Origin of the sequence: Bacillus sp. ISO11 (assembly GCF_003458115.1) — a bacterium.
Lineage (GTDB): Bacteria > Bacillota > Bacilli > Bacillales > Bacillaceae_G > Bacillus_A > Bacillus_A cereus.
This window is the reverse complement of sequence record NZ_QXCO01000002.1, coordinates 115,343-230,685: the sequence shown is the minus strand read 5'-3', so window position 1 is coordinate 230,685 and position 115,343 is coordinate 115,343. Positions and strand designations below refer to the sequence as shown.

The window sequence follows — 115,343 nt, the reverse complement described above, 5'->3', positions numbered from 1 at the left end:
CACTAAGTAATGTTGATTTCCCACATCCATTCGGTCCAATGATTGTTGTAATTTTCCCAATTTCTATTTCACTACTAACAGACTTTAATCGATTTGTTACGTTATCGTATGAAAAGGTTACATTTTTAATTTCCATGAACTTTATCACTCTTTCCAAGCAAGAATATTAAGAATGGACCACCAATAACCGCCATAATTGTTGCTGCTGGAATTTCGTTAGGTGGCACAATTAACCTTCCAATCGTATCTGCCGTCAAAATTAATAACGCCCCTGCAAGAGCAGAAAATGGAATTAATACTTTATGGTCTGAACCGACTAATTGTCTTGAAATATGCGGAACTAGTAATCCTACAAAAGCAATAACACCTACAATCGCTGTTGATACTGCCGCTAAGAGTACTGCAATGGCAGAAATAATAAGACGAACTCTCGTCACGTGCAAGCCTAAGTTTTTCGCAGTCTTATCTTGTAGCGATAATAAGTTACACCAAGCTCCTACGAACAGAGCAAGAATAAGACCAATCGTTCCATAAGTCACCATTATTTCTACATCGCCCCACGTCTTCATTGTTATGTTAGAAGTCGTCGTTTGCTTAATACTCTTAATAAAATATCCACAAATCGTAACGAATGATTCATTTAATCCAGTAAACATTGCATTAATGGCAATACCAATTAAAATAATGCGAAGCGGGCTTAATCCTGATTTCCATGAAAACGAATAAACGAGATAACATGCAAGCGCACCACCTAAAAAGGCGAATACGGGTGTCCAGAAAAAGAATTGCGGGAACAACGTAATAATAACGAGTGTCATAAAACTTGCTCCTGAAGATATACCGATTACCCCAGCATCAGCGAGTGGATTTTTCATAACAGCTTGAAAAAGCACACCTGAAACAGCGAGAGCCGCTCCAGTGAACAACGCAATAATAATACGCGGAAAACGTAAATCTTTAATGACTTCAACATCTTCATTTCCACCTGTAAATATCCCTTGTACAAGTTCAACAATACCTACTTCTAAACTACCTTTCATCGCTGACAATGATGTCATAACAATAAGCAATGCAGTAACAATGAGGAAACTCCAAGTTTTTTTATTCATTCTACTCTTCCTTTATATTAAAATGCATCACGGATACATCATTTTTTTCAATTCATCTAATGCTTCAATTGCTGCTAAATTACCTGTCGTTCCAAATAAACGCTCTTCTAAATCGTAAACACGGTTATTTTTAACCGCAGCAAAGTGTTTCCAAATATCATTTGTTTTAAATTCTTTATCAAACATTTTTACAACTTCATCAGGCATACCATGAGCTGCTCGTAAAATAATATCTGGATCAGCTTTCTTTAAATACTCTGTATTAGAAGCTAAATATTCTACTTGTTCACCTTGCACAATATTTTTACCACCTAGTTGTTTCACTAAATCTCCAATATAAGAATGCTCTGTTGCTACTAAATAACTTCCCGGCACACCTAATAAAATAAGCACTGTCGGTTCTTTCTTTCCTTTTACTTCTTTTTGAATGCTAGCAACCTTTTTATCTAATTTAGTTACTACTGCTTCGGCCTGTTTTTCACGCCCATATTTCTTACCTAAATCGCTAATAGAACTTTGCATATTTTTCAAACTCGTTAAATCTAAAAAGTTTGCTTTCATACCCACACCATCAAAAACTGGCTTTAATTCATATTCAAGTGTTGTCACAGATAACACTTCTGAAGGCTTTAATGACTTTACCTTTTCCATATCTGGACTCATTGGATTCCCAACTTCAGGTAAACCTTTATATCGCTTCGGTAAAGTTTTAGAACTTGTTGGAACGCCGACTAAATCTACTTCTAACGCATCCATAATTTCAGTAACAGCCACTGTTGTTGCAACAACGTGCTCTTTACTTTCACTCTTTACCTGCTTTGCTGATTCTTTTTTTGGTGATGAGCACCCGGCTATACCCATTAACAAAATGATAGCCATTAGTACACTTGCAATTTTCTTCACTCTCAATCACCACTCCTTTCCATACAATATGAAACAAGTCTTGATGCACGCGAACATGCATCAAGACTCCAAAAATTACAATCTACCTGCTCTATATTTACGAACTAGTAAAGCAAGTGAACCTAGCAGTAACACCATGTATAAACCAAGTTGTGCTGTATCTGCAGTTTTTGAGTTTTTCTCTTTTTTTGAATCATTTTTTGTATCTTCTTTTTTCTTCTGACCATCTGCATTTCGGTTAAAATCAGGAGTACCTACTGTTTTTACATTATCTACTTTCGGTGTAGTCACTGGATTTTTCGGTTCATTTTTCGGTTCCTCTTTAATAGTTCCTAACGCGCCGATATTATTTGTATCAAATTGAATTTGTACATCGTAGAAATGATGGTAGTTCATCTCATCGATGTCTACCTTTACTTTTGCGTTTAATTTTTTAAATAGATCTTCTACTTCAAACTGTACTACTCGCGTATTTGCATTTTTATCTTCGCTTACTACTTTCGCATCAGCGAATAGTTCATTGTTTTCCGCTTGGAATTTCGTAATCCACGCACTATTTTTCAGCGTCATCTCAATATATTTTTTACCATCTTTTACGATTAATTTCGCTGGATTTACAACATAGTCATTCATCTTTGAAATCTCATCTGTTTTATCTTTTAATACTTTAAATGTAATATCATATTGGCCATCTACTAAATTTTCCGGATCAACTATTACTCTCGGTTTATTATTTTCATCTTGGTTGTTGTTTCCACCTTGGTTGTCGTTTTCACCTTGGTTGTCGTTTCCGCCTTGGTTGTCGTTTCCGCCTTGGTTGTTGTTTCCGCCTTGGTTGTTGTTTCCGCCTTGGTTGTTGTTTCCGCCTTGGCTATCTAACGGCTTAATGCTACCTTTATCAAATGCAAATTGAATATCGTAAAAATGGTGATAATTCATTGAATCGATATCTACTTTTACTTTTGCATTTAACTTTTTTGATAAATCTGGTACTTCTACTTCCACTACGCGTGTATCAGCTTTTTTATCTTCACTTATTACATGTGCATCAACAAACGAACCATTTTTCTCAAATTCAAATTTTGTAATCCAAGAACTGTTCGTTAACGTAAATGATACATACTTCTTACCATCTTTTACTTTTAGCACACCTGGACTTTTTGTATATGTGTTCATCATTGAAATTTCGTCTGTTTGATCTTTTAATGCTTTGAAATTGATGCTGTATTCACCATCTTTAATTGTTTCAGCATCTGGTTTTTTATTTTCATCTGGTTTTTCTGCTTCCGGTTTTTCTACTTCTGGTTTTTCTACTTCCGGTTTTTCTACTTCCGGTTTTTCTACTTCTGTTTTTTCTGCTTCCGGTTTTTCTGCTTCCGGTTTTTCTACTTCTGGTTGTTTCTCTTCATTTTTAATTTGTTCAAGTTTATCTTGTTCAAATAAAAGTTGTACATCATGCGTTTGCTTATAATTTCTTGATGCCATTTCGATAAATACTTTTGTATTTAGTTTTTTAGATAAATCGTTTACTTCAAACTCTACTACTCTTGTATCTTTTTCCTTATCCTCACTCACTACTTTTGCATCAACAAATGCGCCATCTTTTTCCGTTTGGAAATTTTTAATTAATGAGCTACTTTTTAATGTTACAATTGCTTTTTTCTTACCGTTTTCTACTTTTAATACTCCTGGATTTACCATGTAAGTATTCATCTTAGATTCTTCATCTGTTTGATTTTTTAACACTTTAAATGGAATGCTGTACGCACCATCTGTAATTGTGTTAGAATTTGGTTGTTGATCTGGGTCAGGCTTTTGGTCGGGCTTCTGACTTGGATCCGGTTTTTCATTTGGATCTGGCTTATTAGCTGGGTCCTCTTTTTCATTTGGTTGTTCCACATGAATTGGTGTAATACTATTTTGATCAAATGCAATACGAACGTCGTACTCATGATGATAATTTAAAAAATCAATATCTACTTTTACTTTTGCATTTAATACCTTCTCTACATCTTCTACATCAAATTCTACTACTCTTGTATCTTTTTCTTTATCTTCACTAATTATATTTGTCGCAACTAGCTTACCTGCTTTTTCTGTTTCAAACTTCGTAATCCATGAACTATTCGTTAATGTAAAGGATACTTTCTTTTTCCCATCCTTCACTTTTAAAGTCCCTGGGCTTACTGAATATTGATTCATCATCGATTCTTCATCTGATGTATCTTTTAAAACTTTGAACCCAATTGAATATTCACCGTCAGCCAACTTGGTAGCTGCTTGAACTGCAAGTGGTTGTAATGTTGATACGAATGTAAATATCATTAAAAACATAGCAACAATAATTTTTGTATACCTGTTCAATGGAACGACTCTCCCTTTTGAAAATTATTTAATACTGCTCCCATCAAATACAAAGCGAATATCATATGAAGCATTATAATTAATAATTGGAATATTAATTTTCACCTTTCCATTTAGTTTTTTTGACAAGTCAGCAACTTCAAATTCTACTACTCTAGTATTATCTTTTTTGTTTTCACTTAACACGTTTGTTTCTACAAATTGACCATCTTTTTCTACTTGGAAACTTTTAATAGAAGCACTATCTTTCACTTTAAATGAAACATATTGTTTTCCATTTTTAACTGTTAATGTTGCTGGGCTTTCAAAATAACTATTCATTCTAGACGATTCATCTTTATCGCCTTTCCATACAGTAAAAGCAATATTATATTTTCCATTAGCTAGTTTTGTAGCAGCCTTTGCATCTTGTAAACCTAGTGTTGCGATAAACGTAAATAAAACAGCAAATACAGCAATAATCATTTTAAATTGTTTAAACATATATTCATCACCCTTCAAAAGATTTATTTACTCAACTTCACTTTACGAATTAAGAAAGCACCTGAAATAAGAATTAACGCTACAAACAATCCAATACGTGCTTCATCGCCTGTTTTTGGGTTATCTGTTTTTTCAGCTTTTCCATTTTCATTTTTTGTTTCTTTGTTCACTTCTTTAGCTGTTTCCTTACTCTCTACTTTTGTTTTCTCTTCTTTTACTTGTGTATCTGTTTTCGCTTGATCATTATTTTTTGTTGTAGCAGCTACGCCGTTATCGCCACCTACAGCTTTTACATTTGCATCAAAAGCAAAACGAATTGTGTAGTGGTGGTCATAGTTTGCATTTGGTACAACAACATGAATTTTTACAGCTGCCGGTTTGGATAAATCATCTACTTTAAACTCTACTGTTCTTTTATCTGCCGATTCATCTTTACTAACAGCTTTCGCATCAACAAAATTCCCATTCTCTGGTGCTTTAAATTCTGTAATCCAAGCACTATGATTCATCGGAACTTGTACTCTCATCTCACCGTTTTTCACTATTAATTTTGCCGGCTTTTCAAAATAGTCATTTGCCATTGAAGCTGAATCATTTTCCGCTTTTTGAATTACGTAATTAATATCGTAAGTACCATCAGCTAGTTTTGCTGAAGCATTCCCGTATGGCATTACAAGAAAAGCTAGCATACATACGAACGTTATAATAAAAGCGGGTAATACAGAAACCTTTTTCATTTTTCTTGTTTCCTCCTTGCTTATCTTTCATTTCACTTTTTGAAAATGATAATTATTCTCAATTTATAAGAAAAAAATAATCTCTTCTACCTATTATTTAATTAGCATTCTTTTATGTAACATAAGTATTATTGATTATCATTCTCATTTAATATTAAAAATAATATCTCACCCTATTCCTTATACGAAGGCATAGAAACTGAGAAAAAATGATAAAACGCATTTATTGATTATCATTCTCAATTCAAATCAAAAAAAATAAACTATCTCTTCTCCTCTTCTTTCACCTCTTCCCACAACAACACTATAGTTATAGAAACCCCTTTTCCCTCACTTCCCTTCCAATATTTCCACAACTAAGTCAATCTTAGCCTACTCATAATTTTTTTGTCAACTATATTACGTATAAAATTTTTAATATCTGAATTTCTCTATATGCGGCTTTTTTTACAAAAAAAGAGACTTTCTATAATAGAAAGCCTCTTTTCTCTATTTTTCTACAGCAATTTCCTGCTTTTGAAACTTAGAAACTATATAACCAAATCCTATACCGATTATGCCTGGAACTAACCAACCAATTCCTACACTATATAATGGAATCTTATCTAAAATAGGTGCTAGCGCTGCAATTTGAAGGTTTGCATTGTGTAATCCATCAAAGAAACTTATTGCAAATGCTCCTACAATCCCGCCCACATACATCGCTAATGGAAGACGAACGTAGTTTTCAACAAGTGATAATACGATAAGTACGATTCCAATTGGATAAATTGCGATTAAGATTGGTAATGCTAATGCATTTAACTGAGTTAACCCAAGATTTGCTACCATAAATGCTAATACACAGAAAATGAAAACGACTTTTTGATAAGAAAGCTTTGGTAATAAGGAAGAGAAGTAATCACCACAAGCTGCAACAATACCTACAGAAGTTGTTAAACATGCTGCTGTAATTGCGATCCCTAGTAATAAAGTTCCGTAGCTACCAAATAAATGATTCACGACATTTGTTAAAATAATTCCTCCGTTTGCGCCCATTCCAAGTGACACACTAGAAGCTCCAAGATAAGCAAGTGCTAAATACACAAGTAGTAGACCAAGCGCTGCAATAAATCCTGCAAAGATTGTTACTTTTGCAATACTGTTTTTATTTGTAATTCCTTTTTCTTTTAACGCATGAATTACAACATTTCCGAATACCAGTGCTGCAAGTCCATCTAAAGTTAAATATCCATCAATAAATCCTTTAAAGAGAGGAGCACTATACGCTTCTGTCGGTGCACCAAATTCTCCAATTGGTGTAATAAGTGCTTTACCTACGATAATTGCAATAACAGCTAATAATATTGGAGTTAGCACCTTACCAATACGACCCACTAATTTCGAAGGATTTAAAGCTAAATAGAAAGTGACTGCAAAGAAAATAAGTGTAAAGATAACAAGTGGATATGACTGACCAGCTATCTCACTTGGTAAAAACGGTGCAACACTCATCTCATAAGCTACTGTTCCTGTACGCGGCACACTTACGAATACGCCTAAACATAAATAAATTGCAGTGATAAAAACAAGTGCGAATATAGGATGTACACGTCCTGCTAGCTCATTAATATCTCCCTTTAAAGCTATAACAATTACTCCTAATAAAGGTAGTCCAACGCCTGTTACGATAAAACCAAACAGCGCGATCCATACGTCCGTTCCAGCACCTTGCCCTAACGCTGGTGGAAAAATCATATTACCTGCACCAAAAAACAGTGCAAATAACATTAAACTTATTGCAAACATCTCCGAAAACTTTAAAGATGATTTCATTTCTACTAACCTCCTAAAATAATAAATTAACAAAATATTCTGAATTAAAATCCGTCACATATCCTCTTTCAAGCATACTTCCCCGTAAAAGAACGCAAAAAACACCCGTCCCTAACAAAGGGACGAGTGTTGAAATCGTGGTTCCACCCTTATTCTAATAAAATGAATTTATAACGAAATAAGCTCATTTTATAGCTCGTGTAAATTGATAACGGTTTTATCCGCCAAGAATTACAATGCATCATGTATGCAGTTCACTCTTGAAGTTTAGAGGTGGTAAGCTTGTCTTTTCGTATTAGGAAGCTCACAGCCTAAGGCTTCCCTCTCTGAGAATCGTAAAATACAACTCATGTCCTCATCATTACTTTTATAAAATATCTTGTCGAAACTTGTTGTTTTTTATTATATGGGCTATTTTTTAAAAAATCAATAGTTTTATTTTTTCTGACAAAAAAAATATAGGGAGAAAATTTTCCCTCCCTATAACTGCCCTATTAAAATTTCTAACTCTTCAGCTGTAACGCTCCGCCACTTTCCAACTTCAAGCTCATTTAGCTCTATATTCATAATGCGTACTCGCTTTAGCTTTATTACAGTAAACCCGAAAGCTCGACTCATTCTACGAATTTGCCTGTTCATTCCTTGCGTTAAAACGATACGAAATGTTGATTGATCGACTCTTGTCACTTTGCACGGCTTCGTCATTCCATCTTTAATCTTTACACCGCTGGACATCTCATCAATAAACCAGTCCGTAAAAGGTTTATCGACTGTGACAACATATTCCTTCTCGTGCTCATGATCACCATGTAAAATTCGATTCGCAATGCCGCCGTCATTCGTTAATAAGATAAGTCCTTCCGATGCTTTATCTAATCGTCCAACTGGAAAGATTCGCTCTGGATAATTGATATAATCAATAATATTATCTTCAATATGATCAGCTGCTGTACAAGTAATTCCGACTGGTTTATGAAAGGCTATGTACACCTTTTCTTTCTCTTCTTTTACAATAACTTGCCCATCAATCGTTACAACATCACCATCGCTCACAAGTTCACCGTGCGTACATATTTCACCATTAATAGCCACGCGTCCAGCTTTAATGAGGCGATCTGTTTCACGTCTGGAGCATGATTTTGCTTCGCTTATGTATTGGTTGATTTTCATGTTCTATTCCTTTTCACATATATTAAAAGCGTCAATCTATGGCAATATAATTCTGCAACGATTGACGCTTTTTCACTTCGCAAAAACAACTAAATAAATAACCCCAATCACCAAAAATATTCCGCAACAAGCTAACAATACTTTTGCAAGTTTGTCCATAAACATATAATGGTTTCCCCTTTGTTTCGTTGTTTTCTATTTTAATTCGACAACTGTTACGCCTAGGCCTCCCTCGCCCATGTCGCCGTAACGGAAGGTTTTTACACCGCGATGCTTCTTCAAGTAATCTTGTACACCTTGGCGAAGTGCTCCTGTCCCCTTACCGTGAATAATTGATACGCGAGGATAGCTTGCAAGCTGGGCATCGTCTAAGTATTTCTCAACGCGCGCCATTGCATTTTCAAATCGTTCACCACGAAGGTCAAGTTCTAATGAAACGTGATAGTCTCTACCTTTTACCGTTGCAACTGCTTTTTTCTCTGTTTGCTTCGGTGTGTTAATGTATTCCATGTTAGATTCTTTTACTTTCATCTTCAGAATACCGATTTGTACGCTCCACTCAGTATCGCTTACTTTTTCAAGTAATTGACCTTTTTGACCGAACGTTAATACTTTTACTTCATCACCTGCACGTAACTGTTGCTTCGGCGCAGTGTTTTTCACGTTTACTTTTTGTTTCTTAACAAGCTCTGGTGCTGCGCCTTCTAGACGGCTCTTCGCTTCAATTAACTCGTGATCTTTCACGTTTGCAAGCTGTGCTTTACGCAATTGACGAAGTTCTTGAATAATGCCTTCTGCTTCTTTCTTTGCAGCTTCGACTTTTTCTTCCCCTTCTTTTTGCGCTTTTAATAATCGTTCATCGCGATCTTCGTTAAATTCAATGATTTGACGTTGTAATTCACGATGAAGTTTTTCAGATTGTTTGCGAAGTGCTTCTGCTTCGTTCCAGTCACGCTCTGCGTTCTTCTGGCTTTCTTCTAACTTCGCAATCATATTTTCAATTTTATTCGTATCTGTACTAATGTGGTTGCGTGCTTGGTCAATAACGCGATCAGATAATCCAAGACGTTTCGAAATTTCAAAGGCATTACTACGGCCTGGTACACCGATTAATAATTTATAAGTTGGACTTAATGTATTTACATCAAACTCAACACTCGCATTAATAACTTGCTCACGGTTATATCCGTATGCTTTTAATTCTGGATAATGCGTCGTTGCAACAACGCGAGCACCGCGATTACATACTTCATCTAAAATCGAAATTGCTAGTGCAGCCCCTTCTTGTGGGTCTGTTCCAGCACCTAATTCATCGAATAAAACTAAGCTTTCAAAATCAGCTTTTTCTAAAATATCAACGATGTTCACCATATGTGAGGAGAACGTACTTAAACTTTGTTCAATCGATTGCTCATCACCGATATCAGCAAATATATTTTTAAACACACAAATCTCTGACTCATCCATTACTGGAATGTGAAGACCAGATTGCGCCATTAAAACACAAATACCAACTGTTTTCAGCGTAACTGTTTTACCACCTGTATTCGGTCCTGTAATAACAATTGTCGTGAAATCTTTACCTAACATAATGTTATTTGGCACAATAATTTCTGGATCGATTAGCGGATGGCGAGCTTGTCTTAAATCCATATAACGCTCGTTATTTACGATTGGTTTCGTTGCTTTAATTCGCTTTGCATAAAAAGCTTTCGCAAAAATGAAATCAAGATTCGCAACTACTTCTACGTTTGATAAAACGATATCGGCTTCTACTGCCACTTCTTCTGTTAACATCAATAAGATGCGTTCGACTTCTTGTTTCTCTTTCACACGAGCTTCTTGCAGTGCGTTATTTAATTCTACAATGACTTGCGGTTCAATAAATAACGTTTGTCCAGAAGCTGATTGATCGTGAACAATACCACCATATACGCCGCGGTATTCTTGTTTTACTGGGATTACGTAACGTTCGTTACGAATCGTTACAATCGAGTCAGACAGCATCTTTTGCGCATTTGAAGAGCGCGTCATATTTTCTAATTTTTCACGAATACGGCTTTCCGCAGTACGAATTTGAGTACGAATACCACGCAGTTTATCACTTGCGCTATCGACTACTTCACCGCCGTCACCGATACAATTTGTAATTTTCTTTTCTAAATCATATAAAGATACAATTTGAGCGACGTGAGTTTCTAAAATCGGAAGCTCGACACCGTTATCAGCCATATCTTCAATGAAACGTTTCATATTACGACTACCATACATCGTATTCGCAATATCAAGTAATTCATTTGGACTTAACATACTCCCAATTTTTGCACGCTTCACATTTGAGCGAATATCCGTAATACCACCTAATGGTGCACTACCTTTTAAACGAATAACTTTCGCTGCTTCATCCGTTGTATCTTGCATTTCTACAATTTCTTCAAAATCAGTGCTCGGCACTAAATGCTTCACTTTGTCACGGCCAAGTGAAGAGGCTGTATGTTCAAGTAATTGTTCTTTTACTTTATTGTATTCTAATACACGCAACGTTCTTTCTAACATGTTGCAGGTCCCCCTTGCGTTACTTATTACGTTTAATATAGTCTAATAAACGTTCAATATCCCATGTGTTAATCACGTTATCTTTTTGAATCCAACCTTTACGTGCTGCTGCTACACCTGTTTCCATATCTTCTAACATTTCAAGTGTATGAGCATCTGTATTAATCGCTACTTTTACACCAGCATCTTGTGCTTGTTTTAATAATTTCGCGCTTAAATCTAGACGGTTCGGATTCGCATTTAATTCTAAAACTGTATTTGTCTCTTTTGCGAGTTCAATTAATAAATCTGTATCTACATCATAACCCTCACGGCGCCCGAGAAGACGTCCTGTCGGATGAGCAATCATTGTGACATGTTTATTCTCAAGTGCAGTACGCAGACGCTTCATGATCGTTTCACGGTCTTGTGAGAAGCTAGAGTGAATCGCTCCAATGACATAGTCTAATTCTTCTAATACTTCATCATCAAAATCAAGCGAGGCATCTGGTAAAATGTCCATTTCAATTCCGCGTAAAATTGTAATGTCTGGATACTTTTCATTCATACGTTCAATTTCTTTCGCTTGCTCACGAAGACGCTCTTTCGTTAAACCATTCGCTACTTTTAAGTATTGCGAGTGATCAGTAATCGCCATAAACTTATATCCACGAGCACGGCACGCTTGTACCATTTCTTCAATAGAAAAAGCACCGTCACTCCAAGTTGTATGCATATGTAAATCACCTTGTATATCGGAAAACTGAATTAAGTTCGGATACTCTTTAATTAATTCAATTTCTTTTCCATCTTCACGCACTTCTGGCGGAATAAATGGTAGACCGAAATGAGCAAAGAAGTCTTCTTCAGTCTCAAATGTTTTCACTTCACCTGTTTCTAAGTTCTCTACACCGTACTCACTAATTTTCTCGCCTTTATCTTTTGCGATTTGACGCATTTTTACGTTATGGTCTTTTGATCCTGTGAAATGGTGAAGTGTTGTAATAAACTCTTCTGGTTTTACTAAGCGGAAATCGATTGAAATATCATATTCATATTGAAGACGAACAGAAACTTTCGTATCCCCACTTGCGATTACCTCAATCATATTATCGAATTGTAGTAAATGCTCACGTACCGCTGCTGGTTCTGTCGTTGCAATGATAAAATCTAAATCTTTCACTGTTTCACGAACACGGCGCAAACTACCAGCGCGAGAGAAACGAATTACTTCAGCAATATTCGACAATTTCTCCTCTATTTCCCCGGCAATAGGCAATACCATCGCAATTGGTAAACGCTCTGGACGAGAGCCTACTTGATCGATTGCTTCTAATATTTTCTCTTCTGTCTTCTTACCGAAACCAGCTAAAGCTTGTACTTTATTTTCCTCACAAGCAGCTTTTAACGTCTCCATATCAATAACGCCTAGCTCTTTATATAACTTAGCCACCTTTTTACCACCAAGACCTGGTAGTTTTAATAACGGCAATAAGCTACTCGGTACTTCTTTTTCAAGTTCTTGTAATACTTCAGATGTTCCCGATTCTATATATTCTTGAATAACGGCTGCTGTTCCTTTTCCGATGCCCGGAATCTTTGTGAAATCTTCAATCTCAGAAAGACTACGATCGTCACTTTCTAATGCTGCTGCCGCTTTACGAAATGCAGATATTTTAAATGGATTCGCACCCTTTAGTTCCATAAAAAGCCCGATTGTCTCTAATAATTTGATAACTTGTTTTTTATTTACTTTCATCATTACCCCGCCTTTCTTTCATAGAAAAAAACTTCTCTTTCCGAAAAAAGAGAAGTTATACTCTGCTACCTGTCTGCCATAGTTCCTTCACCTTTTCAGATAGAATCGGTGTATCGTCTACAATTATTTTGCTAATTGATGATTTTTGTAATGGTGTTTGTACTTGTTCAATCGGAAGAATGTTTCCAATGATAATTAAGACAAACAAAACAATATATACTTCTAAAAATCCGAGGATTGCCCCCGCAAACGCATTTACTTGCTTTAAAACCGGTATTTCTGCAAACATATTTAACAAATTACCAAGTAATGAAAGTGCTATTTTTGTAATAATAAACAATATGATAAACGCAAGCGCTTGATAAAATACTGTCTCAATATTATTTGCATCAATCCATTCTGGAACAGATACGTTTTTATCAAATGGATACGGAATAAATTTCGCAAGTGCTGGCGCTAAATCTTTACAGTACCAGTATGCAACAAGGTATGCGATAATAAAGCTTGTTAACTTTACAAGTTGCAGAATAAACCCTCTGCGTAAGCCGAGGAAAAATCCCATAACAAGCAGTAAAATGATAATAATATCAATCATGTTATTCCATTCCTTTTTTTGTCATACTTTCTTTCAATTTCTCATGTTCTTCTTTTAATTTTATGTAATCGTGTATGACGTTTACCGCCGTCAATACCGCTAGTCTACTCGTGTCAAGCGAAGGATTCTTGGCATTGAGTTCGCGCATTTTATCATCCACAATCGCTGCTACCATGCGGATATGACTTGTACTTTCATCGCCAACAACTGAATATTGCTGACCATAGATTTCTACATTAATTCGACTTTTCTTTCCCTTTTGTTGTGACAACTCACCGGCCTCCAATCACGTACAGAATCCTAAAGTTTATCATACCATGAACCTTCATAATATGGAAACAGAAAGAACAATCCGATATGATAAAAATAACAATATAAAAAAAGGGGCGACCATTATGTCAAATTCTATCGTAATTCAAACAAATTCTACAGTAATTGAAGACATGAAACAACAATATAAACATTCGCTTAGCCCGAAAATTCCACAAGGCGGAATCTTCATGGCAAAGGTGCCATCTTGCACGATTACAGCGTATAAATCTGGAAAAGTAATGTTCCAAGGAGGCCGCGCTGAAGCAGAAGCTTCTCGTTGGCAAACTGTCTCTCAAACACCAAAAACAGCTGTAAAAAAATCTGTCGATTCACACCGTTATGCGCCGCCTGCTTCCATCAGTACAATGTCTATTGTAGGGTCTGATGAAGTTGGTACTGGTGATTTCTTCGGACCAATGACAGTCGTTGCTGTATATGTGGATGCGAAGCAAATTCCACTACTAAAAGAACTTGGTGTAAAAGACTCTAAAAACTTAAATGACGATCAAATTACTGCCATTGCGAAACAACTTCTACACGTTGTTCCTTATAGCTCTCTTGTCCTTCATAACGAAAAATATAACGAGCTATTTGATAAAGGAAACAACCAAGGTAAGCTAAAAGCTTTACTACACAATAAAGCTATTACAAACTTATTAGCTAAAATGGCACCTACAAAACCTGAAGGCGTCTTAATCGACCAATTCACACAACCTGATACATACTACAAATATTTAGCAAAACAAAAACAGGTACAGCGTGAAAATGTTTATTTCGCTACGAAAGGTGAAAGCGTCCATTTAGCAGTAGCCGCTGCTTCTATTTTAGCTCGCTACTCATTCGTAAAACAGTTTGACGAACTAAGTAAAAAAGCTGGTATGCCACTTCCGAAAGGTGCTGGTAAACAAGTTGATATCGCTGCTGCTAAATTAATTCAAAAGCTTGGTAAAGAACGATTACCCGAGTTTGTGAAACTGCATTTCGCTAATACGGAGAAGGCGCTTCGCTTATTAAAATAGTATCGACAAAAACAGGAGCCTACAAACTCCTGTTTTTTGTTTCATCCTACTATTGTCCTTATAGTTTTGTTATAATTATAATATACAGATTATTCTAACATAGGAGGAGATCTACATTGCTACTTCTACAAATGATTCTAAATATTTTACTAGGCGATCCACACGAAAGACAGTTCGAAATTAGAGAAAACATTCAGCTACTAAGTGAACAACCAGCGTTCAACGATTTAATAGAGCGTTATGGTCGATCTTTCTTATTAAACTTTCGGATTCGAAGATTTATCGGGAAACACGATGCACGCTTGTTAATACATAATCCAGCAAAACTACAACACTTCTGTGAAGAACTTGAATGTATGATTAGAAAAAGGAGGTTTTTCATATGAACGCTGTAAAAGTTAAAAAGGTACTATATGCTTTCGTACACCTCGTAGGCCCACTTTCTTACCTCACTATTTCTATAATTTGGGGAGCTTTTTTCACTACTAAATCCACATTCGAAAATATATCTGATAATCTTGGCGTGATGGCCATCTATTACGTGTTCATAAGTTTACTGTGGTTTTTCTATTTAGATCGATTAGACAAAGACATTAATAAGATTACAAAAGAAATTAACGATAATAAGATGTAACACATAACAAAGGAGAGCCCTTAAGACTCTCCTTTGTTATGTTAGCTTCGTTTCTGCTTCTTATTTGATGAAGATACTTTATGAGAACCTGTTTCATGTGTCGTCGTTCCTTGTCCTTCAACTTCTGGAGAACCTAGGCCCGATCTTGAATGATCTTTTTTCACTTTTTTACTCATTTATATTCACCCCTTCGCGTTACTTTTTGCTACGAGGGAATAAACTATACAATATGTAAAATAAAAAGCGAGAGGAAATCCTCTCGCCTTTTTTCATATTTTAGAATTCAGAAGAACCTGGAGTTCTTGGGAATGGAATTACGTCACGGATGTTAGCCATACCAGTGATGTACATTAGGAAGCGCTCGAAACCTAGACCGAATCCAGCGTGTTTTGTACCGCCGTATTTTCTAAGTTCTAAGTACCACCAGTAGTCCTCTTCGTTCATACCTAATTCTTTAATTCTGTCTACTAAAACGTCCATTCTTTCTTCACGTTGGCTTCCGCCGATTAATTCGCCGATACCAGGAACTAGAAGGTCCGTAGCAGCTACTGTTTTACCGTCTTCATTTAAACGCATGTAGAATGCTTTAATGTCTTTCGGATAGTCAGTTACGAATACAGGGCGTTTGAAGATTTCTTCTGATAAGTATCTTTCGTGCTCTGTTTGTAAGTCAATTCCCCATTCTACTGGGTATTTGAAGTCAGCACCTGATTCTTGAAGCACTTTAATTGCTTCTGTATATGTGATGCGACCGAAGTCAGAGTTGATTACGTTGTTCATGCGCTCTAGAACTGTTTTATCAACGAAGCTGTTGAAGAATTCCATTTCTTCTGGTGCATGCTCTAATACGTATTTCATTGCATATTTCAGCATATCTTCTGTAAGGTTCATTACGTCACCTAGTTCAGCGAATGCAATCTCAGGCTCAACCATCCAGAACTCAGCAGCGTGACGAGTTGTGTTTGAGTTTTCTGCACGGAATGTAGGTCCGAATGTGTATACATCACGGAATGCTAATGCATAAGCTTCAGCGTTCAGCTGTCCACTTACTGTTAAGTTTGTTTCTTTACCGAAGAAGTCTTTTGACTCATCAACTTTTCCGTCTTCACCTTTTGGTAGGTTATTTAAATCTTGCGTTGTTACGCGGAACATTTCGCCAGCACCTTCTGTATCACTACCAGTGATGATTGGTGTGTGGACATGTACGAATCCACGCTCTTGGAAGAATTGGTGAATCGCAAATGCTGCGATAGAACGTACGCGGAACGTTGCAGAGAATGCATTTGTTCTTGGACGTAAGTGAGCGATTGTACGTAAGTATTCAAACGTATGACGCTTCTTTTGAAGTGGGTAATCAGAATCTGATAAGCCCTCGATATCAATTTTTTCTGCTTTAATTTCAAATGGTTGCTTCGCTCCCGGCGTTGCAATTACTTTACCTTCTACTTTAACTGAAGAGCTAAGTGGAAGTTTTGCAATTTCTTTGAAGTTCTCTAATTCTGTATCGAAAACGATTTGAACGCTTTTGAAGAAGCTACCGTCGTTTAATTCGATGAAACCAAATGCTTTTGAATCACGTAAGTTACGAATCCACCCTGATACTTGTACTGTTTGATCTGCATACTTTTCTGTATCTCTATACAGACTTTTTACTAATGTGTTTTCCATAGTGAAATTCTCCTTTGCTCATATATTTAAATACAAAAAAACCTTTCATCCATAAAGGGACGAAAGGTTAAACTTCGCGGTACCACCCAATTTGTCATAAAGACCAACTTTAACTCGTATGTAATACATACTTCCCGGTTTGTAACAGGCCGGATTCCCGTCTAAGTCTACTCTTGAATACAAAATTCAATTTCGGTTAGCAACTCCAAGGTGTTCTTCACATATACCGCCTCATCAGGCTCTCACCGTCCCTGACTCGCTTTGGATTATAGTATATACTACTTTTCCTTATCATCGTCTTTCATTTTGTTAAACTAAAATTAATGTACTACATTCGAGAGAAAGATGCAAGGTGTCGGAAAATATATGAGCGATTTTTGTAATATATCGACTTACCGACAGTGTCCGACAACCAATCCAATAAAAAAATTGCCGGAATGAATCCGGCAATTTTCTAATTACTTACGTAACTCCGCACCGAATTTCTCTTCTACCGTTGTTAGTACACGGTTATGTGCTTCTGTTACTTCTTCGTCTGTTAATGTACGTTCTGCATCGAAGTAAGTCATAGAGAATGCAAGTGATTTCTTGCCTTCTTCCATTTTTTCACCTTCGTATAAGTCGAATAGTGTTACGTCTTTCAGAAGTTCTCCGCCAGCTTCAGCAATGACTTGCTTCATTTCACCAGCTTTTGTTTCTTTTGTTACTACAACAGCCATGTCACGTGTCATAGATGGGAAACGTGGAATTGCTGAGTAGTAAGTTTCCTCAGCGTCTGCACCGAATACTTTTACAAGAGATAATTCAAATACGAATGTATTTTTCACATCTAATTGTTTTTCTGCTTCTGGGTGCAATTGACCGATGAAACCAATTACTTCGCCATCTAATACGATGTCAGCTGTACGGCCTGGGTGCATACCTTCACGTTTTGCTGGTGCATATGTGATTTGATTTGAAACGCCAAGCACGTCGAATAGTCCTTCTAGTACACCTTTCACAACGAAGAAGTCTACTACTTTCTTCTCACCTTGCCATGCATGGTGAAGAGCAAGACCTGTCATAACACCTGCAAGATGTTGTTCTTCTTTCGGAAGTTCTCCTTCTTCTGTCGGTAAGAAGATAGAACCTACTTCGTATAAAGCAACGCTGTCGTTTTTACGAGCGACATTGTATGAAACTGCTTCTAGTAATTGCGGTACTAAGCTTAAACGAAGTTGGCTACGTTCTTCACTCATTGGAAGTGCAAGACCTACAGGCGCCTTTTCGTTTGGCTCAACCATATATTGTTTCGCTTTGTCAGCGCTTGTTAATGAATACGTAATTGCTTCATATAAACCAGCACCCTCTAAGAAGCGGCGTACTTTACGACGTTTCGTTTGTGCTGATGTTAATTTACCACGAGTCATCGTTCCAGAAGGTAATGTAACTGGAATGTGGTCATAACCGTATAGACGGCCCACTTCTTCTACTAAGTCTTCTGAAATTGTAATATCAGGACGACGTGCTGGTACATTTACATGGAATGTTCCTTCTACTTCTGTAAATGGGAATTTCAAGTTTGTGAACATTGTACCCATTTCACTCGCAGAAATATTTGTACCTAATACACGGTTTACTTTTTCAGCAGTAACAGATACTGTACGCTCTTGTACTTGTAAGTTGTCAGCTTCTACTACACCTTCAAGTGCTTCACCGCCAGCATATTTCGCCATTAAAGCAGCTGCGTGTTGAATTGCTTCAAATGTACGTGTTGGATCGATTCCTTTTTCGAAACGTGCACTTGATTCACTACGAAGACCTAAGTCTTTTGATGTACGACGTACTGTTTGACCTGCAAAGTATGCAGACTCAATTAGAACGTTTACTGTCTCATTTGTAACTTCAGAATCCGCCCCGCCCATTACACCAGCAACAGCTAAAGCTTTCGTGCCGTTTGTAATTACAAGATGGTGGCTTTGTAATGTACGCTCTTGATCATCTAACGTTTCAATTTTTTCGCCTTCTTTTGCAAGACGAACAACGATTTCTTTTGAACCTAATTTATCGTAATCGAATGCATGTAACGGTTGACCGTATTCCATTAAAATGTAGTTTGTAATATCAACTACGTTGCTAATTGGACGAATGCCAGCTGCCATAAGACGAGTTTGCATCCACATTGGTGATGGACCAATCTTTACGTTTTTAACCATTTTTGCAATGTATAACGGGTTTTCTTCTTTCGCTTCTAAACTTACAGAAATATAATCAGAAGTTTTTTCTGCTGTTTCTTGTAAGTCGATAGCTGGAAGTTTTACTTCGCGGCCATAAATAGCAGCTACTTCATATGCAACACCTAACATGTTTAGGCAATCTGCACGGTTTGGTGTTAAACCAAGCTCAAGTACTTCATCGTGTAAGTTTAAAATTTCAAGTGCATCTGCACCAACTTCAGCGTCACTTGGGAAGATGAAGATACCATCTGCATATTCTTTTGAAACTAACTTTCCATCAATGCCAAGCTCTTGAAGAGCACAAACCATACCGTGAGAAGCTTCACCACGTAGTTTTGCTTTTTTAATTTTGAAGTTACCAGGAAGTACAGCACCAACTTTTGCAACTGGTACTTTTAAACCTTTTGCAATGTTAGCAGCTCCACAAATAATTTGAACTGGCTCTTCTTCACCGATATCGATTAAGCATTTGCTTAATTTATCAGCTTCTGGGTGTTTTTCACATTCTAATACGTGACCAACTACAACACCTTTTACACCTTTATTTAATACTTCAACGCCTTCTACTTCAATACCACTTTTCGTGATTTTGTCTGCTAGTTCTTGTGCTGTTACATCTTTAATATCTACATACTCTTGTAACCAACGATATGATACGAACATATTTATCCTCTCCTTCCCTTACGCTCGTTTGAATTGTTGTAAGAAACGTACATCATTTGTATAGAAATGACGAATGTCATCTACTCCGTATTTCAACATTGCGATACGCTCTGCGCCCATACCGAATGCGAAACCTTGATATTCTTTTGAATCATAACCAGCCATTTCAAGTACGTTCGGGTGAACCATACCTGCGCCTAGAATTTCAATCCAGCCAGTTCCTTTACAAGTGCCGCAACCTTTGCCATGACACATCATACAAGAAATATCCATCTCTACAGATGGCTCTGTGAATGGGAAGAAACTTGGACGAAGACGGATTTCACGATCTTCACCGAACATCTTTTTCACGAATACTTGCAGTGTACCTTTTAAGTCACTCATACGAATGTTTTTATCAATTACAAGACCTTCAATTTGCATGAACTGATGTGAATGCGTCGCATCGTCGTCATCACGGCGATACACTTTACCAGGACAAATAATTTTGATTGGGCCTTTTTCTTTATTATTTTCCATCGTACGTGCTTGCACAGAAGATGTATGTGTACGTAGTAACGTTTCTTCTGTAATGTAGAATGTATCTTGCATATCACGCGCTGGGTGATCTTTCGGTAAGTTTAGTGCTTCGAAGTTGTAGTAGTCTTTTTCTACTTCTGTTCCTTCAGCTACTTCATAACCCATACCGATGAATACATCTTCAATTTGCTCAACAACAGCTGTTAACGGATGGTGACAACCTGTTTCAACAGGACGACCTGGCAGTGTAACATCGATTGTTTCAGTAGCTAATTTCGCTTCGATTACTGCTTTTTCTAAGTTACTAATTTTGTCATCTAAACGCGTTTGAATCGCTTCACGCACTTCATTTACTAATGCTCCCATACGTGGACGCTCTTCTGCTGACAATTTTCCCATGCCGCGTAATACTTCTGTAATTGGGCCTTTTTTTCCTAAATACGCTACGCGTACGTCGTTTAAGCCCTTTAGCTCTTTCGCTTCTTCAATAAGCTCTAACGCTTTTTGCTTTAGCTCTTTTAAACGTGCTTCCATTTTGGAACCCTCCTAATTTTAAAAATAAAAAAACCTCGCTCCCAAAAAGGGACGAGGTAAATTCGCGGTACCACCCTAAATTGACAGAACAAGTCTGCCCACTCATTAGTTATAACGATCAATTCTGACCGGAACGCCTTTACATATACATGGTCCTGGCGTCAACTCCAGAGGTGAATTCACTTCCGTCTACCATAAGAATGCTTTCAGTCTACGGCACTCTCTCCCTATATGGCGATTTTGTAAGTTACTCTTCTCTATCAACGTTTTTCGTTATTTAACTTTTAATATAATGTACTTCAACTTATTATAAGAAGTTTTTTATTTGTTCGCAACCGGGCTTTGCAAATAATACGTTAAAATCCCTGCTGCAACCGCAACATTTAATGATTCTGCCCCGCCGTAAATCGGAATATACAAGTTTTGATCCGTTTTTGCAAGAATTTCTTGGCGTACGCCATTTCCTTCATTTCCTACAATTAATGCAAAACTGCCAGCCGGCGTTACTTCACCATACGGAACTCCATTTTCAAGAGCTGTTCCATATACAGGAACGTTGTTTTCTTTTAACTTGTCTACCCATTCTTCTAAGTTCCCTTTTACAATTGGTAAGTGGAAAATAGAGCCTTGTGTAGAGCGGAGTACTTTACTATTGTAAACATCAACACAACCTTCTCCAAGCACAACGGCGTGAATACCAGCTGCATCAGCTGTACGAATAATTGTTCCTAAATTACCTGGGTCTTGCAGGCCATCTAATAAAAGGAATTTCCCATCAGTAAGAGCTACTTCTTTCTCATGCTTCTCACAAACAGCAAATACACCTTGTGTCGTTTCTGTTTCACGAAGTATTTTGACAATCGCCTCAGGTACAATATACATTTCCACATCATTAACTGTCCAATCTTTCGGAAGGTCTGTCTGATCTGAAACGATAAGTTCTGTTACAATTCCTGCCTTCAAAGCTTCCTCGACTAAGTGGAATCCTTCTACAAAAAATAAACCTTTTTTATCGCGTTCTTTTTTCGTTTGCAGCTTTTTCCACTGCTTTACACGCGGATTTTGTACTGAATCAATGTTTTTCATAATATGTATTTCCCTCTCTTCTTGTCTTATCATTATAGCCTATTTTTCATACATATTTACATAAAAAAGAACAAAAACTAACGTCAGTTTCAATTCTGAAGAAGAGGTGAAAGCAATGAGTTTTAATTTACGCGGTGCTGTATTAGCGAATGTATCTGGAAATTCACAAGATCAATTACAAGAAACAATCGTCGATGCAATTCAAAGCGGTGAAGAAAAAATGCTTCCAGGTCTTGGCGTTTTATTTGAAGTCATTTGGAAAAACGCTGATGAAAATGAAAAGCACGAAATGTTAGAAACACTAGAGCAAGGATTAAAAAAATAAGCAATTTGAAAATCACCTTTGCATAAGCTAAGGTGATTTTTTTGCAGAAATTTTTTTTCTTCTCCTAAACATTTCTACTTTACTAACGAACTATGATGGAGTACAATGTTCAAAATACATTTAAACCGATCGATTTTTCTTCATATACACCATAAGATAAAAGGAGTGAATGTTTTATGCACCGTATTACGCTTGAACAAATTTTTAAACACCACATTACACAAAAATACGTAAACCGTTCTGGAATGGTCCACGCGATTGCTGTCGCTTACCATGCGTTTCACCTAGCCAAAAAGCATCACGCCTCAGTCGATGCTGCCACAAAAGCTGGCTTCCTTCATGATATCGGACATCATACGTGGTACACAGGCGGCGAATGGGATTATGACTTATATAAAAAGAATGATATCCATGCAATTAAAGGTGCTGAAAGAGCACATAAATTACTTATTAGATTAGGAGAACATCCAAAACTAGCAAAAGAAATTTCTATTGCAATTCTTCTTCATACAGATTCTTTCTTAGTGGAACAAGAAATTGAAAGAACATCTCTTCAAAATATTATTAAATGGGCAGACGAAGCAGATGAAGAACCGGGCGGAGCGCATCATTATCGAACAATTTCTTATGAAAAAGCACTTAAAGCAATTCAGCAATTAGATCGATTGGTAGAGCGTGAATTGCAAATAGAGCAAGCAAAATTGAATAACAAGACAGAACATAGTTATCAATGAGAAAGAGGCATCACTACAGGGTCATACCTCTTTTATTATTTTATGGAAAATACACCTTTTTATGTAATATTTAAATATTACGCCTGAAAACAAAATGCCTTATAATTAAATATACAAATATAAAGAGGTGATTCTACATATGCAACCCGCTACACAACTTTCTAATGAACAGAAATACTCTATGTCATGGGGACAATTTATTAGCTCCGTTGTATTCGCTTTTTTCGGAACCGGACTTATTACTGTGTTCCTCGCAATGCCCTTAACAATTTATACAGCCGGTCTTACAGATAAAAAACAAATTGCCCTGTATGAATCTATCGTAAATACTGCAAGTATTGTATTACAGCTAGCCGTGTTGTTATTCTTCATTTTTAAATTCGAACCCGCAAAAAAATTACTACTACAATCATTTAACTTTAAAGCACTGAGAGAATGGCGTACATACGTATACTTACTTCTTTTCTTCGCTATAAACATTTTACTCAATTACATCTTGTTAAATTATGTGTTCCAAGACGCAACAAAGCAGCAATCTTCCGCACTAAACTTAGATGTCTTTAAGCAGTATCAAATATTATTACTTCTGGGCTTTGCAATACTCACACCAATTTTTGAAGAGCTTATTTTCCGTGGCTTTATACTTCGCTTTTTCTCAGAACGCTTTCCATTTTGGATTGCAGCGATTATAACAAGCTTCTTCTTCGGTATCGCTCATACATACTCACTTGGCGTAATGGTCATTACTTTCTTCATGGGATTATTAATGGCTATTTTATGTAAAAAAACAAAATCCATTATTCCAGCTATGTTATTTCATATTATGAATAATTTGTTGGCATTCTTGAATTAGAAAGAGGTATCCTCACGATACCTCTTTTATTAATTCGTATGATCACTTCTCATCTCTATCAATTTATACATATTTATTAATAATATCCAAAATAAACCTCATGTAGTAAAATATAACTTAATTCATATAAAGGAGTTTACATATGTTCAGTGTTATTTGGATGCTTTTCACGCCACTTCTCTTACTATGCGGGATTGCTGGTGGTATTTTTTTAATAGTAACAGGAATTAAATATCGGAAATTACTCGTTGGTTTAATGGGGCTACTTAGCCTATCCTTTGTCACACTACCTTTTGTTTTTTTAAGTATAGGAATTAATATGGATACAATCTTCCCCATTCCAACTGCTCTTTACTGGACCCTATTTTCTTTAACTGGATTATTAGCTGGATTAAGTGGATTACAAGCAAAGATTAAAAGTATCCGTAATATGGGATTCATTATTTTTATCGCTGGTATATTAGGAGTTATCTTCTGGTTACTCATGACTGTGGGTGATTCATACTATATATAATATTTTTTGAAACTCACAAATCGGAGGTAACACAGAAGTGTTCGGAATATTAACTTGGATGATTTTAGCTCTTACTTTAATGGTATGCGAATTCATCGTTGGCATTTTTTTAATTATTTTTGGTATTAAATGTCGTAAATCACTTACCATTATAGCTGGTTTCATTAGCATATCGCTTATCGTTGTTCCTATCGTTTGTATAGGTTCTGGAATAGATTTAGAGGGGATGATTCCAATTTCAGGAACTTTATATTGGGGTCTCTTCTCTTTAGCTGGACTATTAGCTATTATAAGCGGCAGACAAATATCAAGTATTCGTGCTATGGGAACAATTTTGTTTATAACAGGGCTGTGCTCCGTAGCTGGTTACCAGCTTTTATATTTAACTGCATAAAGAACACAAAAAAGCAGGGAATTTAATTCCCTGCTTTTCTATTTGGTTTATTGCCTGATGGTAAGAAGAACGATAACACCCAAGCAATCCCTGCGAGTATCGTTGCAATTAAGAAGGCATCGTTAATACCGTTAATTGCAGATAGCTTTGAAATTTGTCCATATAATAGTTGTGTGCTCATCGCGTCTCCTGCTTGAGCTGATCCAGCTAAGGCCGCTAAACTTTGCCCCATGCCGTGTATTTTATCAACTAAAATTGGGTTTGATGTTGTTAACATGTTGCCGTAATCTGCTACGTGAGCAGTCGTTTGTTGCGTCATAAGTGTAATTAAAATCGCTGTTCCGATTGAACCCGCTACTTGTCTTGACGTATTTTGCGTTGCTGTACCGTGAGAAATTAATTTCATAGGCAGCGCGTTCATACCAGCTGTCATGATTGGCATCATAATGAATGACATACCAATTGAACGTATAATATAATCCGTCATAATAACGCTATACGGTGTATCCATCGATAATTTTGTAAATTCATATGTCGCATACGTCGTAATTGCCAATCCAATTATCGCTAATGGACGGATGCCATATTTATCGAATAATTTACCCGCTACTGGTCCCATGATCCCCATAATTAATGAACCTGGAAGAAGTAGTAAACCAGATTCAATTGGCGTAAAGCCACGAATGTTTTGCAGATATACTGGAAGCAATAACATACCTCCGAATAATGCCATCGTAACGATTGCGTTAATTACTAAAGTGAAAGTAAATACTGGATATTTAAATACTTGTAAATCAAGCATTTTATTGTCCGTTGTTAACTCTCTCCAAATAAATAACGCTAAACCAATTACACCAATGATAAGTGAAATAACAACTTCTGCACTAGTCCAACTATTATTTCCAGCCTCACTAAATCCGTACAGCAAACTTCCTAGCCCAATACTTGAACTAACAACACCAAATACATCTAATTTTGTTTTAGACACTGGCTGAGCTAGTGTAAAGAATTTTAAAGATAGGAACGTAATAATTAAACCGATAATAAACATCGCATAGAACATTAAGTTCCAGCTGTAATTTTCAATTACCCAACCTGTTACAGTCGGTCCGATAGCTGGAGCTAAAATCATCGCTACACCTAGTAACCCCATCGCTGCTCCGCGCTTATGAGGCGGGAATAATGTCATGAAGATATTCATACCAACCGGCATTAAAATACCCGCACCAACCGCTTGAATAACACGGCCCGTCATCATCATCGTAAAGTTTCCGGAAATAGCACAAATGATAGATCCTACCGTAAAGAATAACATTGCTGCTACGAATAATTTACGATACGTAAATCGTGAAACTAAAAAGGCACTAATCGGTACTAAAATACCATTTACAAGCATGAAGCCTGTAATTAACCATTGTGCTGTTGAAGTTGATACGTTAAATTCATTCATTAACGGAGGTAATGCAACGTTAATAATTGTTTGGTTTAAAATAGAAACGAACATGCCGAGAATTAATACAGCTACAACTGCTTTTACGTTCACATTCTCTACAGGCGTAGAAATTTGTTTTTTCTGCACTTCTTTTTCTTGTTTTACTTCTTCTTGCTTTCCTGTTTCTAACTCAACTACATTAGAAATTTCCGATTCTTGCTTTCGTTCAATTTCTTTCTCTTCTGTTTCAACTTTACTTATTTCTATTTTACTTACGGCTGGGACTTGTTCTTCTCCCATTTTCGTTTTTTTCTTTCGTAAAAGACGATTTACAAGGAAGAAGACGATTATACAAAATAGTGCATATCCTGCAATTACAATTGAGGACATCTCATCTCCCCCTTACTTATGAATACGAACTGTCACATTCATGCCAGGAACAATATTTACTGATTTGCTATGATCTAAAGAAATTTTAACTGGTACTACTTGTGTTACTTTCGTATAGTTCGCTGTTGCGTTGCTTGATGGCAACATAGAGAATGTATTCGCTGTTGTTAAGCCAACTTGTTCTACTTTTCCTGTTAACGTTGTATCTGGGTATGCATCTACATACACATCTACATCTTGACCTTTTTGAACATCATCAACATCTGTTTCTTCAATGTTTGCTGTTACCCATAAATTGTTCATATCGAATGCGTAAGCAATCGGGCTACCAGCTCCAACGAAAGCATTTGTTGTTGCGTTTGATTGTACAACCGTTGCATTTTGTGGAATTGTTACATCTACTGTTTGTTCTCCATTAGCTGCCGCTACAGTAACAGTACCTAGTTTATCGTTCTCATTATAATTTTTTCCTACTTCAGCTTTCCAGTCAGTTAGTTTACCTGCTACTGGTGAAGCAACCGGAATTACCTTCCCATCAATCTTTGCATTGTCTGTTTTTAAGTAATTTTCCGTTTGGTTGTAATAGTAATAACCGCCAATACCGCCGCCAACTAGTACAATTAATGTGATAATGTTGATAATTACCATTCTTCGAAACTGATTCATTGCATTCCTCTCCTTATATCGCATATAATTTTTTTCTAAACTATTTATGTCCTTATTGTTTAGATTGTTTAATTGTTAATTATATTAACCTTTTAACAAAAAAATCACACCATCTGCAGCGTAAATCGAAATTTATCTACCTGCGAGCGGTGCTGATTTCTGAAGGACTATCGTTTATAATTATAAATAATTATTTTGAATCTACAACCGACAATTTACGTATGAAATGTCGCTTAAACAACAATATAATACCAATATGTTGTTTAAGTATAGAAAATTAAACGAGGAGAAGAAAAATGTCTATTAAAAATACAAATGATCCACGTGTAAAGCGAACGAGACAACTCATTCAGGATGCTTTTGTCGCTTTAGTAGGCGAAAAAGGCTTTGAAAATGTAACTGTGCAACATATCGCAGAACGCGCTCCTGTAAATCGCGCTACATTTTATAGCCATTACCATGATAAATATGACCTATTAGACAAAAGTATTGAAGAAATGTTAGAGAAGCTAGCAGAAGTAATTAAACCGAAAAATAGAAATAAAGAAGATTTTCAACTTACATTTGATTCACCTCACCCTACTTTTTTGGCTTTATTCGAACATATCGCAGAAAATGTAAACTTTTATAACGTTATGCTTGGGGATAAAGCTGCCGGAAACTACTCTTATAAAATGATGAAAACAATACAAGTGCATTTAACATTAAGCTTGTCTATTTCACAACCAGATGATGAAGATCTTATGGTTCCTCGTGATATTTTGATTAGTTATGTGACAGGGGCTCACATCGGAATGATTATGTCATGGTTAAAAAGAGGAATGATATATACTCCGCATTTTATGGCGATGCAATTAACTCGTTTAATTATTTTAGGCGCTCATACTGCAGCAGGATTAGAACGGCCTTTTTAAAACATAAAAAAGCGAAGGAGAATCTCCTTCGCTTTTTCTATTAATTAAATGTAATGTTATGTACAGCCTCTTTATCAAGACGTTTAATAACTTCTACAATTAACTTCACTGCATTTTCATAATCATCACGGTGTAACATTGCCGCATGAGAATGGATATAGCGCGTCGCAATTGTAATTGCCATAGAAGGAATACCATTTACAGCAATGTGAATCGCACCCGCATCCGTTCCTCCGCCCGCTACTGAATCATATTGATAAGGGATTTGTAATTCATCAGCAACATCAACTACGAAATCACGTAAACCTGTATGTCCAATAACAGAAGCATCATATAAAATGATTTGTGGTCCATCGCCCATTTTACTTTGTGCTTCTTTTGACGTTACACCCGGTGTATCTCCAGCGATACCAACATCTACTGCGAACGCGATATCTGGTTTAATATAATTCGCAGATGTTTTTGCGCCACGAAGACCAACTTCTTCTTGTACAGTTCCAACGCCATATACAACGTTTGGATGCTTTTCATCTTTTAATTGTTTTAATACGTCAATTGCAATTGCACAACCGATTCGGTTATCCCATGCTTTTGCAAGTAACATTTTTTCATTCTTCATCACTTGGAATTCAAAGTAAGGTACAACTTGATCTCCTGGTCGTACGCCCCACTCCATTGCTTCTTCTTGGCTAGAAGCACCGATATCGATGAACATGTCTTTAATTTCAACTGGCTTTTTACGAGCTTCTGGAGGTAAAATGTGCGGTGGTTTTGAACCAATTACACCTGTTACATCTCCTTTACGCGTTACAATCGTCACGCGTTGCGCAAGCATAACTTGTGACCACCAGCCACCAACCGTTTGGAAGCGAAGGAAACCTTTGTCATCGATTTGTGTAATCATAAATCCAACTTCATCCAAATGACCTGCAACCATAATTTTCGGGCCGTTTTCTTCCCCTACTTTTTTTGCAACTAAACTCCCTAAGTTATCAGTAGAAAGTTCGTCCGCAAACGGCTCGATATATTTCTTCATTACTTCACGTGGTTCACGTTCGTTACCAGCAATACCACGTGCATCCGTTAATTCTTTTAGCATTGTCAATGTCGCGTCTAATTTTGTCATTGCCAACACCCTCCTTTTTCTTCAGTCAATTCATTATACAATAATTAAATTGAAATATTCAAAAATTAAATTAGTATCCTTGTGTTTGACGCTGATGATTTACTTCATTTTTATCTAAATATGCTTTTTCAATCTCTTCTTGCTCAAATTCAAGTGCTTGTCCAAGTCGAAGATAGCTCGTAAATAATTCAATATAGTTTGTAATAGATGGTTGATCTGTAAAACGAATTACTTTCGCATATGTGTCTAAGAAAATTTCCACTTGTGTTTTATTCGTTTGTGCACATTTATAGAATAGGAAGTTTTTATCAATACCTAAATCAATTCCGATTGATAAAATAAAATGCAAACCATCTACGTACTCTTCTAATATCACTTCACGCTCCGAAGCTGGTTTGTTGCTCCAATATTTAAAACAACGTGTTTCATTTGCAAGTTCTCCAATTTCTACAAGAAGAGCTAACATTTTTTCTTTTAACAATTTTTTCGGTTGTAAGTCATGTTCTTTTGCAATACGGTCATCTAATTCTTTTTGTAATTTAAATAGTTGTAGTAAGTCCATTCTATTGTCCTCCTCCAACATCGCATTTTACGCAACAATGTTGTTTCATCTCAAAGTTCATTATTATGTTTCAGTTCTTATGAATAAGTCAGCTATCTACCTCTTTATAAAATAGCTTGTCCTTAATTTACAAATACGTTTCAGTCATCGCTCTTAAATTGTTCATCTGATGAAAGTTCCATATCATCTTTCCATTATAGCAGTGTCGTTTCGGCTAGGAAAGATACTCTTCTTTCCAAAAGAGCAGAATTAAAAAAAGCCAGGAGTATTCTCCTGACTTCATATGTATATTCTTCTATACTGCTATAACTTTTATATTGATTTTGTCATATTGATAATGACATAGTCGTTAATCTTTAGAATTTCTTTTCACTTCTAACTTCTCTTTGAATACAAATAAAAAACCTTAGAAGAAAATTCTTCTAAGGTTTTAACTAATTAATTAGTTAATGTTGTTTTTTGCAACTGTTGCTAATTCAGCGAAAGCTTTTTCGTCATGAACAGCTAAGTCAGCAAGCATCTTGCGGTTAACTTCGATGCCAGCATTTTTAAGACCGTGCATTAAGCGGCTGTAAGAAAGACCATTCATACGAGCTGCTGCGTTGATACGTGTAATCCATAATTTACGGAAGTCACGTTTCTTTTGACGGCGGTCACGGAATGCATACATTAGAGATTTCATAACCTGTTGGTTAGCAACCTTGAATAATGTATTTTTTGAACCGTAGTAACCTTTTGCTAATTTAATTACTTTTTTACGACGTTGACGAGTAACTGTACCACCTTTTACTCTTGGCATAATATTACCTCCTAATTGTTCTATATATCAGCCGAACTTATTTTAAGTTGTCAAGCATTTGACGAATGCGTTTGAAGTCACCAGCGCTTACTACACCAGCTTTACGTAGTTTACGTTTAGCTTTTGTAGATTTGTTAGCGAATAAATGGCTTGTGTAAGCGTGAGAACGTTTCAGTTTACCTGATCCAGTCTTTTTGAAACGCTTTGCAGCGCCGCGATGAGTTTTTTGTTTAGGCATAGGTATTTCCTCCTCTATCTATTACTTATCGTTTTTCGGTGCTAAAACTAAGAACATACTGCGTCCTTCCATTTTAGGCTTAGATTCAACTGTACTAACTTCAGCACAAGCTTCTGAGAAGCGATCTAAAACACGTTGACCGATTTCTTTATGAGTAATGGCACGTCCTTTAAAGCGAATTGACGCTTTAACCTTGTCGCCTTTCTCTAAAAACTTGATAGCATTACGAAGTTTTGTGTTAAAGTCGTGTTCATCAATTGTTGGACTTAAACGAACTTCTTTCATGCTAATTACTTTTTGATTTTTGCGCTGCTCTTTTTCTTTCTTCTGTTGCTCAAAGCGGAATTTACCGTAGTCCATAATGCGGCATACTGGCGGTTTCGCATTTGGAGCAACTAATACTAAATCAAGATTAAGATTTGCAGCTAAGTCTAAAGCGTCATTACGAGACTTGATTCCAAGTTGATCGCCATTTGCGCCAACTAAACGTACTTCACGTGCACGAATTTGCTCGTTAATCATCATATCCTTGCTAATAGTAAGCCACCTCCAAGGTTTTCTCAGAACATATTTTGTAGTCATAGAACCCGAACAAAAAAAGTGCGGGCATACGACACCCACACTTGTAAAATCTTAAGTAAGAAATACATTTACCTGTTAACTGCGAATGCGTCCATCAGGTGAGAAGCGGGTGCTTCTACTTGTTCCACAAAACAATATTCTATTATCCTTGATGAGTTTATCATAGGACATGACGTCTGTCAAGAAGACGCGATGTGTTTTACTAACAACAAGAAATATTGTAACAAACAACTAACATACTTGCAATACTTTTTTATGATAAGTGTCACATGGTTATTTTTTCTAATTTCTCTCGAGTATATTACATAAAAAAGCCGCGGTATACCGCGGCTTTTTCTTATCGTTTTCCTTCTACTTTAATCATGTCAACAAAAGCATCTAATGCGATTGTTTCTGATTTTTGTTCACCATATTTACGTACGTTTACGCCGTTTTCAGTTACTTCATTGTCACCTACTACAAGCATGTACGGAATTTTTTGCATTTGTGCTTCACGGATTTTGTAACCGATCTTCTCTTCACGAGTGTCTAATTCAACACGGATACCAGCACGACGCAATTCGTCTTGTACTTTCTTCGCATAGTCTAAATGTACTTGCGGAGAAACTGGAATTACTTGTACTTGAACTGGAGCTAACCATGTTGGGAATGCACCTTTGTATTCTTCAATTAAGAAGGCTACAAAACGTTCCATAGTTGATACAACACCACGGTGAATTACAACTGGACGATGTTGTTTACCGTCTTCGCCAACGTATGATAATTCAAAGCGTTCTGGAAGTAAGAAGTCTAATTGTACAGTTGAAAGTGTTTCGTCTTTTCCAAGAGCAGTACGAACTTGAACATCAAGTTTTGGACCGTAGAATGCCGCTTCACCTTCAGCTTCATAGTAATCAAGACCCATTTCATCCATAGCTTCTTTTAACATACCTTGTGCTTTTTCCCACATCTCATCATCCGCATAATACTTTTTAGTATCTGCTGGGTCGCGGTAAGATAGACGGAATGAGTAGTTCTCTAAACCGAAATCTTTGTACACTTCTAGAGTTAAGTTTACAACACGTTTTAACTCTTCTTTAATTTGATCTGGACGAACGAAAATGTGCGCATCGTTTAAAGTCATTCCGCGTACACGTTGTAATCCAGATAACGCACCTGACATTTCATAACGGTGCATTGTTCCAAGTTCTGCAATACGGATTGGTAATTCACGGTAGCTGTGAATATCATTTTTATAAACCATCATATGATGAGGACAGTTCATTGGACGAAGAACTAATTCTTCGTTATCCATTTCCATTGATGGGAACATGCCATCACGGTAGTGGTTCCAGTGACCAGAAGTTTCATAAAGCTCTCTGCTCCCTAGTACTGGAGTATATACGTGATCATAGCCTAAGCTTGCTTCTTTATCAACGATGTAACGCTCGATAATGCGGCGGATTGTTGCACCTTTTGGTAACCAAAGTGGTAAACCTTGTCCTACTTTTTGGCTATTAGTAAATAGTTTTAATTCTTTACCTAATTTACGGTGATCGCGCTCTTTCGCTTCTTCAAGCATACGTAAGTGCTCATCTAATTCTGCTTTCTTAACGAATGCAGTACCGTAAATACGTTGTAGCATTTTATTATTGCTATCGCCGCGCCAGTAAGCACCTGCAACGCTTAATAATTTAAACACTTTAATTTTCCCTGTAGATGGAAGGTGAACACCACGACAAAGGTCGAAAAATTCGCCTTGCTCATAGATTGAAATAACTGCATCTTCTGGAAGATCGTTAATTAAATCTAATTTTAACTCATCGCCGATTTCTTCAAAGCGACGAATTGCTTCTGCACGTGGTACTTCATGACGAACGATTTCTAAGTTCTCGTTCACGATTTTTTGCATTTCTTTTTCGATTTTCTTGAAGTCTTCAACTGTAATTGCTTCTTCCATATCAATATCGTAGTAGAAGCCATTTTCAATTACTGGACCAATGCCAAGCTCAACCTTAACATCTTTATATAAACGTTTTAACGCTTGTGCTAAAAGGTGGGCTGTTGAATGGCGTAAAATATATAGGCCATCTTCAGAATCTAATGTAATGATAGAAACTGCACCATCTTCTTCGATTGGTGTAACAAGATCGATCATCTCATCGTTTAATTTTCCAGCTACAGCTTTTTTCTTTAAGCCTGGGCTAATAGAAGCTGCGATTTCTTCAGTTGTTACGCCTTTTGGAAACTCCTTCACAGCTCCATCAGGGAAAGTAATTTTAACTACATCTGCCATCACTGGTCACTCCTCTTTTTCTCAAAATAAAAAACACTCATCCCGTAAAAAGGGACGAGTGTTGAATTCGTGGTTCCACCCTTGTTCCAATTAACATAATTGTTAATTGCTCAAGTTCAACATAACGGTGTTGTCCGTTAGCAATTACTAGAAAAACCGTTCACTGCTAAAGTTTAGAGGTGGTAAGTAATAATCCCGTACTAGGAAGCTCACACCCTAAGGCTTCCCTCTCTGAAAATCGTAGAAAACTACTCATGTCCTCATCATGACATTTCAATATATTTCATTTATGTAGGTAATTATATGCTCAAAAACTTAGAAAATCAAGGGCGTTACCTTTATTTTTTAAATTTTTCACATTGCGCTCAAAATCATGTAATCCATGTAATTGGACCCGTTCTTGGAACACATTTCGCAAAGTAATAATCATATTATGGTCTTGTTCTTTCGTATATAAATAAATCTTTTTAGGCGAAATAGAAAGAAGCGGCGCAATTACTTTCGTATCAATATATACATCATTTTGCTTTAATAATTCCTCATCTATATATTGGACCAACTTCTCCTGTTTTAAACGTCTACCTTTATCATCATAAAAGATAAAGCTTTCATCAAAAATAAGATGCACGCAAGACAAACGTGATTTACGGCTACTTACTTGTTGCCGAAGCGTCTCAATGAACATTTGGTATTCTTGCTCCATCTTATATTCATCAATTGCCACTTCCGCAAGTTTAGCCACCATTTCCCTATATGTACGAAGACGAAAACGGATATATGATGAAAACGAGAATGAGAGCGGATCACAAAGCCAATTATTTAAAGAAGACTTAATATATGACTCAAATGCGTTACGCGTTAAATCCTGAGCTACACCTTTTCTTCTTCCCTTTAAAATCTCATGTGCCATGTGCAATATTTGATGACACTCTTCTTGTTCTTCATAAAAAAACTTTTCTTTTAAAATCGTATAAATCCACTCATTTTGTTTCACATTCACAATGAAATACACCATTACTGGCAATAAGATTTTTTCAATATAATTCGATTCACGTACTGGTATGTGAATCACCACTTTTTGTTCCTGTAAATACACACTCGTTTCCTTATATAACACTTCCGCTCTTTTCAGCAATTGTCTATATACGTGCATAGCATCATTTTTTTCTTCGAAGCAAATTTCAATCACTTTTGTCCCCCCTTTTATCCCCGCTCTAAAGGACTGTATCTATACGTTACAAATCCTATAAGAGTCCGTCCCGCGTGAATTTCACTCTTAGTAGAATCACATTTCCTATCGTTAGAAAATCCACTCAATATGGCTTGCTAATTTTATATATATTAAGGGAGGGAGAAAAAAATGATACAAGCTACTATGAATTTTTATTGTATACTTTACTTATCAATAAAAGGGGGTATCTGAATGTTTGAATATAAATTCGTAAAAGTCGAATTACATTGGGGGTTCACTCGCTCAAAACCAGCTGAAGACTACCAAGAAATTATTCAAGAACATGCTAGAGATGGCTGGAGGTTCGTACAGATTGTTGCCCCTACGTTTGGCAGTTCTGGACAACCTGAATATTTCGATCTCATATTCGAAAAGAAAATATCACTATAATACAAAAAAAGAGCAAGCTGAGAAGCTTACTCTTTTACTTATGACGACGGTTTTTCCCACCAATTGGAATTGGTTTCGCTAAATATTTAATTCTCTCCATAATACGTGCTGCCTTCATTTCTTCAGCCTCACCACGCTGCGTATACGTTAAATGGTGTTCCAGTTGTTTAAAATCAAAATTAGACGTAAAGAACGTCGGTAAGTTTTCTAACATACGGAATTGCAAGATTGCACCAAGCACATCGTCACGCACAAAGCTTGACATCGCTTCTGCCCCGATATCGTCTAACATTAAAACTTGTACGCGTTTAACCGCATCAATCTTTTCACCAATCGAATTATCTTGAATTGAACTTTTAATTTCACGTAAAAATTCCGGGAAGTATACGAGCATCGAACTTATTTTCTTTCGAGCAAGCTCGTTCGCTATTGCTCCTAAAAGGTACGTTTTTCCTACACCAAATTTACCGTACAAATATAAACCTTGTGCTTTTTTACCTGGTTCATATGTACTTAAAAATTCATTCGCTGCACCAATTGCATCGATACGTGCATTTAAATCAGAAGGGTCTAAGTTTTCCATAGTTGCCTGCAAAATATCCGTTGGCATATATACACTTTGAACGAGTTTTTCATATTTCTTTCTCTCGTCATGCGCTACTTTTCTAACGCAGCGATCGTATTGAATATCAATCATCTTCCCTTGAATAACAAGCTTTGGCTCATAACCTTGTAGCATATTTTTACATGAACCTAAATCCGGACAATCCACGCAACCTACACTTTGTCCAATATATTCATATAACTTCACAAGACTGCGCTCAATCATAGAAGTCGTTACTTCACCCTTATGTTCGTCTATAAATTCTTTCACACGCGGATGCGCCATTACTTCTGCCTTTAGTACTTCATATCTATTTTTAAAGTTTTCATTTTCCATTAATTTTGCAAATGAATTTTGAATATGCTCCATTTTCTCACCTCAAAGAGCGTTCATTCTCTTCTATTAATCACGCTTATATTTTTTTAACACTTCTTCTAGTCGTTTTCTTTCATCTTCTAGCGTACTTGCATCTTTTTCTACACTTGTATCTTTCTTCTCTGTTTCTTTCTCTTGTTCTTTCGGCTCTTCTTCCTTAAGCCAATCTGGCACCATTTCTTTCCGCACCGTTTTCTTCGCCGTACGGCCTTTTTTCTTCGTCTCAGCCCACTCTTGATATTGACGGTTCTCTTCTTTCGCTAACGCCATCGCGTCCGCTACTGTACCGACCTTTTTACGTGCCCAATGCCCAGCAATCTTCTCGACATACGTTTTCGCAAGTTTCATATCTGAGCGTAGCATAACGTAATAAATAAGTACATTCACAACTCCTGGTGTCAATTTTTGATTAATCATGACATCTTCAACGATCTGCAAGTCCGCTTTCGTTGCCTCTGCACCACCAGAAATCTCTTTCAATAGTTGTTTTGGCGAGATTTCCTCTAGCTGCTTTATTAACATCTCCTCTTGCGATGAAGGCTCTTTCTCTTTCATCGTACGTGCAGCATGAGGCTGTACTCTTTCACTTAATACCGGTAATGCTTGACCATTTTCAAATTGATACCAATCGCGCGCTCCTTTTCTAAGCCTTTCCGTATCAATTGTTTGCATCTCTGTCACTGCACCAAGAACGATATTTTGCATCGATAACACATCTACACCATACACGTAAGCAAGTGTTATAACGCAGTCTCTCACTTGATCTGTAATCGCCTTTTTAGGAACAAGAGCGGACAATCCATCTACAAATAAAGAGAAATCAAAGAAATCATTCCAAACTTTCGGAGCGTCTCCCTTCTCGTTACTTGGCATAGTTGTCGTTTTTGGAATACGAAGGTCTTCTTGCGCATGCTCAAGCTGTCCTGGATTAAACGAACCAAACACATCATTGAAAGAACGCGTAACATTTTCATAAGAAGCAAAATCAAATTCTTCTTCTAAGAAATATTGCTTTACTTGATTATATTTTGTCCGGCTCAATCGATTGTATAAAAAGATACTTAAAACAATATCATCAAAAAACTGCTTCGGAGATAAAGGTGGTTGCAACTCATATATGAACATTCGAATATCTTTTTCTTTCTTAATATATACCTTCAATAGCCCAATTGCCTCTAACTTTACTCGTTCCTCATATATTTCAGGAAGTTGCATTTGCATAGTCACCATAAGGGAATGATGCGTATTCTCTTTTCCAAATACACGATCTTGCTCTAGCTCTCCCCATAGTGTCATGTATAAGCTAAAAGCTCTACTACCTATTAACGGCTGATACAACATCGTTAACACTTTTCGGTCGTAATTGTGCAGTAGCCCTTTCGCACTTACTTTATAACGATCAATCGGCAATAGCTCCATCCATGACTGTTTTTCCATTCTTGCTTTTCCTTTCTCTCATCCAATCTATCCTCTACTTCATTCGTTCTATCTTCATTATATAAATTCTTAGTGAAAAAGAGCTATTAGCTTGCGCTTCTAGCTCTCTTATCCTATTACTTACGGTATGTAAAGAGAATAAAATACAACTTCTACTCTCTTTCTTTTTGCAGTATATCTTTTAATTCTTCAATAAATACATTTAAATCTTTAAATTGACGATATACAGAAGCAAAACGTACGTAAGCAACATCATCAATATCGCGAAGTTCTTCCATGACAATTTCACCAATCATATCACTTTTCACTTCTGATATACCTAAATTACGCAGTTCACGTTCCACGCTTTGTGTTACTTCTTCTAATTGTCTTAAAGATACTGGTCTTTTTTCACACGCTTTAATTAAACCACGTAAAATCTTTTCTTTATTAAACTCTTCTCGTGTGCCTTCTTTTTTTACAACGATAAGAGGTGACTCTTCTACCCTTTCAAAGGTCGTAAAGCGACTTAAGCAGCTTTCACACTCTCTCCTTCTTCGAATAGAGCGCCCCTCGTCTACCGGACGCGAATCTAACACTCTTGTACCATTATGAGAACAGGATGGACAACGCAATACATTCACTCCTTTACACTATACTCTTTATTTTTCTCTACTCACTTCACCTAAAATATATATACAATATTATATAACTCATTCTAACTCTCTTACCACTTTAAGTTTCAGCGCATCACTTTATCATCTCATCCTTAAAAATAAGATGGTATATAGAGCACTACCTCATTTGCAAGAATCCAATTTATTCAACTAACGAGTACGTTATATTTTTCCTTTTTTATAAACTAAAAAAGAGGTGCATTATACACCTCTTTACATTTTAAATCAATTATGTTCTTTTTTAAAGAGCTTTTGTTTCTCTCTGCTTAATTTCGAAGCTACCAGTTCCTCGAGGAAGCTCGATGCTCTCACGCGTTTTCGCGTTTAAACCTTCTGCAATATATTCTGCAGCAACATTTGGATCAATACGATCCCCACAAGTATAAACATCAATACTTGCGTAACCGTGCTCCGGAAAGCTATGAATTGTTAAATGTGATTCCGAGATAATTACTACTCCACTTACACCTTGTGGTGCAAATTTATGGAAAGCAACCTCACGCACTTCAGCACCAGCTTTTAGTGCTGCATCCACAAATAATTGTTCAATATACGGCATGTCATTCAGTTTGTCGAAATCGCAATCCCAAAGTTCAGCAATCACGTGACGACCCATCGTATCCATAGTATCCATTCTACAGTTCCCCCTTGTAAATTTATTCTAACTGTTCGAATTGAAAACTAATTTGCAATTTGGCTTGCTCCACTACCACGGGGGAAAGTTAGTCCAGAGAGGTCCTAACCCTTTAAGTAGTGACTACGTACCTCAGCTCTTAAGTTTACGAGTGTTAGTATACTTTGTTTATTTTCATTTTGCAACAACAGTTTTTTCGATTTTCTGTCATATTTTCCTCCTTACTTTTCCCTAAAAAAAATAAACGATTCACAAATGCAGTAATCACAACGTTTCGTGGTATGTCCACTTTTTTAAATATACTTATATAATTTTTTTCCTTTTCAGAAAAAATTAAAAAAAGAGGGCAAATGTTGCCTTGCCCTCTCCTCCCTTATTCACTTAAATGTGTTGCACATTTTCTTGTTTCGCTAACTCTTCAACAACTAACGTTACAAGATCTACAACACGACGAGAGTAGCCCCACTCGTTATCATACCAAGCAAGTACTTTCACTTTACGATCACCCATTACCATTGTAGATAAACCATCGATAATAGCTGAGTGTGTATTTGTATTAAAGTCGATAGATACTAAAGGCTCTTCGCTGAATTCTACAATACCTTTTAACGCACCGTTTGCAACAGTTTTGAATGCATCGTTAATGGCTTCAACTGTCACATCGCGTTTTACATCTACTACTAAATCAACAAGAGACACGTTTGGTGTTGGTACACGAAGTGCCATACCATGAAGTTTTCCGTTTAAATGTGGAAGAACTTTTGCTAGCGCTTTCGCAGCACCTGTCGTTGTCGGAATGATTGATTGTCCGCAAGCACGTGCTCTTCTTAAATCTTTATGTGGGTTATCAATATTTTTTTGGTCATTTGTATAGGCGTGAACTGTCGTCATTAAACCGTTTTCAATTCCAAACTGCTCATCTAACACCTTCACAACAGGCGCTAAACAGTTTGTTGTACAAGATGCATTTGAAATAACAGTATGTTTTGTAATATCTAATTGGTCTTCGTTCACACCAACTACAATTGTTACATCTTCATTTTTACCAGGCGCTGTTAAAATTACTTTTTTCGCTCCAGCTTCAACGTGAAGAATTGCTTTTTCTTTTGAATTAAATTTACCAGTTGCTTCAATTACAACTTCAACACCTAAATCTGTCCAAGGCAATTCCTTTGGATCGCGGTTGTTTAAAAGGCGAATCATTTTTCCATCAACTAATAAGTGATCTTCAAATGCTTCTACTGTTCCGTCAAACTTGCCATGAACTGTATCATATTTAATTAAGTGTGCTAACGTTTCAGATGGATAGCTTGCATTGATTGCTACAATTTCGAATGCGCTTTCTTTTATTGCTTGACGAAATACCATTCTCCCAATACGTCCAAATCCATTAATTGCCACACGAGTCATAATATGTTATCCCCCTTGAATGCGTTATACTATTTATCTCCAATCCCAATAATAGTATAACACAAAAAGGGGATATGTCACTAAGCATTTTCATTAATTTCACAATTTTTTAGTCAATAATGTTCCACTTCTTTAAAATTACCTGCAATTGTGTTTTCGTTCCCATAATTGTGCCATCATTATTTATCACTTCATCTGCATTTTTCACTTTTTCTTCTAACGGCATTTGAGATTGAATACGAGCTGTTGCTTCTTCTTCTGAAAAGTTATTTCGTTTCATTAAACGTTCTAATTGCGTATGCGGCTTAACCGCTACAACTAAAATGCGGTCAACGAGACTTGTTAATTTGCTTTCAAATAAGAGAGGAATATCTAACACAACCGCTTGCATACCTTCTTTTATGTACATTTCCTTTTGCCTATTCATTTCCTCACGCACTGCAGGATGAACAATTTTATTTAACTGCAATCGTTTTTCTTCATTATAGAAAACGACACTTCCTAGTTTTGGACGATCTAGTTCTCCATCTTCTTGTAACACTTCCGTTCCAAATACTTCTACTATTTTGTTATATGCTGGTTTTCCTCGCTCTACAACTTCTCGTGCAATAATATCTGCATCAATAACTGGTATGCTCAGTTCACGAAACATTTGAGACACTGTACTTTTTCCACTTGCAATGCCTCCTGTTAATCCAATTACTACTGTCATCATAATCCTCCTCATAATAAAAGGCGCGAAACTAATGTTCCACGCCCATACTTACATTTTCCAAATTCCAATAATAATGAGTAATACTCCAGGCAGGAATGTAAATTTTTGTAACCACTTCATATTCGATAAAACCGTTCCAAGTTTCATTCCAATAAATAAAAACAAAGAACTCATAATTGCAACTAATATCGCCATCATAGCGGGTGCATACCCTAATAAAGATGCACCAATTCCGGCACCAAATGAGTCTACAGAAAGAGCGATACCAAGAAGCAATGCTTCTCCTGCAGAAATGGTGCCTGATTTATCAAAATCTGCTACAGTCGGTTTCCGTAAAATTTGAATCACTAGCCCTAGCGAGGCAATCTCTAATTTCCAGACCTTCTCCTCTTGCTTCGGTTCTTCTTTTTTCTCACTTCGAAAAAATTGATATAATACCCAAATCCCTATTCCAATAAGAACAAGCCCACCGATACGCGTTGCGATAACAGGTGAAAATACTTTCGCGATCATATGTCCAATTCCCATTGAAACAAGCATAACAGCCGCTGAACACATTCCGATAATTATAATTGATCTTAGTGGAATTCTTACGCTTCTTAAACCATATGTTAGCCCTACACTACAGCTATCCAAGCTTAATGTAAAAGCTAATAAAATAAGAGATAAATAAAGGTACATCGGTAAGCTCCTCCCTTATACATAGCTCTGCTGTATGTATATGACAAATGCCTATCCGATGTTATCTCTTTTCTATATTCTAGGCTGACAAATTGGGCAGTAATGCGTTCCTCGCCCGCCAACAACTGTTTTTTCTAATATCGTGCCACAAGTTACGCACGGCTCTCCTTTTTTCCCATATACATTTAGGAGTTCTTGGAACGAACCAATTTGCCCTTGTGAGTTGATATACGTCCGAATTGTACTTCCGCCACGCTTTACTGCTTCGCCTAGCGTTGTAACGGTAGCCTCATAAATTCGCTCAATTTCTTCTACTGTTAAAGACGAAGCTTCTCGTTCCGGATGAATTTGAGAACGGAATAAAACTTCATCTACATATATATTTCCAAGCCCTACTAAAAGACGCTGATCCAGTAGCACAACTTTTATTTTACGATTTGTCTTTTGTAATCTTTCTTGTAAATACTGCGGTGTCATTTCAGCATCAAATGGCTCCGGACCTAAGTCCGCAAGAGGCATTTGGTTCATTTCTTCACCTTTCTTAAAGAGATGCATCGTACCAAACTTTCTCACATCTTTATAATGTAATTCCGTTCCATCTGTAAATAAGAAACGGACGTGCGTATGTTTATCAATCGGCTCATCCTCTTGATGTAGTAAAAACTTACCTTCCATACGCAAATGTGAAACAATAACATAATTCGTTACATATAAAAGCAAAAACTTTCCTCTTCGCTTTATATTTTCAATCTTCTCGCCTTTTAGCATTTCTTTAAAGATTTCTGCATCATCCGGTCGTTTCACTATTTTTGGATAAGTAACAATAACATCTTCAATCGTTTTTCCTGTTACAAGATTTTCAAGTGTCCGTCTGACGTTTTCAACCTCTGGTAATTCAGGCATTTCATCACTTCCTTATTTTGCGTCGTACCAAGTTGGACCGTAAGAATAATCAACTTTCAGCGGAACTGCAAGTTCAATTGCATGCTCCATTACTTCAGGTACAAGCTTCTCTAATTTTTCAATTTCTTCTTTTGGCGCTTCAAATATCAATTCATCGTGTACTTGCAGAAGAAGACGTGCTTGTAATCCTTCTTCTTCTAAACGATCCGCCATAATAATCATCGCTTTTTTAATAATATCTGCGGCAGTACCTTGAATTGGTGTATTCATCGCTGTACGCTCAGCGAAGCTACGTAAATTGAAATTACGACTCGTAATTTCTGGAATATAACGGCGACGATTTAATAATGTAGCCACATATCCTTTTTGTTTCGCATCTTTTACGATGTCCTCCATGTATTCTTGTACACCAGGGAAACTTTCTAAATACTTTTCAATAAATTCCGCTGCTGCTTTTCTTGTAATTCCTAAGTTTTGTGAAAGACCATAATCACTAATACCATATACAATTCCGAAATTAACAGCTTTCGCTTGTCGTCTCATATTTGAAGTTACTTCATCTTTTTTAACGCCAAATACATCCATAGCTGTTTTCGTATGAATATCCATATCATGTTGGAATGCTTCAACTAGCCCTTTATCATTTGCAATATGAGCTAATACACGCAGTTCGATTTGTGAGTAATCAGCCGCATACATAATCCATCCTTCTTCTGACGGAACAAATGCCTGACGAATCTTTCTTCCTTCTTCTAATCGAATTGGGATATTTTGCAAGTTCGGATCCGTTGAACTTAATCGACCTGTTTGCGTTAACACTTGATTAAAGCGAGTATGAATTTTAGATGAATCTTCATGTACAACTTTCAGTAAACCTTCAATGTAAGTTGAATTTAGTTTCCCTAATTGACGATAATGTAAAATATTTGGAATAATTTCATGGTGATTCATAAGCTTATCTAGTACATCAGCTGACGTAGAATAACCTGTTTTCGTCTTTTTAATAACCGGCAAGTTTAAGTTCTCAAACAGAATAACACCAAGCTGCTTCGGTGAATTAATATTAAATTCTGTTCCCGCAAGCTTATAAATTTCCTGTTCCATTTCCTTTAATCTACCCGCAAGTTCTTCTCCCATATTACGAAGACGCTCTGTATCAACTTTTACACCCTTTACTTCCATATCAGCTAATACACGTGCAAGCGGCAATTCTAACTCTGTAAACAGTTCATATTGCTCATTCTTCTTTAACTCTTCAACGAATGTTTGCTTTACATCATATAATACATGCACTTTACGAGCCACATGCTCCGCTACTACCTCTAACTTTGGAACAGCACGCTTCGCACCTTTTCCGTAAACTTCTTCATCAGATTTCACAGCATGCGTTTCTTTCATTTTCGCTACAGTACGGAAGTCTTTATCCGTATCAGCTGGATCAAGTAAATAAGCAGCGATTAATAGATCAAAGTCAATCCCTTGCATATCTATCCCATTCCATTTCAGTGCAACGATTGCACGCTTCGCATCAAATGTATGCTTTCTCATTTCTCCATCTGCAAGCCACTCTTTAAAAGCATCTGACTTAAGAGCAATGTCTGTCTGAATAAAGTAACATCCATTTTCATTTTGAATACCGAAACCTTGAATGTCTGCTTTATGATAGTTATCTTCTTGTACTTCAACGATAAGCGCACTATCTTGCTGAAGCATTTCTTCTGTAACTTCTTCCACAATATCAAATGTAATATCATCTAATTCAGCTGGAGCAGTTTCTTCTGGCGTAACGCCTAATTTATTTAAAAGGGATGTAAATCCTAAACTCTCGAACATTGGAATGACATCACTTGCTTCATATCCTTTATACGCCATATCATCCACACGAACTGTAATCGGCGCATCTGTAATAATAGTTGCAAGATCCTTACTCATAAGAGCTTGTTCTTTATTTTCTTCCAGTTTTTCTTTTAATTTCTTCCCACTTACTTGATCTATATTTTCATACACCGCTTCAACCGTTCCAAACTGTGTTAACAATTTAATTGCCGTTTTTTCACCAACTCCTGGTACACCCGGTATATTATCTGACTGGTCTCCCATTAAACCTTTCATATCGATAATTTGCTTTGGTGATAAGCTGTATTTTTCAAATAAAGCTTCTTTCGTATATTCATCCACTTCTGTAATCCCTTTTCGCGGAATACATACAAGCGTGTTATCAGAAACAAGTTGAAGTAAATCTTTATCTCCTGAAATAACTTTTACACTTGCCCCTTGCTCACTCGCTTCTTTCGCTAACGTTCCCATGATGTCATCCGCTTCATAATTTTCTAATTCATAACGCGGTACATTGAACGCATCCAGCATCTCACGAATAAACGGGAACTGCTCTGATAATTCAGGTGGAGTCTTTTGACGCCCTCCTTTATACTCACTATACGTTTTATGACGGAACGTTGTTTTGCCTGCATCAAACGCCACTAACATATGAGTTGGCTTTTCTTCCTCTAATATTCTCATTAACATCATTGTAAAACCGTAAATTGCGTTCGTATGTATACCTTTGTCGTTATTTAAAAGCGGTAGTGCAAAGAATGCACGATACGCGATATTATTACCATCTACTAATACGACCTTTTTTTCCAAAATTGAAACCTCCCCATACAAATTTGAAATGATTTTTTTCACAGAAAAAAACCGTTCCTTTCCTCTCTCTATATTAACATGACTAATAGAGAGAAGAAAAATAACGGCTATTTTCTTTCATATATAAAACAGACTTATATTGGCATAAAGGGAAGTGACGAGAACAGCTTAACTATTCTCGTCCAAAATTACTCCTTGGATGAAGGGGTTTTCATGTATTATATTAACAGAGCTTTATTAATATTTAATTAAGCCATTGTTAATATATTGTAAACATCCTTCATCCTATTTTTCAGTTGCTGATTTCGGTAAAACAACTGTAAACGTTGTTCCTTCTCCAACTTCACTATCTACTGTAATCGTACCTTGATGCGCCTCAACTAAATGCTTTACGATCGACAATCCAAGGCCGGTACCACCAGTATTTCTACTTCTTGCTTTATCCACCCGGTAGAAACGTTCAAAAATACGCGGAATTTCCTCTTTACTAATACCAATTCCAGTATCCGATACTTTTATATAAGCATTATATTTATCTTCCGCTAACTCTACTGAAACAACGCCTCCAGCCGGTGTATATACGATTGCGTTATTAATTAAATTAATAAAGATTTGTTTCAAACGACTTGGATCTCCAATAACAGAGGCACGTTTTAATACATTCACTTGTAAAGAGATTTCTTTTTCTCCTGCTTTATTATCAAGCACCATATGAATATCTTCAAGCAGCCCCTTCATGTCAACGGTTCCCATATTTAATTTAAATCCTTGTTGTTCGATCTTCGACAAATCTAATAAATCTTCAATTAATCCTTGCATGCGCTCACTTTCTTTTAAAATAATGTGCAAGAAATGTTCGCAGAATTTTTTATTATCCATCGCTCCGTCTAAGAGTGTTTCTGAAAAACCTTTAATAGAAGTAATCGGTGTCTTTAATTCATGAGAAACATTCGCTAAAAAGTCTTTTCTCATTTGTTCTAATTTCTTTAACTCTGTTATGTCATGGAATACGAGAACAATCCCTTTCCATTCATGGTTTGTCCCGATAATAGGCGCTCCATATACTTCGAAATGCTTCCGTTCAATTCCAAGTGGTAATAACATTTGTTTACGCACTTTCACTTCTGTCATAAAGATTTCTTCTACAAGCTCAATAATTTCTGTATGATGAAACGATTCATAATATAAGCGATCTAAATATTCTTCATCTGTTACGTGGAAAGTTTCCTTATAAGAGCGGTTTACAAGGTTTATATATCCTCGGCTATCAATTAAAATCATTCCGCTTCCCATATTTTCAATTAACGTATGCAGACGATCTTGCTGCATTTCTTGTTCAAGTGTCATCTCTTGTAAATTTCGAGCTAAAATATTAATCGCTTTACTCAGCATTCCTGTTTCATCCGAATGACTTTCGTATGCACGTGCTTTATAATTACCCTTTGCCAATTCAATTGCAACTTTCGTAACCGATTCAATCGGCCTAATATATTGCCCTGTAATTTTCATACCTAAAAATACAACTACGAGACAAGCAATGACAAATCCGATAATTAATAATCCCCACGTTTTTTGATGTACGTCTCTTAAAGGATCAATTATACTTTTCACCAAAATGTATCCTTGTTTTCCTTCTACATCTTGAACGAACACCGCATGATAAAATTCATTCTTTCGATCCGTTTCTTTCGTAATCACTTTACTTCGTTGTTTTGCCACTTCCGAAGAAAGTTCTTTAATCGTCTCTGGACTAAATGCCAATTCTTGTCCTTTTCTATATTGAACTTTCTTTTTTTCATCCAAAAATACGATAGAAGCTGGTATTTTTTCTTCTAACTTTTCAAATACGTATGGATTTTTTAAGACATTATCAAAACCTTGCTCTTCTGCTAACGTCGCAACATACTCTGTCTCTTTTACCATTCTCTCTTTAGCATGATCTATATAGTAGTTTTCAAACACAGTTTCTAGTAATAAACCTAGTCCAACTAAAATAAATACAATAAGAGAAACAAATGTAAAAAGAAGCCTGGAACGAAATTTATTCATTCCCTTTTGGCTCCTCTAATTTATATCCTAAACCACGTATCGTTTTAATGTACGTCGGTTTTTTCGTATTTTGTTCAATTTTATCGCGCAAATGGCTAATATGAACATCAACAATTCGTGTATCACCAGCAAAATCGTAATTCCATACAGCACTTAATAATTGATCACGTGTCAACACGCGACTTTTATTTTTCGCAAGATACACAAGTAGTTCAAATTCTTTTGGTGTTAATTCAAGCTTTCTTCCTTGGAAATAAGCCTCATAAAACTCCGGTAAAATTTTAAGTTCTGCAATTGTGATGCTATCTTCATCTGGCGCTTCTGCAACTTGTTCTTCTTGTTGTAATTTCGTACGGCGCAAAATCGCCTTCACACGAGCAACTACTTCTCTTGGACTAAATGGCTTTGTCATATAATCATCTGCCCCAAGTTCAAGGCCTAGCACCTTATCAAACTCATCATCTTTTGCCGTTAACATTAAAATCGGCGTCATAACGCGCTGCAATCGTAATTCTTTACACACTTCCATACCATCCATTTTCGGAAGCATTAAATCTAATATAATTAAATCTGGGCGTTCTGTTGTCGCTTTTTGAAGCGCCATTTCTCCATCCATCGCTGTTATAACTTCAAACCCAGCTTGTTGTAAATTAAATTCGATTAAAGTTAAGATAAATTCCTCATCATCAACTACTAAAATACGATTGTTCATTCTTTTCCTCCAAGTTATAGACTTGAAACCTTCTTCATCCTAGTATTTTCCCCGTTATTCTCATCATACTAGAAAACAAGGTCCCTCTCAATATAATTGTCTATTCATGGATTCGGATTGTGCTATTGTTATTCCTAAAAACAATTACGTTCGCCTCAATTATGTTTTGTTATCCATACTTTATATACTTCCATATCGTTATTAAATTCTACTTCCGTATGAATATTGAGTTCTCGATTTTGCGCTAAGAGAAAAGATAAAGCATACGCTATTTTATAATCTGGTGTTTCATATCCATCAAATACTCTCCCGTACATTTCATTCACAAACCCGTCTGCCCACACTTCAGCTTCTCTTACCGTTTCAAAGATCACTCTTCTCTTTTCCACCTCACCTAAAAAACCACTCCTTTAATTGACTTCAATTACCGATAATTATATTATTAATCTTAATATATAAATTAATAATATAAGGAGGTCTATTATGCGACTAATACTATCCATTCTATCTTTAGCAGTCACATGTATCCTTGCTTTTAACGCTCCGAGCTGGGATACGATTAAAACGGGGTGCTCAGAATTTGCTGAAGGGTTCAAAGAAGGGTTCTTCAACTAAAAATAGCGCTAGCATCCTTATTAAAGGTATGCTAGCGCTATTCATATTTTCATCTTTTAAAAATTATCTAATGCTTTTTCCATAATGGAAACAGATTTAAAAGGTGGCGTTACTGTTAATGAACCTTTCACAACAGTTTCTCCTTTTTCATCATGAGCAGATACAAGCATATCAATTGTATGTTCCTCCTCAGAAACAGCCACAACTTCAAAGTGGATTTGTAACGTTTCATAATGGTGAACATGTTTCACGAATGTAAGGTCCTTTCTCGTAATATGACTTCCTGGACCCGGTAAATATTTCGTAACCGCCGTTGTAATCATTCCCGTTAGCATAATGCTTGGTACAATCGGCTTTTCATACGGAGTTTGGGATGCGTAATCATGCTGAATATATAATGGATTGGCATCATTCGTTAACCCTAAGTACAATAACAAATCTTTATCCTCAATTTTTTCAGTGATAGATAATTTCTCTCCTACTGTAATTTCATCCATTTTACGACCAATTTGAACTTTTTTCTTTAACATGTTACAACCCCCTCCGATTTTTTCACCTTATTATCCTACTAAAAGCGATACCTTATCCGAAATTTACTATGATGAGGGCAATGTATAGTATAAATCTACAGTTTCATTATAGGATATTACAAATGATAGCGTTTTCATATTATTTCAAAAAAACAATTCGGTAAATAGTAGAAAAAGATTCGGAATCCCGAATCTTTTTCACTACTATTCAATTATTAAACAAGAACTTTCATTACGTTACGTACAGATTCTACAGAGCGATCTAACGCTTCTTTTTCATCTGCAAGAAGTTCTAATTCAATAATTTTTTCAATTCCGTTACCACCTAGAATTACTGGTACCCCTAAGTAAAGGTCACTATAACCATACTCACCTTCAAGGTACGCAATAGCCGGTAATACACGGCGTTGATCTTTTAAGATTGCTTCTGTCATTTCAACTAAAGAAGCTGCTGGTGCGTAATATGCACTACCGTTTCCTAATAAGCCTACAATCTCACCGCCACCTTTACGTGTACGTTCTACGATTGCTTCTAAACGCTCTTTCGGAATTAACGTTTCTAACGGAATACCGCCTGCATATGAATAACGCACAAGAGGTACCATGTCGTCACCGTGTCCACCAAGAACAAATCCTGTAATATCTTTTACAGAAAGATTTAATTCTTGTGCGATGAATGTACGGAAACGAGCTGTATCTAATACACCCGATTGACCGATAACACGCTCTTTCGGGAATCCTGCTTCTTTAAATACAGAATATGTCATTGCATCAACTGGATTTGTTAACACAACAATAATTGCATTTGGTGAATGTTTTGCAATGTCGCGCGTAATACTTTTCATAATTTTAGAGTTTGTTGCTACTAAGTCATCACGGCTCATACCAGGCTTACGTGCAATACCTGCTGTAATAACGACAACGTCAGAATCAGCAGTATCTGCGTAATCAGATGTTCCAATAATGTTAGCATCAAAACCTTGTACTGGGCTCGCTTCTAACATATCTAACGCTTTCCCTTTTGTTGGATTTTCCAGTTGTGGAATGTCCACTAATACAACATCTGCCAGTTCTTTTTGTGCTAATAAGAATGCCGTTGTTGCTCCTGTAAATCCTGCACCGATGACTGAAACCTTCTTGCGTTTGATTGTCATAATTTACCCCCCGCTTTAATTATGCGTTTTTGATTATCGCTACATCCATGTTTTTAATAAGTTCATTAGCGAACTCAGAACATTTCACTTCTGTTGCACCTTCCATTAAGCGTGCGAAATCATAAGTTACTACTTTTGAAGCAATTGTTTTCTCAACAGAAGCAGTTACTAATTTCGCAGCTTCGTTCCATCCTAAGTGTTCTAATAATAATACACCTGAAAGAAGAACAGAAGATGGGTTTACTTTATCTAAACCTGCATATTTTGGAGCTGTACCGTGTGTAGCTTCAAAGATAGCATGTCCAGTCACATAGTTAATGTTTGCACCAGGTGCAATACCAATTCCACCTACTTGTGCAGCAAGTGCATCAGAGATATAGTCACCATTTAAGTTCATTGTTGCAACAACATCGAACTCACGTGGACGAGTTAAAATTTGTTGTAAGAAGATGTCTGCAATAGAATCTTTTACGATGATTTTTCCAGCCACTTCAGCGTCTGCCATCGCTTTATTCGCTGCATCTTTACCATCTTTTTCAACGATACGATCGTATTCAGCCCAAGTAAATACTTTGTCGCCGAATTCTTGTTCCGCTACTTCGTAACCCCAGTTTTTGAAAGCACCTTCTGTAAATTTCATAATGTTTCCTTTATGAACTAATGTAACAGAAGAGCGTTTTTCGTTAATTGCATATTGAATTGCAGCACGAACAAGACGCTTTGTCCCTTCTTCTGAAATCGGCTTAATACCAATACCAGATGTTTCTGGGAAGCGGATTTTATTAACACCCATTGCTTCTTTTAAGAAAGCAAGAACTTTTTCTGCTTCTGGAGATCCTTGTGCATATTCAATTCCAGCATAAATGTCTTCTGTATTTTCACGGAAAATAACCATATCAGTATCTTCCGGACGTTTTACAGGTGAAGGAACACCTTCAAAATAACGAACTGGACGTAGACATACATATAAATCTAATTCTTGACGAAGTGCTACGTTTAGAGAACGAATACCACCGCCAACTGGAGTTGTAAGTGGACCTTTAATCGCGATTAAATATTCACGAATTAAGTTTAAAGTTTCTTCTGGTAACCACTCGCCTGTTTGGTTGAATGCTTTTTCCCCTGCAAGCACTTCTTTCCAAACGATTTTCTTCTCACCATCATAAGCTTTTTCAACTGCTGCTTCTAGTACGCGAGATGCAGCCGCCCAAATATCAGGACCAATTCCATCTCCCTCGATAAATGGAATAATCGGATTGTTTGGTACATTCATAACACCATTAGTTACAGTAATTTTTTCACCTGTCGTCAATGTGATAACCCCCATGTTTGAAATTTCATATGTATGAAACTGAGGGAATAACCCCTCAGTTCAAACCGTTAGTCAAATTAAAATATTCTAATCATTACATCTTTCCGAAAAAATCAGACTTTTGAAAGCGTATTTTCACTATCAAAATAGTGTTATTCGCTTATCGTTGTGCAATTGGAACATACACTTGATGCGTTGGTCCATTATAATCAGCACGCGGACGAATTAAACGGTTGTTTTCATATTGTTCTAGAATATGAGCTAACCAGCCTGACATACGGCTAATTGCAAAAATAGGTGTAAATAAGTCATGGTCAATTCCTAAACAATGGTATACAGAAGCTGAATAGAAATCAACATTTGGTGGAAGACCTTTTTCTTTTGTTACAATGTCTTCAATTTTGATAGACATATTATACCATTTCTCTTCTCCTAAAAGCACGCATAATCTCTTAGACATTTCACGTAAGTGTTTTGCACGTGGATCACCCTGCTCATACACACGGTGGCCAAAGCCCATGATTTTCACTTTATTTTGAAGAGCATTATGAATATATGACTCTACATTTTCTTCTTCACCAATCTCAGTTAACATCTTCATTACATTTTCATTTGCCCCACCGTGAAGAGGACCTTTTAATGCACCGATTGCTGCTGTAATACCAGAATATACATCTGAAAGTGTAGCTACGCAAACACGTGCAGTAAATGTAGAAGCGTTTAACTCATGATCTGCATGAAGTACAAGCGCCTTATCAAAAGCTTCAATTTCAACTTCATTTGGCTCGCGATCATTTAACATGTACAAGAAGTTTGCAGCTAATGATAAATCCTTTCTTGGCTCAACAATATCTAAACCTTTACGGATTCTCGCGTAAGCAGCAACTAAAGTTCCGACTTGCGCCTGTAATTTAACCGCTTTCAAATAATTGGACTTTTCATCCATAATTTCAGCGCTCTCATCGTATAATGATAGCATGGAAATTGCAGTTCGTAAAACAGACATCGGATGTGCAATTTTTAAATCTACTTGTTTCAAATATGTTAAAATCTCACCTGGAACTTTATAGTATTCAGATACAATTTCATTAAATTCCGCTAGTTCTTTTTCATTAGGAAGCTTGCGGTGCCATAATAAGTACACTACTTCTTCAAACGTAGCATTCTCAGCTAAATCATCAATATTATACCCAACATAAGTTAATGTATCATCAATAATAGAGCTCACAGATGATGTTGTTGCTACTACCCCTTCTAAACCTCGAATAACAGTCATGACATTCTCTCCTTTTCCTGAAAATTCTCCCAACCTTGCTCCTTATATCTATTTGCTCCCCTTATGAATTATGAACGCCCGTTCACTCTTTAGGCAAGCAAAATGCACGATCATGCAAATTTGTTACGATGTTCCCCTCTTATTGTCCATTGTTTACATGGAAAGCATGAGCGTGAATGTCTCCCCGAATCCTCACGCTCAAAACAACAAGTTAGTGAGGAAAATACATTCCGAAGAGTTTTATGATAAAAACAACATAAAACAATATCATTATAAAATTGTTTTATGTTGTTTTTATTTTATCTGGTGTAAAGTCTCTGCTGTTATGTAACTTTTCAAAGTTTCTAATCCTATTATAAACAATTATCTGACTTTTGTGAACAGAAAGAATTCAAAAATTTTATATTACTATAAAATTCCTTATTTAAACATCTGTATAATACTCATAACCGCATAGGCAATTCCAGCCCCAATTAACGGACCAACAGCAACCCCATTAAATAGCGCAACCGCTATAATTGTCCCAAAAACAAGCGCAGTTGTAATGTGAGGATCCGTCGTCAACAATTGTACGCCGCCTTTCGCTAACAAAGCGACCGCTACACCTGAAGCTAAAGCAATCCACGCATAATAAGATTTCGCCGCTTCTCCAAGTTGTTTAAAACCTATTTCCCCTGTCGCAATCGGTACGAGCACCGCTATTGTAATGACCGTTACACCTAGGTTAATTCCTTTCGTTTGTAAATAAGGAAAGACCTTATCTCCTAAAAACGTAAACTTCAATAAAAATAACACACCAATAGCTACAGTAAGCGATTGGTTTTTAGCAATAAGTCCTATAATAAGTAGTATGAATAAAAATAACGTTGACTGACTAATCATGTTTGCACTTCCTTTCTGAAAATAATGAACTCATTTCCAAACAAAAATACCTTTAAACCTATCGTTATACATGCTATATCGATGCCTATTCAACATGAATCACTTCATTTTTTATGTATTTTAAAATGACAAACTGAGACTTTCACCATCAAAATTTAAGCATGTATACATTTTAAAAAACGGGCGTCTCTTCTTTCTTTTCTAATTAGAAACAGGTAAAATAAAAAGAAGAGAAAATGAAGTTTTTACCATATAGTAGAAGCATCAACACCAAGCTTTCACAGTCACTCACATACTGAAAAAGCAGGAAAAATCCATCATTCCACTATAACATAAAGTGAAACTTTAATCAGTGGGGCATTTTCCACTGATTATTAGCCTTCACCAATCGGGCTTTTACGGGCAGTTTATCTCCAGCTAACTCCTTTGATCCAGCCGCACTTCGGGTAGGAGATTTACTGCCCGTTAATGCGGGGTAAAGTGAAACTTTAATCAGTGGAGCACACTCGTTATAAGTTGAACGAATTAGGATAATCCAAATTGGAATGGGAGGTATACATCTTTGAACCGAAACTTACTATATATGATATTGAGACTCATATTTGTCATTGTAGCAACGGTAGCTGGGTTCTATGTATTACTATACATGTCAGGGCTTATCTATCCTTTTATTATCGCTTTTGCATTTGCTTATTTGATTAATCCTGTCGTCAATTTCCTTAATCAAAAACTACAATTTCCTCGCGCACTAGCAGTACTCGTTAGCTTAATTCTCGTATTTGGAGCTATCGTTGGACTTGTTACATATCTTGTGACTGAAGCAATATCTGCCACAACATACTTACTACAACTTGTTACAGTAAAGTTTCCAGATATCGTTACATTCGCTCAGCAATTTGCACTTAATCATATTATGCCTCTCTACGATGATTTAATCTCTAAATTTAATCATCTTGGAGAACCACAGCGCTATACAATTACACAAAACATTCAAAACTTAGGAACAGAAGCAACAACACAAATGAAAGAACTTTTAACCGCCATTATAAGCGGGTTAACGAATTTCATTAGTGCACTGCCAACAACTTTAACTGTTCTTGTATTCATTTTATTAGCCACTTTCTTCATTAGTTACGATTGGCACCGTCTTGCTCAGAAGGCAAGAAAATTGCTACCGAATCGTGTACATGGCTATGGAAAAACTATTTTTGTCGACTTAAGAAAAGCTTTGTTTGGTTTTGTGAAAGCACAACTTACACTCGTATCTATGACAACCGTCATTGTACTAATCGGACTTTTAATATTACGCGTACCATACGCCATTACTATTGCGATTATTACAGGAGTTGTAGATTTACTACCATACTTAGGAACAGGCGCAGTCTTCGTTCCATGGGTTATATACGTATTTTTCACTGGCGATACCGCATTCGCCATTGGTCTTCTCATTTTATACATCGTCGTGATTGTCCAAAGACAAATTATGGAGCCGAAAGTACTTTCATCTAACATCGGTCTCGATCCATTAGCAACACTCGTCGCTCTATTTGTCGGCTTTAAACTTTTTGGCTTTTTAGGATTAATCATCGGCCCAGTCACCTTAGTACTACTTAATACATTACACAAAGCTAATGTCTTCCATGACTTGTGGAAATATATTAAAGGTTCACCTTCAAAATAATAGTTTCTAATTCATACACAACAAAAAACTTACATGTAATCAGTGGGAATTTCCCACTGATTATTCCTTGTACTTATTTTTCATACTCATTACATAAAACAAGAGAATTGCACTCAAAAAAGATAATTCTCTTGTTTTTTTGCATGAAAAACGCATATTTCGTGGTATTTTTACATATTTATTCTATTTATTTTATAATTATCATTTACATTTATTACTTTTTATGTAAATGAATAAATATACAAAATAGCATAAAACAAGACTTCAACTAACAATCTCCGCCTTTTTATATGAATTTTTTACACCAATCGTTCCTTTATATAAGAAAGCAAAAATTTAATTCAGCAGCGTTCCCTCCATCTTATTCATCTAAATTAATAGCACTAAAAAATCACAAGTTTAATCGAAGTACACACAAGAATTCAAACGAAAATTATATAGCACATATAATAAGCGAACGTTTTGTTCATCCCCACTCATCATTCGCCCCACACCAGACACTTACGAGCAGCCCAGCTTTGAGATAGAAATTCCACCCCACAAATAGCGCGGTAAAGCAAAGCTTCAACCAGAAAGCTCCTCTCCTCTTACAACACAAAAAATAGCACTTAGATTTCTACAATCTAAGTGCTATTTCTGAATAATAATAGTAGAGTTCTTTCTAAATTTCCATTCCATCCACTTCATAACAAGCGGCTTCAATAAAGCTCTCGTAATAGGGATCACGCAGATAAACCCTAGCACATCTGTCACATACCCAGGAAGCACTAAGAGAATACCTCCTACAAATACAAAAATACCATCTAGTACCGCCTCACCTGGCATTTCCCCTCTATTCAACTTAGATTGAATCTCTCCAAGCACTTTAAACCCTTGTCTTTTCGCCAAATACACACCTACAACACCTGTAAATACAATCATAGCGAACGTAGACCATAAACCTATTACATGACTTGATCCAATTAAGACCGTAATCTCAATCGCCGGTATTAAAATAAACAAGAATAGTAACCACTTCATAGTTCTACACCTCTCTCACAACTCACTTTTAACGTCCTCACAACGCCTATATACATCATATGAAATATAGATACTCTTTCATATTAAAACACATAACAAACAGCTTTTAAAAGCAATTCTAGGCGCTTTAAGCTAATTCTATCTCGTTTTTGTGTAAAAAAAAGAGAAGGACTCCGATCCTTCTCTCCGTATTACTTATAGCACTTCCGCATGTCCATTATAAACAATTCCGCGTGCTGCATCAACTGTTACTTCTTGGCCATTTTTTAAAGTTGCTGTTACGCCGTTTACACCAACGATAACAGGAATACCGATTGATACGCCTACAACAGCTGCATGGCTTGTTAAGCCACCTTCTTCTACAACTAAAGCCGCAGCTTTTTCGATTGCAGGAATCATATCTTTATCAGTGCTTGTTGTAACAAGGATATCACCTTCGTTTACGTTCGCTACAGCTTCAGCAGCTGTTTTTGCTACAACTACTTTACCTTTTGCAGCTTTACGACCAATTCCTTGTCCTTTAGCAATTTCTTCACCAACAACGTGGATTTTCATTAAGTTTGTTGTACCAGTTTCAGCAACTGGAACACCCGCAGTAATCACTACAGTATCTCCAAGTCCAATTAGACCCGCATCCATACCTGTTTGAATTGCTGTATCTAACATTTCGTCAGTTGAAGCTGCGCGCTTCTCAGCCATAAATGCTTGTACACCCCAAACAAGTGCAAGACGACGTCCTACTTGCTCGTCAGATGTTACAGCTACGATTGGAGATTTTGGACGGTATTTAGAGATCATTTTCGCAGTATATCCACTTTCTGTTGGAGCTACGATTGCAGCTACATCAAGAGCAAGTGCTGTATGCGCAACAGATTGGCTAATTGCATCTGTAATTGTTGGAGTGAACTCTTTAATACGTTTTTTGAACATATCTTCATATTGTAATGATTTTTCAACACGTACCGCAATGTTAGCCATCATTGTTACTGCTTCTACCGGATATTGTCCAGCAGCTGTTTCACCTGAAAGCATGATTGCATCTGTACCATCGAAGATTGCGTTAGCTACGTCACTTGCTTCCGCACGAGTTGGACGTGGGTTACGTTGCATAGAATCTAACATTTGTGTTGCAGTAATAACCGGTTTACCTAACACGTTACATTTTTTAATTAGACGTTTTTGTACTAACGGTACTTCTTCTGGTGGAATTTCTACACCCATATCACCACGAGCTACCATTAAACCGTCAGAAACTTCTAAGATTGAATCGATGTTGTCGATACCTTCTTGGTTTTCGATTTTTGGTACGATTTGGATGTATTGAGCGTTATGCTCTTCTAATAATTCACGGATTTCTAATACGTCAGACGCTTTACGTACGAATGAAGCTGCAATGAAATCAACTTTTTGCTCGATACCGAAGATGATATCTTTTACGTCTTTTTCAGTGATACCAGGAAGCTTAATGCTTACGTTTGGTACGTTAACACCTTTTTTATTTTTTACAGTTCCGCTGTTAAGAACTTTTGTACGGATGTTTCCATCAGCTTTTTCGATTACTTCTAGTTCGATAAGACCGTCATCGATTAGAATACGAGAACCTGGGTCTACATCGTCATAAAGACCAGCATAAGATACAGAGAACTTCTCTGCAGTACCTAATACTTGCTCAGTAGAAAGAACTACCTCTGCACCTGTTACAAGCTCAGCTTGTCCGTCTACGAAGTCGTGAGTACGGATTTCTGGACCTTTTGTATCAAGTAAGATACCAACTGTTTTACCAGTTTTCTTTGAAGCTTCACGAATGTTTTTAATACGAGCTCCGTGCTCTTCATGGCTACCATGAGAGAAGTTTAAACGAGCAACGTTCATACCTGCTTCGATTAATTGCTCTAATTTTTCAATACTTTCACTAGCAGGACCTATAGTACATACAATTTTAGTTTTACGCATATTGCACCTCCGAAAATTATGAAACCGTTCCCAAATATCTGACATTACGCCGATTAGATGGATAATTCTTTAGATAATTGATACATATCTTTATCGATTGTATGCTTTTGAGCTAACGCTTCGATAATGTCATGATCAACAAGTTTATTATCTTGAATACCTACACAACGTCCACCTTTACCAGCAATTAACAACTCAACTGCTCTTGCACCAAGACGACTTGCTAATACACGGTCTTGTGCACTTGGTGATCCACCACGTTGTACGTGACCTAATACAGTTACACGAGTATCAAAGTTTGTTGCTTCTTCAATGTGCTTACCGATGTCAATTGCACTTCCAACACCTTCAGCTACAATGATAATACTGTGTTTTTTACCACGTTCGCTACCACGTTTTAGACGAGCGATTACATCATCCATGTCATACTCTTCTTCTGGAATTAAGATTGTTTCTGCACCATCAGCTAAACCAGCCCATAATGCGATATCTCCAGCATGACGTCCCATTACTTCGATAACATATGTACGTTCATGAGATGTAGCTGTATCACGGATTTTATCAATTGCATCAATAACAGTGTTTAAAGCTGTATCGAAACCAATTGTGAAGTCTGTTCCAGGGATATCATTGTCGATTGTACCTGGTACACCAACACATGGGAATCCTTGTTCAGTTAATTTTTTAGCGCCTTGGTAAGAACCATCTCCACCAATAACAACAAGTCCTTCGATACCATGTTTCTTTAATTGCTCGATACCTTTTAGTCGTACTTCTGGGTCTTTAAACTCAGGACATCTTGCTGTATATAATTTCGTACCACCGCGGTGGATAATATCGCCAACAGAACCAAGTTCTAATTTTTCAATGTGACCAGAAATTAATCCAGCGTATCCATGGTAAATACCATATACTTCAATATCATGGAAAATCGCTTTACGAACAACTGCACGAATGGCAGCATTCATACCAGGTGAATCTCCACCACTTGTTAATACACCAATACGTTTCATTTGTACTCACCTCATAAAGATTATTTGCCTTATAATAAAATAACACGAAAAAATATAAAAACACAATGGAGAAGATGTGTCTTTTCATAATAAAAACGTGCATTCGCGAAGAGGAACGCACGCTTTTCTTATTTTATCCCAATGGAAGCGTTTGAAAACGAAACTTGCCCAATTTTCATATATTTTTCATAACGTTTTTCGATTAATTCATCTTTCGAAATTCCGTTTAATTGTTCAAAAGTTTTTCTAATTATTAAGTCTATATTTTCTGACTGTTTCAAAATATTACGGTGAGCTCCACCTTTTGTCTCTGGAATAATTTCATCAATTACACCTAATTCTTTCAAATCTGCTGCTGTAATTTTCATTGCCTCTGCAGCTTCCTTTGCTTTTCCTGCATCTTTCCAAAGAATTGCCGCTGCACCCTCTGGTGTAATAACAGAATAAGTGGAATTTTCTAGCATATGAATGTAATCTCCTACTCCAAGGCCTAGCGCACCACCACTACCACCTTCACCGATAACGATACAAATAACTGGTACCGTTAAACCTGCCATCTCAAATAGGTTGCGGGCAATAGCTTCACTTTGTCCACGTTCTTCAGCTGCTTTACCAGGATAAGCTCCCTTCGTATCGATGAAACAAATAATAGGACGATTAAACTTTTCCGCTTGTTTCATGAGACGCAGTGCTTTTCGATATCCTTCTGGATGAGGCATGCCAAAGTTACGGCGAATATTTTCTTTCGTATCTTTTCCGCGCTGATGCCCAATTACAGTTACAGGCATCCCTTTATATTTCGCAATGCCGCCGACAATCGCTGCATCATCGCCAAATAGACGATCTCCATGACATTCGAAAAAATCAGTAAATAAGTGCTCAATATAATCGAGCGTTGTCGGTCGTTCTGCATGACGAGCAATTTGAACACGGTCCCATACTTTTAGATTGCCGTATATATCTTCCTCTAAATTTTCTAGCTTTTCTTCCAAAATACGAATCTCCTCACTGAAGTCCATCTGGCTGTTTTTCGTATAGTCTTTCAGTTCACGAATCTTATTTCTTAGCTCAACAACTGGTTTTTCAAATTCTAGCTCTGCCATACAGCCACTTCCCCTCCTTGATGAACTTCTAAAATCTTACGAAGCGATTCTCTCATATCATCACGATGCACCACCGCATCTAATTGACCATGATCTAGTAAGAATTCTGCCGTTTGGAAATCTTCCGGTAGTTTCTCACGCACCGTTTGTTCAATTACACGTCTACCAGCAAATCCGATAAGTGCACCTGGTTCTGCAAGATTATAATCACCAAGTGAAGCGAAACTCGCTGAAACCCCGCCCGTCGTTGGGTGAGTCATAACAGAAATAAATAATCCTCCTGCATTACTATGCTTTTTCAAAGCTACGCTTGTTTTTGCCATTTGCATTAAACTTAATATACCTTCTTGCATACGGGCACCACCCGAAGCAGTAAAGATAATAAATGGAACTTGTAAGTCGTACGCCTTTTCAACCGCACGGGCGATTTTTTCTCCTACTACAGAGCCCATGCTCCCCATTCGAAAACGAGAATCCATTACTGCAACAACAACAAGCATGTCATCAATTGTTCCTTCACCAGTTACAACCGCTTCGTTCAATTCAGTCTTCTTACGATCGCTCTCTAGTTTCTCTTCATAACCTGGAAACTCGAGTGGATTTAATGAAACCATTTCTTTGTCATACTCACGGAATGACCCTTCGTCCAATATACTATCAAGACGTTCCCATGCATTCATAGGATGATGATATCCACAATTCACACATACTTTTAAATTTTTTAGAAGTTCTTTCGTATACATGATTTTTTTACATTCCGGACATTTTGTCATAACGCCATCTGGCACATCTTTTCGTACTTGTTCTGAAGGTATTGCAGCGTACTTTTTCTTTTTCACGAATAAATCTCTTAGCACAATTTGACCCCCTTCGTTGAGAGCTAAGGTTAGCGTAAGAAGAAAATGGGGCTAACACCAAAGTTTGATGTTAGCCTTATCTTCTCAATCTGTCTAATAACCTCACTCTTTACGTTTAACTTTAACCGCTACGCGGTAGAATGTTTGTCATAACGTGTCATGGTCATTTCGACAAATTTTATACATTACGAGTGAAACTGTATATTCTCTACTAATTCATCGTAAATTTTTAGTGCATCATTTTCTTGTTTTTCTTCCAAAGTAGCGTAAAGCTTTCTATACATATCGATAGAATCTCTTGAAACTTTACAAGAAAGCGTTGATACGTAATCATTTACGATCATCCAAATGCGATATAGTAAATAATTATCGACTTGTTCAATAAGTGTTTTAAAGAACGTTTGATGAAGCGTTGGGATTGAGTTTTCATTTCCTTCAAGTACTTGGTGTAATTTACTTAGCACTTTAGAAAACGTTTCTTTCGGTAAATTACATACAATTCGAATCATATCTTTCTCGAGTAATCGTTTCGTTTGTAATAAATCACGAATTGTTTTCTCATCTTGCAATAAGAACGGAGCAATTAATTGTACAAGACCGTTATCATAAAAGTTTCGAATAAACGTCCCTTCACCACGTCTCGTTTCAATCAATCCTACCAGTTCTAAAGCACGCAATGCTTCTCTTACAGAGGAACGTCCTACGTTTAAGCGTGAACTTAACTCACGCTCAGACGGCAAACGATCCCCCGCCACCAATCCATCCTCTTCCATAATGGAACGGATTTTTTTTACAATTTCGAGATATACTTTTGTATTTGATGATGTCAATGGAATTTCCTCGCTTATTCTTTACCAATCAGCGCTAATTGTTTTGTTTTTTCAGCGATCTCATTTGGATCTACTTGACGGCGAGCTACTCCTGTCTCCATTGCTGCTTTTGCAACGTAAGCCGCTACTTGAGGCGCTACACGCGCGTCAAATGGTGCCGGAATGATATAGTCTGCATTTAACTCATCTTCTGCTACAAGCTCAGCAATAGCCTGTACAGCTGCCATCTTCATTTCTTCGTTAATTTGTGTCGCATGTACGTCAAGTGCACCGCGGAAAATACCAGGGAACGCCAGTACATTATTTACTTGGTTCGGGAAGTCAGAACGACCTGTTCCAACAACAGCTGCGCCCGCTGCTTTTGCCAATTCTGGCATAATTTCTGGAACTGGATTCGCCATTGCAAAAATAATCGCATCGTCATTCATTGTACGAACCATCTCTTCTGTTAATGCACCTTCTGCAGATACACCAATGAATACGTCTGCACCTTGTACAACATCAGCTAAAGAACCTTCTATACGATTCTTATTTGTATATTTTGCAACTTCATCCTTCACCGGATTCATACCTGTAGGACGACCATCATAGATTGCCCCTTTACGGTCACACATAATAATGTCGCGTACACCATAGCGATATAAAAGTTTAATAATTGCAATACCTGCTGCACCTGCGCCATTTGCGACAACTTTAATGTCAGACATTTTCTTTCCAACTAATTTCAGTGCATTTACAAGACCTGCTACTGTTACAATAGCTGTTCCGTGTTGATCATCATGGAAGATAGGAATATTTGTTTCTTTTTTCAAACGCTCTTCAATAATGAAGCAGTTTGGTGCTGCGATATCTTCTAAGTTAACGCCGCCAAAAGTTGGCTCCATTAATTTTACAGTTTCAACAATTTTATCTACATCGTTTGTATTTAAGGCAATTGGGAATGCATCTACACCAGCAAAGCTCTTGAATAATACAGCTTTACCTTCCATTACTGGAAGAGATGCTTCAGGTCCAATGTTACCAAGACCAAGTACAGCTGTTCCATCTGTCACAACTGCTACCATATTTCCCTTCATCGTATATTCATATACCTTACTTTTATCGTCATAAATTTCTTTACAAGGTTCTGCAACCCCTGGAGAATATGCAAGACTTAAATCTTTTGCATTTTCTACTTTTACTTTTGATACAGTTTCTAATTTTCCTTGATGCACTTTATGCATGTGAAGTGCTTCTTCACGAAGTGTTGACAAACTATCCACTCTCCTCAAATTATTCTTGCTGATATCAATTTCTCCAAGTGGTCTGACCACGAACACTACTACTATAATAATCGAAGTGTAGGGAAATTGTCCATTATATTTTCACAACTACATTTTCTTCCCCGACAATTTCACGAAGTGCTCCTAAACATTCTTCACTTGGATGAATCGATAAACTCCGAGATAATTGTACCATTTTATGTTCCTTTTCATAATAAATTAGTACTTTCGCAAAACCTGAATAGTCGAACAATATTTTCGTAACCCGATTTAAAAGCTTTTTCTCATACTGAGATGGCAATTTCACGTAAACAGATGCGTCTTTCTTTTCTTCATAAACATCCATTTCCTCTAGCGGATATAGTCCATTTACAATCCATTGCAGCTTATGATTTCTTAGCTCAATCGTACCGTCAACTAAAACAATTGCTCCTTCTTGCAACTTATCCGAGAAATGTATATACGTTTCCGGGAAGAGGACCGCTTCCATTTCATCATTTTGATCACAGAATGTAATAAATGCCATCTTTTGAAACTTTTTCGTACGAATCACTCTAACACTTGTTATATACACAATAGCTCTTTGTACTTTTTTCTTGTGTCGCATCGCCTGAGCGAGAGATGGAATTTCTAATTCTTTTGCTAACTTCACATATTGCGCTGTCGGATAACTTGATAAATAAAAGCCAAGTACTTCTTTCTCTTTATTTAGTTGTTCAATAAAAGATAGCTCTTCTCCTTGTACATATTTTGATTTTGGAACAGCATCTCCTAAATCACGTGCGAGATTCGCGTACTCTAACGCCCCTTTAATACTTTTCCATAAATTCGTTCTCGAAACACCAAAATCATCAAAACATCCCGACCAGACGAAAGCTTCTAAATTACGCTCCGTTACGAACTTTGACGGCATACGGAGACAAAATTCAAATAAATCTTCGAACATTTTTTTCTCTCGTTCTTCTAATAATGCCGTCACTGTAGCCATTCCAATATTTCGGATCGAAAGTAAACTGTAACGTATCGCATTCCCTTCTATTTGGAAGTTATAACCACTTCTCTGAAGAGACGGCGGCAAAACGTGAAAACCTTTCCGCTTCGTTTCTCGTATATACTGTACAATTTTATCTTCATTTCCAATTGCGCTTGATAATAATGCCGTCATAAATTCCAGCGTATAGTTCGCTTTCAAATAGGCAAGCTGATATCCGATCATACTGTAAGCTACAGCGTGACTTCGGTTAAAACCGTAATTCGCAAATCTTACAATTAAATCATAAATTTTTTCAGCAGACGTCTCATCATATCCATTTCGCAAACATCCCTGGACGAAATGCTTACGTTCCTGATCTAAAATATCACGATTTTTTTTACTCACTGCACGGCGCAGTAAATCTGCTTCTCCAAGCGAAAACCCTGCTAACTTCGATGCAATTTGCATAATTTGTTCTTGGTATACAATGACGCCGTATGTTCTTTCTAAAATTGGCTTTAAATCCGGATGTAAATATTCGATTTTTCTTTTTCCATGTTTCGATTCAATAAAAGTCGGTATCTGTTCCATCGGTCCTGGTCTGTATAACGAGTTAACAGCTACGATATCTTCAAACTCATTCGGTTTTAACCCGCGAAGTACATTTCGCATACCGCCTGACTCAAGCTGGAATACACCTGTTGTATCTCCTCTCCCTAATAATTGGAATGTCTTTTCATCTTGAAGAGGTAAGTTTCTTATATCGATTTCTTTCCCAGTTTTGTTCGCGATAAATTTTATAATATTTTCAAGTAACGTTAAATTACGTAATCCTAAAAAGTCCATCTTAAGCAACCCAAGTTCTTCTAGCGCATCGGCTGGATATTGCGTAACATAAACATCGTTATGTCCTTCTTGAATTGCTACACTGCCTGTTAGCGGTTCTTGACTCATAATAACACCAGCCGCATGAATAGACGTATGACGTGGTAAACCTTCTACACGTTTTGCGATTTCAAACACACGCTCATGCAAAAGATTCCCTTGTATAAACTCACGAAGTGATTGTGATTCTTCATATGCATCTTTTAACGTTATACCAAGCTTTGATGGGATAAGTTTTGAAAATATATCAATATCTCGCGGCGGAAGCCCCATTACGCGGGCAATGTCTCTAATTGCCGCTTTTGCTGCAAGCGTACCAAACGTTACAATTTGCGCAACACGGAGCTGACCGTATTTATCTTTCACATAGCGAATCATCTCATCACGTCTTACGTCTGGAAAATCAATATCAATATCAGGAAGCGTCACACGTTCAGGATTTAAAAACCTTTCAAATAATAGATCGTATTCAATTGGATCAATATCTGTAATTTCTAATACGTATGAAACGAGTGAACCAGCTGCCGATCCACGACCTGGTCCTGTTAGAATATGATTTTCATGTGCATACTTCATAAAATCCCATACGATGAGGAAATAATCACTAAATCCCATACGAGAAATAACATTTAATTCATGATCCAAACGCTTTATATGCACTTCTTTCGGTTCACCATATCGTTTCCGCAAACCTTCTTCACAAACACGACGCAAGTATATATCACTCGTTTCATTAGACGGAACAGGAAACTTCGGAAGTTGATTTACATGGAACGGTATTTCTACTTGGCAACGCTCTGCAATTTTTATTGTATTTTGGATTGCTTCCGGCGCATGGGAAAATAGTGCTTCCATTTCATCCGATGACTTTAAATAATACTGATCTGTTTTCAGCCTCGGCCTATCTGGATCAGTCATTTTCGTTCCACTTTCAACAGATAGTAAACATTCGTGAACAAGCGCGTCACTTTGATTGATATAGCGCACATCATTTGTTGCAACGACTGGAATATTAACCCTACTAATAAATTCAGGTAGTTTCTCTTGTAAAAGCAACTCATCTTGAATTGCATGATGCTGCAAACTCATATAAAAATGGCCGAACATATTTTGATACGTGCGAGCTACTTCTTCAGCCTGACTCTCATTGTCTTCTAGTAATAATTGCTCAATTTCGCCATCTTTACCTGGCGAAATAGCAATTAATCCTTTCGCATAATGCGCAAGCCACTTCTTAGGAATACCTTCTTTGGACTTTGTCATAATACTGCTAGAAATCTTTAATAAATTTTGGTAGCCTATTTCATTCTCAGCAAGTAATACAAGCGGATAAGACCTTTCTTCTTCTTCACTAAAAATAGAAGCGGTTAATCCAATAACAGGCTGTATACCATGTTTCTTACATGCTTTATAAAACGGAATAACACCATACATAACATTTTCATCCGTAATAGCTAGCGATGAAAAACCAAGTTCTTTCGCCCTGACTACAAGCTCATCAATTTTACAAGCACTTTTTAATAAACTAAAAACGGTTTGACATTGTAAATGCACAAACTTCACTGTTGTACCCTCTCTTTACCTATTTGACTACTTTTATTATAGGTGATGAGGAAAGCGGAAATCAAAACATACTTCTTATACTTTGTCCATATATATGAAGAAGAAAGGGGAATGACGATGGATGTAAGAGAACATACTTTTTTCTCTCTGCTTATTATTAGTTATTTTATTGCCTTTGGGGTTATACTTGGCGGTTCATTAATTGGTGGATTTGGTGCGTTTCTTATCGGAAAACCAGCTCTAACTTACATTAATCAATTCGCCCAAAATTTAAGAATTTGGGCACTCGTTGCAGCAATCGGCGGAACATTCGATACCTTTTATAGCTTTGAAAGAAGTTTCTTTGGCGGAGATATGAAAGATATCGTAAAACAAATTCTCCTTATTTTTTTCGCAACTGGTGGTATGCAAACAGGTCTCATTATTATTAAATGGCTAACGCAGGAACATGTATGAGAGTACCAAGTGCCAATACAGCAAAAAGATGGTACTTAGTATTAGCTGGTGCTGCTGTTGGAGGCGTGTTGAGCTGGTTTATTTTTTTGTACATATACGGTGTTTTTCAACAAGAACAAGCTAGTAAAATAGCAGAACAAAGAGAAATTATAGAAAAACAAGAAGCAAAGCTCCACGTCCTTCTCGAAGATCAAGAAAAATTGAACACTGAAAATAAACGGCTCTTAACCATTCAAGAGATTAAAATAAAACTTATCAATCGAGAAAAATACGATTTAGACAATCTTACACTCGAAAATATGACTACATCTATTCATAATGATCTCCAGCATCTTTTAACGAAAAACATTCAAAGTATCGCAAAAAATAAAGACCTACTAAAAAAGGTAATCGAAAATAAAACATACAAACATTACGATCGCCTATACCGTTTTAAAGTCGATACAATATCTTTTGATACAGTGCTTGAAATTAGCATTACTATAGAGAAAGAAAAATAAAGAAGGAGGGCTTTAGCGCCGCTCCTTCTTTTCGTTCTAACATATAGTCTTTTATTTACAAATCTCACGTAAATCAGCAAAAAGACGATCCGCTTCTTGCCAAGAAGATGCCTTGGCACCAGAAGCCATCGGATGCCCTCCGCCGTTATATTGCATTGCCAATTTGTTTATAACTGGCCCTTTTGAACGAAGACGAACACGAATTACGTCATCTTCCTCTAAAAATAGAACCCACGCCTTTAATCCATCAATATTGCCAAGCGCTCCAACAACACCAGATGCTTCAGAAGGAAGTACATCAAACTCTTCTAATACTTCTTTCGTTAATTTAATGTAAGCTGCTCCTTCTTCTACCATCGTAAAGTTTTGTAAAATATAACCGTTTAAACGAGCAATTTTTTCTTTTGTCTTATACATTTCATTGTATAAATCTGTGAATTTCACACCCATATCAACAAGCTCACTTACGTAACGAAGTGTTTTTGCTGTCGTATTTGGGAATAAGAAACGACCTGTATCTCCAACAATTCCTGCTAAAATAAGGCGAGCTGCTTCTTTTGTTATTTTTAATCCTTTATCTTTTCCATAGTTATAAAACTCATAAATCATTTCACTTGTAGAACTCGCTGTCGTGTCTACCCACGTAATATCTCCATATGGATCTTCATTTGGATGATGATCAATTTTAATTAACATCTTCCCTTTTGTATAGCGTTGATCGTCAACCCGTTCTTGATTCGCAGTATCACAAACAATAACAAGCGCATTTTCGTATACACTATCTTCAATATCATCCATTACTCGTAAGTATGCTAGTGACGGTTCATTGTACCCAACCGTATAAATATTTTTCTCTGGAAACGATTCTTGTAGAATTGTACCAAGACCACCCTGTGAACCTAACGCATCTGGGTCCGGACGCACGTGGCGATGAATAATAATTGTATCAAACTCTTTAATTGCTCCTAAAATTTGCTCATGCATATGTATAATCTCCTTTTTAATCAACTTCTTCACTTTATCCTCCATTATAACGGAAAGTATTTCATACATGCGAACAATTGCTTTATAATAAAAGTTAGAAAGTTTAGATATTTCTTTTTCTTTTCTATTATTTTTCACAAAGCGATGGGAGTGTTCATTATGCCAGTATTAGTCTTCTGTATTATCGTCTCATTTATGTTGTACCTCTTTTACAAAACAAAATACTTTCGTACAAACCGCCCAATGGAGAAAGGTTGGCTCTCAGGAAAATCCGCAATGGCACTCGGTTCATTCGTTTTATTTTTCGGGATAAACCAATTCTTTTTAGAACTTTCAACCGCTCGTATTATCGTTGGTGTTTTATTCGTTCTATTTGGTAGTGCAAGTGTATTTAACGGGTTTCGCCAATACAAACATTTCTTGCCATTAGCAGTTAAAGAAGCCGAAGTCTATGAAGCAACATAAAAAAGCATCAATATTGTGATGCTTTTTTACGTCCCTTAACTTTCAAAATCATATATGCAACAAACGCAGATGGTATATTAAATGGGTTACCTTGTACATGAAAATGTAGTTGTTCTTCTCCAAAAGACATTTTTTCATATAGCTCTCGCTGAGATAATCCTGTCTTTTCCTTTTTTTCATGTAAACCTTGTAAATATAAATATTGGATCGGTATCATTACAAGAAAGTAAAATAGTGCGATACTACCAAAAAAGAGTACGGCTGACGACATAATGCATACCACCTTTCAGAATTCCATTTTCTTACAATATAATCATAACACAATATACAGCCAAATCGAATTACTATTCTGTCTTTTCTTACGTTACTTTTCCACTCCATACATATTTCACTAAAACTCCCATCTAAAATCATGCCTTTCAAATTTAAAACAACAAAAAAAGATGGAACAAATCAAAACGATTTGTTCCATCTTTTTATTTATCGATTAACTGCACCATAAGTAATGCCTTTCCAACAACATTACCTTCATGATGCACCTCTACATCGACCTTACCAAATTTACGCCCAATTTCTAATACTTTCGGATGAACAGATACAACATTATCAATTTGAACCGGCTTTACGAAATAAATCGTTAAGTTTTCAACAATTAAATCGCTTTTCTTTTGCGCACGAATGACGCGATTTGTCGCTTCTGTCACAATTGTTGCAAATACACCGTACGATAACGTTCCGATTGAGTTCGTCATTTGCGGCGTCACCGAAAATTGATATAGATGCTCATTCTTCGCTTCTTTCGGCGTCATAAATTGATTCGTTACAATATCATCAATGGTTTCTCCAACTTGTGGCTGACGTTGAATCATTTGCAGTGCCTGAAGTACATCTTGACGGCTAATAATACCTTGTAGTTTATTTCCTTCATCAACAACAGGAAGTAACTCAATACCTTCCCACACCATCATACGTGCCGCAGCTGCGACAGACATTTTACCGTTCACTGTAATTGGGTGTTTTGTCATTACTTTATCAATTGGTGTTTCTTTCGCTACACCGATCATATCTTTTGAAGTCACGATTCCTAGCACTTTGTTACTTTCATCAACAATCGGATACCTTCCGTGCATCGTCTCTTCATTATAGGCATGCCATTGCTGCACTGTATCATTTGGCTTTAAATATAATGTTTCTTCAATTGGCGTTAAAATATCTTCAACGAGTACAATTTCTTTCTTAATAAGCTGATCGTAAATCGCACGGTTAATTAACGTTGCAACTGTAAAGGTATCGTAACTACTTGAAATAATCGGCAGTTTTAATTCATCTGCTAATTTCTTCACATGATCTTCCGTATCAAATCCGCCCGTAATTAATACAGCGGCTCCAGTTTCTAACGCTAATTGATGTGCGTTCGTACGGTTACCGACAATAAGTAAGTTCCCAGCTTCTGTATAGCGCATCATCGCTTCTAATTTCATTGCCCCGATTACGAATTTATTTAACGTTTTATGTAGTCCTTCTCTGCCTCCAAGTACTTGACCGTCGACAATGTTAACGACTTCTGCATATGTCAGTTTTTCGATATTCTCTTTCTTCTTTTGTTCAATTCGAATTGTTCCGACACGTTCAATTGTACTAACATACCCTTTATTTTCTGCATCTTTAATTGCACGGTAAGCGGTCCCTTCACTTACACTCAAATCTTTCGCAATTTGTCTTACAGAAATTTTATGGCCTACTGGCAGGCTATTAATATGTTCTAAAATTTGGTTATGCTTGGTAGCCAAATGGTTTCACCATACTTTCTTTTCCCTAAATTCTTCATGTGTTGTACTTTCAGTATACTATATTTTCAAAACTGTTACACTCTCTCTTTGCATACCTGTACTATTTTTTTTATAACAAAATGACTCTTACATTCCACCAGTCATTCTATTACAACAATGTAATGCTATTGTCATCTCATTCGATAGTTCGCACACTTGATTACCTATACAATTAAGACAAGAAATAAATCAAAGGAGCGAACACATGATGAAAAAACTTTTAGAGGTTGTAGGTGCTGTATTTTTAGCTTTCGTAGATGGGAAAAAAGTTACAATGGAATTGAATGAAACACCTGAACAGCCACGTACCAAAAGAAAAGAATCACCAAAACAAATACAAGTATTAAAAGCTGTCCTACACACGTAAAAACCCTTCACTTTTCTTTTCAAATGAAGGGTTTCTTTTCTATAGTGTAATACTTTCTCCAGCTTCTAATACTTTCCCTGTACAATTTTGTAGCTTTTCTACAAATTGATATGGATCTTGTTCAATAACTGGGAACGTATTGTAATGCATCGGTACAACAGTTTTCGCATTAATCCATTTTGCCGCTAGTACAGCATCTTCTGGTCCCATTGTGAAATTATCACCAATTGGTAAAAATGCTAGATCAACTTTATTTAATTCCCCAATTAACTTCATATCAGAGAATAGTGCAGTATCTCCTGCGTGGTATACAGTTCTCTCTTCTGCTGTAAATAAAATACCTGCTGGCATACCTGTATATGTAATCGTCTTATTTTCTTCATCAATATAACTAGAGCCGTGGAATGCTTGTGTAAACTTCACTTTTCCGAAGTCAAATTCATGTGAACCACCAATATGCATCGGGTGTGTATTTACACCTTGCCAACTTAAAAATGTTGCTAGTTCAAATGGCGCTACAACAACTGCATTATTTTTCTTCGCAAGTTCTACTGTATCTCCAACATGATCACCGTGTCCATGCGATAAAAGGATTGCATCCACTTTTACATCTTCAGCTTTTAAATCTGTTCTCGGATTACCTGTTAAAAACGGGTCAATTAAAATAGCTTTTCCATTCGCCTCAATTTTCACAACTGAATGTCCATGATAAGATACTTTCATTATTACATTCCTCCCCTATTCACATTCTCACTTTTTATTCTACATGATTTTTCAATCCCCTGTCTTTTCTAACATCTATTTACTTGTCATAACGCTTTCTTCCGAGTTAAAGTTATATTTGTAATTAAATATCTCGGGGGTGCCAATCGATGAATGCTAGATTAGAAAATTTAATGCAATGGCTAAAAGAAAAAAACGTAGAAGCTGCGTTCTTAACTTCTACACCGAACGTCTTCTACATGACAAACTTCCACTGTGAACCACACGAAAGACTTCTTGGTATGTTTGTATTCCAAGAAAAAGAACCTATTTTAATTTGCCCTAAAATGGAAGAAGGCCAAGCACGTAACGCTGGCTGGGCACATGAAATTATCGGATTTACTGATACTGACAGACCATGGGATATGATTGCAAAAGCAATTAAAGACCGCGGCATCAATGCAAATGCAGTTGCAATTGAAAAAGAACATTTAAACGTAGAGCGCTACGAAGAATTAAAGAAATTATTCCCAAATGCAGCTTTCAAATCAGCTGAGGAGAAAGTTCGCGAACTTCGTTTAATTAAAGATGAAAAAGAACTTTCTATTTTACGCGAAGCAGCTAAAATGGCGGACTATGCTGTTGAAGTTGGTGTAAATGCAATTAAAGAAAACCGCAGCGAGCTAGAAGTATTAGCAATTATTGAACACGAATTAAAAACAAAAGGCATACATAAAATGTCATTTGATACGATGGTATTAGCAGGTGCGAACTCTGCTCTTCCACACGGTATTCCTGGCGCAAACAAAATGAAACGCGGCGATTTCGTACTATTTGATTTAGGCGTAATCATTGATGGTTATTGCTCTGATATTACACGTACAGTAGCATTCGGTGAAATTTCTGAAGAGCAAACTCGCATTTACAACACTGTACTTGCTGGACAACTACAAGCAGTTGAAGCATGTAAACCAGGTGTTACACTTGGCGCAATCGACAACGCTGCTCGTTCTGTTATCGCAGATGCAGGTTACGGTGACTTCTTCCCACACCGCCTGGGTCACGGACTTGGAATTAGCGTACACGAATATCCAGATGTAAAAGCTGGCAACGAGTCTCCATTAAAAGAAGGTATGGTCTTCACAATCGAGCCAGGTATTTACGTACCAAACGTAGGTGGCGTTCGTATTGAAGATGATATTTACATCACAAAAGACGGATCAGAAATTTTAACGAAGTTCCCGAAAGAGTTACAATTTGTAAAATAATAAAAAAGGCAGCTTGATTGCTGCCTTTTTTATTTCTCTACTATTTCAAATTTCTCTACAATCATTTTTGCTGGATAACTTTCAAGTATTTGAGAAAACCATACTTTTATTTTATCCCCTGTTTTTAACTGTTTATATGCGTCTTTGTCCTTAAAGCTCAAGACTATATGTGCTGGATGATCTTTATTCATTTGTTGTTCTATATAATGTTGCAACTCTACTTTTGTTTTAAACGTTTTATCATCGGCAAAAAACACCGTGTCATTTCTTAATATAATATACCCTTCTTTTACCGTTACTTGCTCTACTTGTTTTGTATCACACGCTGATAATACGACTAGAAATACACTTAAAAACATAACAATTTTCATATGCCTATTCATTTTTAACCCCTTACTCTAGGCTATTTCAAATTTAGCACCATCTTCTCCTCATACTTATCATCCCATTTAATCACAATCTCTATTGGTTCATCTTTAGAGATAGGCGCGCAACTTACACAAGAAGACTTCATTTCAACCTTTGCTCCTCTATGAACTTCTGACGTTTGTGTCATTGTACTAAAGGCTCCATTAATAGCAATCTCTAAATTCTTAAATTCTGTATTCCCATCTCCGCCCTTATACTGAAACGTAAACACTCCATCTTCACTGTCGTCCTTAATATGGCCCTTATATTGTCCCGTCCAACTTTTGCTCTCGCTAGAAAAAGTAACATACGAAATGGAACAGCTTCCTAAAAAGAAAATACTAATGAAAAAGAATAATGCTCTCTTCATAATGCCCACCTCCATTCAAAAGCACTTATTTATTGTCTATTTCTTCCTCTTATTATACTATTAAAATACAGAATTTTCTAAAATAGGTGGTTTATATGTTACAACAACAGTTAGAAGAAATTCGTAATAATCATTACGTAATGGATACAATTAACATGGATTCTTTAATTTCCAATATGCTTAAACATATCGGTGTTACCGATAGCTATTTAAGGGACAAACTTATTTGCTCTACTTTTTACCATCTCATCAAAAAGGACTACCTTTCACACACACAATTACAGAAACTATTATTAGAAAGCATCAGTGACAAATATTTATTGTATAAGATTCATTCGGATGACGAAGATGCGGTATTTACCCGTGCATTTACAACATTATTAATTGCACTCATTATTGATGCCGATACAAATCATAATTTCTTATCACAGGCTGATCTTTTACATGTAAAAGATCGATTAGTGTTATATATGAACAACGAGCATGATTTCCGCGGATATGTGCAAGACCACGGCTGGGCACATAGTATCGCTCACGCTTCTGATACATTTGAGGCGCTTGTTCGTAGTCCTAAACTGGAAACTTTATATTACGAAGAAATATTACAAACTTTATTAAACAAAGTTTGTGTCCATTCTATTTACTACAAATATGAAGAAGACGAACGTCTCGTTTATCCGATTGTCGCAATGCTACAAAATGGTCTAAAGGAAGAGGTACTCCTATTAGCCCTTCATGAATTAGTAGCTCAATTACCCGTCAAAAAACAGACATTACATACTGAATCGTACGAGTACCTATACGGAAATATAAAATCTTTCTTACGTAGTTTGTTTTTCCGACTACGCACACTGTCTATATGTGAAGAAACCGAATGCAAAATTGAAAAATTGCTGCAAGACCTTCCAAAATATTATTAAAAAAAGAAGGCCACTTAGAAAGTGCCTTCTTCTATTTCACTAATATTTAATTGAAATTTCACGATCCAAACTGAGAAAAGGTGGACAAGAAGCGCAAACGCCATACATGCTCCGCTTAAAAAAGTTAGTATAGGATGCGAATACACGTGCCCCAATCCATAGGATATCGCCACGAAAAACATTGTTATGTAAATATAAATTGCTCCATGTATTTGCCTCATATAAACCTCCTTTTCCCATATTATAACATAAGTTTTCTGATTATTCACATTAATTACTCGTAATCAATATTTCTCAACTGTTACACCTCTTACAGCAGCCTTAATATACGGTGACCCTTGTAAACTTTGTAAATCCTCTGTTTTCCTGTTACGACTACACCGTATATTGGTAAGTCTTTTGTTTTGGTGTTTTTTATTTCTTTATCCCGCATTAACAGGCAGTAAGACCCCACATCAAAATTCAGCGGAAGCAAAGAAGTTAGGGGGGGCGGACTGCTCGTAAAAGCCCGATTGGTGAGGGCTGATAATCAGTAGGGGATGCCCCCCCCACTGATTAAAGTTTCACTTTATAGTTTATCCTAAAATATTCTCGATATCCCTCTTTATTTTCACTTAAAGATATCCAAATACAGCTTTTATAAATTTTTCCATAATAAAAAGCACATTTATTTTGATGTGCTCTTCACATATAATTTAGTAAAATATGAACCATTTTTTTGAAACAAAAACTCCCACTCATCTCTCCCCATACTATCGTTATGACTTAGTTGCCATAATAATTGAACGAGGATAAAATCCCAGCTTTTCATAAAATGATACAGCTTCATTTCCATACACTACTGTTAATTCAATTTCATCTATCTTTTTCACTTTAAACCATTCCACTGCACTATTCATTAATTTCAAACCAAATCCGTTTCTTCGGTATTTTTCATCAACAAATAAAACTTCAATCTTTCCGCTTACGCTTTTACTATACGCTATACAAAATCCTAATATATTATCTGTTTCTGACTCAAATCAATAATTCAATTCTATATTCTCCGTACTTTGAGTTCTTTTTATAATTTTCAATACGTTCCTCAAATGTCATTCTTGGGTAATCGCCAGAAAAATATTTTGATTTATTATTATGATATTCATGCAATTTATTTAAGGATTCTCTTATTATCTCTATTTCATCGAGAGTGATATATTTATTACTAATTCTCATCCTATAGCATCTCCAATAATATATATTTCAGCAAAAAAATAAGACTGTTTTTTGTTCACAAAATATTACTCTATTACTCCATCGCTTCCCTCACAACATCTTGAATCATAACAACTTCTGTTTTCATATCAATAGACATTGCTTCTTCATCAATACATTCATACCAAAACGCTAAGTGCTTTTTATCGATTTCATAATGAGAATTTTCGACAAGAGCCCCGCCTTCTCCTTGCACAGAATACCAATATAAGTACTCTTCTCCATCTCTTATTTCCCGGAAAATTGTCTCAACGTACATCTTTTCGTCGTTTAATGTCAAAAGGACTTCTTTCATATTGTCATTAAGAAGCTGCATCCATTCATCTACTCGATGACTCTTACCAGGCTTAACTTTAAATCTCGTTAATTCCACATTCATTTTTATTCCCCCGTTTTCTTACTTACAAACAATCTATATTCTATCGGATTATGAAAACTTAATTTACTAGCTAGTTTTTGCGAAGGAATATTGTCTACATAACAATCCCAGCACGGTGTAATATCATTTTGCATGCAATGCTCAACGAACCGTGTCGCAACAGCTTGAGCTAATCCTTTTCCTTGATATGCTTCATGTGTTGCGATATCTATTTCAGCATAACCATTCCCGCTAAATATTGAGACACATTCAGCTACAATTATCCCATCTTGTTCTATACAAAATCCAAAACCACTATTCAAAAACGTTTCTTTTGATCCCCAATATCCTTTGTAGTACTCCTCTTTAAATTCACTGCTTCGCTCTATATCTCTTCTATCAATACGCTTCACTTCATATGTATTTTTGTTACAATCTCGTTTTCTCTCCTCAAAGGTTACTCTTTGAAATTTCATTCGCGGGATGTTCCGAAGTGTATTACTAAAACGCTCTTCTAACATCATTTCCCACTCTTCACTTGAAGTAAAGAGTGTAAATCTCTTCTCTGTTTTCTCAATAGCTGTTTTTAAATACGAAAATAACTCTTCGTTATAATTTTGATCATCAGTATCACCAAATAAATAATAGATACCGTTAGCTGTAATAATTAATCCTGCTGTTAATTGCCCGTTTACAAAAACCTCACCATCTACCATTTGATCACATACCGCATAAGCAAATGTCGTCGTTCTTGTATTACTTTCCAAAATCGGAATGATTTTTCTATACTCGGCTACAGATAATTTTTTCATAATTGCTCCACTATAATCGTATCAGCCTCTATATGTTCAAAACAAAGATTTACCGTCCTCTTTAATGCTCTCGTTCTATGAATCGTACATGCTGGAATTAAAATAGAATCATTTGGCTTTAAAACCGCCGTTTCTCCATCTTCAAAATCAATAAGTAACTCTCCCTCTAGCACAATAAATAATTCATCCGAATTAGAATGATAGTGCCAATCATATTCACCAGTAAATACAGCGATGCGTAAGCAATGACTGTTTATGTTTGAAACGACGAAGTTTTTATGTTGATCTTGAATGTCTTTTGTTAATTCTATTAAGTTCACAGTTTCCATATTTCATCCCATCCTTCCATTAGTCGTTCTTCTGAAAAACCAACTTAGTCTCCACCACCTCCGCAATCTCCTCCGCCATCACTTGAGCTGCTACAATCGTTGCTACTGTAGTCACCGAATCCACTTGATGAGCTTGAATTGGATGAAGATTTTTTGCTTCTTTTTCTATCTTTTTTACTTTCATGACTAGGCCATACTTTATCAAATAATATAAAGAATAAGATTCCTTCTACCATAACAAGTATAACGCCTAAAATACTTTCAATAACATTGGGGGTTATCCCCAAACTTTTAAATATCCCACATAAATACAAGCAAAAAATCACATACAAGAACATACAAATATACCGAAATGTTTTCTCTATCGTAATGACTACTTTTTGTGAAAAAGGTATGTTCTGCTCCTGTTTTTTCTTTATGTACTTTTGTCTCTTTGCTTGCTTTTTCTTCCTCTTTTTACTCCCCATTGAATCCCCTCTTTTTATTATATAATTCTAAATTATCATAATAAAAAATGATTTACACCAATAAATAACAATTATTCACATGTTATTTCTCCATAAAAAAAGACCCTCCTCATAAAGGAAGGTCTCGAATGTATTTCTATTATGATAAAGCAGGAGCTTTTTCAAGAAGCTCTTTCGCATCAGCGTATTGTAAGCCGTGCGCTTCTGCAACTGCTTCGAATGTTACATAGCCATCTAATGTGTTAATACCTTTTAGTAATGCAGTGTTGCCTAAGCAAGCATCTTTGTAACCTTTGTTCGCAATTTGTACTGCATATGGTACTGTTACGTTTGTTAATGCAAGAGTTGACGTACGTGGAACTGCACCTGGCATATTAGCAACTGCATAATGAACAACGCCGTGTTTTTCGTAAGTTGGGTTGTCATGAGTTGTAATACGATCAGTTGTTTCGAAAATACCACCTTGGTCAATCGCGATATCTACAACGACAGAACCTGGTTCCATTGATTGAATCATTTCTTCAGTTACAAGTTTTGGCGCTTTTGCACCTGGAATTAATACTGCTCCAATAACAAGGTCAGATTCTTTAACAGCTTCTGCAATGTTGTATGGATTAGACATTAATGTTTTTACTTGGTTACCGAAAATATCATCTAATTGACGAAGACGTTCTGCACTTAAGTCAATGATTGTTACATCTGCACCTAAACCTACTGCAATCTTAGCTGCGTTTGTACCAGCTTGACCACCGCCGATGATTGTTACTTTGCCGCGTTTTACCCCTGGAACGCCTGCAAGTAAAATACCTTTACCACCTTTGTTTTTCTCAAGGAATTGTGCACCGATTTGTGCAGACATACGACCAGCTACTTCACTCATAGGTGCAAGTAATGGTAAAGAACGATTGTCTAATTGTACTGTTTCGTATGCGATTGATGCAACTTTGTTATCGATTAATGCTTTCGTTAATTCTGGTTCTGGAGCTAAGTGTAAGTATGTGAATAAAATTAAACCTTCACGGAAATAGCCGTATTCACTTGCTACTGGCTCTTTTACCTTCATAACCATATCTTGATTCCATGCTTCTTCAGCAGTTTCTACAAGTTTCGCACCAGCTTGTACGTATTCTTCATCCGTAAAGCCAGATCCTAAACCTGCTCCTTTTTGAACAAAAACTTCATGACCATTTTGTACTAAATGTACTGCTCCCGCTGGCGTCATTGCCACACGGTTTTCATTGTTTTTAATTTCTGTTGGAATACCGATACGCATGATTAGTTCCCCCTTGAGTTATGAAATGACCCCTGAATCATTTTTTTAAAGCGCTTTCTACGCTCTTATATTTTAACATAATATCTCAATATTTGACAAAAAAATAACACGAGTTTTCCGATAGATTTAATTTTATATTAAAGGACAGTATTATCCGCACCTCTCAGCACAATGGATAAACTGTCCAATTATTCGAAACTTCATCTTATTTTATTCTATCGATGTCTATGAATAACATCCACTGCACCAGTAACTTCAATAATTGTACCGGTAATCATATCGGAATCGTCCTCACATAAAAACGAAATGGTTCTTGCAATATCTTCACCTGTTCCAGATCTACCAATCGGTGTGTTATGCTCTTTCAGCTGACGTGCTTCTTGAATAGTTGCCTCTTTCATCTCGCCTATAATATCACCAGGACATACCATGTTCGCAGTAATACCATACTCCGCTTCTTCATAAGCAACTGTTTTCGTTAATGAAACAAGTCCTACTTTCGCTGCGGCAAAAGCTGAACGATAAATCCATCCCGGTGCACTATCCGCCCCTTGAAATCCGTAATTAATAATACGGCCAAAGTTCTGTTTTCTCATGACCGGAACGACAAGTTTTAATAAATGAAATACCGCTGTTAAATTTCCCTGAATCATTTCATTCCATTCATCTTCTTCATAATTAACTAACTTTTTTCGTTCAAATACATATGGACCAGCATTATTAATTAAAAAGTCAATTTTGCCAAAACGGCTCATCGCTTCTTCTACTATTTTATGTAAATCTTCCTTTTTCGTGACATCCGCTTGCACGAATTGTAGACGCTCTTCCACATCTTTATATGTTTCTTTCATCGTTTCCATAGCCGTGGTATCGCTATGGTACGTTACTGTTACTGAATAGCCTTTAGCCAATAACTTTTCTGTTACTTGCTTTCCTAAACCTTTCGTACCGGCTGTAATGAGCGCATGTCTCACAAAACTGCCCCCTTTTAAATTGCTATACTTCATATGTAACAAGTTCTCGCTCCAATTACAACTAAAATGAATTGAAACAGAGTTTTCAAAATTCTGTAACGTTTCTGGCAAGCACGTTACCAAAATTTGTTTTATAATTAAGTTGTAAACAGTTATAAAACAGATTGGGAGGAATTTACTATGAATAATACATATACAAATATTTTAATCGCGGTGGATGGTTCTAAAGAAGCAGAAAAAGCCTTTAAAAAAGCAATTCAAGTCGCAAAGCGCAACAATGCAACATTAACAATTGCTCATATCGTTGATGTAAAAGCATACTCAGCAGTAGAAGCTTATAGCCGTGCAATTGCTGAACGGGCAAATCTATTTGCAGAAGACTTATTAGAAGACTACAAAAAAACTGCGCTTGAAGCTGGTCTTGAAAAAATTGAAACTGTATTAGAATTCGGTAATCCTAAATCAAAAATTTCAAAAGAAATCGCTCCAAACCATAAAGTAGATTTAATTATGTGTGGTGCGACTGGTTTAAATGCTGTTGAGCGTTTCCTAATTGGTAGCGTCTCTGAACATATTATTCGCTATGCGAAATGCGATGTCCTTGTTGTTCGTGGTGATGAAGAGCAAGGTGAGCTTTAATTTATAGATAAAACACCAAGTCCACATAGGCTTGGTGTTTTTCATTTTATAAACTTCACTATAAACACAAGACATGCTACGACAACAACGGTAATTGCCAACACTTAAGGCGGAAGAAACTTCAAAGACCATAACGCCATCATGATTGTCGCGATCGTTAAGTACGTTTGCTTTGCACCCTCTGTCATTTTTTTACGAAGTAAGAAGACGTACAAATAGCCGATTGGCGGCGTAATGAAGCAAAGAACATATATGATTTTTGATTTTAAATACCATTTTTGTTCTCCAAGTTTCTTTATATCTCCTTCAATTCTCTTACTCTCTTGTTCTTTCGCTTCTTCTACAAGCTGGTCTTCCTCTTCTCCTCGCTTTTCTTTCATATAAGGAAGAAAGTGCATAAAAAAATAGTATGCGAATACGAACGCTCCAAATCCAATATTTAATCTTTCTAATGGAATATGTTCACTAAAAAAAGCAGCAGTAAGCACTAAAGACAAACAGTATGTCATCATCCAAAATGAATGTTTTCTCTTTTTCCGTTCCATTTCTTTTTCACCTTGTATATCTTTTCTTTTCGAAATCCATATAGAAATAAAGCAATCTACTACAAATAGAGCAAAAATAAATATCGCAACGTGTACTGTTTCTAAATCCTCAAATGAAAAGATATTTGGGAATGCAACGTGTAATACAATTAGCGTGTACAAAATTAACCCTATAAAATAAATACGTCTCATTTTTCATCCCTTTCTTATTTCCTAACATTACGTTAACATACATTTTTTAGAAATAGACGGACAAAATATATATGTGTAAAAAAGGAGGATGCAACATGGATGATTCTGAACGTATTATTTTAGATGTGAATGGGAAAGAACTCGAAATGCTAGATACGATTCGTACTCATTTTAAAGAGAAACATGGCGTTGAACTAAGTAACGGTGCATTACTTAGAGATTTGATGGATATTGAGTATATTCGAATTACGGAAGATCGACATAAGTATGATTAAAAGAAAAACGACTGCAGGCGAATGCCATCAGTCGTTTTTTTTCTTTATTTAAGCTCTTGATGCTTCCCGCCCATACCACCTTGCTCATTGCTATCTTGGTGTACAGTTAGTTTATTTGTTTTCGTATCTTTTAAAACTCTATATGTATATGATTCATTTGGTTCATCTTTAAACTGCACATTCATTCCATACGAATCCATTTTGCTATAAAAGGCCGGTTTTATATATAAAATATCACTTTCTTTATATCCTTTATCTTGCAAATGCCACATCGTTGCGATAATCGCTTCTTCTCGCTTTTCTTTTTCACCAACATACATATATTTGTCCAAAAGAAACACTTTAGCATTTGCAATTAAACTAATTACCAGTACAATGATAAACACTATTTTTTTCATAGACTTCCCCTAAATTGTTATTTTTTACTATATTGTAACTTAAATATTATTAAAAAACAAAGTACGCCAGACTTTACTAGACTGGCGTACTTCCCAACTCAATTCTTAATAAATTCTTTCGTTAACCCCTTCGCCTTCTCCAAAGCGTTTTTGATTTGTTCAAATCCTGTTCCACCCGAACTATTACGACGCTTTACAGCCGCATATGGTGAAAGAACTTCATACAAATCTTCTTCAAATAAAGAGCTCATTTCTTGATATGTTTCAAGCGGGACATCTAATAAATAAATTCCTTTTTGTGTGCAATGTAGCACTAACTTCCCAACAATTTCATGAGCTTGACGGAATGGTAGTCCTTTGTTCGCTAAATAGTCGGCAATTTCTGTTGCGTTGGAGAAATCTTGCGTCACAGCTTGCCCCATTTTTTCTTTGTTTACAGTCATCGTTTCAAGCATGCCCGCCATAATATGAAGGCATCCTTCTACTGTTTTTACTGTATCAAACATTCCTTCTTTATCTTCTTGCAAGTCTTTATTGTAAGCGAGCGGTAATCCTTTCATTACTGTAAGTAAACTGAATAAATTACCGTATACTCTGCCTGTTTTACCACGGATTAGTTCCGCCATATCCGGGTTTTTCTTTTGCGGCATAATGCTGCTTCCAGTTGCGTATTGATCGCTCATTTCAATAAATTGAAACTCTTGGCTACTCCATAAAATAAGTTCTTCACAAAAGCGCGATAAGTGCATCATAAGCAGAGATGAGTTACTTAAAAACTCCAAGATGAAATCACGATCGCTTACTGCATCTAAACTATTTTCATATATTCCATTAAATCCAAGAAGCTCCGCACTATACTCTCGGTCAATCGGGAATGTCGTCCCAGCTAGCGCTCCTGCTCCTAATGGGGAGATATTAATACGCTTTAACGAATCTTCATAACGATTTACATCACGCTCTAACATCCAAAAGTAAGCGAGAATATGATGAGCAAATGAAATCGGCTGAGCACGTTGCAAATGCGTATAGCCAGGCATAATCGTTTCAATATTATTTTCTGCTTGATGAACAAGAACAGTTTGCAATTGTTTTGTAGCTTTTATAATATGTTCTACCTTTTCTTTTAAATACAAATGCATATCTGTCGCTACTTGATCATTACGACTTCGGCCAGTGTGAAGTTTTCCTCCTACTTCGCCAATTTGTTCAATTAACATTTTTTCGATGTTTAAATGAATATCCTCTGCTTCTACTAAAAATTGTAGCTTATTCTCTTTTGCTTCTTTCAATAAATATTGAAGACCTATCTTTATTTTCTCTGCTTCTTCTTTCGTAACGATGCCTTGCTTTGCTAGCATCGTTACGTGTGCAATACTCCCGTTTATATCTTGATTTACTAATTGTTGATCGAAAGAGATGGATGCTCCAAACTCTTCAACCCACGCTTCCGCTTCTTCAGTAAAACGTCCGCCCCAAAGTTTGCTCACGCTTCCACCTTCTTTTGATTCACTTGGCTGTATACTTTCGTCGGTAAACCAAATAATGAAATGAATCCAACTGCTGCATCATGATTAAATTCGTCCTGGGCAGTATATGTTGCTAATTTTTCATCGTATAAAGAGTATTCAGATTTACGTCCTTCTACAATCGCATGACCTTTAAATAATTTCACACGCACTGTACCTGTTACATTCTTTTGCGTTTCTTGTAAAAATGCATGAAGCGCTTGTTTTAAAGGTGAGAACCATAAACCGTTATAAATAAGTTCTGTTATTTTCTGTTCAATCACTGGTTTAAAATGCGCTACTTCTTTTACGTGTGTTAAATCTTCCAACTCTTTATGCGCAGTGATTAACGTCATTGCTGCTGGGCATTCGTATACTTCACGAGATTTAATACCGACAAGACGATTTTCTACGTGATCAATACGTCCAACGCCGTGTTTTCCAGCAAGCGCATTTAACGTTTTAATTAATTCTGCAAGTGAATATGCAGTGCCATTTAAAGTAGTCGGTACGCCCGCTTCAAATCCGATTTCTACAAACTCTGGTTTATTCGGTGTATCTTCTAACGCTAATGTCATCTCATATGCATCTTCTGGCGGCGCTGCCCATGGATCTTCTAAAATTCCACATTCGTTGCTGCGTCCCCATAAGTTTTGATCGATTGAAAACGGGCTATCTAAATTAATCGGAATTGGTACATCGTTTTCTTTTGCATATGCAATTTCTTCTTCACGTGACCATTTCCATTCACGTACAGGCGCAATCACTTCTAAGTAAGGATTTAATGCTTGGATAGAAACTTCAAAACGAACTTGGTCATTTCCTTTTCCTGTACATCCGTGTGCAACTGCAGTTGCGCCTTCTTGTTCTGCGATTTCTACTAATTTCTTCGCAATAAGCGGACGAGATAATGCAGAGACAAGAGGGTATTTTCCTTCGTATAATGTGTGTGCTTGCATCGCCATCAATGCATATTCGCTTGCAAATTCTTCTTGAACGTCAATCATATATGATTTAATTGCACCTACTGAAAGTGCCTTTTCCTTTACAAATGCTAAGTCTTTACCTTCCCCTAAGTCTAAACAAAGCGCGATAATATCATAATTCTTCTCTTGTAACCATTTAATTGCAACGGAAGTATCAAGACCTCCGGAATATGCTAATACAACTTTTTTCTTCTCCATTTTGCATCCCCCTAAAGAATAAATATTCATTTTCTTTTATAATAATTCACACTTTAACACCTTTCACAAAATGTATCAAGAGTCATTTTCAAATTTTTTCAAACAATTTCGTCGAACTTCTTTCTGTTTTTCTGTACAATATAAGCAGGAAAACGGGGGTGAACTTATGGAAAAGTATTTCTTATACGATGAACATCTAGGAATTGAAATTCCACATTTACAAGAAGACTGGGAAGAAATCCCCGAAAAAATGCAACATGCTATTTTACTAAAATGGGAACAAGTTCGCGGGAAAATTCCTGATCGTATAAAAGAACTTGAGCACTATATTAATAAAAAACAACATTATTTAAATAACGAAGAAGACTTCGAAGTTTCTTGTAAACTAAATTCAGAAATTGCCGATCTTGCTTCCATCATTAATGACCTTTGGCTTTGGTATCGACTCACTCAAAATGTATCTGAGGGGAAAGCACACCAATGAAAAAAGCATGCCCCTCAATTACTTTGGGTCATGCTTTTTTTGTCGTAACATGATTTACAATATATCTCTTGTGCTGTTTTTGCCAAACACACATCAAAAGGGCCAACTAATATACTTCTTTCTTTCGGCAACTTTACAAAAGCAACAAGCTCTTCTTCATATTGAATTTTTTTCTGACATGAAATACATATTAATTCTTTTCTTTTGAACATTTCTTTTAGCATACCTTCACTCTCCCCTTCATCTATCTATATTAATATACTCTCATAATAGTTAAGACTTGTAAAAAAATGACACATTCCGAATCGAATGATTCATATACTATGTACAAAAGGAGGTCTACAGCTTATGCGTGCTTTCGTTATTATCGCTTTAACTTTTTTAAGTGTGATTAGTTGGGATGCGTTTTTCAAAGATAAAAGTGATGAAAAGAATACAACGGAATAAAACCTTTTTTTCTTACTTATTGGACAAACCGTTACAAACTGTCCAATCCTCCGAAATAACTTAGGCTTTTCTACAAAAATATTTAAACATAACATTTTTTGTAGATTCCCTCCGTTTATTGTCGGTTTCCATCCGCATACATTTTTTAAAAGTATGATATAATAGTATAAATCTTGAAGGAAGGGATTTTGATATCATGATCGCTCGAAGGAGCATGTGGCATCGTATTGACGAATCATACACGTAGCGTATTTTTCAGCTCAGATACTTTAGTCTAGCGAAAAAAATACGAGAGTGGGGAAATTATGATTGCCCGAAGGATAATTTGGCAAAAAAAAGACTCTTCTTACACATAGCGTTTTGTTTAGGACTTAATTGTTATAACTAAACAAAACAAAGAAGAGCAGGATTGCTAAATGAAGAATCCTACTCCACGTTTTGTTTAGTCGTTTTAAGACTTAAACTAAAACGAAGGTAGGGAGAATTGATGGACGAGAGGATTATTCGTTATTTCTTCAGCGACATATAGCGTAGTTAGTTTTTTCGTAAACTAACTGAAAGCTACATGTGAGCTCGTAGTTAGTTTACAACACAAAAAGGACTACTAACTACGGAAAGAAGGAATAACGATGAGGAACATCCAAAGTCGGCAAATTATTAAAGAAATTTTTATGGTTTTAATCGGTTCATTTATTTTAGCAGCAGCGCTATATCACATTCACTTCCAAAACCACTTAACAGAAGGTGGCTTTGTAGGAATTGCACTATTCATTCAAAACTTTTATGATATTTCACCATCTATTTCAACTGTATTAATGGATATCCCAATTATTTTACTGTGTGCTTCATTTTTAGGTAGAAAAATGGTTGGCTATTCATTCCTAGGTTCAATTTCATTCGGAGTATTTTATTCCTTTATGGAAAATTATTCTCCATTTACGGTAGATTTATCAAATAACTTATTTATAGCTGCAGTAGTTGGCGGTGCGTTAGCTGGTATTGGACTCGGTTTTATATTGCGATTTGGCGGTGCAACCGGTGGAGACGATATTTTAACAATTGTATTAAGTAAACGAACTCGTTTTACAATTGGGCAAATTTTCTTCGTCTTTGACGCGATTGTTCTTGCGCTTTCATTATATTATTTAAATTGGACAGAAATTGCTTTTACTATTCTTTCGATTGCCGTACAGGCAAAAACATTGGATTTAATTTATTATCCAAAAACAGAAAAAACAGCAGAAAAGCAGCCAGTATCTGTTCCAATGTCTAAAAAACATGCAACAAATTAAAAAAGCGAAAGGCTTCGGCCTCTCGCTTTTTTTATGCTCTTTTTTCTTTCTCGACTATATGGCGCACTTGATAAAATCTATTTGCAAATTCAGTAACGTTTCTTGTTAAACGATAATTCACTGTAGATCCAATTGCCATTCCAATTACCGGTATACCTTGGAATAATTTACGACGAAGAGCATAAATCGAAAATGTCTTCAAAATTTGTTTTAACACAACCTCAGTAGAAGCTGTTTGTAGCACTGCTTCGTCTCCTTCGTAGAAGAACGAATCTTCTTGCTCCAGCTCTTGCAATAAATTGTACCATGCATATTGCTGAAGTCTTCCTGGTAGTAATGACGCATGAAACACCTTTAACGCAAGCATCATTTCATACGGCTTGTTCACATCATGTCCAAATGATGTTGCAATAAGTTGGACTGCCTTCACATTTAATGCGATCATAACCGGAAAATCCGCCGTTAATAATAATAAACCTCCAGCACCTGTTGCCCCGCCTTGTACAAATGAATATAGACGATGACGTGCTGTTTGCTGCTCTGCTATGTATGTTAATTGATCAATAGATAATGCTTTCAAATCTTCAAGCTGTTCAATCGATTCATCAAATAATCTTGATGTTCCTAAAATCCGATTACGTGCATCTAACTGTGCTTGTGAACTTTGAATAAATGCATGCAAATGAAAGAGCCATCCATCTGCTTTCGTGAAGAATTCTTTTCGCTTTTTCTCAGGTAATTTCGCAACTGTAGTATGTAACCATTTATCAAACACTTTTTGAAAATCGGTCGCTTCTTGCTCAACTAATTGCGCTTCCCATTCTTTTATATTGTCTAAAATGGCTTGTTCTCGCTTCGATCGCATCGTAACAACCACCTCGTTCGATTTTTTTCTATTGTAACATATTTCTGCTTATTCTTTGCAAATATGCTTGTCTATCTTTATTCACATACCATTTTTGAATGGCATAAAATATTAACAAAAAGGATGAGATAAATCACATGAATCTATCCGATATAAAAAAAGAATATAATGCGGTATTCAGCTTAGGACAAAACTGCTGGCCTGCTTGGGCATTATATCAATTAGAATTATCACCATTTTTTGGCGTTATTGATTTTATGCTAAGCCCCTCATTAGAAAAAGTGAATGTATTATTACAAAATCGATTTGACCGCTTTTTAAATTTCGAAAATTTATCCTTCATCTCATTTTGGGATGATGATGCAAAATTAAGATTAAGGGACAACCTTTATGAAATTGACTCCTGTCATGACTTTAAAACAGATGTAAACACACCAACTTCTTGGCCTTCTTATACAGAAATTAAGTTAAATTATGAACATCGTATTAATCGTTTTCTAGCTACAATTGAAACGGCCGAATCCATATTATTTATTCGAACTGGAGGAACATATGAAGAAGCATGTTCCCTAGAACAAATTTTATCTCAAATCGTTACACATACATTCTCTGTCCTGTTACTAATTCCTGCCGATATACCAACTATCACCCAAGAAGATTGGGGATTACAACGTGTTTGCGTTATGAAATGTCCTATTATGGATGTATACCAATACAATGAAGCATTTTGGAAAGACTTATTTGATGGAATTACGATTAGACCACATTCTTAAATACATGACACCTTTACTCCAAAAAATATTATAATCTTCCTTATACAAAAAAATAAGGAGTGATTGTATATGTATCCACGTGCAAAGGCTTTTGGCATTGCTATACATCACGGGCGTCTTCTCGTACAAGAATATCATTCAGCCGATGAAACATTTTACCGACCTCTTGGTGGTTCAATTGAACTTGGTGAACAATCAGCACATACCGTTATTCGTGAATTTAGGGAAGAGCTTCATACAGAAGTGGAAATCACCAATTATTTAGGCTGTTTAGAAAATGTCTTTCATCTAGATGGAGACATTGGTCATGAAATTATTCAACTATATTCTTTGCGTTTATTAGACACGTCACTATATGAAATGAAAATATTAAATATACAAGATGAGGAAACAGTAGCATATGCGAAATGGATTCCTATTACGGCATTCATTCAGAAAGAAAAAATATTATATCCGGATGGAGTTTTAAAATACATCCAAAAGAAAAAAGACGAAATCCTATAGGATCTCGTCTTTTTTTTCATATATTAACCAATATCTCCAAGACGTAGTACGTCACGAGCAATCATAACTTCTTCGTCAGTTGGAATTACGATAATTTTTACTGGAGAGTGTGGGAAGCTGATGAATGCTTCTTCACCGAATACGTTATTACGTTTTGCATCGAAGTATACGCCCATGTACTCAAGGCCTTCTAATACGCGCTCACGAATAATCGCACTGTTTTCACCTACACCAGCTGTGAAGATGATTGCGTCTACACCTTTCATACGAGCAGTGTAAGAACCGATGTATTTGTGGATACGGCTTACGAATACATCAAGTGCTACTTTCGCACGGTGGTCGCCTTCTTCTTCTTTCGCAATGATGTCACGTAGGTCACTAGAGTAACCAGTAAGACCTAACATACCACTCTTCTTGTTTAATACGTTAACTACTTCTTCTACTGTTTGGCCTGTTTTTTCCATGATGTATGGAATTAACGCAGGGTCAAGGTTACCAGAACGTGTACCCATTGTTACACCAGCAAGTGGAGTGAAGCCCATAGAAGTATCAATAGATTTACCGCCTTCTACTGCTGCGATACTTGCACCGTTACCTAAGTGACAAGAAAGTAAGCTTAAGCTTTCAATTGGACGACCTAATAATTCAGCCGCACGCTCAGTTACATATTTATGAGAAGTTCCGTGGAAACCGTATTTACGGATGCCGAATTTTTCATAGTACTCATATGGTAAGCTGTATAGGAATGCAGATTCCGGCATTGTTTGGTGGAATGCTGTATCGAATACTGCTACTGCTGGTACGTTTGGTAATACTTCTTGGAATGCTTTAATACCAACAACGTTTGCTGGGTTATGAAGTGGTGCTAAATCGCTTAATTCTTCGATATCAGCTAATACTTCATCAGTAATTAAAACAGAGTCAGCAAATTTTTCGCCGCCGTGAACAACACGGTGACCGATACCGCCAATCTCATCTAGAGATTTAACGATTCCGTTTTCAGTTAACTTTTTAAGAAGCATATTAACTGCTACTGCGTGATCTGGAATGTTTGTAATTTCTTTTTGTTTTTCGCCATCTACAGTAATAGTGAAGATACTATCTTCTAAACCGATACGTTCTACTAAACCTTTTGTTAATACTGTTTCACTTGGCATTTCAAATAATTGGAATTTTAAGGAAGAGCTTCCTGCGTTAATCGCGATGATTTTTGACATCTAGTCTTTCGCCCCTTTTTCTCTTGGTAGTTGTGTGGATGTTTCCACAAACCGCTCGATTTTATCTGATCAAATTCACTAAATATGAAAACGTTTCATCATTAGCAAATTTTATACTCACGATTTTAATTTAAACATCGTCCGACATATATTTCAAGTGAAAAAATTGTAACACCAAGAAAAAATATATATTACAGATTTCAAAAAAATTCAGTTAAATCTTGTATATATTTAAAAATATGACATATTATATAAAACTGTACTACATAAATCACTAATGCTGTTACATATACCTAGCTTTATTTATGTGTTGCAAACCAAGTATTTAATTGATCCATAATGTCTTCCATCGCCTTCATGTTAGAGAATTTAGGCAACTCCACTAATAACGCCTGTTTTGGCATTGTTACATTAGCGCCTTTCTTTTGGAGAACAAATATACTTTTTGCATTTTTCTCGTTTTTAAACATGGAAACAGGAAGCTGTAATAACCCTTGAATAAAGCATGTTTCTTTAATAAATGCATGTAATTTCGGTGCTTGGTCACTTTCAAAAATGAAGTTTGGTACTAAGAAGAATAAGTAACCGCCCTCTTTCGTATGTTTCACACTTTGTTCAATAAATAAGTGATGGGCATACGACATTCCTTCATCTGCTTTTAATTTATATTCACTTGCACCGATTTCGTTTGGATAATAACCAACTGGCAAGTCTGAAACGACTGCATCAACTGGATCGATATAAAGTGGTGCTAGTCCATCTTGATGGAAGAATTCGATTGCATGCTTTTGTAAATTTGCATTTACTAAAGCAAGTTTAATTAGCACTTCATCCACTTCTACACCAAATCCACTCATTGTTAGTCCTTCTTTAGCGCTATTAAACACTGTAGTCATTAAGTTACCTGTTCCAATTGCAGGATCTAAAACTGTAATTTCATTTTGACCTTGCATAAATTTATGGAATAAGTAACTCATGAACATCCCAACTGCATCAGGTGTCATTTCGTGATTCGCTTGTACGCCTTCTTTCATTCCTTTTAAGATGGCTAACTGAAATGCTTTACGAATTTCTTCACCTTTATATGTTTCTTCATTAAACGTACTATATTCACGATTCAGCCTTTCAATTGCTGATTCGGATAATTCCTCTTGTAAAATCGCTCCCTCAAACAAGTTATCACCTGTTTCTACAAGCGCCTCTAAATATGTTACATCTAATTCTTTACGTAAAACTACCGCAGAAGAATCAAAAATAGAAAATAATGTTTCTACTGTCTGACTCACGTACATTCCTCCTTCTCTCTTTTACACATAACTTATATCATACCACAAAGTGATTTTTTCCAAAAAGAAAAAGCGACCTCCTGTAAAGAGCTCCCCTTTAGTTATATATGATATAACGTTTTTTCTCATATATCGATGCCGTTACAGAGCAATATATGAGAAAAAACGACCTCTTTATAAGAGGTCATTTTCTTCACATTACTTCGCAGATTTAGCTGCTTCTAATGCTGCTTCATAGTTTGGATGGCTTGTACCTTCGCTTACGTATTCTACGTAAACTACTTTGTCATTGCTATCTACTACGAATACTGCACGAGCAAGTAAACGAAGTTCTTTCATTACTAAGCCGTAAGCTTCACCGAATGAAAGGTCGCGGTGGTCAGAAAGTGTTACAACATTTTCTAAACCGTTTGCTGCACACCAGCGTTTTTGAGCGAATGGTAAATCAGCGCTAATTGTTAATACTTTCGCGTTTTCAATACCTGCTGCATCTTGGTTAAAACGACGTGTTTGTGCATCACACACACCTGTGTCGATTGAAGGTACAACACTAATTAATTTCACTTCGCCTTTGTATGTTTCTAAACTTACTGGAGATAAGTCGTTTGCTAATACTTGGAAGTTTGGCGCTTGATCGCCAACTTTAACTTCTGTTCCAACTAAAGTCATTGGATTACCTTTAAAAGTTACGTTTGCCACTTGAAAATCCTCCCTTATTTAAACAAAATATGTACAATGTAAATGATAGTTTGTCCCTATCGATAATGCAAATAAAATCGCTTTATTTACAAAAAAATTAAAGAAGCTAACCTATTGATTAGCTTCTTTATTCGTTAAATTTGAAATTCAGGATCATCTTCTTTTCGTTTATCCATCATTTCTTTCACTTTATCAACAGCTTGTGGCGCTAATTCAATTATTTTATCGATGACATGTGTTTGTTTATCTAAGTGCAATACTTTCACACCATCTCCATTTATAACAAGAAAAGCAACAGGATTAATAGAAACTCCTCCACCACTTCCCCCGCCAAATGGATGGCGGCCTGAATGTTCTACTTTACCAAATTCACTTCCACCAGCAGCAAATCCGAAACTTACTTTCGAAACAGTAAGAATTACACTTCCATCTGCCGCTTTAATTGGGTCACCAACAATTGTATTTACATCAGTCATTTGTTTTAAATGCTGCATTGCTGTTGTCATTAAACCTTGAATTGGATGTTCCATTCTATATCCCCCCTATGCTTGAACAGATTTTTCTGTCATACCAGATCTTTGCTTCCTCATAAATATGAGCAATTTCACCGCTGTTTTTATAGTGCGGAATATACGAAAAGATGCTGTTAACTCACATCTTGATGCAAATCCTTTTCCTTGAAAAACTGGGGTAATTTCAAATTCTGGTACGTCGACAATATGCATATATTGTCCGACAACTCCAGCAGCCATACCTTTTGTCCCCCATGCATATCCAGTGACAATTCCAGTACTAGCTGCGTCGCCTGCTCCAATTTGTGTATGCCATTTCCAACCATTGATTTTCACTCGTTTGAGAAAATCTTTAACAATAGTATGAACTTCTTGAAGCTTTTTTATCAGTTCACCAATGCTGTCAAGTTGCGCCATAATTTTATTATCGAGTCCGCCGTCCTCTTCAGCTTTTTCGATTTTCTGTCCTGTCTTTTTCTGCTGTTTTTCAATTCTTTCCAACACATCAAATGTATATCGAATCATCCATATTTTCACTTGAAGCAAACATTTCTTTTCCATTTCTGAATATAAAAATGTCACCTTAAGCTTTATTTTTGACAATAGTATAAACAAAATAAAAAGAAGAAGAATTATTATTCCAATTACGAGCCACTTCATACGTATCATCCTTTCACTCCGTACCCATTATCGACAACTTTATTCATCATTAAACAGAGTTCTATAAGATTGAATATAAAAATTTTTCTAAAAATAAAAAGGTATTTTGACATTTTATATCGAAATATATTATTTGAACATATCATCAGGGAACGGACTCTAATGATATGTAGCACGAAAAACAGAAAATTTAACTGCAGTGGAGGGATACATAATGGCAGATCGTCGCAATTTATTTTTCTTTTATGGTGATGACAAAGCAACGCTCGTTGAAAAAATGAAACCAATCTATCGTATTTTAGAAGAGAATGGATTTACCATATTAGATCATCCAAAAAATGCAAACGCTATCGTCAGTGTTGGAGATGATGCAACCTTCTTACAAGCCGTTCGTAAAACTGGTTTTAGGGAAGATTGCTTATACGCAGGGATTTCTACGAAAGATGAAACTTCGTTCTACTGCGATTTCCATATTGATCACGTTGATACAGCCCTTCAAGAAATTACAAAAAATGAAATTGAAGTGCGTAAATATCCAACAATTCAGGTAGATGTAGATCACAGTACATCTTTCCATTGTTTAAATGAGTTCTCATTACGTTCTAGTATTATAAAAACATTCGTTGTAGATGTTCACGTTGATGATTTATATTTCGAAACATTTAGAGGTGACGGTTTAGTAGTTTCTACCCCAACAGGAAGTACTGCTTACAATAAATCATTGCATGGCGCAGTTGTTGACCCACTTATTCCATGTTTCCAAGTAAGCGAACTAGCATCTTTAAACAACAACACTTACCGTACGCTCGGTTCACCTTTCATTTTAAATCACGAACGTACATTAACTTTAAAACTAAGACCAGACGGTAACGATTATCCTGTTATCGGCATGGATAACGAAGCGCTTAGCATTAAACAAGTGGAAAAAGCTGTTGTACGCTTAAGCGATAAACAAATTAAAACAGTTAAATTAAAAAACAATTCTTTCTGGGAAAAAGTACAGAGAACGTTTTTATAGGATTAAAATAACCGCAGAATTATGGAATTCCATAATTCTGCGGTTATTTATTTACCCCGATTGGCGCGGACAATACTCTCTTACTATCCACCCGTTATTCTTGTCAGTTTTTGTCGGTAATTCGATATATTTTAATAATCGCTCATATATTTCGAGTTACGATAGATATATTTCAATAATCGCTTATATATTTCGAGTTACAGTCGATATATTCCGAAAATCGCTCATATATTTTTACGCATCTTTTCTATAGACAACTTGGCCATCTATTACGGTCATTTCTGCTTCTACTTCTTTTATTTCTTCTGCCTCAATTTCAAACATATTGCGGTCTAATATTGTAAAGTCTGCTTCATATCCTTTTGTAATTTGCCCTCGCTTCGCTTCTTTTCCAATTGCATAGGCACTTCCTGTTGTAAATAAAGAAACAGCCTCATATACCGTTAATCTTTCCTCAGGCATATAGCATACACCGTCAATAAAACTTCTACGTGTAACAGCGCTATATATACCTAGAAACGGATTTACTTGTTCAATGGGGGCATCTGAGCCACCATTACAATGTAGCCCTGCTTCCAGTAATGTCTTCCAAGCATACGCATAACGAAGACGGCGCTCTCCTAGTTTTTCAATGACTGACGGAAAATCTGATGAAAGAAAGACTGGCTGTATATCTATAATGACTTGCAAGTTTTTCATTCTTTCAATTAACTCCTCACGAGCAAGCTGACAATGAATAATGCGGTCACGTAACCCTTTTGCTGGTGGATATAATTCGAGTGCATCAATGACATATTCAAGCGATAAATCACCGATAGTATGAATCGCAACTGGCATATGTAAATCTCGTGCTTTCTTCACTAATTCTGCAAGTTCTTCACATGAGAAAATCGCAACCCCATTCGTTTCCTTCGCATCTTCATACGGTTCACTTAATAATGCTGTTCTTCCGCCAAAAGAACCGTCAGAAAAAATTTTCATTGCCCCAAATTCAATATAATGTTCATTTTCATATTCTTTTCGTTCATGTGCTACTTCATGGTGAACGAGCAAATGGGCTTTAAATGGCATTTCTTTTATCACATGAGAAAACGCATTATGCGTTTTTCTAAAACCACCATAATAATTTAAATCTTCCGTATGCCCGCCAACAAGTCCGTATTTCCAGCAATCTTTAATCGCTGTTTGCAGAGCTCTTTGTAAATAAGCTTCATCAATTTCTGGCTGAACATGTTTAATTAATTCTTGCCCTTGTTCATATAAAAGTCCTGTTAACTTATTTGATGAATCCCTGCCAATTTTCCCGCCTTTTGGATTTTCTGTCGCTTCTGTTATATTCGCTTCTTGCAGTATGTATGAATTCACCCATGTAACGTGACGACAAACTCTCTTTAATAAAATAGGATGGTCTTTCGAAATTTCATCTAAATCACGCGCGTGAACATCTTTCGTATCTGTAAAGTTATTTTCATTCCATCCTTCTCCAATAATCCAAGAGCCCTTTGGAGCTTCTTCCACTTGCTTCTGAACGAGAGCCAGTACTTCGCTATAAGATGTACAATTTGATAAATCTAGACGGAGTAATCTCTCTCCATGCCCAATAAGATGCATATGGCTATCAACGAGACCTGGAATCATTGTTTTTCCTTTTAGGTCATGTAACTTTACGTTTGAATATCTGCTTTCTAATTCTCCCTTATTACCAGCATCAACAATTATGCCGTTTTCAACGTAAACAGCGTCCACTTTTTCATTTTCTTCTCTCATTGTGTAAATGGTGCCGCCATACCAAATTTCTCCCATATATCCCATCTCCCTTATTTTTTATTGTATAAAAAAAAGCACCAGTTCAAAACATGGTGCTTTTCTAAAAATTACTTTTGTTCAGTAGTAGACGTTGTAACTTGCCATTCAATATTAAATTTATCTTTTACTTGTCCGTATGCTGGGCTCCAGAATGTTTCTTGAAGTGGCATGATAACTTCTCCACCTTCTTGTAACTTATCGAATACTTCTTTTGCTTTTTCTGCATTACTAATTTGAATTGCGATTGTTACTTGAGATCCGATTGCATGTCCTTGACCTGGGAATGTATCAGAAATCATAAGATCCGTATTACCAACTTTTAAAGTAGCGTGTAAAACGCGCTCTTTCGCTTCAGCTGGAATCGGGTATTCTGGATTTTCAGGCATGTCACCAAAAGTTTGCATGACTTCTACTTTTGCATCTAAAGCCTCTTTATAAAACTGTACAGCTTCTTGCCCACTACCATCTAAAACTAAGTACGGATTAATACCTAAAATCATACGGACACCTCTTTTTTAAGTTTATAAAATCGAACTTGTGTTCGTTTTTATATTATCATTGTTTTGCATTTCATTCAACTATTTACTTCACTGTTTTCAAAATTATTTTGACGGAATCTCCATCTCTTGTTTTCTAAGTTCAATACGGCGAATTTTTCCAGAAATCGTTTTTGGTAGTTCATCTACAAATTCAATTTTGCGAGGGTATTTATATGGTGCAGTAAGTTCTTTGACGTGTTGTTGGAGTGTTGGAATTAATGTTTCTTCGTTCTTTTCTATATTCTCTCTTAATACGATAAATGCCTTCACGACACTTCCACGAATTTCATCAGGACTTGCGACAACTGCACATTCTCTTACGTAAGGATGTTTTACAAGTGCATCCTCTACTTCAAACGGCCCGATTGTATAACCAGAGCTAATAATGATATCATCACCGCGCCCTTCAAACCAGAAGTAGCCGTCTTCATCTTTCTTCGCTTTATCACCTGTAATATAATAATCACCGCGGAATTGCATCGCTGTACGTTCATCGTCTTTGTAATATTGTTTAAAGAGGGCCGGCGTTTCAATGTGAACTGCAATATCACCAACTTCGCCTACTTTAACCGGAGTACCTTCCTCATTTACGATATCGACGTGGTTACCTGGCGTTGGTTTCCCCATTGATCCTGGTCTAATATCCATCCCTTTCATTACACCAACAAGTAATGTATTTTCCGTTTGCCCATAGCCGTCTCTTACTGTAATATGAAAGTGCTTTTGGAACGTTCCAATGACTTCAATATTTAATGGCTCACCTGCTGATACAGCGCTATGTAACGCCTCTAAATTGTACTGGCTTAAATCTTCTACCTTTGCCATTAATCTATACTCAGTCGGTGTACAACAAAGCACATTCACCTTATTATCGTCTAATAAGTTCAGGTATGTTTTCGGTTCAAACTTACCGTGATATACAAATCCTGTTGCCCCTGATCCTAGCGTTGCTAAAAACGGGCTCCAAATCCACTTTTGCCAGCCTGGACTAGCTGTTGCCCATACAATATCATTCTCTTCAATTCCGAGCCAATTTGGAGCGCTCGTACGTAAATGAGCGTATGCCCACGCATGTGTATGAACGACACCTTTCGGATTTCCTGTCGTTCCTGACGTGTAAGATAAAAAGACCATATCTTCTTTATCTGTCTTCGCCATTTCTAACATGTCACTCTCTGTTTCTAATGCTGTTTTTAAATTAATCCATCCATCTACTGACTGCTCGCTCAGGACAAATTTTTGAAGAGATTCCATCGCTTTTATATCATCAAACTGCCTAATGTACGGCTCATAGCTTACTATCGCTTTTACTTCTCCATGTCCAATTCGATATTCTATATCTTTTTTACGTAACATTTCCGAGCTTGGAATTACGACAAATCCTGCTTTAATAGCAGCAATATACGTCATGTACGCTTCAATTAAACGCGGCATCATAATGAGAAGCTTGTCCCCTTTTTGCAAACCACTTTTTATAAAAGCGTTTCCAATTTTATTCGCACCTTGCATTAATTCAGCGTATGTAACTTCCCTTCGATTCCCTTTATCATCTTGCCAAATTAAAGCTAACTTCTCTTTATCACCTGTATATTTCTCTATTTCAGAAACTAAATTATAAGACGGTGGCGCCAACAATTCTTCTCTCTTCATAAAATATCCTCCCTTTTCTTTATGCCTCCTTTATATAATAAAGAATTTTCTGTTAATTTTGAACCCTCTTCTTTTGACAAATTTTTCAGTTCTGTCGAATTACTAAATGAAATTACATCAACTTACCGACAAATGGCAACACAAAAAAGAAAGAGCGGGAGAACCCGCTCTTTCTAAGCCATCATATGGGATTATTTTTGGTAACCGCCTAATTGTTGCTCAGCTAGTGAAACTAGACGTTTAGTGATTTCACCACCAACAGAACCGTTAGCGCGAGCTGTTGCATCAGCTCCAAGTTGAACACCAAACTCTTGAGCGATTTCGTATTTCATTTGGTCTAATGCTGATTCAGCACCAGGAACCGCTAATTTATTTGTGCTACGTGACATGTTATATCACCTCCTTGTGAGTATAGAGTGTGATAAATAACATGACTTCATACACGTTTTAGATATGGTAATTTATGGTTTAGAAAAGTTCTTCAAATTTTTCTTCTTCCGCCACTACTTCTATCGTTTGTAATACCATTGTTTCTTTGTTCGCTACAGCTTCATCGATTAATGGCGTGAAATCGTATTTCGCTTCAAAGCGATTTGCTTTTTCACGTTTCGGCTTCGTCGCTGGGCTTGCTGGTGTAAATACAGTACAGCAATCTTCATATGGACGAATTGAAATATCATACGTGCCGATTTCTTCAGCGATTTTAATAATCTCTAATTTATCCATCGTAATAAGCGGACGAATAACTGGGTAGTTTGTTACTTCGTTAATCGTATGCATACTATCTAACGTTTGGCTTGCTACTTGCCCAAGACTTTCACCAGTCGTAATTGCAAGTGCGTTACGCTCCTCAGCAATACGCTCTGTAATACGCATCATCATACGGCGCATAACCGTCATTGAATAGCTAGATGGGATTTCTTTATTAATCGTTTTTTGCACTTCTGTAAACGGAACAAGGTGAAGCGTTACTCGTTTACAATACTTCGTTAACTCTTGCGCTAAATCGATTACTTTTTGTTTTGCACGCTCACTTGTGAAAGGTGGACTATGGAAGTGAACTGCTTCCACAGATACGCCGCGTTTCATCGTTAAGTACGCTGCTACTGGGCTATCAATACCACCAGAAAGAAGTACCATTACTTTTCCGCCAACGCCAACTGGTAAACCGCCAGCTCCCATACGCTCATCACACATAATGTAGCTATAACCACTGCGAATTTCTACACGTACATTTACATCTGGATTATGAACATCTACAGTAATATCTTCTGTATTTTCTAGAATGTGTCCACCAATCTCAGGTAATAATTCCATCGTTCTCATTGGGAAATGCTTATAAGAACGGTGTACAGTAATTTTAAATGTTTTCACATCGCCTTTTACTTGTAAGAAAGCTGCTAATGCACCTTTTTTAATGTCTTCTAATTCTGATGGTACTTTCATCGCTAAGTTAAACTTATGAATACCAAATACATCTTTCAATCTTTCAGATACCGCTTCATGATCTTCGCCATTTAATTGGATGTACATACGGTCATGTGTTGCATCGATTTTAATATTTGGGAATTTTTTCAGTTTGAACTTCACGTTATCTTTTAATGTGCTTACAAATTTAGAACGGTTCTTACCTTTTGTCGTCATTTCTCCATAACGCACTAAAATATATTCATATTTCAACATAATTTCTTTACCTCATCACTTCATATAATTTTGGCAGCGTCTCTTTTACAATACCTTCAAATTGTTTTACTTCTTCCATTGTGTTTTCTGGTGCCAAACTAATACGAATAGCGCTTGCAGCTGCTGCATGCGGCACTCCCATTGACACTAACACTCTGCTCACTTCATTTACTTTTGAAGAACAAGCAGATTTCGTTGACACATATACACCGTGTTCTTCTAAAGCATGAACGACTACTTCTGGTTTTAAACCAACAAATGATACATTTAAAATGTGCGGTGCTGCATATGCAAGCGACGTGTTAATCGTTACATCTTCCATCTCTTTAAAGAAACGAACAAGCTCTGCTTGTAAACTTTGCAAATGAGCTACCTTTTCTTTCACTTGTTCCATTGTCATGCGAAGTGCTTTCACCATCGCTACAATGCCAGGTAAATTTTCTGTACCAGAGCGATACTTAAGCTCTTGTTGACCACCTGATAAAATCGGATCTAATCTTACGCCATCGCGTACATAAAGAAGACCTGTTCCTTTTACACTGTGGAATTTATGTCCAGATATTGAGCAAAGATCAATATGAGAAGCATATAAATCAAGCGGTACTTTTCCTATCCCTTGTACATGATCTACATGGAATCTTATTTTCGGATGATTCGATAATAACGTTCCAATTTCAGCAACGGGTTGAATTGCTCCAGTTTCGTTGTTCACATGAATAATTGACACAAGAATCGTATCTTCACGAAGCGCTCGTTTCACATCTTCTACCGATACAACACCATGCTCGTTAACCGGTAAGTATGTTACATCAAACCCGAGTTCTTCTAATTGCTTATATGCTTCAAACACAGACGCGTGTTCAATATTTGTTGTAATGATATGTTTACCACGCGAACGATTCCTCATCGCTATCCCTTTAATCGCAAGGTTATTTCCTTCCGTTCCACCTGATGTAAAAATAATTTCAGAAGGTTTAACACGAAGAAGCTGCGCTGCAATCGTTCTTGATTGTGTTAATAGACGCTCTGCCTCTCCTCCAAGCGAATGAATAGAAGAAGGATTACCAAAATATTTCCCAGCAACCGTCACGTACGATTGAAGAGCTTCTGGATATGGCTTAGTCGTCGCACTATTATCAAAATAGATCATCGTTCTTCCCCTTTCAGCGCTATCACATCGTATAATCATATCATAAATACGTGTCATTACGCTAAGACTACGCAAAGGTTCCGTTTTATCTCGATTGGTGAAGGCTAATAATTGGCGAGGATGCCCTCCTATTACAGTTTCACTTTATCCCGCGTTAACGGGCAATAAGACTCTCACCTCAAAATCCAGTTAGAGCAAAGAAGTTAGATGGGAGATTAACTGCCCGTAAATGCCCGATTGGTGAAGGCTAGTAATCAGTGGGGATGAATCTTCCCACCGATTACAGTTTCACTTTATTTTGAAACGAATAACCTTGCTGTATTCCGCTATTCATTATAGCAACATCGCCTGCAAAATTACATAAAAAAACAAACCCTTTTATGAAAGGGTTTGTTCATTGTCTACATATTCAGCTATTTTTTGAACAACGCCAGGTTCAAGTTGCTCTAATACTGAAGCCGCTTGTTCTAGAGCTGCATCGTATTGGTATTCACGGAATAATTTCTCAGCATAATTTAAACTTTCTGCTAGGTTTTCATCATGACTACGGTAACGGTTACCGTACTGAATTAATTTTTCCACTAAATATGCTTGTCCAATTAACTCTTCTGTCATTTCAGCTACACCGTTCACAGTTGTGTATGCTTCTTCTAAACTGCTATTTACAGCGTTCATATTTAACGGCTTCACTTCTAATTGTTCATATACAGCTTGCATTGCCATTTGCCCTCTTTTTAAATCTTCCATAATACTCTCTGGAAGACCTGGCAAATTCGACTTTTGCATAAAGCGTTTCGTTTCGAAAATAGTATTTCGCATTTCTTGTAACTTCTCACGTGCTTCAAATTCTTCTTTGCGCATCGCTTGCAGCATTTCTTTGTATTCTGCATGAAGTACTTTTAACGTTTCACATTGCTCATAAACCTCTTCTAGTTCCTCACGAATAATAGAGAAGGCAATATCTTGTTCTGCAACGCGTAATTGCAGCATTTCAAAACGTTTCGTTAAAATGTGCATTTGCTTTTCAATTACTTTTTGAGACTCAATGTCTTTATCTTGTAACTGATAGCTTTGTTTCACAAGTTGTGTTTCTGTTTTCGTTTCAATCGTTTCGATACGCATTTCTTCTAAGTCATCGTAAACAGAAAGTGTTTTTTGCTCCACATAATGTCTCGCATGTACTTCTTGTTCCAATTGATCGTAGAAGCCATCTAAACGTGTTTTTAAGTTTTCTACTTTTTCAGCCGCTTCTGTTATATGAAGCTCCTGTATATCCATTAAACATGTTTGTAGTTGTTTCGTCATATCGCGAACTTCTTTAGGGACTTCCAAATAATCTAATACATAACCTTGTCTTACCATATCATTATGTCCGTGTAATAAATCTTCCAGCTGAACTGGTAACGTCGCTTGGCACTCTACCAATAAATCTGGAATTTGGTGAATAATGATTTCTAAATCTGCTAAACCTTCTTCCAAACTAATAACAATTTCTCTCGCTTTTAAATAGTCGCCATTGTTTGTTGCTTCTTCAAAGGTTTTAAATTTCTCAGATTCAGCGTCTAGCATCTCTTCGATTTTCTGCTCTGCTGCTCCATACATATGTCTATGAGCAAGAACACTCTTTTTCATACTACGATATGTATCACGTAACCCTTCAATTTCCGAGCTATTTTTCTCATGGCTTTCTAACAATTGCTGTAATTCATTTAAAATGTCCGTAATACGATTATCAGCGTCATCTAAACCACTTATGGATTCGTTCATCGCATGCTTTGCTTTTCGGAAGGAGAATTGCGAGGCGAATTTTCGCGCTTGCGCTAAATCTTTGTCAGCTTTCGGAAGGGTTGTTGATACAATTTCATCCCATTCTTCACGCCATTTACCAAACAGTTCTTCTGTTTGACCCGTCATGTTTAAATCTTTTACCCGTTTTAATTCATCTGCCACAGGTTTATCTTTTATCTCTTGTTTCCACTGCTCCAGTGCTTCAATATCTTTATATGAACGATTTCTTATCACAAGCTCTATCATGAGCAGCACTAGAATAGAGCTTACTACAATGATAACGATCGTCAGGATAGAATCCATGCAAAAAAGCCTCCTAGTTATATCTCTTTTTTTGTCCGTTCCGTTTATGAAATGGAAGGCATTATGTATAAAAAGGGAATCCCCCTATATTTAACAACTAACAATGTACTAATCATACCATGTAATGGTTTGTTTTTGACCTAGTTTTTTTAAAAATTTCATGTTCCTTTCAATGTGATTGTAATCTTTCTCAATATTCCGCCTACCTCACTACCTATCCTCAAATGATTGTAATAACAAACAATCTTTCGTATGGGATACGAAATAAATTTTCCGCATGAGTGGTGGTTCAACAGAAATTACATGTACATTTCCTTGCCTTACAGACTGCTCTACTGCCCTTTCTGGAAGTAACGTGATACCAAGGCCAGCTTTTACCATTGCAAGCATCGGTTCTGCGTAAGATGTTTCCACAGCTATAGTTGGTTTTACACCTATTTCATGAAACATGTTCATAATCATTTTCCTTACATCACATATTTCTGGATATACAATTAATTTTTCATTGTGCAGCTCTTCTATTTGAATGACTATCTTCTCTTTGTACGGATGATTATTTGAAACGGCACAAACAATTTTTTCTTGTTGCACTTCTTTTATATACGTAGCACCTTCTACTACTGAATCGATGAACATCGCGTCAATCTCCCGCGCTTTAAATAACTCTCTTAATACTTCCGTATGTCCGATTTGCCATTCCACTTCGCACTCATCACCTAATATATCTTTACATTCTGATATGTAATGCTCCGCTAAACTCGGTAGTATACCAATTGAAAACTTCCGGTTCTCTTGATACCCCCTCATTTCTGTTTTCACTTCATTTATTTGTTCCAAAATCGGTAACATTCTTTTTATAAATAACTCTCCTGCCTCCGTTAACTCTACTCCTTGCGCAGAACGTTTAAGTAAAGTAACCTCTAAATCCGCTTCTAACTTTTGAATTTGTTTACTAAGCGCTGGTTGCGATATATGTAAAATCTTACTTGCCTTTGATAAACTTCGCGTATGCTTCACTTCAATAAACGATCGTACTGCCTCCAAATCCATCGTACACACCTCTAACAAAAAGTTATAACCGTTATAAGAAATCGATATTTCCTCCTATAAACAATTACTCTTTATACTTATTTCATCAACTTACTATAACGAAATGTAAAGGGGAAAGATACTCTTGAACAAAAAACAAATGCTACTCGGATCCTTTCTATGCTTACTCGCCGTCACTGCCTGGGGATTTATGTTTCCTGTAATGGCAAATGCTCTGCAATTTATCGATCCATTCTTCTTCACAACGATTCGCTATGGATCAGCAGCTATTATTTTTCTTATTTTGCTATTAATTACTGAAGGAAAGACTTCACTCCGCTTAGAAAAAAGAACACTTTCTCTATTCTTTTACGGGACAGTCGGTTTCGCGGGGTATGGTTTTCTCGTTTTCTACGGACAACAACTTGCCGGACCTTCCGGAGCAATCCATGCAGCTATGATTCAATCCCTTATGCCACTAATTGCCTTATCACTGCAATGGATAACGAAAAATCGCCGCCCACAAAACTATACATTCCTTTGTATGTTCGTTGCATTACTTGGTGTTATGCTTGTCATTTCAAAAGGAAATATTGAATTACTATTTGGAGCTGCAAGCCACTTATCAACAAATATATTGATGCTATGCGGCGTTACTTGCTGGGTCATTTATACAAACGGGGGTGCTCGTTTTCAATCTTGGTCACCACTTAGGTACACGACATTAACTTGTTTATTTGGCTCCATTTCACTCATCGTTATTGTTACTTTCTTAACGTACACAAATATAGTTACTATGCCGTCACTGCGTACAGTTGTGAGCGTTCGTTTTGAACTCTTTTATATGTCGATTATCGCAGGCGTTATCGCTGTATTTTGCTGGAATATGGGAAATCGCTATATTTCATCTATTAACGGCATATTATTTATGAATTTAGTTCCTATCCTTGCACTGATTGGTTCTATCTTTCGAGGTTATACAGTCGATAAAATTGAAATCGCTGGAGCTGCATTAACAATTATCGCGCTATTATGTAACAATTTATGGCAAAGAAAAGTAAACATAAAAATCCCCACCTCAGTTCGTTAGGTGGGGATTCTTCACATATGAACAGCTCTTGGCCATTCATGGTACATATTCGCTTTACATAATGCTTGTTCCATCCATTGCTCAATCTCTTTCGTGTACATCTCTATAAAAAATGTCTCAGACGGGAAAGAATGCAGTACTTCTGATATATATTGTGGATATAAAAACGGCATATTTATCATACCTTTTAATTGCGTCATAAACATTGTAAATGATACTTTCTGAAATTCTTGTTTCATTTGTCCTTGTCTAATCATTTGTTCTATATAATATCTTTCTTTAGAAAAATAAACGGTCATCACTTCACGAATTAATGTCGTATCAAGCGAAAGCTCTCGGTAGAAGAAACGTGTTAGTTCTCTATTTTCAAATTGATATCGTAAAATCCCTCGCACCATTTGCACCATCACATCTTTAGCCGACAAATACTCTCTCTGTTCAAACGACATTTCAATCACATGAATATATCCTTCTAAAAAATCAGTAATAAGCTGTTCTAATAAACCTTGCTTCCCAGCAAAATAATATGAAATATTCGCTACATTCACATCCGCTCGCTTTGCAATGTCTCGCACCGACGTTCCATCATAACCTTTCGTATTAAACAACGATATTGCCGCATCAATTACTTTTTGTTTCGTCTGCTTCATGCGCTCACTTCCCTTCAATGAACAGCTATAGTTTAAATTTCTTGACTTTTAAGACAAATTCCTTTAATTTTCTATCGACAAAGTCATGTGAAATACATCGTATTTTGCTAATATTTTACACATCTCGATAAAAAAGGAGCTGTTTCCATGTTTACTAAAGAAAGTTATGCAGGATCTCGCGTGCAGCAATATGAGACAGTAATTAAACAACTGGATGCGTTATTAACTGGCGAATCAAACGTAGTCGCAAACTTATCAAATGCGTCCGCATTATTAAACCAATTTTTAGATCGCGTTAATTGGGTTGGCTTTTACGTAACAGAAGGAACTCAGCTTGTTCTTGGACCGTTCCAAGGAATGCCTGCTTGCGTGCGCATTCCATTTGGACGAGGCGTTTGCGGCGTTGCAGCTGAAACGAAAACAACGCAGCTTGTAGCAGACGTTCACCAATTCCCAGGTCACATCGCTTGCGATAGTGCTTCTAATTCGGAAATCGTTGTACCGATTGTGAAAGAAGGAGCTGTCATTGGTGTACTTGACATTGATAGTCCTGAAAAAAATCGTTTTGATGAATTAGATCAGCGCTATTTAGAAAAGTTTGTGGAAACACTCCTAAAACATATGTAAAAAGAAAAGAGCGAGTTATCGATTTAGTACGTCCTGTACAAAACCGATAGCTCACTCTTTTTTCATTGATTAACAGTAGATATTTTCTTTAATGCCTGCTCTAAATCAGAAACGATATCCTCCCACGATTCTAAACCGACCGATAAGCGTATTAAATTATCGAAAATGCCCATTTCTTTTCTTAGTTCCGCTGGAATCGCAGCGTGCGTCATCGTTGCTGGATGCTGAATTAACGTTTCTGTATCTCCTAAACTCACCGCAATTGTAATAAAGTGAAGATCATTAATAAACGCTTGCGTCTCTTCTTTTCCGCCTTTTACTGAAAAAGAAATAACACCGCCCCCGCGTTTCATTTGACGAGATGCTAACTCCCCTTCTGGATACCAAACACCTTCTACCGCATCATGTTTTCTTAAGAACGATACAATTTTTTCTGCATTATCACAATGACGATCCATTCTTACTGCTAACGTCTTTAACCCACGTAATAATAACCACGCATCAAACGGCGCCATAATACCGCCGATATCCTTTCGCATCGGGCGAATCTTTTCAGCTAATGCTTTCGTTTTACAAATTGTTACACCTGCTACAACGTCACCGTGACCACCAATATATTTTGTCGCACTATGCACAACAGCGTCACAGCCAAGCTCAAGCGGCCTTTGTAAATAAGGTGAACAAAACGTATTATCAACAATAACAAGTAAGCCTTTTCGCTTCGCAACCCGAATCACTTGTTTTAAATCAATTAATTTCATTGTCGGATTAATTGGTGTTTCAACGAAAATAAGCTTTGTATTTGGGCGAATTTTATTTTCAATATCAACCTCTGTCTCCATATCACAAAACGAATGCGTAATCATAAATTTTTCTTCTAACACTTCTAAAAAACCGTACGTGCATCCGTATAATCCATTTGAACAAATAATATGATCTCCAGCCTTTAAAAAACCGATTAAAGTCGCTGAAATAGCTGCCATACCAGATCCGAAGGCAAGTGCCTCTTCTCCTCCTTCTAACACCGCCATACGTTCTTCAAATAATTTCACAGTTGGATTTCCAAGCCGTGAGTAAATATAAGATGGATCCACTCCCGCAAAACTCGCCTCTCCTTGCTGCGCAGTCTCAAATGTAAATGTAGAAGTTTGAAATAAAGGTGGTGTTAAACTTCCTTTATGTTCCTCAGATGTATAACCGTGATGAATTAACGCTGTCTCCATATGCTTCTTTTTCATAAAAACATCCCCCTTATGTTTTTATTGCCGCATATTCATCCATAAAAATTTGATGAACATTTTCCTTCATTTTATGTAAGCGTTTTATTTGTGTTTCTATCTCTTCTTCTATATTGTTTTAAATTCCTTCTTATATTAATTTCCAAAATTTATATGCATAAAACAAAAACGTACTCGCTTGACGAAACTCTGGGTAAAAGATATAATAGCGTTTGTGTAAAATAAAAAGGCAGCCTTGTAATGTGAGTTTATCGTTTGTATTTTGTTCCTCTACGGAGGTGTATCTCGTAACTCCCTGCTGCTGGAGCGAAGGTACATGAAAACAAAATGCCCGTAAATATCGATTACGTCTGTTTTTATTTTACGTAAATAAAAACATTTTTAAAGGAGGAGTCAACTATGGCTCGTTATACAGGTCCAGCTTGGAAACTGTCTCGTCGTCTTGGAATCTCTCTAAGCGGCACAGGAAAAGAATTAGAAAAACGCCCTTACGCACCAGGTCCTCACGGTCCTAACCAACGTAAGAAACTTTCAGAATACGGTTTACAATTACAAGAGAAACAAAAACTACGTCACATGTACGGCATGACTGAGCGTCAATTCCGTCGCACATTTGACCAAGCAGGTAAAATGCCTGGTAAGCACGGCGAAAACTTCATGATCCTTCTTGAAGCTCGTCTTGACAACTTAGTTTACCGTATGGGCTTAGCTCGCACTCGTCGTGCAGCTCGCCAATTAGTAAACCACGGTCACATCATGGTTGATGGCGCTCGCGTAGATATCCCATCTTACCGTGTAAAACCTGGTCAAACTATCAGCGTTCGCGAAAAATCTAACAGCCTTGTTGTTGTTAAAGAAGCGATCGAAGTTAACAACTTCGTACCAGAATACTTAACTTTCGATGCTGACAAATTAGAAGCTACTTACACTCGTCACGCTGAGCGTTCTGAGTTACCAGCTGAAATCAACGAAGCGTTAATCGTAGAGTTCTACTCTCGTTAATCTCGGTACTCTGCAAAGAGTCGTATTAAAAGCCTTAGGAACCTTGTTAATTCAAGGTTCCTGGGCTTTTTTTATTGAATATAACCGATTATATGTATAGAAACAGACCAATGTAACAAAATAAAAAAGAACTGCAAGTCTATAGTTAATAAAACTTAACCCCCTCTCTAGAATTCCATCCATTTTTTATCCACATTAATAAAAACCTCCCTCTTCTTCTAACACTTAAAAACACTACATTCTATCCCATAACTCATTTTTCTTTGCTATACTCTCCTTTTCTTAACATTATTTTTACAACGTATTTATTTGCACATAATCTATATCTTCCCTTTTCTATTTACATTCAACCTTAAAAACCTCTTCATTACCAGATCATCCGAATGAGATTAAAAAACTTAATGGACGAGTACCTCTTTAATCGTTAAATCATCAGAATATTACGTTTACAATCCCCCTCTTAAATTGGTATTATTTTCTTGTAAGGGGAGGGAAAGTTCATGTCTTTAAATATGTATCTCGGTGAAGTACAAACTAAAGCAGAGGGTTTTGCAAAGGAAATGTAAAAAGTAACTCTGATTATGGAAAAGGATAAAACTTTACTAACAAACCAAGAAAAAGTAAAAGCGCAACTTGAAAAGGTGTATGCGGAGTCTAAGAAATTACAAGACATTAAACCGCCTAAACAATACGAAAACTTGCAAATGGAATTGAAAAAGTCTTTAATTCTTTATGAGAAGTCAAGGGATAAGATATTAGAATCGGTAGACGAAATAAGTGAGACTAAGGCAGACATTGGTACAAAGAGTCTAAATGAAGCAATGGGGATGTTTGGTAAAGCAATAGACGATATTCGAGCATTAGACGAACAAAGTGTAAGTGAAGTAGAATAATAAATACTAAAGGGGTATGAGAAAATGAAACGTAAACTATTAACTTTAGCGATTCCAATGTTGTTAATAACAGGGGTAGGTTGTGAGTCAAACGATAAAAAGAAAGACGAAGTAATGGAAGCTTCTGTTAAAGAAAACAAGAAAGAAGACTATAATAAGAATGCAACATACTTACTTAAAGATTACACTGAACAAACGGAAGAAATAAAAGACCTTGTAGATAGCAGAAAATCTAATAAGAAGAAGGCTGAAAAGTTAAAAGAGTTATCGAAACCTTATTTCGAATTAATTGATAAGATTGATAAACTAGATTATAAGTTAGCTGAAGACAATAAAACACCGATAAACATAAGTAAAGCAATGTTATTCTCAAAATCAGGGGTAGAAAACATGCAGACAGGTTTAGAAGAGGATGATAAAGATACAATTGAATTCGCTAAAAAGGATTTAGACGAAGCTTCTGAGTTAGTAGACAAAGCAACAAAAGAACTAAGTAAAAAGAAATAACACAAAGGGGTATATGTCAATGAAACGTAAACTATTAACTTCAGCTATGCCTGTTATGTTGTTAGCAGGTTGTACAACAGAGGCATATGGACTTACACAGTCAGAGTTACGAAAAGTGGACAAAGAATATTAATCAAATAAACTAACAATAAATTAGAAGGTCTTTTCATGAGTTGTGGCTTTTATTATGTAATACTTACAGAGTTTCATAGACATTTCACCCCCCTTCATTTTTAAAAAAATAGTGCAACTATTGATGTGCCCCTACGCTACCTACCCTCCCCAGAGGACAAACTTTTTTTGACAGGGGGGACTTAATATTAAAAAGATTAAATCAAAAAAACAGCCTTTGAGATGCCTCACTATGTTCCATACAAATCCTCCTGTTTATAACGGTTTATTTTTATCAATTTATCAGTTCATATTAATTATACTTGTTTCTTCTACAAACCCTCTATTAAATAGCTCACTTACTAAATTTGAATCCTATGCATACAAAAAAGCTACCGAAGACACCAAAACAGTTACTTCGAGTAGCTTTTATTTATATATATTAAAATTATTTATTTTCCTCTTTTTGAATATATACATAAGCATCTTTCTGCTCTTTATGTACATCCATCTTCGAATTCTCTGCAAGTTGACCCGCGTTTAGCAAAGAAAAAATAATGAGCGCTTCTAGTGACATTTTGTTTTACCACTCCTTTCTATTTGTTATACATTTATCATACCGCTTACATGTGATTTCCGTATGAACTCGAAAAGGAGATTACAACAAAAAGGTTACAGGAATATGAATGCACGCTATAATAACCATTAAATAGGAGGTTGATTCGTTTTGACAATAAATCAAATGGTTCAGTTGGGTAGTGCATGTATGTTGTTTATTACTTCCGCACTTATTAATTGGTATCAGGGAAGTAATTTAATAGATGATCCTGATGAATGGAAATATAGTGCCAAGTTTACGAATTACTTTAAAGGCACCGTTTCAAATTACGAAGATATTTATCAAATCGATTTCTTTATATATGCGGCAAAATTTTATCCAACAGCATTTATTGTTATGCTTATTAGCTTACTTTATATGCTCGTATTAATTCTTCATATTCTATTTACAAGATCTCGTGAGGCAATCTAAATTTATACATAAAAAACCCCGAATCATAGAATTTTCAGCCTACAATTCGGGGTACTATTTGTTTTATATTCGTTTCTGATTAGTAACGAATTAAGAAATATTTCTTTTTACCGCGGCGAATGATTGTGAATTTACCTTCGATGCGGTCGTTTTCTGTTACAACGTAGTCTAATGCTTGTGTACGCTCACCGTTTACGTAGATTGCGCCATTCGTTACATCTTCACGTGCTTGACGTTTTGATGGAGAGATTTTGCTTTCTACAAGTAAGTCGATTAATACTGTATCTTCTGCAGTACGTTCTACAGATGGTACGTCTTTGAATCCTTGTTCGATTTCGCTTGCAGTTAGTTCTGCTACAGAACCGCTGAATAATGCAGCTGAAATTTTAATCGCTTGCTCTAATGCTTCTTCGCCGTGAACAAGTTTTGTCATTTCTGCACCTAATGCTTTTTGTGCTGCACGTTTTTCTGGCGCTTCAGCTACTTGCTTTTCAAGCTCAAGAATTTCTTCATGAGATAAGAATGTGAAGTATTTTAAGTATTTAACAACATCACGGTCATCTGTGTTAATCCAGAATTGGTAGAACTCGTAAGGAGTTGTTTTCTCTGGATCTAACCAAATTGCGCCGCCTTCTGTTTTACCAAACTTCGTACCGTCAGATTTTGTAACAAGTGGAATTGTTAAACCGAATGCTTTCGCATCTTCTTCTGATTTACGGATTAATTCAAGACCAGCTGTAATGTTACCCCATTGGTCACTACCACCGATTTGCAGACGGCAATTATGTTGTTGGTATAAGTTTAAGAAGTCGTATGATTGTAAAATCATGTAACTGAACTCAGTGAATGAAATACCAGTTTCTAAACGAGATGCTACTGTATCTTTTGCTAACATATAGTTTAAACCGAAGTTTTTACCGATATCGCGTAAGAATGAAATGACATCTAAGTTACCAAGCCAGTCATAGTTGTTAGCCATTGTTGCTGGGTTGTCCACGTTTTCGAACTCTAAGAAGTTTGAAAGTTGGTTTTTAATACTTTCTGTGTAGTAAGCAACTGTATCTTTCGTATTTAATGTACGCTCTGCTTTTTTACCACTTGGGTCACCGATCATACCAGTACCACCACCAACAAGTGCGATTGGTTGGTGACCAGCTAATTGGAAACGACGTAACATTAATACTGGTAACATATGACCAATGTGTAAGCTATCTGCTGTCGGATCGAAACCACAGTATAATTTAACGCTTTCTTTTTCTAATAATTGCTCAAGGCCCTCAGCATCTGTTTGCTGATTAATTAGACCGCGAAATTCAAGATCTTGTAAAATACCCATATCCTACATACTCTCCTTTAAGTTCATTACTGGCGTGAAGGTTGAAAACATAAAAAAATCGCCCCTTCAAATAAGGGACGATTTTGATTATCGCGTTACCACCCTAGTTGCAGGCAAAAAAGCCTACCACCTTATTTACATAACGGCTTAGCACCGTCTTTTCCCTTTTGAATACAATTCAATCGAAAAAAGATGCTCTAGGGGCGTAATTCGCGATCATCTATGTGCTGATTTTCACCGACCATCAGCTCTCTAAAACAGGGAAATGATCACTACTTCTCCCTTTCCACGCTCAATTATTCATATACTTTTCTTTATATCATTATTTACTAGCATGTGTCAAATTGAAGAAAATACTATATACAAACTACCTTGAAGATTTTTCCCCTCCATAAAACTCTTGCATCTCCTTTTCGGAAACCTTTGTCAGTTTTAATTTATGCGATTTCTTTCCCTCTTCACTCATGTACAACGTTGTATCATCCAATAATTCCAATTTCACTCTTCCATTCCAAGGGTATGACATATTACATATTACTTGATTATCATTATAATCTACTACACTCCCTTTAACTCTTTCTGTTTTCCCTCTCTTTTCATAAAACACTATTTCAATATTTTTATCGTCTATTTCTTGAATCTGAAGGTAAGCCCCTTTACCGCCAGCATACCAATACCCTTTCATCTTATTAAAAGAAGAAGAATGAGTTAAAAAAATATACATAGTGCTTGCAACGATTATTAAGGCTATTGCACTTACAACTACGAATCGTTTATGGGCTAGAAAACTAGTTTTTTTCTTATTCTCTACATTCCATTCATTGTTCGTTTCTAATATCTCCTCTGAACATTGTTGTTTCTCTAAATTCATACCACAATCCCCACAAAAATTATCATGCTGTCGCACCTGACTTCCACAATTGGAACACTGTCTCATAATTTATCTTCCTCTCAACAATATATTAATTATATATTTGTATATTAACATATTATTATTTCATTTGGAATTAATTTCATAATATGTATAAATGTAAAAAGCACATAGCTTTCACTATGCACTTCATTTCTCCTACCCTATTTAAAATCCTATAATTAATATCATAATTATAGAAATAACCGGAAGCCCAACTAATAACGAGACATGAAACACAATCGATAAATCATTCCCAATGGTCGCCTCCACAGGATCTTTCGCTGGGGAACCAAGAAACCCGATTAATCGATCGAATCGACTTACCGTTTTTGGAAAGTCTGGTATTTCTACATGATCACTATCTAAATGTTGCTTTAACTTATATTCACTCTTAAAGGGATTTTCGCTCAATTTCGTCCACCTCCAGCAATTGTTTCAATTTCTTTATCCCGTTATGAAGTCTCGATTTCACCGTTCCAATCGGAATGTT

119 protein-coding genes, 4 pseudogenes and 6 other annotated features (2 of these 129 running past the window's edge) are annotated in these 115,343 nt (G+C 36.4%); of the genes and pseudogenes, 31 read left to right on the top strand and 92 right to left on the bottom strand.

Annotated features, from left to right (window positions below; genetic code table 11):
* The 12 genes from D1166_RS03120 to zapA form a co-directional block, all read right to left on the bottom strand.
* Window positions 1-136, bottom strand: partial view of an ABC transporter ATP-binding protein gene (locus tag D1166_RS03120; protein WP_000403760.1) — the 5' portion only. Its footprint begins 635 nt before the window's first position; the window shows 136 of its 771 coding nt (coding positions 1-136); it begins with the start codon at window positions 134-136; its stop codon lies off the left edge, out of view.
* Window positions 126-1,109: a FecCD family ABC transporter permease gene (locus tag D1166_RS03115; RefSeq protein ID WP_097796817.1), complete on the bottom strand. Its 984-nt coding sequence runs from the start codon at window positions 1,107-1,109 to the stop codon at window positions 126-128. Before D1166_RS03115 ends, D1166_RS03120 begins: the two co-directional genes overlap by 11 nt.
* 27 nt (window positions 1,110-1,136) lie before the next feature.
* A complete protein-coding gene (gene isdE, locus D1166_RS03110; protein ID WP_002101379.1) occupies window positions 1,137-2,018 on the bottom strand; it encodes a heme ABC transporter substrate-binding protein IsdE in 882 nt (293 codons plus the stop codon).
* A 69-nt stretch (window positions 2,019-2,087) separates the two neighbouring features.
* Window positions 2,088-4,376, bottom strand: a complete 2,289-nt coding sequence (locus tag D1166_RS03105) for an NEAT domain-containing protein (protein ID WP_098220891.1) — start codon at window positions 4,374-4,376, stop codon at window positions 2,088-2,090.
* Between the two features lie 24 nt (window positions 4,377-4,400).
* Complete coding sequence (locus tag D1166_RS03100; RefSeq protein WP_061654516.1) at window positions 4,401-4,859, bottom strand: NEAT domain-containing protein; 459 nt, start codon at window positions 4,857-4,859, stop codon at window positions 4,401-4,403.
* Window positions 4,860-4,882: 23 nt separating this feature from the next.
* Complete coding sequence (isdC, locus tag D1166_RS03095; protein WP_000757942.1) at window positions 4,883-5,596, bottom strand: heme uptake protein IsdC; 714 nt, start codon at window positions 5,594-5,596, stop codon at window positions 4,883-4,885.
* A 489-nt stretch (window positions 5,597-6,085) separates the two neighbouring features.
* Window positions 6,086-7,411: a branched-chain amino acid transport system II carrier protein BrnQ6 gene (brnQ6, locus tag D1166_RS03090; RefSeq protein WP_000842650.1), complete on the bottom strand. Its 1,326-nt coding sequence runs from the start codon at window positions 7,409-7,411 to the stop codon at window positions 6,086-6,088.
* 115 nt (window positions 7,412-7,526) lie between these two features.
* Window positions 7,527-7,782 (bottom strand) — a binding site (T-box leader).
* Between the two features lie 109 nt (window positions 7,783-7,891).
* Window positions 7,892-8,581, bottom strand: a complete 690-nt coding sequence (locus tag D1166_RS03085; RefSeq protein ID WP_000700746.1) for a 23S rRNA pseudouridine(2604) synthase RluF — start codon at window positions 8,579-8,581, stop codon at window positions 7,892-7,894.
* 195 nt (window positions 8,582-8,776) lie between these two features.
* A complete protein-coding gene (locus D1166_RS03080) occupies window positions 8,777-11,137 on the bottom strand; it encodes an endonuclease MutS2 (protein ID WP_000893716.1) in 2,361 nt (786 codons plus the stop codon).
* A gap of 19 nt (window positions 11,138-11,156) precedes the next feature.
* Complete coding sequence (polX, locus tag D1166_RS03075; RefSeq protein WP_000867517.1) at window positions 11,157-12,875, bottom strand: DNA polymerase/3'-5' exonuclease PolX; 1,719 nt, start codon at window positions 12,873-12,875, stop codon at window positions 11,157-11,159.
* A gap of 55 nt (window positions 12,876-12,930) precedes the next feature.
* Window positions 12,931-13,470: a CvpA family protein gene (locus D1166_RS03070; protein ID WP_000565412.1), complete on the bottom strand. Its 540-nt coding sequence runs from the start codon at window positions 13,468-13,470 to the stop codon at window positions 12,931-12,933.
* Window position 13,471: 1 nt separating this feature from the next.
* The gene (zapA, locus tag D1166_RS03065) at window positions 13,472-13,741 is read right to left on the bottom strand and encodes a cell division protein ZapA (protein WP_000082701.1); all 270 of its coding nucleotides are present in this window, start codon (window positions 13,739-13,741) and stop codon (window positions 13,472-13,474) included.
* 124 nt (window positions 13,742-13,865) lie between these two features.
* On the opposite strand from zapA, the gene rnhC reads away from it, so the two are divergent.
* From rnhC to D1166_RS03050, 3 genes are all read left to right on the top strand, one after another.
* Window positions 13,866-14,801, top strand: a complete 936-nt coding sequence (gene rnhC / locus D1166_RS03060) for a ribonuclease HIII (RefSeq protein WP_000071574.1) — start codon at window positions 13,866-13,868, stop codon at window positions 14,799-14,801.
* Between the two features lie 116 nt (window positions 14,802-14,917).
* Window positions 14,918-15,187, top strand: coding sequence for a hypothetical protein (locus tag D1166_RS03055; RefSeq protein ID WP_000925537.1), 270 nt, complete (start codon window positions 14,918-14,920; stop codon window positions 15,185-15,187).
* Window positions 15,184-15,435 carry a hypothetical protein gene (locus D1166_RS03050; RefSeq protein ID WP_000994758.1) on the top strand — a complete coding sequence of 84 codons (252 nt, stop codon included), beginning with the start codon at window positions 15,184-15,186 and terminating at the stop codon, window positions 15,433-15,435. The genes D1166_RS03055 and D1166_RS03050 overlap by 4 nt, the downstream gene beginning before the upstream one ends.
* A 41-nt stretch (window positions 15,436-15,476) precedes the next feature.
* Here D1166_RS03050 and D1166_RS03045 read toward each other — a convergent pair whose 3' ends face one another.
* The 5 genes from D1166_RS03045 to D1166_RS03025 all read right to left on the bottom strand — a co-directional run bounded on the left by D1166_RS03045 (window position 15,477) and on the right by D1166_RS03025 (window position 22,154).
* Complete coding sequence (locus D1166_RS03045) at window positions 15,477-15,611, bottom strand: YuzL family protein (RefSeq protein ID WP_000039590.1); 135 nt, start codon at window positions 15,609-15,611, stop codon at window positions 15,477-15,479.
* Between the two features lie 100 nt (window positions 15,612-15,711).
* Complete coding sequence (gene asnS / locus D1166_RS03040; protein ID WP_000432177.1) at window positions 15,712-17,103, bottom strand: asparagine--tRNA ligase; 1,392 nt, start codon at window positions 17,101-17,103, stop codon at window positions 15,712-15,714.
* A gap of 52 nt (window positions 17,104-17,155) precedes the next feature.
* Window positions 17,156-17,407, bottom strand: a binding site (T-box leader).
* A 154-nt stretch (window positions 17,408-17,561) separates the two neighbouring features.
* Window positions 17,562-19,982, bottom strand: a complete 2,421-nt coding sequence (gene pheT / locus D1166_RS03035; RefSeq protein WP_097861918.1) for a phenylalanine--tRNA ligase subunit beta — start codon at window positions 19,980-19,982, stop codon at window positions 17,562-17,564.
* A gap of 18 nt (window positions 19,983-20,000) precedes the next feature.
* Window positions 20,001-21,035 carry a phenylalanine--tRNA ligase subunit alpha gene (pheS, locus tag D1166_RS03030; protein ID WP_000388219.1) on the bottom strand — a complete coding sequence of 345 codons (1,035 nt, stop codon included), beginning with the start codon at window positions 21,033-21,035 and terminating at the stop codon, window positions 20,001-20,003.
* Window positions 21,036-21,079: 44 nt separating this feature from the next.
* Window positions 21,080-21,308 (bottom strand) — a binding site (T-box leader).
* 48 nt (window positions 21,309-21,356) lie between these two features.
* A complete protein-coding gene (locus tag D1166_RS03025) occupies window positions 21,357-22,154 on the bottom strand; it encodes a TrmH family RNA methyltransferase (protein ID WP_001986644.1) in 798 nt (265 codons plus the stop codon).
* A gap of 82 nt (window positions 22,155-22,236) precedes the next feature.
* Between D1166_RS03025 and sspI the strand changes: the two genes are divergently transcribed.
* The 5 genes from sspI to D1166_RS03000 all read left to right on the top strand — a co-directional run bounded on the left by sspI (window position 22,237) and on the right by D1166_RS03000 (window position 24,941).
* Entirely contained in the window at window positions 22,237-22,446 is a 210-nt protein-coding gene (gene sspI / locus D1166_RS03020; RefSeq protein ID WP_000009509.1) for a small acid-soluble spore protein SspI, read from the top strand.
* Window positions 22,447-22,622: 176 nt separating this feature from the next.
* Window positions 22,623-23,180 (top strand): HD domain-containing protein, encoded by a 558-nt coding sequence (locus tag D1166_RS03015; RefSeq protein WP_000554786.1) that lies wholly within the window; start codon window positions 22,623-22,625, stop codon window positions 23,178-23,180.
* Between the two features lie 139 nt (window positions 23,181-23,319).
* A complete protein-coding gene (locus D1166_RS03010; RefSeq protein WP_001182122.1) occupies window positions 23,320-24,033 on the top strand; it encodes a CPBP family intramembrane glutamic endopeptidase in 714 nt (237 codons plus the stop codon).
* Window positions 24,034-24,175: 142 nt separating this feature from the next.
* On the top strand, window positions 24,176-24,547 hold the full coding sequence (locus tag D1166_RS03005) for a DNA-binding protein (protein ID WP_070179522.1): 372 nt from the start codon (window positions 24,176-24,178) through the stop codon (window positions 24,545-24,547).
* A 37-nt stretch (window positions 24,548-24,584) separates the two neighbouring features.
* Entirely contained in the window at window positions 24,585-24,941 is a 357-nt protein-coding gene (locus D1166_RS03000) for an ammonia permease (RefSeq protein ID WP_065222750.1), read from the top strand.
* Window positions 24,942-24,963: 22 nt separating this feature from the next.
* On the opposite strand, the gene D1166_RS02995 is transcribed toward D1166_RS03000, so the two are convergent.
* Window positions 24,964-26,763: a DHA2 family efflux MFS transporter permease subunit gene (locus D1166_RS02995; RefSeq protein WP_025709908.1), complete on the bottom strand. Its 1,800-nt coding sequence runs from the start codon at window positions 26,761-26,763 to the stop codon at window positions 24,964-24,966.
* 12 nt (window positions 26,764-26,775) lie between these two features.
* Entirely contained in the window at window positions 26,776-27,429 is a 654-nt protein-coding gene (locus D1166_RS02990; RefSeq protein WP_001071419.1) for an HlyD family secretion protein, read from the bottom strand.
* A 296-nt stretch (window positions 27,430-27,725) separates the two neighbouring features.
* Here D1166_RS02990 and D1166_RS02985 point away from each other — a divergent pair, with 296 nt between their 5' ends.
* The gene (locus D1166_RS02985; protein ID WP_000023661.1) at window positions 27,726-28,343 is read left to right on the top strand and encodes a TetR/AcrR family transcriptional regulator; all 618 of its coding nucleotides are present in this window, start codon (window positions 27,726-27,728) and stop codon (window positions 28,341-28,343) included.
* 40 nt (window positions 28,344-28,383) lie between these two features.
* On the opposite strand, the gene D1166_RS02980 is transcribed toward D1166_RS02985, so the two are convergent.
* The 7 genes from D1166_RS02980 to ytxC form a co-directional block, all read right to left on the bottom strand.
* Window positions 28,384-29,469 carry a M42 family metallopeptidase gene (locus tag D1166_RS02980; protein WP_000163555.1) on the bottom strand — a complete coding sequence of 362 codons (1,086 nt, stop codon included), beginning with the start codon at window positions 29,467-29,469 and terminating at the stop codon, window positions 28,384-28,386.
* 70 nt (window positions 29,470-29,539) lie between these two features.
* On the bottom strand, window positions 29,540-30,031 hold the full coding sequence (locus D1166_RS02975) for a dUTP diphosphatase (protein WP_000365050.1): 492 nt from the start codon (window positions 30,029-30,031) through the stop codon (window positions 29,540-29,542).
* Between the two features lie 442 nt (window positions 30,032-30,473).
* On the bottom strand, window positions 30,474-30,830 hold the full coding sequence (rplT, locus tag D1166_RS02970; RefSeq protein ID WP_001138362.1) for a 50S ribosomal protein L20: 357 nt from the start codon (window positions 30,828-30,830) through the stop codon (window positions 30,474-30,476).
* Window positions 30,831-30,867: 37 nt separating this feature from the next.
* On the bottom strand, window positions 30,868-31,068 hold the full coding sequence (gene rpmI / locus D1166_RS02965) for a 50S ribosomal protein L35 (protein ID WP_001125945.1): 201 nt from the start codon (window positions 31,066-31,068) through the stop codon (window positions 30,868-30,870).
* Window positions 31,069-31,089: 21 nt separating this feature from the next.
* The gene (gene infC, locus D1166_RS02960) at window positions 31,090-31,593 is read right to left on the bottom strand and encodes a translation initiation factor IF-3 (protein WP_000973215.1); all 504 of its coding nucleotides are present in this window, start codon (window positions 31,591-31,593) and stop codon (window positions 31,090-31,092) included.
* Window positions 31,594-31,656: 63 nt separating this feature from the next.
* Window positions 31,657-31,777: a sequence feature (ribosomal protein L20 leader region), on the bottom strand.
* A 210-nt stretch (window positions 31,778-31,987) separates the two neighbouring features.
* Window positions 31,988-33,925, bottom strand: a complete 1,938-nt coding sequence (thrS, locus tag D1166_RS02955; RefSeq protein WP_000786083.1) for a threonine--tRNA ligase — start codon at window positions 33,923-33,925, stop codon at window positions 31,988-31,990.
* A 47-nt stretch (window positions 33,926-33,972) separates the two neighbouring features.
* Window positions 33,973-34,201: a binding site (T-box leader), on the bottom strand.
* 31 nt (window positions 34,202-34,232) lie between these two features.
* Entirely contained in the window at window positions 34,233-35,114 is an 882-nt protein-coding gene (gene ytxC, locus D1166_RS02950) for a putative sporulation protein YtxC (protein WP_000569629.1), read from the bottom strand.
* 234 nt (window positions 35,115-35,348) lie between these two features.
* Between ytxC and D1166_RS02945 the strand changes: the two genes are divergently transcribed.
* Window positions 35,349-35,546, top strand: coding sequence for a DUF4177 domain-containing protein (locus D1166_RS02945; RefSeq protein ID WP_000464456.1), 198 nt, complete (start codon window positions 35,349-35,351; stop codon window positions 35,544-35,546).
* Window positions 35,547-35,580: 34 nt separating this feature from the next.
* Here the strand turns inward: D1166_RS02945 and dnaI are convergent, their stop codons facing one another.
* The 12 genes and pseudogenes from dnaI to D1166_RS02885 form a co-directional block, all read right to left on the bottom strand.
* On the bottom strand, window positions 35,581-36,519 hold the full coding sequence (gene dnaI, locus D1166_RS02940; RefSeq protein WP_000400104.1) for a primosomal protein DnaI: 939 nt from the start codon (window positions 36,517-36,519) through the stop codon (window positions 35,581-35,583).
* Window positions 36,520-36,552: 33 nt separating this feature from the next.
* The gene (locus tag D1166_RS02935) at window positions 36,553-37,962 is read right to left on the bottom strand and encodes a replication initiation and membrane attachment family protein (protein ID WP_000415029.1); all 1,410 of its coding nucleotides are present in this window, start codon (window positions 37,960-37,962) and stop codon (window positions 36,553-36,555) included.
* Between the two features lie 152 nt (window positions 37,963-38,114).
* Window positions 38,115-38,576: a transcriptional regulator NrdR gene (gene nrdR, locus D1166_RS02930; RefSeq protein WP_001203687.1), complete on the bottom strand. Its 462-nt coding sequence runs from the start codon at window positions 38,574-38,576 to the stop codon at window positions 38,115-38,117.
* Between the two features lie 283 nt (window positions 38,577-38,859).
* Window positions 38,860-39,243 (bottom strand): adenosylmethionine decarboxylase, encoded by a 384-nt coding sequence (speD, locus tag D1166_RS02925; RefSeq protein WP_098413228.1) that lies wholly within the window; start codon window positions 39,241-39,243, stop codon window positions 38,860-38,862.
* A 390-nt stretch (window positions 39,244-39,633) separates the two neighbouring features.
* Complete coding sequence (locus D1166_RS02920; RefSeq protein WP_000198974.1) at window positions 39,634-40,662, bottom strand: glyceraldehyde-3-phosphate dehydrogenase; 1,029 nt, start codon at window positions 40,660-40,662, stop codon at window positions 39,634-39,636.
* A 109-nt stretch (window positions 40,663-40,771) separates the two neighbouring features.
* Entirely contained in the window at window positions 40,772-41,374 is a 603-nt protein-coding gene (gene coaE / locus D1166_RS02915) for a dephospho-CoA kinase (protein ID WP_000219315.1), read from the bottom strand.
* 51 nt (window positions 41,375-41,425) lie between these two features.
* The gene (ytaF, locus tag D1166_RS02910) at window positions 41,426-42,058 is read right to left on the bottom strand and encodes a sporulation membrane protein YtaF (RefSeq protein ID WP_000281743.1); all 633 of its coding nucleotides are present in this window, start codon (window positions 42,056-42,058) and stop codon (window positions 41,426-41,428) included.
* Window positions 42,059-42,130: 72 nt separating this feature from the next.
* Window positions 42,131-42,961, bottom strand: a complete 831-nt coding sequence (gene mutM, locus D1166_RS02905; protein ID WP_001114478.1) for a DNA-formamidopyrimidine glycosylase — start codon at window positions 42,959-42,961, stop codon at window positions 42,131-42,133.
* A gap of 12 nt (window positions 42,962-42,973) precedes the next feature.
* Window positions 42,974-45,607 carry a DNA polymerase I gene (polA, locus tag D1166_RS02900; protein ID WP_000412807.1) on the bottom strand — a complete coding sequence of 878 codons (2,634 nt, stop codon included), beginning with the start codon at window positions 45,605-45,607 and terminating at the stop codon, window positions 42,974-42,976.
* 285 nt (window positions 45,608-45,892) lie between these two features.
* On the bottom strand, window positions 45,893-47,656 hold the full coding sequence (phoR, locus tag D1166_RS02895) for a sensory box histidine kinase PhoR (protein WP_001032106.1): 1,764 nt from the start codon (window positions 47,654-47,656) through the stop codon (window positions 45,893-45,895).
* The gene (phoP, locus tag D1166_RS02890) at window positions 47,649-48,368 is read right to left on the bottom strand and encodes a two-component system response regulator PhoP (protein WP_001065220.1); all 720 of its coding nucleotides are present in this window, start codon (window positions 48,366-48,368) and stop codon (window positions 47,649-47,651) included. Before phoP ends, phoR begins: the two co-directional genes overlap by 8 nt.
* 155 nt (window positions 48,369-48,523) lie before the next feature.
* A pseudogene (locus tag D1166_RS02885) lies at window positions 48,524-48,762 on the bottom strand (hypothetical protein).
* A gap of 89 nt (window positions 48,763-48,851) precedes the next feature.
* Between D1166_RS02885 and D1166_RS31675 the strand changes: the two are divergent.
* Window positions 48,852-48,983 (top strand): hypothetical protein, encoded by a 132-nt coding sequence (locus tag D1166_RS31675; RefSeq protein WP_001237022.1) that lies wholly within the window; start codon window positions 48,852-48,854, stop codon window positions 48,981-48,983.
* 56 nt (window positions 48,984-49,039) lie between these two features.
* Here D1166_RS31675 and D1166_RS02880 read toward each other — a convergent pair whose 3' ends face one another.
* The 5 genes from D1166_RS02880 to D1166_RS02855 form a co-directional block, all read right to left on the bottom strand.
* Window positions 49,040-49,513 carry a MaoC family dehydratase gene (locus D1166_RS02880; protein WP_000914180.1) on the bottom strand — a complete coding sequence of 158 codons (474 nt, stop codon included), beginning with the start codon at window positions 49,511-49,513 and terminating at the stop codon, window positions 49,040-49,042.
* 215 nt (window positions 49,514-49,728) lie between these two features.
* Complete coding sequence (gene mdh / locus D1166_RS02875; protein WP_000153232.1) at window positions 49,729-50,667, bottom strand: malate dehydrogenase; 939 nt, start codon at window positions 50,665-50,667, stop codon at window positions 49,729-49,731.
* Window positions 50,668-50,686: 19 nt separating this feature from the next.
* Window positions 50,687-51,979 carry an NADP-dependent isocitrate dehydrogenase gene (icd, locus tag D1166_RS02870; protein WP_000206898.1) on the bottom strand — a complete coding sequence of 431 codons (1,293 nt, stop codon included), beginning with the start codon at window positions 51,977-51,979 and terminating at the stop codon, window positions 50,687-50,689.
* Between the two features lie 160 nt (window positions 51,980-52,139).
* Window positions 52,140-53,288: a citrate synthase gene (gene citZ / locus D1166_RS02865; protein ID WP_000503652.1), complete on the bottom strand. Its 1,149-nt coding sequence runs from the start codon at window positions 53,286-53,288 to the stop codon at window positions 52,140-52,142.
* A 387-nt stretch (window positions 53,289-53,675) separates the two neighbouring features.
* Window positions 53,676-54,137: a DUF441 domain-containing protein gene (locus tag D1166_RS02855; RefSeq protein WP_000625507.1), complete on the bottom strand. Its 462-nt coding sequence runs from the start codon at window positions 54,135-54,137 to the stop codon at window positions 53,676-53,678.
* 562 nt (window positions 54,138-54,699) lie between these two features.
* Here D1166_RS02855 and ytvI point away from each other — a divergent pair.
* On the top strand, window positions 54,700-55,818 hold the full coding sequence (ytvI, locus tag D1166_RS02850; protein ID WP_001081388.1) for a sporulation integral membrane protein YtvI: 1,119 nt from the start codon (window positions 54,700-54,702) through the stop codon (window positions 55,816-55,818).
* Window positions 55,819-56,448: 630 nt separating this feature from the next.
* Here ytvI and D1166_RS02845 read toward each other — a convergent pair.
* From D1166_RS02845 to dnaE, 8 genes are all read right to left on the bottom strand, one after another.
* Window positions 56,449-56,838 (bottom strand): FxsA family protein, encoded by a 390-nt coding sequence (locus D1166_RS02845; protein WP_000871631.1) that lies wholly within the window; start codon window positions 56,836-56,838, stop codon window positions 56,449-56,451.
* Between the two features lie 195 nt (window positions 56,839-57,033).
* Complete coding sequence (gene pyk / locus D1166_RS02840; RefSeq protein ID WP_001232673.1) at window positions 57,034-58,791, bottom strand: pyruvate kinase; 1,758 nt, start codon at window positions 58,789-58,791, stop codon at window positions 57,034-57,036.
* A gap of 53 nt (window positions 58,792-58,844) precedes the next feature.
* Window positions 58,845-59,804, bottom strand: a complete 960-nt coding sequence (gene pfkA / locus D1166_RS02835) for a 6-phosphofructokinase (protein WP_000821156.1) — start codon at window positions 59,802-59,804, stop codon at window positions 58,845-58,847.
* A 128-nt stretch (window positions 59,805-59,932) separates the two neighbouring features.
* Window positions 59,933-60,907 carry an acetyl-CoA carboxylase carboxyl transferase subunit alpha gene (accA, locus tag D1166_RS02830; RefSeq protein ID WP_000818807.1) on the bottom strand — a complete coding sequence of 325 codons (975 nt, stop codon included), beginning with the start codon at window positions 60,905-60,907 and terminating at the stop codon, window positions 59,933-59,935.
* On the bottom strand, window positions 60,895-61,764 hold the full coding sequence (gene accD, locus D1166_RS02825; RefSeq protein ID WP_000942857.1) for an acetyl-CoA carboxylase, carboxyltransferase subunit beta: 870 nt from the start codon (window positions 61,762-61,764) through the stop codon (window positions 60,895-60,897). Before accD ends, accA begins: the two co-directional genes overlap by 13 nt.
* Before the next feature lie 185 nt (window positions 61,765-61,949).
* The gene (locus D1166_RS02820) at window positions 61,950-62,594 is read right to left on the bottom strand and encodes a FadR/GntR family transcriptional regulator (protein ID WP_000204440.1); all 645 of its coding nucleotides are present in this window, start codon (window positions 62,592-62,594) and stop codon (window positions 61,950-61,952) included.
* Window positions 62,595-62,608: 14 nt separating this feature from the next.
* Window positions 62,609-63,817, bottom strand: a complete 1,209-nt coding sequence (ystJ, locus tag D1166_RS02815) for an NADP-dependent malic enzyme (protein WP_161508111.1) — start codon at window positions 63,815-63,817, stop codon at window positions 62,609-62,611.
* Window positions 63,818-63,950: 133 nt separating this feature from the next.
* On the bottom strand, window positions 63,951-67,277 hold the full coding sequence (gene dnaE / locus D1166_RS02810; RefSeq protein WP_000673729.1) for a DNA polymerase III subunit alpha: 3,327 nt from the start codon (window positions 67,275-67,277) through the stop codon (window positions 63,951-63,953).
* A gap of 42 nt (window positions 67,278-67,319) precedes the next feature.
* Between dnaE and D1166_RS02805 the strand changes: the two genes are divergently transcribed.
* Window positions 67,320-67,733: a YtrH family sporulation protein gene (locus tag D1166_RS02805; protein WP_002005839.1), complete on the top strand. Its 414-nt coding sequence runs from the start codon at window positions 67,320-67,322 to the stop codon at window positions 67,731-67,733.
* Window positions 67,730-68,233 (top strand): sporulation membrane protein YtrI, encoded by a 504-nt coding sequence (gene ytrI, locus D1166_RS02800; protein WP_001265740.1) that lies wholly within the window; start codon window positions 67,730-67,732, stop codon window positions 68,231-68,233. Before D1166_RS02805 ends, ytrI begins: the two co-directional genes overlap by 4 nt.
* A 51-nt stretch (window positions 68,234-68,284) precedes the next feature.
* On the opposite strand, the gene D1166_RS02795 is transcribed toward ytrI, so the two are convergent.
* Window positions 68,285-69,217: a DHH family phosphoesterase gene (locus tag D1166_RS02795; RefSeq protein WP_000545137.1), complete on the bottom strand. Its 933-nt coding sequence runs from the start codon at window positions 69,215-69,217 to the stop codon at window positions 68,285-68,287.
* A gap of 159 nt (window positions 69,218-69,376) precedes the next feature.
* On the opposite strand from D1166_RS02795, the gene D1166_RS02790 reads away from it, so the two are divergent.
* The gene (locus D1166_RS02790; protein WP_001144776.1) at window positions 69,377-69,682 is read left to right on the top strand and encodes a YtpI family protein; all 306 of its coding nucleotides are present in this window, start codon (window positions 69,377-69,379) and stop codon (window positions 69,680-69,682) included.
* 7 nt (window positions 69,683-69,689) lie between these two features.
* Here D1166_RS02790 and D1166_RS02785 read toward each other — a convergent pair whose 3' ends face one another.
* A complete protein-coding gene (locus D1166_RS02785) occupies window positions 69,690-69,953 on the bottom strand; it encodes a DUF3949 domain-containing protein (RefSeq protein ID WP_000093045.1) in 264 nt (87 codons plus the stop codon).
* Window positions 69,954-70,158: 205 nt separating this feature from the next.
* A complete protein-coding gene (locus D1166_RS02780; RefSeq protein ID WP_000201590.1) occupies window positions 70,159-71,472 on the bottom strand; it encodes a CBS domain-containing protein in 1,314 nt (437 codons plus the stop codon).
* Window positions 71,473-71,716: 244 nt separating this feature from the next.
* Between D1166_RS02780 and D1166_RS31135 the strand changes: the two genes are divergently transcribed.
* Window positions 71,717-71,878 carry a hypothetical protein gene (locus D1166_RS31135; RefSeq protein WP_000976306.1) on the top strand — a complete coding sequence of 54 codons (162 nt, stop codon included), beginning with the start codon at window positions 71,717-71,719 and terminating at the stop codon, window positions 71,876-71,878.
* 39 nt (window positions 71,879-71,917) lie between these two features.
* Here the strand turns inward: D1166_RS31135 and D1166_RS02775 are convergent, their stop codons facing one another.
* Complete coding sequence (locus D1166_RS02775) at window positions 71,918-72,601, bottom strand: metal-dependent hydrolase (RefSeq protein ID WP_097861919.1); 684 nt, start codon at window positions 72,599-72,601, stop codon at window positions 71,918-71,920.
* A 149-nt stretch (window positions 72,602-72,750) separates the two neighbouring features.
* On the opposite strand from D1166_RS02775, the gene pepQ reads away from it, so the two are divergent.
* Complete coding sequence (pepQ, locus tag D1166_RS02770; RefSeq protein WP_000994024.1) at window positions 72,751-73,848, top strand: Xaa-Pro dipeptidase; 1,098 nt, start codon at window positions 72,751-72,753, stop codon at window positions 73,846-73,848.
* A gap of 29 nt (window positions 73,849-73,877) precedes the next feature.
* Here the strand turns inward: pepQ and D1166_RS02765 are convergent, their stop codons facing one another.
* Window positions 73,878-74,231 carry a DUF3221 domain-containing protein gene (locus tag D1166_RS02765; protein ID WP_001079374.1) on the bottom strand — a complete coding sequence of 118 codons (354 nt, stop codon included), beginning with the start codon at window positions 74,229-74,231 and terminating at the stop codon, window positions 73,878-73,880.
* Between the two features lie 20 nt (window positions 74,232-74,251).
* Entirely contained in the window at window positions 74,252-74,626 is a 375-nt protein-coding gene (locus D1166_RS02760; protein WP_000816711.1) for a hypothetical protein, read from the bottom strand.
* 95 nt (window positions 74,627-74,721) lie between these two features.
* Between D1166_RS02760 and D1166_RS02755 the strand changes: the two genes are divergently transcribed.
* Window positions 74,722-75,546 carry a DUF2785 domain-containing protein gene (locus D1166_RS02755; protein ID WP_000941455.1) on the top strand — a complete coding sequence of 275 codons (825 nt, stop codon included), beginning with the start codon at window positions 74,722-74,724 and terminating at the stop codon, window positions 75,544-75,546.
* 14 nt (window positions 75,547-75,560) lie between these two features.
* Here D1166_RS02755 and D1166_RS02750 read toward each other — a convergent pair whose 3' ends face one another.
* The 9 genes and pseudogenes from D1166_RS02750 to D1166_RS02710 form a co-directional block, all read right to left on the bottom strand.
* On the bottom strand, window positions 75,561-75,767 hold the full coding sequence (locus D1166_RS02750; protein WP_001248905.1) for a hypothetical protein: 207 nt from the start codon (window positions 75,765-75,767) through the stop codon (window positions 75,561-75,563).
* 63 nt (window positions 75,768-75,830) lie between these two features.
* Window positions 75,831-75,970, bottom strand: a pseudogene (locus D1166_RS31545) (anti sigma factor C-terminal domain-containing protein); the annotation flags it as partial.
* A 334-nt stretch (window positions 75,971-76,304) separates the two neighbouring features.
* A pseudogene (locus tag D1166_RS02740) lies at window positions 76,305-76,761 on the bottom strand (GNAT family N-acetyltransferase).
* A gap of 73 nt (window positions 76,762-76,834) precedes the next feature.
* A complete protein-coding gene (locus D1166_RS02735; protein WP_001100208.1) occupies window positions 76,835-77,179 on the bottom strand; it encodes a DUF6176 family protein in 345 nt (114 codons plus the stop codon).
* Window positions 77,180-77,181: 2 nt separating this feature from the next.
* On the bottom strand, window positions 77,182-77,970 hold the full coding sequence (locus D1166_RS02730) for a GNAT family N-acetyltransferase (protein ID WP_097861920.1): 789 nt from the start codon (window positions 77,968-77,970) through the stop codon (window positions 77,182-77,184).
* Complete coding sequence (locus tag D1166_RS02725; protein ID WP_000450931.1) at window positions 77,967-78,299, bottom strand: cupin domain-containing protein; 333 nt, start codon at window positions 78,297-78,299, stop codon at window positions 77,967-77,969. The genes D1166_RS02730 and D1166_RS02725 overlap by 4 nt, the downstream gene beginning before the upstream one ends.
* Before the next feature lie 44 nt (window positions 78,300-78,343).
* On the bottom strand, window positions 78,344-78,766 hold the full coding sequence (locus tag D1166_RS02720; protein ID WP_097814246.1) for a hypothetical protein: 423 nt from the start codon (window positions 78,764-78,766) through the stop codon (window positions 78,344-78,346).
* 139 nt (window positions 78,767-78,905) lie between these two features.
* Window positions 78,906-80,039, bottom strand: a complete 1,134-nt coding sequence (gene ald, locus D1166_RS02715; protein WP_001219402.1) for an alanine dehydrogenase — start codon at window positions 80,037-80,039, stop codon at window positions 78,906-78,908.
* Between the two features lie 215 nt (window positions 80,040-80,254).
* A complete protein-coding gene (locus D1166_RS02710) occupies window positions 80,255-81,046 on the bottom strand; it encodes an SDR family oxidoreductase (protein ID WP_097861925.1) in 792 nt (263 codons plus the stop codon).
* A 147-nt stretch (window positions 81,047-81,193) separates the two neighbouring features.
* Here D1166_RS02710 and D1166_RS02705 point away from each other — a divergent pair, with 147 nt between their 5' ends.
* Entirely contained in the window at window positions 81,194-81,652 is a 459-nt protein-coding gene (locus tag D1166_RS02705) for a universal stress protein (RefSeq protein ID WP_001066673.1), read from the top strand.
* A 41-nt stretch (window positions 81,653-81,693) separates the two neighbouring features.
* Here the strand turns inward: D1166_RS02705 and D1166_RS02700 are convergent.
* A pseudogene (locus D1166_RS02700) lies at window positions 81,694-82,389 on the bottom strand (hypothetical protein).
* A 95-nt stretch (window positions 82,390-82,484) separates the two neighbouring features.
* On the opposite strand from D1166_RS02700, the gene D1166_RS02695 reads away from it, so the two are divergent.
* A complete protein-coding gene (locus tag D1166_RS02695) occupies window positions 82,485-82,664 on the top strand; it encodes a hypothetical protein (protein ID WP_000342765.1) in 180 nt (59 codons plus the stop codon).
* A gap of 44 nt (window positions 82,665-82,708) precedes the next feature.
* On the opposite strand, the gene D1166_RS02690 is transcribed toward D1166_RS02695, so the two are convergent.
* From D1166_RS02690 to D1166_RS02680, 3 genes are all read right to left on the bottom strand, one after another.
* Window positions 82,709-83,062 carry a DUF3139 domain-containing protein gene (locus tag D1166_RS02690; protein WP_000724675.1) on the bottom strand — a complete coding sequence of 118 codons (354 nt, stop codon included), beginning with the start codon at window positions 83,060-83,062 and terminating at the stop codon, window positions 82,709-82,711.
* A gap of 98 nt (window positions 83,063-83,160) precedes the next feature.
* Window positions 83,161-84,549 (bottom strand): argininosuccinate lyase, encoded by a 1,389-nt coding sequence (gene argH / locus D1166_RS02685; protein ID WP_097861921.1) that lies wholly within the window; start codon window positions 84,547-84,549, stop codon window positions 83,161-83,163.
* On the bottom strand, window positions 84,546-85,751 hold the full coding sequence (locus tag D1166_RS02680) for an argininosuccinate synthase (protein ID WP_053514531.1): 1,206 nt from the start codon (window positions 85,749-85,751) through the stop codon (window positions 84,546-84,548). The genes argH and D1166_RS02680 overlap by 4 nt, the downstream gene beginning before the upstream one ends.
* Window positions 85,752-85,917: 166 nt before the next feature.
* On the opposite strand from D1166_RS02680, the gene D1166_RS02675 reads away from it, so the two are divergent.
* Window positions 85,918-86,235 (top strand): hypothetical protein, encoded by a 318-nt coding sequence (locus D1166_RS02675; protein WP_000417216.1) that lies wholly within the window; start codon window positions 85,918-85,920, stop codon window positions 86,233-86,235.
* 14 nt (window positions 86,236-86,249) lie between these two features.
* Here D1166_RS02675 and D1166_RS02670 read toward each other — a convergent pair whose 3' ends face one another.
* Window positions 86,250-86,459, bottom strand: a complete 210-nt coding sequence (locus tag D1166_RS02670; RefSeq protein WP_000910674.1) for a hypothetical protein — start codon at window positions 86,457-86,459, stop codon at window positions 86,250-86,252.
* 852 nt (window positions 86,460-87,311) lie between these two features.
* On the opposite strand from D1166_RS02670, the gene D1166_RS02665 reads away from it, so the two are divergent.
* A complete protein-coding gene (locus D1166_RS02665; protein ID WP_001244515.1) occupies window positions 87,312-87,974 on the top strand; it encodes a YitT family protein in 663 nt (220 codons plus the stop codon).
* Between the two features lie 31 nt (window positions 87,975-88,005).
* Here D1166_RS02665 and D1166_RS02660 read toward each other — a convergent pair whose 3' ends face one another.
* Window positions 88,006-88,839 carry an EcsC family protein gene (locus D1166_RS02660; RefSeq protein ID WP_001256853.1) on the bottom strand — a complete coding sequence of 278 codons (834 nt, stop codon included), beginning with the start codon at window positions 88,837-88,839 and terminating at the stop codon, window positions 88,006-88,008.
* Window positions 88,840-88,976: 137 nt separating this feature from the next.
* Between D1166_RS02660 and D1166_RS02655 the strand changes: the two genes are divergently transcribed.
* Both D1166_RS02655 and D1166_RS02650 read left to right on the top strand, forming a co-directional pair.
* The gene (locus D1166_RS02655) at window positions 88,977-89,612 is read left to right on the top strand and encodes a DUF1796 family putative cysteine peptidase (protein ID WP_001053732.1); all 636 of its coding nucleotides are present in this window, start codon (window positions 88,977-88,979) and stop codon (window positions 89,610-89,612) included.
* Window positions 89,613-89,681: 69 nt separating this feature from the next.
* A complete protein-coding gene (locus tag D1166_RS02650) occupies window positions 89,682-90,116 on the top strand; it encodes an NUDIX hydrolase (protein ID WP_000283468.1) in 435 nt (144 codons plus the stop codon).
* Window positions 90,117-90,139: 23 nt separating this feature from the next.
* Here the strand turns inward: D1166_RS02650 and ackA are convergent, their stop codons facing one another.
* The 5 genes from ackA to D1166_RS02625 form a co-directional block, all read right to left on the bottom strand.
* Window positions 90,140-91,333: an acetate kinase gene (ackA, locus tag D1166_RS02645; protein ID WP_000034575.1), complete on the bottom strand. Its 1,194-nt coding sequence runs from the start codon at window positions 91,331-91,333 to the stop codon at window positions 90,140-90,142.
* A gap of 299 nt (window positions 91,334-91,632) precedes the next feature.
* Entirely contained in the window at window positions 91,633-92,619 is a 987-nt protein-coding gene (locus tag D1166_RS02640; RefSeq protein ID WP_000084367.1) for a class I SAM-dependent methyltransferase, read from the bottom strand.
* Between the two features lie 198 nt (window positions 92,620-92,817).
* Window positions 92,818-93,318, bottom strand: a complete 501-nt coding sequence (gene tpx / locus D1166_RS02635) for a thiol peroxidase (RefSeq protein ID WP_000024529.1) — start codon at window positions 93,316-93,318, stop codon at window positions 92,818-92,820.
* A gap of 134 nt (window positions 93,319-93,452) precedes the next feature.
* A complete protein-coding gene (gene ytfJ, locus D1166_RS02630; RefSeq protein WP_000400935.1) occupies window positions 93,453-93,848 on the bottom strand; it encodes a GerW family sporulation protein in 396 nt (131 codons plus the stop codon).
* 12 nt (window positions 93,849-93,860) lie between these two features.
* Window positions 93,861-94,499, bottom strand: coding sequence for a DUF2953 domain-containing protein (locus D1166_RS02625; protein ID WP_002101410.1), 639 nt, complete (start codon window positions 94,497-94,499; stop codon window positions 93,861-93,863).
* Between the two features lie 205 nt (window positions 94,500-94,704).
* Here D1166_RS02625 and D1166_RS02620 point away from each other — a divergent pair, with 205 nt between their 5' ends.
* Entirely contained in the window at window positions 94,705-95,508 is an 804-nt protein-coding gene (locus D1166_RS02620) for an NAD kinase (protein ID WP_000785186.1), read from the top strand.
* Between the two features lie 234 nt (window positions 95,509-95,742).
* On the opposite strand, the gene D1166_RS02615 is transcribed toward D1166_RS02620, so the two are convergent.
* From D1166_RS02615 to D1166_RS02580, 8 genes are all read right to left on the bottom strand, one after another.
* On the bottom strand, window positions 95,743-97,311 hold the full coding sequence (locus D1166_RS02615; RefSeq protein WP_097796827.1) for an amidohydrolase: 1,569 nt from the start codon (window positions 97,309-97,311) through the stop codon (window positions 95,743-95,745).
* Between the two features lie 71 nt (window positions 97,312-97,382).
* A complete protein-coding gene (locus tag D1166_RS02610) occupies window positions 97,383-97,814 on the bottom strand; it encodes a VOC family protein (RefSeq protein WP_000600350.1) in 432 nt (143 codons plus the stop codon).
* Window positions 97,815-97,916: 102 nt separating this feature from the next.
* A complete protein-coding gene (gene mbcS / locus D1166_RS02605; RefSeq protein WP_097861922.1) occupies window positions 97,917-99,503 on the bottom strand; it encodes an acyl-CoA synthetase MbcS in 1,587 nt (528 codons plus the stop codon).
* Window positions 99,504-99,694: 191 nt separating this feature from the next.
* The gene (locus D1166_RS02600; RefSeq protein WP_000091640.1) at window positions 99,695-99,892 is read right to left on the bottom strand and encodes an alpha/beta-type small acid-soluble spore protein; all 198 of its coding nucleotides are present in this window, start codon (window positions 99,890-99,892) and stop codon (window positions 99,695-99,697) included.
* 79 nt (window positions 99,893-99,971) lie between these two features.
* Window positions 99,972-101,186: a tRNA uracil 4-sulfurtransferase ThiI gene (gene thiI, locus D1166_RS02595; protein WP_000922340.1), complete on the bottom strand. Its 1,215-nt coding sequence runs from the start codon at window positions 101,184-101,186 to the stop codon at window positions 99,972-99,974.
* A gap of 7 nt (window positions 101,187-101,193) precedes the next feature.
* On the bottom strand, window positions 101,194-102,336 hold the full coding sequence (locus D1166_RS02590) for a cysteine desulfurase family protein (RefSeq protein ID WP_097855479.1): 1,143 nt from the start codon (window positions 102,334-102,336) through the stop codon (window positions 101,194-101,196).
* 378 nt (window positions 102,337-102,714) lie between these two features.
* Window positions 102,715-104,427 (bottom strand): septation ring formation regulator EzrA, encoded by a 1,713-nt coding sequence (gene ezrA, locus D1166_RS02585; protein ID WP_000377303.1) that lies wholly within the window; start codon window positions 104,425-104,427, stop codon window positions 102,715-102,717.
* A gap of 210 nt (window positions 104,428-104,637) precedes the next feature.
* Window positions 104,638-105,477: a LysR family transcriptional regulator gene (locus tag D1166_RS02580; protein WP_000362527.1), complete on the bottom strand. Its 840-nt coding sequence runs from the start codon at window positions 105,475-105,477 to the stop codon at window positions 104,638-104,640.
* A gap of 124 nt (window positions 105,478-105,601) precedes the next feature.
* Here D1166_RS02580 and D1166_RS02575 point away from each other — a divergent pair, with 124 nt between their 5' ends.
* Complete coding sequence (locus tag D1166_RS02575) at window positions 105,602-106,546, top strand: DMT family transporter (RefSeq protein WP_061138918.1); 945 nt, start codon at window positions 105,602-105,604, stop codon at window positions 106,544-106,546.
* An 11-nt stretch (window positions 106,547-106,557) separates the two neighbouring features.
* Here the strand turns inward: D1166_RS02575 and refZ are convergent, their stop codons facing one another.
* The gene (gene refZ, locus D1166_RS02570; RefSeq protein WP_000814921.1) at window positions 106,558-107,196 is read right to left on the bottom strand and encodes a forespore capture DNA-binding protein RefZ; all 639 of its coding nucleotides are present in this window, start codon (window positions 107,194-107,196) and stop codon (window positions 106,558-106,560) included.
* Window positions 107,197-107,343: 147 nt separating this feature from the next.
* Between refZ and D1166_RS02565 the strand changes: the two genes are divergently transcribed.
* A complete protein-coding gene (locus D1166_RS02565) occupies window positions 107,344-107,823 on the top strand; it encodes a GAF domain-containing protein (protein ID WP_000494341.1) in 480 nt (159 codons plus the stop codon).
* Window positions 107,824-107,885: 62 nt separating this feature from the next.
* Here the strand turns inward: D1166_RS02565 and megL are convergent, their stop codons facing one another.
* The gene (gene megL, locus D1166_RS02560) at window positions 107,886-109,061 is read right to left on the bottom strand and encodes a methionine gamma-lyase (protein WP_000726606.1); all 1,176 of its coding nucleotides are present in this window, start codon (window positions 109,059-109,061) and stop codon (window positions 107,886-107,888) included.
* 399 nt (window positions 109,062-109,460) lie between these two features.
* Between megL and rpsD the strand changes: the two genes are divergently transcribed.
* The 3 genes from rpsD (at window position 109,461) to D1166_RS02545 (ending at window position 111,463) form a co-directional block, all read left to right on the top strand.
* Complete coding sequence (gene rpsD, locus D1166_RS02555; protein ID WP_000135317.1) at window positions 109,461-110,063, top strand: 30S ribosomal protein S4; 603 nt, start codon at window positions 109,461-109,463, stop codon at window positions 110,061-110,063.
* 581 nt (window positions 110,064-110,644) lie between these two features.
* On the top strand, window positions 110,645-110,956 hold the full coding sequence (locus tag D1166_RS02550; RefSeq protein WP_049106949.1) for a hypothetical protein: 312 nt from the start codon (window positions 110,645-110,647) through the stop codon (window positions 110,954-110,956).
* 24 nt (window positions 110,957-110,980) lie between these two features.
* Window positions 110,981-111,463, top strand: a complete 483-nt coding sequence (locus D1166_RS02545; RefSeq protein WP_000823777.1) for a hypothetical protein — start codon at window positions 110,981-110,983, stop codon at window positions 111,461-111,463.
* A 559-nt stretch (window positions 111,464-112,022) separates the two neighbouring features.
* Here D1166_RS02545 and D1166_RS02540 read toward each other — a convergent pair.
* Window positions 112,023-112,151, bottom strand: coding sequence for a hypothetical protein (locus D1166_RS02540; RefSeq protein WP_000050939.1), 129 nt, complete (start codon window positions 112,149-112,151; stop codon window positions 112,023-112,025).
* A gap of 150 nt (window positions 112,152-112,301) precedes the next feature.
* Between D1166_RS02540 and D1166_RS02535 the strand changes: the two genes are divergently transcribed.
* Window positions 112,302-112,604: a YjdJ family protein gene (locus D1166_RS02535; RefSeq protein WP_000154632.1), complete on the top strand. Its 303-nt coding sequence runs from the start codon at window positions 112,302-112,304 to the stop codon at window positions 112,602-112,604.
* A gap of 79 nt (window positions 112,605-112,683) precedes the next feature.
* Here D1166_RS02535 and tyrS read toward each other — a convergent pair whose 3' ends face one another.
* The 4 genes from tyrS to D1166_RS02515 form a co-directional block, all read right to left on the bottom strand.
* Window positions 112,684-113,940, bottom strand: a complete 1,257-nt coding sequence (gene tyrS / locus D1166_RS02530) for a tyrosine--tRNA ligase (RefSeq protein WP_025689079.1) — start codon at window positions 113,938-113,940, stop codon at window positions 112,684-112,686.
* 70 nt (window positions 113,941-114,010) lie between these two features.
* Window positions 114,011-114,238 (bottom strand) — a binding site (T-box leader).
* A gap of 69 nt (window positions 114,239-114,307) precedes the next feature.
* The gene (locus D1166_RS02525) at window positions 114,308-114,877 is read right to left on the bottom strand and encodes a zinc ribbon domain-containing protein (protein ID WP_001248209.1); all 570 of its coding nucleotides are present in this window, start codon (window positions 114,875-114,877) and stop codon (window positions 114,308-114,310) included.
* 141 nt (window positions 114,878-115,018) lie between these two features.
* Complete coding sequence (locus tag D1166_RS02520) at window positions 115,019-115,264, bottom strand: hypothetical protein (RefSeq protein ID WP_097855476.1); 246 nt, start codon at window positions 115,262-115,264, stop codon at window positions 115,019-115,021.
* On the bottom strand, window positions 115,245-115,343 hold the end of the coding sequence (locus D1166_RS02515; protein WP_000057201.1) for an RNA polymerase sigma factor. It continues 447 nt past the right edge of the window; 99 of the gene's 546 nt are visible here — the last part of the coding sequence; its start codon lies off the right edge, out of view — the gene reads right to left on this strand; it ends in the stop codon at window positions 115,245-115,247. The genes D1166_RS02520 and D1166_RS02515 overlap by 20 nt, the downstream gene beginning before the upstream one ends.

What these genes read in the sequence shown, in the direction of transcription:
- D1166_RS03115 (WP_097796817.1), bottom strand. Translation starts at nt 1,109, where the DNA reads ATGAATAAAAAAACTTGGAGTTTCCTCATTGTTACTGCATTGCTTATT.
- D1166_RS03100 (WP_061654516.1), bottom strand. Translation starts at nt 4,859, where the DNA reads ATGTTTAAACAATTTAAAATGATTATTGCTGTATTTGCTGTTTTATTT.
- isdC (WP_000757942.1), bottom strand. Translation starts at nt 5,596, where the DNA reads ATGAAAAAGGTTTCTGTATTACCCGCTTTTATTATAACGTTCGTATGT.
- brnQ6 (WP_000842650.1), bottom strand. Translation starts at nt 7,411, where the DNA reads ATGAAATCATCTTTAAAGTTTTCGGAGATGTTTGCAATAAGTTTAATG.
- D1166_RS03085 (WP_000700746.1), bottom strand. Translation starts at nt 8,581, where the DNA reads ATGAAAATCAACCAATACATAAGCGAAGCAAAATCATGCTCCAGACGT.
- D1166_RS03080 (WP_000893716.1), bottom strand. Translation starts at nt 11,137, where the DNA reads ATGTTAGAAAGAACGTTGCGTGTATTAGAATACAATAAAGTAAAAGAA.
- polX (WP_000867517.1), bottom strand. Translation starts at nt 12,875, where the DNA reads ATGAAAGTAAATAAAAAACAAGTTATCAAATTATTAGAGACAATCGGG.
- D1166_RS03070 (WP_000565412.1), bottom strand. Translation starts at nt 13,470, where the DNA reads ATGATTGATATTATTATCATTTTACTGCTTGTTATGGGATTTTTCCTC.
- rnhC (WP_000071574.1), top strand. Translation starts at nt 13,866, where the DNA reads ATGTCAAATTCTATCGTAATTCAAACAAATTCTACAGTAATTGAAGAC.
- D1166_RS03050 (WP_000994758.1), top strand. Translation starts at nt 15,184, where the DNA reads ATGAACGCTGTAAAAGTTAAAAAGGTACTATATGCTTTCGTACACCTC.
- D1166_RS03045 (WP_000039590.1), bottom strand. Translation starts at nt 15,611, where the DNA reads ATGAGTAAAAAAGTGAAAAAAGATCATTCAAGATCGGGCCTAGGTTCT.
- asnS (WP_000432177.1), bottom strand. Translation starts at nt 17,103, where the DNA reads ATGGAAAACACATTAGTAAAAAGTCTGTATAGAGATACAGAAAAGTAT.
- pheT (WP_097861918.1), bottom strand. Translation starts at nt 19,982, where the DNA reads ATGTTCGTATCATATCGTTGGTTACAAGAGTATGTAGATATTAAAGAT.
- pheS (WP_000388219.1), bottom strand. Translation starts at nt 21,035, where the DNA reads ATGGAAGCACGTTTAAAAGAGCTAAAGCAAAAAGCGTTAGAGCTTATT.
- D1166_RS03025 (WP_001986644.1), bottom strand. Translation starts at nt 22,154, where the DNA reads ATGATAAGACAAGAAGAGAGGGAAATACATATTATGAAAAACATTGAT.
- sspI (WP_000009509.1), top strand. Translation starts at nt 22,237, where the DNA reads ATGAGTTTTAATTTACGCGGTGCTGTATTAGCGAATGTATCTGGAAAT.
- D1166_RS03015 (WP_000554786.1), top strand. Translation starts at nt 22,623, where the DNA reads ATGCACCGTATTACGCTTGAACAAATTTTTAAACACCACATTACACAA.
- D1166_RS03010 (WP_001182122.1), top strand. Translation starts at nt 23,320, where the DNA reads ATGCAACCCGCTACACAACTTTCTAATGAACAGAAATACTCTATGTCA.
- D1166_RS03005 (WP_070179522.1), top strand. Translation starts at nt 24,176, where the DNA reads ATGTTCAGTGTTATTTGGATGCTTTTCACGCCACTTCTCTTACTATGC.
- D1166_RS02995 (WP_025709908.1), bottom strand. Translation starts at nt 26,763, where the DNA reads ATGTCCTCAATTGTAATTGCAGGATATGCACTATTTTGTATAATCGTC.
- D1166_RS02990 (WP_001071419.1), bottom strand. Translation starts at nt 27,429, where the DNA reads ATGAATCAGTTTCGAAGAATGGTAATTATCAACATTATCACATTAATT.
- D1166_RS02985 (WP_000023661.1), top strand. Translation starts at nt 27,726, where the DNA reads ATGTCTATTAAAAATACAAATGATCCACGTGTAAAGCGAACGAGACAA.
- D1166_RS02980 (WP_000163555.1), bottom strand. Translation starts at nt 29,469, where the DNA reads ATGACAAAATTAGACGCGACATTGACAATGCTAAAAGAATTAACGGAT.
- D1166_RS02975 (WP_000365050.1), bottom strand. Translation starts at nt 30,031, where the DNA reads ATGGACTTACTACAACTATTTAAATTACAAAAAGAATTAGATGACCGT.
- rplT (WP_001138362.1), bottom strand. Translation starts at nt 30,830, where the DNA reads ATGCCAAGAGTAAAAGGTGGTACAGTTACTCGTCAACGTCGTAAAAAA.
- rpmI (WP_001125945.1), bottom strand. Translation starts at nt 31,068, where the DNA reads ATGCCTAAACAAAAAACTCATCGCGGCGCTGCAAAGCGTTTCAAAAAG.
- infC (WP_000973215.1), bottom strand. Translation starts at nt 31,593, where the DNA reads ATGATGATTAACGAGCAAATTCGTGCACGTGAAGTACGTTTAGTTGGC.
- thrS (WP_000786083.1), bottom strand. Translation starts at nt 33,925, where the DNA reads ATGGCAGATGTAGTTAAAATTACTTTCCCTGATGGAGCTGTGAAGGAG.
- D1166_RS02945 (WP_000464456.1), top strand. Translation starts at nt 35,349, where the DNA reads ATGTTTGAATATAAATTCGTAAAAGTCGAATTACATTGGGGGTTCACT.
- dnaI (WP_000400104.1), bottom strand. Translation starts at nt 36,519, where the DNA reads ATGGAGCATATTCAAAATTCATTTGCAAAATTAATGGAAAATGAAAAC.
- D1166_RS02935 (WP_000415029.1), bottom strand. Translation starts at nt 37,962, where the DNA reads ATGGAAAAACAGTCATGGATGGAGCTATTGCCGATTGATCGTTATAAA.
- speD (WP_098413228.1), bottom strand. Translation starts at nt 39,243, where the DNA reads ATGGATACGATGGGTCGTCACGTGATTGCTGAACTTTGGGATTGCGAT.
- D1166_RS02920 (WP_000198974.1), bottom strand. Translation starts at nt 40,662, where the DNA reads ATGACTCGTGTGGCAATTAATGGATTTGGACGTATTGGGAGAATGGTA.
- coaE (WP_000219315.1), bottom strand. Translation starts at nt 41,374, where the DNA reads ATGACAGTAGTAATTGGATTAACAGGAGGCATTGCAAGTGGAAAAAGT.
- ytaF (WP_000281743.1), bottom strand. Translation starts at nt 42,058, where the DNA reads ATGTACCTTTATTTATCTCTTATTTTATTAGCTTTTACATTAAGCTTG.
- mutM (WP_001114478.1), bottom strand. Translation starts at nt 42,961, where the DNA reads ATGCCTGAATTACCAGAGGTTGAAAACGTCAGACGGACACTTGAAAAT.
- phoR (WP_001032106.1), bottom strand. Translation starts at nt 47,656, where the DNA reads ATGAATAAATTTCGTTCCAGGCTTCTTTTTACATTTGTTTCTCTTATT.
- phoP (WP_001065220.1), bottom strand. Translation starts at nt 48,368, where the DNA reads ATGAACAATCGTATTTTAGTAGTTGATGATGAGGAATTTATCTTAACT.
- D1166_RS31675 (WP_001237022.1), top strand. Translation starts at nt 48,852, where the DNA reads ATGCGACTAATACTATCCATTCTATCTTTAGCAGTCACATGTATCCTT.
- D1166_RS02880 (WP_000914180.1), bottom strand. Translation starts at nt 49,513, where the DNA reads ATGTTAAAGAAAAAAGTTCAAATTGGTCGTAAAATGGATGAAATTACA.
- mdh (WP_000153232.1), bottom strand. Translation starts at nt 50,667, where the DNA reads ATGACAATCAAACGCAAGAAGGTTTCAGTCATCGGTGCAGGATTTACA.
- D1166_RS02855 (WP_000625507.1), bottom strand. Translation starts at nt 54,137, where the DNA reads ATGATTAGTCAGTCAACGTTATTTTTATTCATACTACTTATTATAGGA.
- D1166_RS02845 (WP_000871631.1), bottom strand. Translation starts at nt 56,838, where the DNA reads ATGAAGTGGTTACTATTCTTGTTTATTTTAATACCGGCGATTGAGATT.
- pyk (WP_001232673.1), bottom strand. Translation starts at nt 58,791, where the DNA reads ATGCGTAAAACTAAAATTGTATGTACTATAGGTCCTGCTAGTGAAAGT.
- pfkA (WP_000821156.1), bottom strand. Translation starts at nt 59,804, where the DNA reads ATGAAACGTATTGGTGTATTAACAAGTGGTGGAGATTCACCTGGTATG.
- accA (WP_000818807.1), bottom strand. Translation starts at nt 60,907, where the DNA reads ATGGCAGAGCTAGAATTTGAAAAACCAGTTGTTGAGCTAAGAAATAAG.
- ystJ (WP_161508111.1), bottom strand. Translation starts at nt 63,817, where the DNA reads ATGCATAAAGTGCATCAAGGAAAATTAGAAACTGTATCAAAAGTAAAA.
- ytrI (WP_001265740.1), top strand. Translation starts at nt 67,730, where the DNA reads ATGAGAGTACCAAGTGCCAATACAGCAAAAAGATGGTACTTAGTATTA.
- D1166_RS02795 (WP_000545137.1), bottom strand. Translation starts at nt 69,217, where the DNA reads ATGCATGAGCAAATTTTAGGAGCAATTAAAGAGTTTGATACAATTATT.
- D1166_RS02790 (WP_001144776.1), top strand. Translation starts at nt 69,377, where the DNA reads ATGCCAGTATTAGTCTTCTGTATTATCGTCTCATTTATGTTGTACCTC.
- D1166_RS02785 (WP_000093045.1), bottom strand. Translation starts at nt 69,953, where the DNA reads ATGTCGTCAGCCGTACTCTTTTTTGGTAGTATCGCACTATTTTACTTT.
- D1166_RS31135 (WP_000976306.1), top strand. Translation starts at nt 71,717, where the DNA reads ATGATGAAAAAACTTTTAGAGGTTGTAGGTGCTGTATTTTTAGCTTTC.
- D1166_RS02775 (WP_097861919.1), bottom strand. Translation starts at nt 72,601, where the DNA reads ATGAAAGTATCTTATCATGGACATTCAGTTGTGAAAATTGAGGCGAAT.
- pepQ (WP_000994024.1), top strand. Translation starts at nt 72,751, where the DNA reads ATGAATGCTAGATTAGAAAATTTAATGCAATGGCTAAAAGAAAAAAAC.
- D1166_RS02765 (WP_001079374.1), bottom strand. Translation starts at nt 74,231, where the DNA reads ATGAATAGGCATATGAAAATTGTTATGTTTTTAAGTGTATTTCTAGTC.
- D1166_RS02760 (WP_000816711.1), bottom strand. Translation starts at nt 74,626, where the DNA reads ATGAAGAGAGCATTATTCTTTTTCATTAGTATTTTCTTTTTAGGAAGC.
- D1166_RS02755 (WP_000941455.1), top strand. Translation starts at nt 74,722, where the DNA reads ATGTTACAACAACAGTTAGAAGAAATTCGTAATAATCATTACGTAATG.
- D1166_RS02750 (WP_001248905.1), bottom strand. Translation starts at nt 75,767, where the DNA reads ATGAGGCAAATACATGGAGCAATTTATATTTACATAACAATGTTTTTC.
- D1166_RS02735 (WP_001100208.1), bottom strand. Translation starts at nt 77,179, where the DNA reads ATGAATGTGGAATTAACGAGATTTAAAGTTAAGCCTGGTAAGAGTCAT.
- D1166_RS02730 (WP_097861920.1), bottom strand. Translation starts at nt 77,970, where the DNA reads ATGAAAAAATTATCTGTAGCCGAGTATAGAAAAATCATTCCGATTTTG.
- D1166_RS02725 (WP_000450931.1), bottom strand. Translation starts at nt 78,299, where the DNA reads ATGGAAACTGTGAACTTAATAGAATTAACAAAAGACATTCAAGATCAA.
- D1166_RS02720 (WP_097814246.1), bottom strand. Translation starts at nt 78,766, where the DNA reads ATGGGGAGTAAAAAGAGGAAGAAAAAGCAAGCAAAGAGACAAAAGTAC.
- ald (WP_001219402.1), bottom strand. Translation starts at nt 80,039, where the DNA reads ATGCGTATCGGTATTCCAACAGAAATTAAAAACAATGAAAACCGTGTG.
- D1166_RS02710 (WP_097861925.1), bottom strand. Translation starts at nt 81,046, where the DNA reads ATGAAGTATAGCAATTTAAAAGGGGGCAGTTTTGTGAGACATGCGCTC.
- D1166_RS02705 (WP_001066673.1), top strand. Translation starts at nt 81,194, where the DNA reads ATGAATAATACATATACAAATATTTTAATCGCGGTGGATGGTTCTAAA.
- D1166_RS02695 (WP_000342765.1), top strand. Translation starts at nt 82,485, where the DNA reads ATGGATGATTCTGAACGTATTATTTTAGATGTGAATGGGAAAGAACTC.
- D1166_RS02690 (WP_000724675.1), bottom strand. Translation starts at nt 83,062, where the DNA reads ATGAAAAAAATAGTGTTTATCATTGTACTGGTAATTAGTTTAATTGCA.
- D1166_RS02680 (WP_053514531.1), bottom strand. Translation starts at nt 85,751, where the DNA reads ATGGAGAAGAAAAAAGTTGTATTAGCATATTCCGGAGGTCTTGATACT.
- D1166_RS02675 (WP_000417216.1), top strand. Translation starts at nt 85,918, where the DNA reads ATGGAAAAGTATTTCTTATACGATGAACATCTAGGAATTGAAATTCCA.
- D1166_RS02670 (WP_000910674.1), bottom strand. Translation starts at nt 86,459, where the DNA reads ATGCTAAAAGAAATGTTCAAAAGAAAAGAATTAATATGTATTTCATGT.
- D1166_RS02665 (WP_001244515.1), top strand. Translation starts at nt 87,312, where the DNA reads ATGAGGAACATCCAAAGTCGGCAAATTATTAAAGAAATTTTTATGGTT.
- D1166_RS02660 (WP_001256853.1), bottom strand. Translation starts at nt 88,839, where the DNA reads ATGCGATCGAAGCGAGAACAAGCCATTTTAGACAATATAAAAGAATGG.
- D1166_RS02655 (WP_001053732.1), top strand. Translation starts at nt 88,977, where the DNA reads ATGAATCTATCCGATATAAAAAAAGAATATAATGCGGTATTCAGCTTA.
- D1166_RS02650 (WP_000283468.1), top strand. Translation starts at nt 89,682, where the DNA reads ATGTATCCACGTGCAAAGGCTTTTGGCATTGCTATACATCACGGGCGT.
- ackA (WP_000034575.1), bottom strand. Translation starts at nt 91,333, where the DNA reads ATGTCAAAAATCATCGCGATTAACGCAGGAAGCTCTTCCTTAAAATTC.
- ytfJ (WP_000400935.1), bottom strand. Translation starts at nt 93,848, where the DNA reads ATGGAACATCCAATTCAAGGTTTAATGACAACAGCAATGCAGCATTTA.
- D1166_RS02625 (WP_002101410.1), bottom strand. Translation starts at nt 94,499, where the DNA reads ATGATACGTATGAAGTGGCTCGTAATTGGAATAATAATTCTTCTTCTT.
- D1166_RS02620 (WP_000785186.1), top strand. Translation starts at nt 94,705, where the DNA reads ATGGCAGATCGTCGCAATTTATTTTTCTTTTATGGTGATGACAAAGCA.
- D1166_RS02615 (WP_097796827.1), bottom strand. Translation starts at nt 97,311, where the DNA reads ATGGGAGAAATTTGGTATGGCGGCACCATTTACACAATGAGAGAAGAA.
- D1166_RS02610 (WP_000600350.1), bottom strand. Translation starts at nt 97,814, where the DNA reads ATGATTTTAGGTATTAATCCGTACTTAGTTTTAGATGGTAGTGGGCAA.
- mbcS (WP_097861922.1), bottom strand. Translation starts at nt 99,503, where the DNA reads ATGAAGAGAGAAGAATTGTTGGCGCCACCGTCTTATAATTTAGTTTCT.
- D1166_RS02600 (WP_000091640.1), bottom strand. Translation starts at nt 99,892, where the DNA reads ATGTCACGTAGCACAAATAAATTAGCGGTTCCTGGTGCTGAATCAGCA.
- thiI (WP_000922340.1), bottom strand. Translation starts at nt 101,186, where the DNA reads ATGTTGAAATATGAATATATTTTAGTGCGTTATGGAGAAATGACGACA.
- D1166_RS02590 (WP_097855479.1), bottom strand. Translation starts at nt 102,336, where the DNA reads ATGATCTATTTTGATAATAGTGCGACGACTAAGCCATATCCAGAAGCT.
- ezrA (WP_000377303.1), bottom strand. Translation starts at nt 104,427, where the DNA reads ATGGATTCTATCCTGACGATCGTTATCATTGTAGTAAGCTCTATTCTA.
- D1166_RS02580 (WP_000362527.1), bottom strand. Translation starts at nt 105,477, where the DNA reads ATGGATTTGGAGGCAGTACGATCGTTTATTGAAGTGAAGCATACGCGA.
- refZ (WP_000814921.1), bottom strand. Translation starts at nt 107,196, where the DNA reads ATGAAGCAGACGAAACAAAAAGTAATTGATGCGGCAATATCGTTGTTT.
- D1166_RS02565 (WP_000494341.1), top strand. Translation starts at nt 107,344, where the DNA reads ATGTTTACTAAAGAAAGTTATGCAGGATCTCGCGTGCAGCAATATGAG.
- megL (WP_000726606.1), bottom strand. Translation starts at nt 109,061, where the DNA reads ATGAAAAAGAAGCATATGGAGACAGCGTTAATTCATCACGGTTATACA.
- rpsD (WP_000135317.1), top strand. Translation starts at nt 109,461, where the DNA reads ATGGCTCGTTATACAGGTCCAGCTTGGAAACTGTCTCGTCGTCTTGGA.
- D1166_RS02550 (WP_049106949.1), top strand. Translation starts at nt 110,645, where the DNA reads ATGGAAAAGGATAAAACTTTACTAACAAACCAAGAAAAAGTAAAAGCG.
- D1166_RS02545 (WP_000823777.1), top strand. Translation starts at nt 110,981, where the DNA reads ATGAAACGTAAACTATTAACTTTAGCGATTCCAATGTTGTTAATAACA.
- D1166_RS02540 (WP_000050939.1), bottom strand. Translation starts at nt 112,151, where the DNA reads ATGTCACTAGAAGCGCTCATTATTTTTTCTTTGCTAAACGCGGGTCAA.
- tyrS (WP_025689079.1), bottom strand. Translation starts at nt 113,940, where the DNA reads ATGGGTATTTTACAAGATCTTGAATTTCGCGGTCTAATTAATCAGCAA.
- D1166_RS02525 (WP_001248209.1), bottom strand. Translation starts at nt 114,877, where the DNA reads ATGAGACAGTGTTCCAATTGTGGAAGTCAGGTGCGACAGCATGATAAT.